Genomic DNA, 115,343 nt, shown 5'->3' on the forward strand with positions numbered 1-115,343 from the left:
ACATTGAGACATAATATTATGGAAGAAGCCTTTCCGCAGGCGGTTTCTGAATCTTGCTTTCATTGCTTATGGATGTATAATAGGAATAGCACATCATTACATCCATAATGTTCGATATGAATGTAACGTTGTTTTGGAGAGTTTATTGGCCTTTAATTTTATCGAGATCATAGAACAACCATTTATAAGGAGTGAAACCGAATGTCGATGTCATTTGATCAATACATGAAAGATATGGTTCAACCGATGCGGGATGATTTAACTCGTCTAGGAATCCAGGAGTTGCGTACTCCTGAAGAAGTGGAAGCAAGTCTTCCTGATGCAAAAGGAACAGCGCTGGTAGTCATTAACTCTGTATGCGGATGTGCCGCAGGTCAATGTCGCCCAGGTGTGTCCCAAGCACTGCAGCACGATATTACACCGGATCACCTGTACACTGTATTTGCTGGTCAGGACAAAGAAGCAACTGCAAAAGCACGTGAATTCTTTGCACCGTATCCTCCATCTTCACCGTCCATCGCTCTGATGAAAGACGGCGAACTCGTTCACTTTATCGAGCGTCATCAAGTGGAAGACCGTTCTGCAGAGGATATTGCGGCTGATCTCAAAAGTGCATTTGACCGTTACTGCCGTTAATTCGCTCCAATAGAACGCCCCGCCCTTCGGATCACCGATGCCGGGGCGTTTCATTTTGGATAGATAAGGTTATTGAACCATTCGGACCTTTCAAGCTGGACATCAAATTTCATTCATTTAGAAACGGGGTGTGTGAACGATGAGTTTGCAACAACAGATCATCGCTGAATTGAAGGTTAAACCAAGCATTAATGAAGAAGAGGAAGTACGCAAGCGTGTTGATTTTCTGAAGACGTATGTGAAAAATGCGGGTGCCAAGGGTTTGCTGATTGCGATCAGCGGCGGTATTGACAGTGCAGTGGCTACGGCGCTTTGCAAAAAAGCGACGGACGAGCTTACGCAAGAGAACAACCAAGAGTACAAAACGCTTGGTGTGTTCCAACCTTATGGTGAACAATCCGATATCGACCACAGCTACGCTGTAGCCAAAGCATACGATCTGAGGCATGTCGTGGAAACCAATATCGAAGATGCAGTTAACGAGATTGCGCTGGAAGTGGAGCAAGGTTTCAAATCCTTGGGAAGCCCACGCCATATGACTCACCAAGGCAAAGGTAATGTCAAGGCGAGAACTCGTATGGTTATGCAATATGCGCTTTCGTTTGAAGAGAACCTGCTCGTTGTAGGTACGGATCATGCGTCCGAAGCCATCACGGGTTTCTATACCAAATGGGGCGACGGTGCTGTGGATATCACACCACTGAGCACTCTGAACAAACGTCAGGTACGCCAGCTGGCAGCATATCTGAATGTGCCACAGGCTATTTTGGACAAAGCACCATCGGCAGGACTGTGGGAAGGTCAGACGGACGAAGATGAGCTGGGAATTTCGTATGAAGCGAACAGTGACTATCTCGAAGGCAAACAGATCGATCCGGCTGCACAAGAGCGCCTCGAAGCGTTCTACAAGCGCACACATCACAAACGCAATGCCATTCCTGGTATCTAATACGGGTGGAAAAGCATGCTGGTTATAAGCTGTTAACACCAACATTGAAATAACGTCCCTCTTAGGGAATCCAAAAAGAGTCACTGCTCACGCAGTGACTCTTTTTGTTATATGGAACGAGAAACCGCAAAAATCCAGGTGATTACCATATTAAAGGTGAGTTAGCTATTCCAGTCTTTGATCTGTTGCAGGGTTAGGGTGATGGCTTTCTCCAGTTGCGGCGTGGTTTCTTTAAATGGATGTACGGTATTAAAGGTATGATTCCCATCAGGAATCTGGTGCCATGGGATATCAGGGCGGGCTTGAACCAGTGCGGCAGAACCGTCTCTCAGACGTTGACCATCTGCTGTTCCCTGAATCAGTGCTACGCGCACAGAGGAAGAAGCCAAGCGATCAATGACAGCGTAACGTTCGCTATGCTTGTCCAGGTCTTCCAGAATAGCCACGTCCAGTGGCATCTGCTGGCCTGTTCGTCCGTTTACGACATGGCTGCTGCCATGTGTACGCATTTCTTCTTTTTGCTCCGCTGTAAAAAGATCCAGGTTGGTTATACCATTCCAGGAGATGACACCTGCCACCTGTTCAGGATGATCCAGTGCATAGACGAGACTTACGCCCGCACCGCGGCTATGACCAACCAGATATACAGGAAGTCCAGCGAGTTCAGGTTGTGTAGCTACATGCTCCAGTACCAGGGCCAGATCGGCAAGCTCCCGGCTGTAGGTATTCACTGCGAACTTTTCAAGTTCAGAGAATTGCTCCAGATATTCGCCGATACCGTTGTGAGAGAAATTAAAGGTTAGCACATGATGCGTCTGGCTTAGTTGTGAAGCTGCATAGGGGAACATGCCCCAGTCTTTGAAGCCTTTGTATCCGTGAGACAGAATGATGACACCTTGAGCGGATTGTTGTGCAGGAAAAAAGTCTCCGCGAATGATCGCATCTACGTCAGTGGGCAATTCAAAAGTTATGGGCATGATTCAGACCTCCTAAGAATTTCAGACGATTCCTGATTCATATTTTAGCATATATGGTAATGCGGATAGGTACTCGCTTCTGATCGCCCCTCCTGCTACAATAGAATACGTGTTCGGAGAATTACGGATCATGTGATTGAATGGAGATCTTTTACAATGAAGGTTCAAAAAGAGCGGTTTTTAGTACCGAGAAGATGGGACTTTTTGAATAACCTCTTACAGTATAAAAGATTAAGCGGGTGAAGCGTTGATGATATATGGCATTGGTAATGATGTGCTGGAGATTGGACGTATGCGCAAGCTATTGTCCGGTCGCCATGCGGAAGCTTTTCTGAAACGAATTTTAACACCAGCAGAGCGGGAGATTGCGGTTCGTCGAGGGAAGCGGATGACGGAGTTTGTATCCGGTCGATTTGCAGCGAAAGAAGCGGTGTCTAAGGCATTTGGCTGCGGTATTGGTGGCGTCATGGGCTTCACTGACATTGAGGTGCTCCCGGATGGGACAGGACGTCCAGTGGCCTCGCTGTCCAGTCAAGCCTGGGAACGTCTGCAGCTGCCATATGATAAGCAATATGACATTCATTTGAGTATTACACATCAGACGGAATTGGCAGCGGCCTTTGCGATCGTGGAGCAGATGGAAAAGTAGTTAGCTTGGCAATAGGAGAGGACGGAAATATGGGTTTACAGGAACAGAAACAACATTTCAGCGTGAATTTGCTGGACTGGTATATGATCAACCGACGGGATTTGCCGTGGCGTCGTCACAACAATCCGTATTTCACATGGGTATCCGAGATTATGCTTCAGCAGACTCGGGTCGATACGGTAATTCCGTATTTCAATCGTTTTATCGGGAATTTCCCGACTGTGCAGGCATTGGCGGAAGCACCCGAAGAGGATGTGTTGAAAAATTGGGAGGGACTCGGTTATTACTCCCGTGCACGTAATCTTCAGGCCGCCGCGAGACAAGTCATGGAGCTGCACGGAGGAGAGATGCCTCAGGACAAGCCGGCTGTCTTTGCATTAAAAGGGGTGGGCCCGTATACTGCCGGGGCCATTCTCAGCATTGCCTTCAACCAGCCGCAGCCTGCGGTAGATGGCAATGTCATGCGGGTACTGTCCCGATACTTCCTCATCGATGAGGACATTATGAAGGGCAGCACCCGGGTGTTGATGGAAGAGCTCGCAGGAGAGCTCATTCCGGAAGGGCGGGCGCGTGATTTCAATCAGGCGCTGATGGAGCTTGGCGCGTTGGTGTGTACACCCAAAGCGCCGCACTGCCTGACTTGCCCGGTCATGGAGCAATGTTCCGGCCGCATCGCCGGAAGAGAGCTTACACTGCCGGTGAAGACCAAGGCGAAGCCGCCGCGCCCTGAGCAGCGGCTGGTCGCGATTGTGGAGGGCCGCGGTGCTCATCGCGGCCAAGTGCTTGTGCGCCAGCGCCCAGACACGGGCCTATTGGCCCGCATGTGGGAGCTGCCGCATGTGCTCGCGGCGCCCGCCGCAGCCAGCAAGAAGGCGGCGCCGCTGGCGGATGAGCCGGCCATGGCATTGTTGGCCGGCAGTCTGTGGGCGGAGGGCTTCGCTGCCCGCCCGGAAGGGCTGGCTACCCATGCGGAGCATGTGTTCAGCCACATTGTCTGGAGCCTGCAGGTGTACAAGTGTACGGAGCAGGACCAGAGCAGTGAGCTTCCGCTGATCGCAGCGGAAGCCAGAGCCGCCTACGATGCACAGGCGGCAACAAGGGAGGGCACAGCCTCATTATCAGCTGTGTCACCTGAGTCAGACATAACGCATTCATCGGAGCCAGGCACACCTCATGCGCAGAACATCTCAACATCGCTTAACGATGGAGAGATGTTGGCACCATCTGATGTTAGTGACCTAGTGCTGAGCACTCCGACACTGACAGGTAAAGGCGATGGCTTGACCTACCGCTGGATCGGTCCGGAAGATATGGATAAGATGGCATTCCCGAATATATTTCTGAAGCTGATCAGCAGTTATTTTGCCGGTGCGTATGATCAAGTGAATGATTAAATGGGGGAGCTAACGAACCTGAGTGACGTTATCATAACCAAATCAACCCAAAATTGCGCATCAAAGCCCGTATTTGGGGAAATAGCTACTCTGAGATTCGTTAGGTTCGCGATACGATGAAATATGGAGCGATAGCGTGTCCTGGGTTCGTTAGAAACAAACCACCCATTACTATAACTATAGTGGTAGTAAAAAGAGAGCCTGATCACGGTCACGACGACCGAATCAGGCTCTCTTTTATGTTAACTGTTGCATACTAACAGTCTTATTTTGCAGAAGCGTAACGTTTGTTCACTTCATCCCAGTTGATTACATTCCAGAAAGCACCGATGTAATCAGGACGTTTGTTTTGATATTTCAGGTAGTAAGCGTGCTCCCATACATCCAGACCCAGAACCGGAGTCAGACCTTCGAAGAGAGGGCTGTCTTGGTTAGGTGTGCTAGTGATGGACAACTTGCCATCTTTGCCAACTACGAGCCAAGCCCAGCCGGAACCGAAGCGAGTTGTAGCTGCTTTAGCGAAATCTTCTTTGAATTTATCAAAGCCACCCAGTTCGCTATCAATTGCTGCTGCGATATCGCCTGTAGGAGCGCCGCCGCCGTTAGGTCCGATGATTTCCCAGAACAGGCTGTGGTTAGCATGTCCACCACCATTGTTGCGAACGGCTGTGCGGATGCCTTCAGGTACGCTGTCAAGGTTAGCAATCAGATCTTCCAAACTTTTTTCTTGCAGTTCAGGAGCACTTTCCAGAGCTGCGTTCAAGTTGGTTACATAAGTATTGTGATGGCGATCGTGGTGGATTTCCATCGTTTGTGCATCGATATGTGGTTCCAGTGCGTCGTTAGCGTAAGGAAGTGCTGGTAATTGAAAAGTCATAATGAAATACCTCCTGAGATTTTAGGTTTTTTGAAAACAGGTACATATGTAATAATACCCTTGCCACTATTATTAAACCGCATTCGGGCTAATTAAGCAACATTTTTGTTTATTAAGTCCCCCGAGGCGTTGATCTAATGATGGGCCAGAGATAACAAACATATTTTACCCTTTATGCAACTATTTATGTGTTTTCAGGCGTTAAAATGGATGTAAAGTTTAATATTCGTATGTAAACGGTTACAATTAAGCGCTTTCAAAAGAAAATGCGTGTTTTATGGAGAAAAGTATGGTTTAATTGACGAAGAAGCGGTATTTTCTCGTTTTTTGTCATTATATGAACATTGGGTTTTTGGTAAAAAGGGATTCCCTTTTTATAAAAAACCTCATCTAAGCTAACGAAAAGGGAGATTTAAGACATGCACGTTCGTTCCTTTCAGTTGAGTGATGCAAGCCAGATGACGGAGCTTCTCCAGGTTGCACTATCGGAAGAGTGTTATGAGAACACGATGGGCCCGTTTGCCCGTCAATTGTCATGGGATTCTGACCTGATCATGGTTGCGGAAGAAGAGGGAGACCTCGTAGGCGCTTTGATCGGTACGATTGATCACAACCAGGGTTGTATCTACCGTATTGCGGTTCATCCAGACTATCGTCGCCGTGGAGTCGGCAAAACACTTGTTGAGGCTATGGAACAGCGGTTCCAGCAGCGTAAAGTCAGCCAAGTATGGGTGGCGGGTGATGAGCACAACAAAGTAGCCATGCCTTTATATGAAGCAATGGGTTACGGTGCCAATCAGATTATGAGCGCTTTCCAAACTCTTAGTATTTTGTCCAAAGCTTAGTTTGCATGTTTAAAAAGAAATAAAAAAAAGATTTTCATTTCATATTAGGCATATCTCTTTAACGTGTAAGAACGTGAGGGATGTGCCTTTCTATTTATATGAGTGTTCTTCGCGTCATATTCCTCTGATTTCCTCATTTTATGAACATGCTTCAAAATCTCCGAATTTTATTTAAATCACCACGACTATCCCGGCTGTATTCACGATAACCAGGGTATTGGTGCTCATAACCAATTGTTTCACTCTCCCAAATGGAGTAGACTGAAAGGGAGTATGGTTACCATGTTACAAGTTTAATTTAACTATTTAATAAATGAGGTGTCCCTTTGAATTCCAATAATCATTCAATGGAACATGTGACTTCCGAGCAACGAAATGAACCGTCAAAGCCTGAACAACCGGGGAAATCCTGGGTTGTCGAGCTGTGGGACTGGGTCAAAACGATTGTTGTTGCTTTTGTAATCATGATGCTGCTGAACCTGTTTGTGTTCAATCTGTCGATGGTCAAGGGACAGTCCATGCAGCCGACACTGGTTGAGCGAGATCGCCTTTTCGTCAACAAAATTGTATACCATCTGGGTACTCCTTCCCGATCAGATGTGATCGTACTTCGTGATCCAAGTGAAGGTGTAGAGAAGAAAGATTTTCTGGTGAAACGGATCGTTGGACTTCCGGGAGATACAATTGAAGTTAGGGATCACCATCTATATGTGAACGGCGAGCAACAAGCGGAAACGTACACCGATATTGAGGTGCAGGACCCGGATTTTGGTCCAATCACACTGGAGCCGGATCATTTTTTCGTGATGGGGGATAATCGTCATGAAGGCAAAAGTAAGGATAGCCGAGTGTTTGGCAGTATTACATCCGATCAGATTGTAGGCAAGGCTGAATTTATTTTCTGGCCGTTTTCTGAATTGAAGAAATTGTAAAATGCTGACAGGACAACAACTTCAGACTGCATTTTGCGTTAAACCATATAGACTCGTTCCGTTTGAATTCAAGTATGTAAGGCATATATAGAAATTAGCGCCTGTCCTCTTACCGTGAGGCGGGCGTTCACTATTTACGGAATAAGTGTCGGAAGAAGAGAGGGAAGAGAAATGACGAGCGTACAGACCGGGGCAGCACAGGATGCCTCCGTATGGGAGAAGTTAAAACAGGAGATCAAGGCAGCTGGCCCCGGACTGGGCATTGATGATATCGGATTTGCTTCGGCTGATCCCTTTGTTTCCCTGAAGTCGCTGCTGGAGCAGTCGCGGGATAAGGGGTATGCTTCAGGTTTTGAAGAGCCGGATATTGAAAAAAGAGTGCACCCTGCCTTAAAAGATGGCGAGCCCGCTTCACTTATTGCAATAGCCGTGGCATACCCTTCCAAAATGGTGAATCCGCCGAAATCGGAGCCTGGTGCATATCGGGGCATTTTTGCCCGTTCGGCTTGGGGCCAGGATTATCATCAGGTCCTGCGTGCAGCGATGGACAAGCTGGTGAACTTTATACGTGAACGTGTACCTGAGGCCATGATCGAAAGCATGGTAGACACGGGAGCACTGGTGGATCGTGCGGTGTCCCAGCGTGCGGGGATTGGTTTTAGCGCCAAAAACTGTGCGATTATATCACCCAAATTCGGTTCATGGATTTTTCTCGGAGAACTGGTAACGAATATTCCTTTTCAACCAGACACACCTGTGACCGAAGACTGCGGTGAATGTACAAAATGTATTGATGCCTGTCCTACAGGAGCATTGGTGGGGCCGGGGCAGTTGAATGCACAGCGTTGTATTTCTTTTGTAACCCAGACGAAAGGGTTCGTGGATGAAGAATTTATGCTGAAAATAGGCAACCGTCTGTACGGTTGTGACACGTGTCAGATTGTCTGTCCGAAGAACCGGGGCAAGAACTGGGATCACCATCCTGAGTTTCATCCCGATCCGGAGATTGTGAAGCCACTCCTGCTGCCGCTACTGGACATTGGTAACCGGGAATTCAAGGAACGTTTCGGTCAGAGTTCCGCCGCTTGGCGGGGCAAGAAGCCGATTCAACGCAACGCCGTTATTGCCCTGGGCAATTTCAAAGACAAAAGTGCTGTACCCAAACTTACAGAAGTACTAAAACGTGATCCGCGCCCCGAGTTGCGGGGAACCGCAGCTTGGGCGTTAAGCAGAATTGGAGGAGAAGACGCCATGAGAGCAATTGGGGAAGCTGCCGCTAACGAACAAGATGGGAACGTACTAAGCATGCTGCAGAAGGCCGAGGAGCGACTGAGTTCGTCCGAGACCTTACCCAAACAGCCACAGGCTGGGCAAGTGAGTGAGAAGCAGCCAGAGGAACAGAACAACGAGAACAATGCCTTACGAGCGTTACAACAGGAATTGAAAATGGAAGCTGGGATTGAACCGGGTAGTGAGCAGTCTGCACAACCTGCCAAACCGGAAGCCGCAGCGTGGAAACCTTCAGCCGTTACGGGTCTTCATGGCAAGCCCGTATACTACGATGAGATACTGACACCGATTGGTACTCTTACGTTATGCGCGACGGATGAAGGACTGTGTCACATTGATTTTGGCGCCTTCCACGTGCGCGAAGCTCATCTGCAACAATGGGCCCGCATCTGGATTGGCGAGTATCGATATGAGAAGAATGAAGAGAAGCTCAGCGAAGCTGCAAAGCAGTTAAAGGAGTATTTTGCAGGGGAGAGAAAAACGTTCGACTTGCAGCTTGATCGGCTTGGAACACCATTCCAGCTACAAGTATGGCAAGTTCTGTCCGATATATCTTATGGAGAGGCCTCATCACACCAACAGGTTGCGGAAATCATCGGCAGACCCAAGGCTGTTCGTGCAGTTCTGGACGCCATTAGCAAGAATCCGATTCCGATTATTATTCCCTGTCACCGTATCAGTGGTAAAGACGGTACCCTGGTGGGTTATGTAGGCGGTCTGCAAACCAAGGAGCAATTGCTCGCATTGGAGCAGCTATCGTAAGAGCGGGGGACGTTCATGAAGTATGTAAACGTGGAGAGCGTGGAAGCGGGGGAGCTTCTGGGCAAGACGGTATATTCCAGTAACGGCACGGTACTGCTGTCTGCCGGAGTCCAGCTCACCGTATACATGGTCAATACGCTGAAGCGTATTGGCGTGACCATGTTATACATCCAGGATGAAGCGTATAAAGATGTGGATGCAGAAGACATTCTGGATGAAACCACGAAACGGGCAATAATTAACGAAATGAGTGTCACACTCGAATCCATTCGATCCGGGAAAGACTGGAGTCCGAGAAAAGTTGCCCTCAGTATAGAGAAGTTGCTGAATGATGTACTGAACGGGCGTGAAATGCTTGTGCAGCTCACCGATATTCGTACCAAAGACAATGCACAGTATGTTCATGCGATGAATGTATGTTTATTGTCTTCGGTCATCGGACTGAATATGGGACTCAATTATAATCAACTGAAGGACCTTGCTGTGGGGGCATTATTGCATGATATTGGCAAAGTGGGGGAACCTCCGGGCAGTGGCTCTGCTGCGAATTCTTCGCTGCACCATACATGGCGTGGATTCGAAGTGATTAAGAACAAACGGGAGTTCAGTCTGTTGGTCGCTCATACAGCCCTGCAACATCATGAGCATGTAGATGGTACAGGCATGCCGAGAGGGATCAAGGGGAGTGACATTCATCTGTTTGCGAGAATCGTTAGTGTGGCTAATATCTATGATAATCTCATTAATGGTTTATCCAAGGACAGTTTGATGCCACATGAGGCCTGTGAAGAGATGATGGCGTTGTCTGGTACAAAGCTGGATCGGGACATTCTGATTGAGTTCAACAAGAGTGTATCTGTGTATCCCAATGGTACAGCGGTACGACTGTCCACCAAAGAGACTGGAGTCATTGTGCGTCAACATCGGGGATTGCCCGGCAGACCTGTAATCAGGGTGGCGCGCGGAAGTACGCGTTATTCTCTGGATGTGGTTGAAATCGATCTGGCTCAGCATACAACCGTTTTCATTGAAGCTGTCATGACGTAGCTTGTGTGCGGTTCAACTGGAAAATCCGTTTGCTCAAGGCGTGCGGAAATGCTATGATACTTTCAGGAAATCCGGTCTGTGTCAGGCTTGCAACATATGTGTCGAACATCATGAAGTTTACACGGATTATCAGGCTTTTTAGAATGCATACAGAGGTGTCTAAGAGATGGATATTGTTATACCGATTATTACATTGATTGTTGGTCTGGTCGGGGGATTTTTCATCGGGGTGTTCTACTTGCGTAAACAACTTGAGAAAATGCAAAGCAATCCGGACATGCTTCAGAAAATGGCGAAGCAAATGGGCTACAACCTGAATGGCAAGCAAATGCAGCGTGCCCAGCAGATGATGAAGAATCAGCAGCCAGGAGCGAAAATGCCTCAGCCGCAACAGCATCCTGCGCGTAAAAGTTCGGGCCGCCGAAAATAATAGCAGGGAATAACTGCTTAAAGTGCGTGTTCAAAAAGTTGGGTTTTCAGTACCGAGAAGATGGGATGAAGCTAGAAATGGAGTAGCGGAGCGTAGTGAACTACGTGAGCAACGGACATTTCGGCTGAATTTCATATTCGACGTTGATGATGCCGCTAGGCATCCTTCGTAATCAAAAGCGGACTTTTTGAACAACCTCTTACAGTAGTGGTTCGAAAGGAGGCGTTTGGCAGTGGCTGGCGTTAAAGATTATTTGAATTCAAAAGTATCCGACAATCGGGAAAAGATCGAGTATCATGTAGAGCAGATCCTGAAATTGATCGGAGAAGATAGTACACGTGAAGGGCTGCTTGAAACGCCTGCACGTGTGACCCGAATGTATGAAGAAATTTTTGGTGGATATGAAGTAGACCCGCGCGATGTGCTCGGTGTCACGTTTGACGAGAATCACGAAGAACTGGTTATCGTCAAGGATATTGTCTACTACAGTCAGTGTGAGCACCATATGGCGCCGTTCTTCGGCAAGGTACACATTGGCTATGTACCAAGTGGCAAGATCGTTGGTCTGAGCAAAATGGCTCGTCTGGTGGAAGCAGTAACACGTCGCCTGCAAGTTCAGGAACGTATTACTTCACAGATCGCTGACATTCTGACAGAGGCCGTTGAGCCTCATGGAGTTATGGTCGTCGTGGAAGGCGAGCACTTGTGCATGTGTTCCCGCGGCGTGAAGAAACCGGGAAGCAAGACGGTAACGTCTGCTGTACGTGGTTCTTTCCGTGAGAATCCGGCACAACGTGCGGAGTTCTTGTCTTTGGTGAAAGATTAAGATCAGGTATGTCCACTCGCTGGACAAGCCGGATGAGTAAGTTCCTTTGGTTTTGGAAGTAGCAGTTTCTAGGCCATAGGATATGATATGAATAAGCCGTGTTCCCTGGGGAACCGGCTTATTTACATATGGCGTTGTCATTCCTGTATACTGAATACATATGAATTCGTTAAGCCGGAGGTAATGGAACGATGAGTGTACCTTCCCATTCAGATCAACCGGTTCAGCCGGAAAAGGGACTACAGGCAGATCAACAGGCTACATTGCGTCTGCAAATCTGGGAGACACCACTCATGCGACAAGGTAGTAGTGTACTCGAAGCTTTTGCTTGGGAAGAAGTTATGTGCAGGCGGGTTGGGGCAGGGCATCTGCCTGTTGCACATATATGGAGGCACCCAGATGCCTTTGTAGCGGGTCTGCGTGACCGCAGGTTGCCACAGGCTGTAGAAGCGATGGAACGGATAAGAAGCCAAGGGACAGCGGTCTGTGTTCGGCCTTCCGGTGGAGCGGCAGTACCCTTGAATCCAGGGGTAGTTAATGTGTCATTGATTCTGCCTAATCCCGGACATGCCATCAATATTCATGATGATTTCCGGGAGATGGCTTCGATTATTGCCGAGTCGCTAACGCCGTGGTCGAATCAGGCGCAGACAGGCGAGGTTCAGGGTGCTTTTTGCCCGGGAGATTATGATGTCAGTGTAGGTGGGCTGAAATTCTGTGGTATTGCCCAGCGCAGGCAGGCAAAGGCGTATATCATTACGGCTTTTATCATCGTGGAAGGTCAGGGAGATCAACTGGCAGCGGACGTGCGTCAATTTTATCAGCGTGCAGCAGGTGGGGCGAGTGAAGGATATCCCGATGTTCAGCCTGGCACGATGGCAAGTCTGAAAGAATTGGCAGGTGTACCTTCGGCTGCGGCATATACTGCGGCTTTGGTTCGAACACTGCGAGATCGCTATCCGCAGGCGGAGACCAGCAGGGTGCTTAGCGTTGGCTCTGAAGAAGTACGCCTGACAGCTGAGCAGATGAAGCTGCGCTACGATTAACACTTTTTACTAGGGCTTGGAATTGGTTAATAGAGATGATATGATGTGATTTCGGAAGGAGAGTGTTAGGATGGACACATTGAGATATACGTATTTATATGAGGTTGTATCAACAGGCGAAAAATCCGAGTTCAGCCAAATGGCAACAAGCAAGGAAGAGGCTGCTGCACTGATCGTTGCACGTATAGCCGATCTGGAGTTTACAGATGAGTCTGATATCAAGCTGGGCGATCTGATCTCCATTAGCAAACAGGTTGGCGACAACTATGTGGCGTGCGAGGGCTGTGCTTCTTAAGTGAACATTTAGAAATAGGAAGTCTCTCAAAATATAAGCAAGTCTCTTTTTACAAGAGACTTGCTTTTTTGTTTACACCAAAAAGAGATATCGTTCAGTCATTTGGCTGGAGATATCTCTTTTTTCTCTAATCCATCTGACCCCAAGTTTAATAGGGCGGCCACAACAACTTGCGTGCCGTTTCGTAACGCTCGGCAACAGCAGGCCAGTAGACAACGTTCCACCAATCCTCGATATACTTTTTGCGTTCGTTTTGATGTTTCAGATAGTAGGCATGTTCCCACACATCCAGTGGCAGGAGCGGTACGATATCGGACTGGGACAGGTTCTGGTGTTTTTCCGCCTGCAAAATCTCCAAACGATGTGCTCTCGGGCTCCAGACAAGCATCGCCCAGCCACTGCCTTCCACCTTGTTCGCGGCTTCCGTGAATTGATTCTTAAACGCTTCATAACTTCCGAAATCCCGCTTGATTTGCTCCGCCAGCATACCGGAAGGTTTACCGCCGCCAGCAGGGTTCATAATTGTCCAGAAGATCGTATGCAGGTAGTGGCCTGCCCCGTTGAAGGCGAGTTCACGTTCCCAATGTTTGATGAGTTCAAAGTTATTCTTTTTTCGCGATTCCGCCAGCTTCTTCTCCGCTACATTTAGTCCGTCCACATAAGATTGATGGTGTTTGTCATGATGGATACGCATCGTCAGCTCATCAATATGTGGCTCCAGCGCATTGTACGCATAGGGAAGGGGAGGCAGTGTGTGTCCTCCAATGGGAACCGGCTTTTCTTTTACAGGAGGTGCTGTAGAGCTGGGTGTGGCTTGTGTTGTTCCGGTAGAAGGCGGTTGAACGGTTGCCGATTGGATCTGAGCTGATGCGGCAGGTGCATTTACATTCCCCTCTGGAGAAGTTGGAGCTTCTGAAGCTTGGCGATGGATGCTTCCTGGCCCTGACGTATGCAGCGCATTTTCCAGAAAAAGCGATGGCTCCGAATCCGTTTCGCGCAAGATGCCAGGTTGGCCAAGTGTATCCAATACGCCCAGAAAATACTCCGACTCGCGGATAAAATGCAGAATGAGTACTTTGGCAAGCGGAACAGCTTGCACAGCAGCACTTTGCTCCAGAAGAACGTATAGCTGTTTGATGAACTCTCTCGATTGCTGCCGAGCTGCCAACACAAGTTGATCGATACAACGAACCATGTAGGGAGCAGGCGAATGGGTTCCAGGCAATAGTTGTTTTAAAAGCTGATTGGCTACTCGCTCACTGTTTGCAAAGGTAACCTCCCATTCCTCCAGTAGCTTGACGTATGGGGGCTCCAGATCAGGAACCAGGGCACGAATGACGAGTGTATGTTCTTTCTCCTGCTCTTTCCAGAAACGGATTTCCTCCAATGTCCGCAGAGGCAGCAGGTGACCATATCCATACCAGTTCATCTTTATTTTGAACCTCCTTCAGATGAAATTCATTGCATGCAGACCGTCTGTTCATGCGTCCCAAGAGTATATTCCGCGAGCTTGTTGTCCTATGAGTGCAAAAAAAAAGAGCCCCTGAGGGCTCTGGAAAAAAATCGGATGATTGGAATTTGGTTATTCTCCACTATTCGTGTTCTGTACATCGTCACTGCTTGTTTTCGTTACATGACTCAGGAAAGTTGAGACACGGCGCAGATATTCCTTTGGATGCTCCCGGAAGATCAACTCATGATGCGCATCCTGGACAATCCATTCATCGGAGTACGGATTGGTCTGGTTGGCGGCGAGTTGCTCCGCAATTGGATAAGGCGCCTTCTCGTCCTCTGTGCCATGGATGAAGAAAATCGGGAACGGATAATCTTCCTTTTTCACTTCCTGGTATGGAATCTGTTGTAATCCGGTACCATTCAGAACAGGGAATAACAGATTCATGATCTCGAGTGTAGGCTGACGCGGGAGATCGATCTGGTTATGAATGTTGTGGTACAGCGTATCCGGCTCAAGCAGGAACGTACTGTCCAGAATCATCGCATCCACTTCCTGGGTAATCAGTCCGGTTTGAAGCGCCGTACCGGCACCCATGGAGAAACCCCAGACAACCAGTTCCTGCGCACCTCGCTGCTTGGCGAACTGGATGGCACCCAGCAATTGCTGTGACTCAGCTTTGCCACCTGTGGCTACGGCTTTGTTCACCTGCGAGGCGAAGCCATAATCGAACATGACCACGTTGAACCCAAGTTGATGGGCATAGTGTGCCAGGTCATACATGGGTACCCATGTTTCTTCACGATTGGCACCATAGCCGTGACTGAAAATAATCGTTTTGCTTGCAGCATTGTCAGCAGGTATATACCATCCCTGCATCGTCCGGCTGCCATCTGCTGCCGGGAACGTGATGTCTTCGTACTTCATGTTCTTGGCCTGCATTGGATTGGAGAAGACCGGCGCTACCGTTGGATTGGATAATACCCATGCGATGTAACCATGCAGTGCAATAAAACAAAACAGTAGAAAAAATACAACGGAGAGCAGCAACGCTACGATAATATGTTTGAACCGAATCAGCCTCGGTGATAGGGAAGAGGGCAGATCGGACACTTTTGTTTGCAGCGGGGCTTCGCTCTGGGATGTTGGATACATGAATGCCCCTCCTTTGAAGTTCAGTTGAAGATAACAACGACATGAAAAGAGAATTGCGTCGATTTCAGAGCCTGCTTCAGAGCGATATCTTAATGTAATATATCTTTATCGTATGTTCCAATATAGTCAAAGTCAATTGATTGAGGGCATTTGTTACGCAATTGTTATATAGTTCTTAAGATATATGGGTAACATTACCTTAGTGTGTAAATTACAGGGGATTAAGTCTTATAAAAAGGAAAAATTTGCACGTTGGCCTATTTCGATTTTGGCTCTTTTTGGTTTACAGATGAGACCGTTTCTCATATAATTTATGTAACCAAGTTTCATGTGATGAAACATGAGGAGGGCATTATGCCATGGAAGATCGCAAGTTAACCGTCCGGGCTGTGGAGCGGGCGCTGGATATATTATTATGTTTTACCACACGCAGTGATCTGGGACTCACCGAAATTGCCAGCCAGATCGGCCTGCACAAAAGTACAGTTCACCGTTTGATGGCTACGCTGGAGGATCGAGGGTTCGTGATCCGCGATGCAGCAACAGAGAAGTACCGACTTGGCATCCGAATCTGGGAGCTGTCAGCTCATATGTCCCGCAGTGATGATCCCGCTATTCTGCTGCTTCCTGCGATGGAGCGACTGAGAGATCGATTGGGAGAGACCGTGAGTCTGTACCTGCGTGATGGCAGTGAACGGATTCGGATTCAGGCTGTGCAAAGTGATCAGGCGATTCGCCGAGTTGCTCCCGTTGGTGTTAGACTGCCGCTGTCTGTGGGCGCTTCCAGCAAAGTCCTGATGGCGTTTGCCACGGACGAGGATCGTGAAGAATTGATGAATGGTCCTGAATGGCCGGTATTTATCGATCCAGCGGTGTATTTGGCGCAAATGGTAGACATTCGGGATAACGGATATGCGACGAGTTATGAGGAACGTGAGCCGGGAGCTGCCGCGGTATCGGTACCGATTATGGATCGCAGAGGCAATATTGCAGCCGCACTCTCGGTCTCAGGGCCTGTCAGCCGACTCTCACAGGAGACATTGCATGAATACGCACCTGTGCTAAAGGAAGCTGCTACGCAGATGGGGCTCATGTTATCCTGATGTAGAGGTAAGGTTTTTCTCCAATTGAGTTGGTGTTCTGGAATATAAAGGTTGTTTTTATGTTCCGGTTGCGCTACTCTGTTATGGACGGCCCAGCGGGGCCAGCATCATTGAATATGAACTGCGGCATGTGTATGCCGCAACTTGTTAACGTTACTGGGGGAGTCCGAACTGTCCGGACTGAGACGGAATCGCATGAGATTCCGGACCCTTTGCACCTGATCTGGATCATACCAGCGTAGGGAAGTAATCGGCGATATGACCACAACCACCACATGATGTGACCCTTGTAGGGCTCCGTTAAGGAGCCGCATAAAGGTGCATTATTGGTGATGGACATTAAAAGTCGGTTCCTTCGGGGACCGGCTTTTTTATATACAGTGAACAGGCGATATAGCGAGGATTCTATGGGCTTCTTTTTCAATAACCTGCGAAAGTGGGTTTGGATGATGAGAGAGAAGTCACCACAGATCCATGATCTGCGGCAGCCTTCGGTCTGTTGTGAACTGTACATAAATAATGTCTCCCCTGGTCTGGTGTAGGATCGCTCTTTCTTCTCTGCATTGCGCATGATTTGGGACAGGTACGTAAGCGAGCTAATGATGATGCCAACCCAAAACCAAGCGAACGAACAATGAGGAGGAGACAAGCGACATGAGTGCAGGAAATCAAACGGGACAACAAGCGATGGAACAGGAACATAACGGTCAGCAGGTGGAAAAGGAAACAAGCGCGGCCGGACGGGTTCAGCCCTTTCCGGGCAGCCGCAAAGTCTACATTCAGGGCTCACGGCCGGACATTGCTGTACCGGAGCGTGAGATAGCCCTTCATGACACGAATACTCCCCAAGGGGTGGAGCATAACGAACCGCTGCGTGTCTACGATACGAGCGGCCCCATGACCGATCCCGGATTTCATGCGGATTTCCGTGTAGGTCTGCCAGCCCTGCGTACCCGCTGGATCACAGAGCGTGGCGATGTCGAAGCTTATCAGGGCCGTACGGTTAAACCGGAGGATAACGGACTGAAGCCCGGAGGGAAGAGAGCCGGCGCCGAAGAGTATCCCGGATTACGTGGCAAACCACTGCGGGCACAGCCAGGACGCTGTGTGACCCAGATGCACTACGCGAGGCAAGGAGTCATTACGGCAGAGATGGAGTTTGCCGCCATTCGTGAGGGCGTGGAACCGGAATTTGTGAGGCAGGAGCTGGCGAGTGGACGAGCTATTCTGCCATCCAACATCAATCACCCGGAGAGTGAGCCGATGTTGATCGGTCGTCATTTTCACGTGAAGATCAATGCCAACATAGGTAACTCTGCCGTATCTTCCTCCATCGAGGAAGAGGTGGAGAAGATGACTTGGGCGGTACGCTGGGGATCGGATACGGTGATGGATCTGTCCACAGGCAAAAACATTCATACCACCCGGGAATGGATTATCCGTAATTCACCTGTGCCGATTGGTACGGTGCCGCTGTATCAGGCCCTGGAGAAGGTGAATGGCGAAGCGGAAGCGCTGACCTGGGAGTTGTATCGTGACACACTCATTGAGCAGGCAGAGCAGGGCGTGGACTACTTTACGATTCACGCAGGTGTACTGCTGCGTTATATCCCCATGACCGCCAAGCGAATGACAGGCATTGTGTCTCGGGGCGGGTCCATTATGGCAGCATGGTGTCTGGCGCATCATCAAGAGAATTTTTTGTACACCCATTTTGAAGAAATCTGCGAGATTATGAAAAGGTATGATGTGGCGTTTTCGCTGGGAGATGGACTTCGTCCTGGCAGTATCTATGATGCGAATGATGAAGCACAGATGGCGGAACTGGCTACGCTTGGGGAACTGACGCAGATCGCGTGGAAGCATGATGTGCAGGTGATGATCGAAGGCCCGGGTCACGTGCCGATGCACAAGATCAAGGAGAATGTGGATCTGCAGATGGAGATATGCCAAGAGGCACCGTTCTATACTTTGGGGCCGCTGACGACCGACATTGCCCCGGGTTACGATCACATCACATCCGCCATTGGTGCGGCCATGATTGGCTGGTTTGGCACGTCCATGCTCTGTTATGTTACGCCAAAAGAACATTTGGGCCTGCCCAACAAGGATGATGTGCGGGAAGGGGTTATAGCCTACAAGATCGCGGCCCACGCTGCCGATCTGGCGAAAGGTCATCCGCGTGCTCAGCGCCGGGATGATGCATTGTCCAAGGCACGCTTCGAGTTCCGCTGGCGTGATCAGTTCAACCTGTCACTAGACCCTGAACGTGCGCTGTCCTACCATGATGAGACACTGCCAGCAGAAGGGGCCAAGGAAGCTCATTTTTGCTCCATGTGCGGACCAAAGTTCTGTAGCATGCGCATTACGCAGGACATTCGTGCCTTTGCCGCAGACAAAGGATTGTCCGAGAATGAGGCTGTAGCTGCCGGGATGAAGGAAAAGGCCGAGGAATATCGGACACGTTCCTAGGCGCCAGTACAGCGCAAGCTGGGCAGTCTGAAATAGAGATAAAGCCGTTTCTCTCTGTCATTGCAGAGAAGAACGGCTTTTTTTAGTGTTATGTCATGTGTGTATTCTTAACCGTACTCAGCCTTTATCAGAATTAGCTTTGTGACTGTGTGTGGTCCATATTTTATACAGAATTCCGGCGATAACGAATAAAAGAGCGTCACTGAGTTTTGGTGATCCTCCGTATAGAAATGCGGAACAGGAAAAACCTACTATAAACAGTAAAACAATATAGAGGAAACGCATATTAGTTCACCTCGTTAATTTGTGGTGTTACTAAGTAAGTGAGTTCATAGTTGCATAGTTCAGATAGAACCTGTTACTTCACTCCAAATCCGCTACTATTATCGAGCCACGCCTAAATTCTTCTCCAAATACGCCGCAAGCAATGCCAGCGGGCTATGGATTGGAATACCGCGATCTATTGTAACCTGTGCAGCTGCTGGAGCCATAGAGAGTTGGGCTGCCACTATCGTTTTACCCGGATGCTGCTCAGCAATCTGCTGTAAGCCTTCACGTACCGCTTCGAGATACCCTTGCTGATCTCCACGCATAATCAACTCAAATGTCCCAGGGATGCACACGGCATCTGTCTGAGATGTCTTGGCAACGTGTAGTTGCCCATTCTCATCCTCTTGCTGTAATGCCTGATTCACCCGCGCCATAGTGCCTTCAATAGTTGCCGGGTTGGTGAATGCTATTATGTAATCTCCTGCTACTCGCCGCATCTCCTGCAATAACGGATCATCTATGCCGATCACAGGCACAGGGACCTGTGAGGCTTCCTGCTCCAGTACTGTCGCAAAGAGGGTACACGTGACCAGAATGGCATCGGCATGACACTCGGCGATCCATTGGAGCGTCTGGGCTACTTTCTGGTGAATGACGATCTCGGAAAAGTCAGCGTCATGTTTAAGACGATCCAGACCTGGATCGACGTAATGGACCAATTCAACTTCATGAGGAGCAAGCGTCTCTTCAATTAAGGCGATGTTGGAATAATGAGCGTGAAAACAACCAATGGTGATCATGTGCTAAGTCCCCTTTTACAGTTCGTATATGTCATGGATCTTGTAGATATTTAAACCATTATAGAAACACATCTGAGAACTGTACAGTTGTTTGTTACTCAACGCCAATAACCGCCCCTCCGCCAAGCCGCGGAAAGACGGTCGATAACCGGATTCGAATAGGGTCCGGTGTCCATTTTATCGAAGGGAAGGAGAAGCGCTCTTCTTCGCCATTTTTTGCTGCAGAATTTCATGAAAGGATAGACCTTGAGTGTTCTCATTCTCCTTTTTAGGAGCAGTGGTCGCCGTGTTGCGCGGATATTGGTGGTGGTACGGGATCATTTGCTGAATAGGCATGCGGATCATCTTGGTTCCTCCTTTAATGCATTTTTTTTAAATTATGTATTTCGACTGGTTATGTTGCCAGGTGCACATATAGGTACATATGACTTGTTAGACGAAATAAATGACTTTAGAATATAAATCCAATTGGATTGTAGTGATTTTACCCGGTTTTAAGGAGATGTAAACGGTTTTAGGGAAATTCAGGAGTAAAGAACCTGATATGAGAGGTTTGATATGGGAGGATCGAATCGGTTGTTATGTGAATAGTCCCAATTTTAAGGAAGTCAATGGTACCCGCTTATGAGGCATATTGTCTGGTTAAATGATGCAAAGCATGCTAACTAACTTGGTACCATGGTCGGGTTGTTTAGGTGGTTATGTAGTTCCGGATATAATAAAAAACTGCCGAGCGAACCCGGCAGCTTGCGTAATATGAAAAAGGATGCGAGGAAACTTTGATCCTGTCTGAGGTGGCATTGTGTTGGTTTTATCTATTTTGATGAACAGCGATGTATATATCTACTTGTACACTTTCGGGATTCAGGCTGCGTTCATCATACAATTCAAAATCCCCGGTGAACGTACGATCGCTTTGTTTCTCCCATGCCCACACGGCTCCCCAAGCTTCGCCAACAACCTCTGCCATCGGTCCTTTTCTGGAAGTGAATACGGCGTAAGTTGCAGGAGGGAGTAAAATGTCGTCCAATCCTTCAGGCAATGATTCGTTCGGACTGACCTCATGCCCTACCAGTATGGTGTATTCACCGGTTATGCCATCGGAGTAATCCGTGTAACAGCCATAGCGGGCGGCTTCAGGTGCAGGGAGGTGATCTGAGGCAAAATAATTGTTCCAGAGTCCCTGAATACAGCCTTTGCCACTGATCTCAATGGCGTTGGTTGTGCGGGCGGATACGCCAGCAAGACGTTTGCCTGGGAGCGTGACATAACGAACGGGCTGGGCAGAGAACGAATGATCTGTTGTTACCTGACCAGGGTTAGCAGAACCAGTAGTAGAGTTTTCCACAAGAGATTGAGCATGTTGATCCGTTGTATTCGTGCGCCAACGTTTCAAAAAAGGAAGCTGGTTACGCAGCATCGAACGAGCGGATTCCTCGTCCATGCCCTCGTCCTTCAGAATGGCAGTGCACATCTCGGTCATGCCTTCCAGTGACATACCTGGCTGCTCGAACTGACCTTCTTTGTAACAATAAATACAGTACTCACGGGTTGTGCTTCCATCTGCTTCCGTTCCGAATTGGGCAGGGGTTGTGAGCGGCATGCCGCAGCTTTGACATACAGTGACGTTCATGATTAGTTCCTCCTTATATAGGTACAGATTGAATATATCTGAAGTATACGGGGAGGAACTGGACAGCTGTCTGTCAGGTTTGAGTCGGGGAGATATAATTTTGTACAATTTGCTCCGCGATACGGCAGATCTCGTCTCGAATATGCTGAGGTTCCAATACTTCAACGTCCGCGCCGAAGCCCAGGATGAACCCATATAACCAGCCATCCTCGGGAAAAGCAACTTGGCTAATATAATACCCAGTCCCATCAGGCATGACGTTCTCGATCCCAAACCATTCTTCCGCAATATGACGGACGCGAGGATGGAATTTCAAGGTTAACCTGGCTTGATTGTCCGGACGGCTCCATTCCTGTTGCCAGGGTCTGTCCTGTGGGTTGATGACTTTACGCTCGAATTGCTCATTAGCAAGCATGACATCTTGCATACGCACAAGTTTGAACATGCGAAATTGATTCCGCTCGTGGCAAAAAGCATACAGATACCAGGAATGTTTCTTGAGTACGATGGTATGAGGGTCGGCAGTTCGGTGAGTCTGGATACCTTCCGCACTGCAGTAGGTAAAGGTTACGGGTCGTAATTGATCCATACCCTGTTCGATAAGTTCAAGCTTGATTTTCAGCGCTTCTGGATGCGTCCAGGTTGAATAATCCACGATGAATCGATTGGTATTGGCCTGAAAATCGTCATTTTTGGATTCAGGTACGATACTGCTGAGTTTTTCGACCAGAAGCTCTCGCGCCGCATTAGCATGGGAAGTGGATACACTGCGCAGTGCAGTGACGATAGAGGCGAGATCCTTGTCTGTTAATACGTTTCGATCCAGCCGGTAGCCTTCTGCCAGACCAATCCCGCCGCTTGCCCCCTGATACGTCACCACCGGGATGCCTGCTTGACCCAATGTATCGATATCCCGATAGATGGTCCGGATCGATACTTCGAACATATCTGCCAAGTCTTTGGCTTGTACCCGTCCACGATTGATTAGCAGCACTACGATGGCTAATAAACGCTCCAGTTTCATATGTATGGATTCCTTTCATTGGTTTATCTGTTGGATTCAAATATGTTATATTGTTGAGCATCACACATAGGAGTGGAATAAGCAATGAAGCGAATTACGATTCTGATCGCAGACGATGAAGTTGAGATCGCTGATCTGGTTGCTTTACATCTACAAAAAGAAGGATATCACACCATCAAGGCCTTTGACGGGAAGGCGGCGGTTCAAGCTGTTCAGACCCAAGCGATAGATTTGGCGATTCTGGACATTATGATGCCTGGCATGGATGGGTATGAGGTGACCCGCAAAATTCGGGAGCAGCATCATTTACCGATCATTTTCCTGAGTGCCAAAACGTCAGATATGGACAAAATTACGGGACTTGTGATGGGCGCGGACGATTATATGACCAAGCCGTTCAATCCGATGGAGCTTGTTGCCCGGGTTAACTCCCAGTTGCGTCGTTCTCTGCAATTCAGCCAGTCTGTGCCTGTTCAGAGGTCCATTCTGGAGAAGGGTGGGCTCATCATCACGCCAGATCAACATCGCGTTACACTCTACGGCAAACCAGTGGAACTAACACCGAAGGAGTTCGACATTTTGTATCTGCTCGCGAGCCACCCCAAGCAGGTGTTCAGTGCAGAAAATATTTTTGAACAGGTATGGGGAGAAGCTTATTACGAGAGTGGGAATACCGTGATGGTCCACATTCGAACCCTGCGCAAAAAGCTGGGGGAAGATGTGAACAAGAACAAGTTTATCAAAACCATCTGGGGCGTGGGGTACACGTTTAATGACTAAAAGAAGAAGTTTTCGCACAACCATGATTATGTTGTTAGGGTTAAGCATGCTTGCCTCTGGCGCAATTACCTATGGGATTTATAAGCTTATGCAAGCCTATTATTCGGGTGTCCGTGCAGAAGATCAGCTCGCTGAATATCGTCATTTTATGAAAAGTATCGGAGATATTTATTTCTTCCTGATTTTATTTATCCCACTGGCCATTTTGTTTTTCTTTTGGTTTACCAAGCCTTACGCGACGTATTTCAAGGACATTTCTACAGGGATCAGACATTTGGCCAATGGAGACTTTCAGCATCGTGTGCAGATCTCCTCGAAGGACGAGTTAGGTACGATTGCAGAGGATGTGAATCTGGCAAGTGAGAAGTTAAGGGAAGCAGTGGAACGAGGGGATTTTGCTGAAAATAGTAAGGACCAGCTTGTTGTCAATCTGGCGCATGACCTGCGAACGCCGCTGACGTCTGTGCTTGGATATTTGGATCTGCTCATGAAGGATGATCAGCTAACGGAGGAGCAGGTACGGCACTTTACGTCGATTGCATTCACCAAATCACAGCGTCTGGAGAAGCTGATTGATGATTTGTTCGAAATTACCCGCATGAATTATGGCATGCTGCCTATAAACAAGACACGGCTGGATCTTAGCGAACTGCTGAAGCAGATGAACGAAGAGCTCTATCCTGTATTTGAAAAGAACCAACTAATCGCCCGTCTAAAAATAGACACTGACCTTACGGTCTCCGGTGATGGCGAGCTACTGGCTCGTGTGTTCGAAAATCTGCTAATTAACGCTGCACGGCATGGCAAGGATGGCATGTATGTAGATATTAATGGATATCGGGATGCAGAACAGGTCATCATTCAGGTAATTAACTATGGTGGACATATTCGTCCGGAGGAATTGCCACATATCTTCGATATGTATTACACCGGAGATCGTGCCCGGACTCCTCAGGAGGGTGGGACAGGCCTCGGACTGTTTATCGCTCGCAATATTGTGGAGCAGCATGACGGTATAATCTCGGCCCAGAGTGATGTGGTACGGACGCAGTTCGAAGTTCGTTTGCCCGTATTTCAATGAGGTCTGATATCAAATTTAAGAAAAACTTTAAAATTGCCCTGCTTTTTCTTTAACTTGTGTTGTCTATCCTTGATGTATGAGGTAAAAGGAGGAGCAAGCATGAAAAAGTGGGGCTTTTTGATATGTATCATTTTGATCGGATATATCGTTACGCAATCACCGGGATGGATTCAGCAGAAGGATGAGTTACCCATCGAGATTCAGAATACGCGTGAGAATCCCGCAGGTTATACCGTAACCGTCACCGGAAACATTCAGGATCAGGTACATAAGGGCAACTTGTTACTGGTGGATAAGCAATACCCCGTTCACCCGGAAGGGGTTAAATCCGATATTGTATATGTGGCGCATGAGGATGATCTGCTTCGTGGATATGGAATACTGGATCAGAAAATCATGTTATCACGACAGGTGGCGCAGGAGTTTCAGAGGATGGTTGAAGCAGCAGGCGAAGAGGGAGTCAGATATTTTCTCGTCAGCAGTGGGTACAGGGATTTTACGAAGCAGGACGAGTTATATCGGGAAAAGGGTTCAGACTATGCACTTCCTGCGGGACACAGTGAGCACAATCTTGGGTTATCCTTGGATATTGGCTCCAGCCTGGCTGCGATGAATGAAGCACCAGAGGGTGCATGGCTGGAGAAGAATGCATGGAAATACGGATTTATTTTACGTTACCCAAAGGATAAAGTGCGCATCACCGGTATTCAGTATGAACCATGGCACTTTCGATATGTAGGGCTGCCGCACAGTGCTGTCATGTATAAGAATAATCTGGTGCTGGAAGAGTATCTCGATATGCTTAAAGAGAAAGAGAACATTACTGTTGAAGTAGAGGAAGAGCAGTATCATATCCGCTATTATCGGGCCACCCGAGACACAACCGTTTACATACCTGAGCAAGGCCAAACTGAAATATCGGGTGATAACATGGATGGCATCATTGTCACCGTAAAGAAATAACAGGGCAACACAAGGGAGGCAAAACAACATGAAGCAAAACAACCAGAAGAAAAGCAAACATTACATCCTTTGGATTGCCGTTTTCACTATCTATTTATATCTGCTGACTAAGCTGATTCTGTTTAAAGGAAGCCCGGTCGATTTTGGCATCGTGAAGGATCGACTGATGGCGTTCTTGCAACAACCGGATCTGGTCCATACCCGAACCGTCAACCTGACACCATTTCAGGAAATCTCACGAGACTGGAACAGTCTGTCGTTACATCGTCCTGGCACCGCAATCCATCTGGTAGGCAATATACTGGCCTTTATCCCACTGGGCATCTTCATTCCCGTGTTGACGGGTAATAAGTTATTCTCTGGAGTAAAGGTAATCTTGCTGTCTCTGCTGCTCAGTCTGGGCTATGAAGTGACACAGTTAGTGACTGGTATGGGCATATTTGATGTGGATGATCTGATGCTTAATACACTCGGCGGCTTCATTGGATATATTGTTTTCACTATGGCTATGGGTCTGAAAAAGGTGTTGGTGGGAGGAGAATCCCGCGTGACGACGAAGAAGTTAAATTCTAAGGAAAGTCACGTGTAAGGAGGGGAACAACTTGATTATAATGGCTGTACTGTTCATTAGCGCAGGGCTAATGTTTCTCGTGTATCCACACAAGGTAACGGATGCTTCGGAAAAACAGATTGCGGAGCGAGTGATCATGTCTAGATGGGTTGGAGGCTCGTTAATTGCTCTGTCGTGTCTGTTTCTGATCATAGGTACGATTCAACTGTTAGATCAAGCCTCACATCACATTGGGCATTAAAAGGCAGTTGGCCTTGAAGCAACGGAAAATACACAAATACTGAAACCAAAGGCTCTCCATCACTGTGCAGATTGCACGTTACGGGGAGTTTTTTTTGTTGTTTCATAAGGTATCAAATTTAAGATAGGACCAGTGAACTTTGCGAGTAACATCGCAAATGAGGTAGAGTAGAGATGATGCGTTAGTACCTATTTCTTACAAAAAAAGGAGGACATACATTGTATTCATTAGCTAAAGAACTAGCAGGACGAATGAAAGCCATTATGCAAATTGAAACCGAAATTGCTGAAGCTAAGATTGATCAACAGGCTGAAGAGATCATACTTGGTATGGAAGAGAGAAGATCAGCTTTAATAAATAGTGTCACACGTGATGAATTAATGGTCATCCAAACAGTGATGAACGTAGGAAGGTCAGAAAGAGGGTATCGTTATCATTTTAATTCGGAAGACGTTGAGATTATTAACCTTCCCATTGAGTTAAACGAGCATGAGTTGATGCAGAAATATTCCTACTATCTGATACATAAGACCAAAGAGGAATTAGCATATGGAATTGAATATCATACGCTTGTCTCATCATTTCTAAAAGAAGGTATAGAGATCTTGAAACTCTAGACCGTTACGCGACATACTAATAGGAGGTTTGCAAGATGATAATGAAAATTTCGTATTATACGCCAGATGGATTCTACTATTATGTCCCCGATCAATATGCAGAGAAGATGGAAGAGTGGAGAATTGAATTTTCAGATTTTTTGCAGAGTATAGAGGGGAAACATCCATTCACAGAATACATAGAGTCCATTAATTATGAGGGTGAGCTGGAATATGCCGTTTTTGTAAGATGCTACGGAGGAGATGAGTTTGTAGACTGGATTAACGTAGAGAAATTAAACGGCAGAGGTATATATCGTATAGCTGAACCACCTGATGATTCGGAAGTTGGCTTGAAGATTGATTTTTAAACGTATCCCGATTATAAAAAGCAAAGCCAAAAAAGCTCCCCACCACGTGCTGATTGCACGTGGTGGGGAGCTTTTTTGTATAACTTCATCACATTAATGATTTATATCATTAAGCTTTTTTCATCATTTGACGCAATACAGTTTGCAGGATACCGCCGTTATGGTAGTAATCCACGTCAACCATGCTGTCCAGACGAGCGATAACAGGGAAGTCGAACTGTGTACCGTCTTCACGAGTTACGGTAACTTTCAACTCTTGTCCTGGCTTCACATCATTGCTGAGGCCAGTAATGTCATACGTTTCACGTCCGTTCAGACCAAGGCTGGACCAGCCGTGACCTTCCTGGAATTGCAATGGCATTACGCCCATGCCGACCAGGTTACTACGGTGAATCCGCTCGAAGCTTTCTGCGATAACGGCTTTGACGCCGAGCAGGAATGTTCCTTTTGCCGCCCAGTCACGGGAGCTTCCTGTACCATACTCTTTACCAGCGATAACGATCAGGTTCTGTCCTTCATCCTGATACTTCATGGAAGCATCGTAGATGGACATTTCCTCGTCCGTTGGCAGGTACTTCGTGATACCGCCTTCTGTACCAGGAGCTACCTGGTTACGAATACGAATGTTGGCGAATGTACCACGCATCATTACTTCATGGTTACCACGGCGTGAACCGTAGGAGTTGAAGTCTTTGCGCTCTACGCCATGTTCTTTCAGGTATAATCCAGCCGGGCTGGATGGTGCAATATTACCTGCTGGCGAGATGTGATCCGTTGTTACGGAATCCGCAAGCAATGCCATAACACGTGCAGAACGGATATCTGCGATATCGTTCAACTTGTCCCCAAGCTCTTGGAAGAATGGAGGGTTCTGAATGTACGTGGAGTTCGGGTCCCACTCGTACAATTCGCCTTCCGGTACAGAAATTGAATTCCAACGCTCATTGGCTGTAAATACATTCTCGTACTTGTTGCGGAACATCTGAGCGTTCAGGGAACTTGCGATGGTATCCTTGATTTCCTCGGATGTAGGCCAGAGGTCTTTCAGGAATACAGGCTCATTGTTCGTATCATAACCGATTGGATCGGTTTCAAAGTCAATATTCACTGTACCCGCAAGTGCATATGCCACAACGAGTGGTGGTGATGCCAGGTAGTTGGCTTTAACCTGTGCATGCACACGGCCTTCGAAGTTACGGTTACCGGACAATACAGCCGCTACGGTCATATCGTTCTCAGCAATAGCTTCGCTCACTTCGTCCGGCAGTGGGCCGGAGTTACCGATACATGTTGCACAACCGTAGCCGGCAACGTTGAATCCGAGTTTGTCGAGATACGTGATCAGACCTGCTTTTTCCAGGTACTCGGTAACCACAAGGGAACCTGGTGTCAGACTGCTTTTCACATATCCTGGTTTGGTCAGGCCGCGTTCAACTGCTTTTTTCGCCAGTAGTCCCGCTCCAACCATAACACTTGGATTCGAAGTGTTCGTACAACTTGTGATCGCCGCGATCACAACAGCGCCTGCCTTCAGTTCACTGTTGGAACCGTCCGGATGCTTCACAGGTACGGATTGTTCGATTTTCTCATCGCTCAGACCGTAGCCGCCTTTATCTACAGGTGTGCGGATGATGCTGTTGAAGCTTTCTTTCATTTGTGTCAGCTCGATGCGATCCTGTGGACGTTTTGGTCCGGCAAGACTTGGTACAACAGAGCCGAGATCCAGTTCAATCACATCTGTGAATTCAGGATCAACGGTGCTTGAAGTACGGAACATGCCTTGAGCTTTGTAATAAGCTTCAACCAATTCTACCTGTTCGTCAGGACGGCCAGTGTTACGCAGATAGTTCAACGTTTCACTATCAACAGGGAAGAAACCGATCGTTGCGCCATATTCTGGTGCCATGTTGGCTACTGTTGCACGGTCAGCCAGACCGATGTTGGCAAGACCTGGTCCGTAGAACTCTACGAATTTACCAACAACGCCTTTTTTACGAAGCAATTGGGTAACGGTCAGTGCAAGATCCGTTGCTGTTGCGCCTTCACTCAGGCTGCCTGTCAGTTTGAAACCGATAACGTCCGGTGTTACAAAGTATAGCGGTTGGCCCAGCATACCTGCTTCGGCCTCGATTCCACCAACACCCCAACCAACAACGCCAAGTCCGTTAATCATGGTGGTGTGGGAGTCTGTACCTACGAGGGAATCCGGGAATACAACTGTTTCGCCGTCAACGGTTTTTGTTGCTGCCACGGAAGCCAGATACTCCAGGTTAACCTGGTGAACGATCCCTGTGGATGGTGGAACTGCACGGAAGTTGTTGAACGCCGTTTGTGCCCAACGCAAGAAGCGGTAACGCTCTTCATTACGCTCAAACTCAACTTTGATATTGTAATCAAGTGCATCGTTGGTACCAAAAGCATCAACCATAACAGAGTGGTCGATAACGAGATCGACCGGTACGAGCGGGTTGATCTGTTTTGGATCGCCGCCTGCTTTTTTTACAGTATCACGCATTGCAGCGAGGTCAACGACAACCGGTACACCGGTGAAATCCTGCAGAACAATACGTGCAGGGATGAATGGAATTTCCTTGTTATTGTCACGGCCATCTGCCCAGCCGGTCAGTTGTTTTACGTGTTCTTCGGTGATGGCACGTCCGTCGAATTGACGAATTGCTGCTTCAAGCAACACTTTAATGGAGAAAGGAAGCCTGGAAAGATCGCCGTGGCCGTTTTCCTGAAGAGCATCGAGACTGTAGTAGCGGTAAGACTTGCCTCCAACCTCAAGACTGCGAGCGGCGGAGAAATGATTCTTTGCTGACATACATGTACCTCCTTGGGATGTGTCGGTGAGATGAAGAAAACGTTCATTTAGGTGAAGAACAGGCCTTCATCGTTCCGTGTTCTTGTGTGTTAGTTTCATCAGATGAAACGTAATTTCATAATCATAACTTTAGTTTTAAGTATACCGTTTTCACCTCCGTACGTAAAGGTCTTTTTGCCTGATCAAGCAAGCTTTTGGACCGATGAAGGCGTTTTCGTGAAGTGAGCAGGAATAAGATATCTCGTGTACCTGTATTTGCCGAATTTCGGATCTCCCTCCTGAGCCGTGTACATACAACCGAAGACCCTTTCATATGAATAGTAGGAGTTTATATACGCAATGAAATATTCCAGACAGAACTCATGCCAAAGGGGGACACAGGCTTGGAACGGGAATGGAAGAGTGCCTTATATACTTACGTGAACCAGTACAATCGCTGTGAGATCGACTACCGTCCACAGACCAGCGAACGGATCGTTACCGATCCTGACTTCGTGGTGGAACGGGGAGAGCGTATGGCAAGGCTGGACGAATGGTATCGTAAGCGGCGCGCCGTGCCTCTTCGCAGCGAGACCAGCGCCAAGCTTGTTCGCACGCTTATGGATGGCCAGGAAGAAGCGGTGGTGGATGTACAGTTGTACAGCAGACTGTTCTACGAGAAGAGCGGGATCACCCACCGGGAGGACCGGATTGAGCGGGAGCGGTTAACCTTTCTGCGGCAGAGTGGTGGATGGATCATTGGGCGGGTCGAACGGGAAGTGCCGGAGCGTCGCCCTGCTGGGGAAGGACGTCCGTTTCAACAAGCTGATTTTGTACAGGCGATGAATCGGCCGCTGCTGAATCGGGAAGTGTTGGGTCAAGGAAGAAGCTCACGGCAACAGTCATATCGCAGAGATCTGACAGTTGCCTATGCAGATCGGTGGTGGAATGCGGGAAATCCGGCATTTGAGGAATTTGATGTGGATTGTACCAATTACGTGTCCCAATGTCTCTTTGCAGGGGGCGCACCCATCCACTATACTGGTAGAAGAGAAGCCGGCTGGTGGTATAAAGGGTATGTGAACGGCTCCGAAATGTGGAGTTACAGTTGGGCAGTTTCCAACAGTCTGGAGCGTTATTTGTCAGGCAGCAGCTGGGGTCTGACCGCGACAGAAGTGGAGCGTCCTGAGCAGCTGATGCTCGGTGATGTTATTCTCTACGATTGGGATGGAGATGGACGATTTCAGCACAGCACCGTTGTGACCGCGTTTGATGCGGGCGGCATGCCGCTTGTTAACGCACATACGGTTAGCAGCCGTCACCGATTTTGGGATTACCGGGATTCTTACGCTTGGACGGAGCGGACGGTATACCGGCTTTTTCATATTGCAGATGAGTTTTGATGACGAAAGATTTTCGGGATGCGGTGACGCAGACATCCAGTTCCGTGTAAAATAAGACCAGATAACGCAAGCAGAATAACAAGGGTGCTGAGCATGCAAACATGACAGCATCAGGCACAGATAATCGGAGGGTACACATGAGTATGGATAAATTAAAAGTAGGCGTCGTGTACGGCGGAAAATCGGGCGAGCATGAGGTGTCGCTGCAAACGGCGTTTGCTGTAACAAACGCATTTGATTATGAAAAGTATGAACTGGTTCCTTTTTATATCTCCAAGCAGGGGACGTGGAAAAAAGGACCTGTCATGCATGCGCCGTTCGCGCAGATTGAAGACTTGAAGCTGGAGCAATCGGCGGGTGGAACGCAGGATGCGCTGAACGCCCTGTTTGGCCGTTTGTATGGCGGAGCAGAAGCACTGGACGTGATGTTCCCACTGCTGCATGGTACGTTTGGAGAGGATGGCACCATTCAGGGCATGTTCGAGATGGCGGATATGCCATATGTAGGTGCAGGTGTACTGGCTTCGGCTGGCGGCATGGACAAAGTGGTCATGAAAAAGCTGTTTGCACAGGCTGGCATTGACCAATGTGCCTTTACGTATTTTAACGCGACACAATGGAAGCAGACAGAGCACGAAATGATCGTACAAGTCGAAGATCAGCTGGGGTATCCATGTTTTATCAAACCGGCGAATCTGGGCTCCAGTGTAGGCATCTCCAAAGCACGTAACCGCGATGAGCTGAAGACAGCTGTCGAGTTCGCACTTCGGTATGATACGAAGGTTGTCATTGAGGAGTTCGTTGAAGCCCGCGAAGTTGAGGTCAGCGTCCTCGGCAATGACGAGCCAATGGCTTCCGTTCCAGGCGAGATTGTATCCTCCGGTGAGTATTATGACTATGCGGCCAAGTATATTGATGGTCAATCACAGATGCTGATTCCAGCTCCACTGGACCCAGAGGCCGCAGACCGCATTCGCGAGGCAGCTTTGCAGGCGTTCCGTGCGATTGAAGGTAACGGTATTTCACGTGCCGACTTCTTCATTCGGAAAAATGACGGCGCCTTGCTTATTAATGAAGTCAACACCATGCCTGGTTTCACACCATACAGCATGTATCCACTTCTTTGGCGTGAGACAGGTGTATCGTATGCCGAACTGCTGGATCGCATGATTGAACTGGCACTGGAGCGTTACAACCGCAAGCAGGCACTGAATTACGAGAACGGCGTACAGGCGTAGCCTGCGACCACAAGATCAGGAGGGATATGCATGGGATTTCAGACTGAATTCAATTCCGTATGCAAGTTCAAGAATGAGCAGGAGCTGTTCGAACTGCTTGAATACGGACGCGGCAAAATGGTCAAACAGGGCTTCCGGGTATTTCCTACCGGCCAGAAAGTGATTGCATACACACCGGATAACGTGGCTGTAGCCATCGTCAAGATCGTGGTTTCCATTGCGGAGATCAACTTCCAGGGGCAAGAGGTAACCGAGGTGGAGATGCAACTCATCCGCAAATTGACTGAGGAAGAATCACGCATTCAGACTGCCCTTGCGGATGAAATGTTCTTTGGAGAGCAAGCACAGGAGTAGTTGTTGACTGTAAGTGCGGGTCGGAAGGACGGATTTGCCAGAATACGATTATGGTCACTCTTTTAGGGTAAAACTTGGTTATATACAGTGACGGTACATCCTGACGGCTGAATATACCACGCGGGTTCTCCGCCCTAATAGAGAGGAAGAGATTCATGCTCGTACGCTTTGGTTACGTGGCAATGTCCGTGCTTATAGAGAACGCCTCGCCTTCCCGGACCATGACCATGTCGAGTTTTAACAAAATCGATGACAGGGAAGCAGCGATCCGCAAGCTCGAACGGATTGCAGCCGAGAACCTGCACAATACATTACGTTTGCTCAGGCATAACAAGGGTAGCCATATTCATGTATATCGCTTCTCTTCCAAATTGATTCCACTGGCAACACATGAAGACCTGAATGACTGGGACCCGTTCCCGGCACTGAAGCAGGACTTTGCGGCCATTGGTGATTTTGTGAAGGAAAATCATATGCGTGTGTCCTTTCATCCGGATCATTTTACCGTACTTAGTACCCCCCGCGAGCAAGTTCTGCACAACTCGATTCGCGACCTTCGTCATCATGTTCGGATGCTGGATGCCATGGGGCTGAATGCCACTGCCAAGAACAATATACATATTGGTGGTGCATACGGGGACAAGCCTTCGGCGGCGCTTCGTTTTGAAGAAAACTTTTTGAAGCTGGATCGGGACATCCAGGAGCGGCTGACACTCGAAAATGATGACAAAACGTTCAATGCGCCTGAGACACTTGCCGTGTGCCAGCGCTTGGGATTGCCCATGGTACTTGATATCCATCACCATTGGGTGAACAACGAAGGAGAACAGGCATGGGATCTGTGGCCTGATATTCTAAAGACCTGGCAGTCACCGCTTGCCCAGGCAGATTCACCGGCTGATCAGCCATTGCCACCCAAAATCCATGTCTCCAGTCCGAAGAGCGAGAAGGATCTGCGAGGTCATGCTGATGGTGTGGAGGTAGAGCCTGTGCTCGATTTCTTGCGTCATATCGCAGCAGATACCCCGAGGCTTGACGTGATGATCGAGGCTAAACGCAAAGATGAGGCACTTGTACAACTGATGCAGAAGCTGGCATTCTATCACGAAGAGGGTGTGGAGTGGGTGGACGAGTCTACCGTCATCATTCATCCGTAGTGCCAAAAGGGGCCTGGGCAACGAGAAACTTTACGACCTGTGGGGCGTATACTTTTAACAAGTATTTCAACTTTTCGTAGATTGATATAGAAAGTAGAGTGAACGCTTTGAATGAGAAGGAAAAGACACCTTATGTCGTGACAAGCAAAAGCTATACTGCCGTTGCCATTAATGCAGCTTCCAAAGCTGGCGAATGGATCAAAAGCCGTCTTGGGACGGTAGCTGAACTTGGCACCAAATATTCACCCCAAGATCTGGTGACCGAAGTGGATAAAGGAGCGGAGCAGATGATCCGCCGCCTGATTCTTACGCATTTTCCCCACCATGCCATTCTGGGTGAAGAAGGCGTCGAACCGGGACCGGAAGCTTCGGCAAAAGCACTGAAAGAGGCTGAGGAAGAAGAATTTCTGTGGATTGTTGATCCTGTGGATGGAACGACGAACTTTGTACACGGATTCCCGTTTTATTCGGTGTCCATCGCATTGGCTCACAATGGTGAAGTCATTGTTGGCGTGATCTACGATCCTTCCCGTGATGAGATGTTTGTTGCGGAAAAAGGGAAAGGAGCATATGTTCACGGAAACCGGATGCTTGTATCTGGTGAACAGGAACTGGCTCAGAGCCTGATTGCGGTTGGATTCCCGGCAGACACAACCTTTGCGTTGCCACTGAATATGGCCGCTGTGCAGGCGCTTGCTCCGCAAGTTCGTAACTTGCGTGCTGGTGGATCAGCCGCCCTTCATCTGGCGTATGTTGCAGCAGGACGTCTCAGCGCCTACACCGAAGTTGGATTAAAACCGTGGGATATTGCAGCAGGTGCGCTGCTGGTTGAAGAATCAGGCGGCAAGGTGACCGATACCATTGGAACACCTTATCAACTGTCTGTAAATCATGTCGTTGCCAGCAATGGCAACATCCATGATGCACTGACGGATGTGTTGAAGGAAGCGAAGGCTACCGGTCTGGAGTGAGTTTATTCAACTCATCCATGCTTTAATTACTTTTAATTGTACATTAACGGTGGGGACAGAAAGCATCTGAAGAAGCGAAGTGGACGTCCAATAGTATGGTTAACACAGGTATGACTTTAATTAAAGGAGCGAGAACAATGGATGAATCCAAAGAACTGGAACGACGGCTCAGTGATATGCTGACGGAAGGGGACATGGAAGAGTCCGGCGACACCGATCAGCGTAAACGCCAGTTGATTCCTCCCAAATATGAAGTGCGAATCCAGACGGAACGTGATCCAATCGTCGAGGAAACGTTAAAGTACCGGAAGTTGGCACGCGAAGTGGATGATCGTTATGATCGGTATCTGGAGCGAGCTACCGGGAACAAACCGGAGAGCGACAAGGGTCATTCGATTGCTGAAGATTCGAATAAGCCGCAATCTTAACGAATCACTGAACGTCATAGCTGAGCTTAACCAGTAACAGGCTCCCCTCCAGGGAGTCTGTTATTTCATGTGTGCTCTCAGTAGAGAGGACAACACCTACTTTAAAATGATAGAATAGAGTAACACCAACCAATGTCATTGGAATGACCAATGTACTATATATTAGTGAGGTTGTTCAAAAAGTCCGCTTTTGATTACGAAGGATGCCTAACGGCATCATCAGCATCGAATATGGAATTCAGCCGAAATGTCCGTTGCTCACGTAGTTTTCCTACGCTCCGCTACTCCATTTCTAGCTTCATCCCATCTTCTCGGTACTGAAAACCGACCTTTTTGAACACGTACATTTAGTGTAATTATAGATTCACGAGAAGGAGTGTTACCTGAATGAAGCGTAAACGTATATGGGAAAATACAGCTGCCGGTTTAACGGTAAGCATGTTGGCAGGAATGCTGCTCTTTACATCATCTGCATTGCCTGCACACGCGGCTGACAACAAAACCGGTGTATTGCCAGCGGGTACAAACGAGACTTCGCTGACAGCGAAGAAGGATGCAGTAGCCGTAACTAAGGAGTTCCGCATCGTCACATTGGGAGATTCCATAACGGTAGGTTATGAGCCCAACACAAAAGAATTGCCTTATGGTTATGTAGAACGTCTGCATGAGCAGGGTTTGCTGCATGGACGTACACAGGTGGACAACTACGGGATTGCCGGATTGAAAACCAGTGGCCTGAAAAACTTCACTACTGCAATTAAGGATGGCAAAACGCTGACTTCTGAAGCCATTCAACCAAGTCTTCCTGATCCAAGAGCGGGACAGATCGGAGCCAATACTGCTGCAATCCGTGAGAGTGTAGCACAGGCCAATCTGGTTGCAATTACCATTGGGGGAAATGACGTATCGGAGCTTCTCGGTACAGCAGACAAACTGAGTGATCAGGAACTGCAAGCCAAGGTAAAAGAATTACTCGCAACCTATACAGCCAATGTTAGTGCAACGATTAACGATATCCATGAAATTAATCCAACAGCTACAATTGTCATCGCCGACCAGTATCAACCGATGCCAGAAGTAGCAGGCAAAGCACTCTATGCCAAACTGATGGAGGCATCCCAAGGTTTCACACAGACCATTGATGGCATTGCAGCACAATTCACTGCTCAAGGTACCGATGTCAAAGTCGCACACGTCGCCAAGGAGTTTGTGGGTGGTGAAGGCACGATGACACATATGATTAAAGATCGTGATTTCCACCCGAATCAATTTGGATATGCGGCCATTGCCGAAGTATTTGCCAAAACGATCTGGGGAGATTACACCAAGCTGACTGCACCTGCGACAGGTGAGCCGATGAACATTATTGTGAGTGGCAAAACATTAGATACTCCGTACAAGCCGATTATCCGTAACGGCAAAAACTTTGTGGCGATCCAAGATATCGTGAACGCTGTTGGTGCTACTACGGTGTGGGATAACAAAACTTCAACCGCAACCATTACATATGGAGACCGGAAAGTTGCTGTGAAGATTGGTGCCAATGCTGTGAAGGTAAATGGAGCATCGGTTACTGTGGATACACCTGCATTCTTGAACAAGGTAGGCAAAGAGTCCAAAACATATGTACCACTTGCCATGGTGGCTGAAGGTCTTGGCTTTGATGTGCAATATGTAGCGAAGCTGAAAACTGTGTTTGTTAACCCGTAAATTGTATTTCATACTTTAACATGATGTTATTCAACGGCCAGAATACCTTGATCTGTTCAAGGTATTCTGGCTGTTTTGTGTTCATTTTGAGTTGCTGACACAGATGTATACCTTCTCTAATGACCTGAAATGTTGCATAAATATATCTTGTCAGATGACCAATGGATGTGTAAATATGAAAATAACTTACAATAAAACCACTAACCTATAGCATGACAGGCACCCCTCGAAAGCCAAAGGAGCGCTTAGGATGAACAAAATTAAGAACGCTTTCACAACACTGCCGATTCATCACAAAACGATTCTTCTCATCGGACTTTTGATGTTAATCAGCTTTACGTTTTATGCGTCCGTACTGCGATATGTGTTCAGTATCTATGACCGTCAGATCTATGAGAAATCCTCGCAGGTCCTCAATATGTCTTCGGTAGGTATTGAGAATCAACTTCGTGAAATTTCTAATCTTTCCTTCAAGGTAATGTCGGACGAGCCGCTTCAGCAATATCTGCTCCAACTGAAAAAGGCCGAAACGGGTTACGAGAAAAATGGATTACGTAAAAAAATTACCAACAGGTTAGTCGCTTATGCCGGTTCCGAAAAATACGTCTATTCCATGCTATTTATCGATAATGATAATAACGTTATGGCCGCAGGCAATCGGGAGGGGATTTCGGAGTCGAAGCAAAAGGAACTGGTTGCACTGGGACAGCAATACTCGGGCTCCAATGCCTGGCATACCAGTGGGGATAAACAGTCCAGGCTTTTGTCGGTCCGACAGGTAAAATCCTTTATTGGCGGAGCATTTACATTGGAGGACCTCGGTACACTGATCATCCGCGTCCGGCTGGACCGAATTGTACAGGATCAGATGCAAGAACCGGCTGAGGACTCCCAACTACTGATTACCGATGGAAGAGAAGTGATCTATCCAACAGAATCAGGCGTCAGTGAAGCCGAGATTGAGTCTGAACTGAAGCGCACCCAGCCCTACGGAATTGCCATGTTTGAGCATGGGAGACACTTTGTAGCTCGTGCGCATTCTTCCTATACGGATTGGACCTATTTGTACACAACCCCGTTTGACCAGATGTTTAAACAGATCCAGTTTGTCAAACAGTTGGTCACGGTGATCTTCATCATGATCTTTCTGGCGGCGCTTATCATTGGAGCGAGATTCTCTCGCAGTATTACACACCCGATTGCGCAGTTGATCAAAAAGATGCGTAATATCGAAAAAGGTGATCTGGATAAGCTGGAGGAGGCAGCCCTTGGCAATGTTCCGATATCTCCACAGAATGAGGTTGGGCTGCTGCATCGCACATTCAAGATGATGCTTCAACGAATACGTGAGTTGATTGATGAGAATTATGCCAAGCAATTGGTGATTCGTGAGACTGAGTTGAAAGCGCTTCAGGCGCAGATTAATCCACATTTTCTATACAACACGCTTGAATCCATTAACTGGCTGGCTAAAGTACAGAAGCAACGACAGATCTCGGAAATGGTTGAGGCTCTCGGATTTCTGCTGCGTAGCTCTGTGAATATGTCCGAGAAGTGGATCACGCTGGAAAGAGAGCTGGATATTGTCCGCAGTTACGTGACAATTCAGCGCACACGTTTTGAGGAAAGACTGGATTTCGACATGGAAATTGCCCCAGAGGTAGGAACGGCGCGGATACCGAAGTTAACATTACAGCCTTTGGTGGAGAACGCCATACATTATGCACTCGAACCAAGCATTGACCCTTGCCGGATTCGTATTCGGGCGAGAGCAGATGGAGACAAGGTGATTATTGAAGTCGAGGATGACGGTCCGGGGATGACACCGGAATTCCTCGAACAACTACACGAAGGACGTATTCAGACAAGAGGACAGGGCATTGGGTTATCTAACATCCAGGAACGAATCAGACTGACCTTCGGCGATGAAGGTGGAATGGTGATGAGCAGCAAGCCCGGATCAGGAACTGTAGTATCGATCAGCATACCTTGGATCAGAGAGGACGATGACGATGTACAAAGTGATGCTCGTAGATGATGAACGTGTCATTCTGGAGGGGATTTCCCAAGTGGTCGATTGGGCCGCGGCAGGTACGGAATTGGTGGGTACAGCGAGGAACGGGATTGAAGCATTGGACAAAATTGGGCAATCGAGACCCGATATTATTATTACGGATATTTCCATGCCAGGTCTGGATGGTCTCGGACTCATAGAGAAGGCATCCGAAGCATACCCGGGAGTACGTTTCATTATGTTATCCGGCTACAAGGAGTTCGAATATGCCCGCAGAGCGATGCAATATGGTGTGAAGCATTATTTGCTGAAGCCCTGCAACGAGAATCAGATCCATGAAGCGTTAATTGAACTGTTGCAGGAGCATCAGGATGCCCAGGTCAAGGAGCATGTTGCCGGTGAGATGAAACAGCGATTGCAGCGTGTTCTTCCACATGTGAAGGAGCAATTTCTGCTGGAGTTCATGACCAACCGCACCTATGGGCCGGTTGATCTGGAGTATTATCAGGAGCTGTTTGATCTGGAGCTTGAAGAGAACGCAGTTCGGTTACTGTTGTTCCGAATTGTAGATGAACATGATTACAGTCACTTATTTGCGATCAAAAACATTGCCAGTGACCTGCTCCCACATGTCCTTTTAAGCACGACCATTGAAGGCAAACTCCTCATCCTGCTTGCGGATTCAGCTGATCCGGCCGGACTGAAAGAAAGTATTGAAGAGGTTCGGGCTGCATTCACCAGACTATATAAATTGGAAGTGACCGCTGCGCTGAGTGAAGCAGATCGAATGATCCAGTCCCGGCGGTTGTTTCGTGAGGCATTGCAGTATCTGAACCATCGCTTTTTTATCGGTGAAGGCAAGCTGATCACGAAGAATGATCTGGTACTGGCGGGAGAATGCGACGGCGTGCACGTAGAGCAGGATGCGGAGCAACTGTGTCAGTTGATCAAATCGGGCAATACCGAGGAAACAGCGGTAGAGGTGGATCGTCTGTTTGATCTATTATCACGTCAGCAGCTGGAAATTGAAGTGACTCGCTCTTACGTAGTGCAGCTGTACTCGGCGATGGTTCATGTCTGTCCACCTGAGGAGGCAACGGAATTCACCCAGCGTATGGCAGAACTGCCGCATATCGATACGTTATCTGGTTTGAAGTCTTTTGTTGCAAGCAGTGCAGCCCGATTAACTTCCGGTTATTACAAAAACCATATCAGTCGCCAGTCTTCTGCCGTGGAGAAGATGATGGATATCGTGGATCGTCATTATGGAGAGGCAGATCTCTCGCTCAATGGAGTCGCCCATCAGATGTTGTATATGAATCCAGATTATCTGGGTAAGATTTTCAAAAAAGTCACAGGCGAGAATTTCTCCAATTACGTGAATCGTCTGCGCATTGAACGCGCATGTGACCATATTCGCAGAGGCGGGGATGTGAAAGTATTCGAGCTTGCTGAATTGTTCGGATTCGGTGGGAATTCACAATATTTCAGTCAGGTGTTCAAAAAGTGGACCGGTATGACACCTACGGAATTCCGCAGAATCGGCATATAACAATGGACTACCAATCATGTAATTCATGTCTGGGGAGGACGAACAGCGCCGAGAGGAGGCTGTTGTCCTCCTCTGTTTTTTGAACCAACAAGACGGTTTTGTGTATTCAACTCTGGTCGTACATTTGCGAAAATGACATTAACAAGTTTGTGAAAGCGTTATCAGAAATAAAAGGATAACTCGTTCACACAACCATATCAACATAAAAGGGGAGATTGGCATGGTGAAAAAGGCAATATTCCTGATGATGGCTGCTTTGCTCGTGTTTACAGCGGCATGTAGCTCAGGTGGAGGAACTGAAGGAGCATCTGGAGATGACTCAGTTACCCTGCGGATCGCTTGGTGGGGCTCGGATGCACGGCATGAATATACACAGAAGGTCATCGACCTGTACAAATCGAAAAACCCGAATGTCAAAATCGACGTGGAATATGCTTCATTTGATGACTACTGGAAAAAGCTTGCACCACAAGCAGCTGCAAATCAGTTGCCTGACATCGTTCAGATGGATATTTCCTACATCAGCCAATATGCACAGAATGGTCAGCTTGAGGATCTAGCGCCTTATCTGGGCAATCAGATCAAAGTGGACGATGTGTCCGAGAACGTTATTAGCACAGGTGTAATTAACGGCAAACAATACGGTGTACCTGCCGGTGTTAACGTTCTGGGCTTCCAATATGACCCTGCTTTGCTTCAAAAAGCGGGAGCAGAAGCTATGCCTGAAAATATGACATGGGAATCATACGAAGCACTGGGCAAACAAGCCGCAGAGAAAGGCCTGTATTTGGATGGAGGGGTAGCTCCTGATATCTTCTTCCATTACTTCCTGCGTACCAAAGGACATTCGCTTTACAATGCAGAAGGAACTGGCCTTGGTTATGATGATGACCAATTGTTTGTGGAATTCTTCGGACTTATGCGCCGCATGATCGAGCAGGGTGCAGCACCTACGCCGGATGTAGCCAACCAAACCAAAGGCATTATTGAGGAATCAGATCTCGTGAAGGAAAAAGGAATTGGCGTATGGCAATGGTCCAACCAGTTCGTAGCCTTGCAACAGGTGGCGAACCGTCCACTCGAAATCGCTCCAATGCCAGGACCGGATATGGAAAAAGGACTATATATGCAACCAAGTATGTATTGGGGTGTAACGTCCAACTCCAAAGTGAAGGAAGAAGCGGCTAAATTCATTGATTTCTGGGTGAATGACGTGGAAGCCAACAAACTGATCAAAGGTGAGCGCGGTGTGCCAATTTCAGGAGCAATCAAAGAAGCCATCGCACCTGAGCTGAGTGACGCAACAAAACAGGTCTTTGAATTCGTAGCAGCCATGGAGCCAAAGGCTTCACCAATGAGTTCTCCGCCACCGGTTGGTTCACCTGAAGTAATCTCTGCTCTGGCAGATGTGGCTGAAGAGTTGAACTTTGGCAAAATTACACCTGAACAGGCAGCAGAGACATTCCGCAAGAACGCCGAATCTGTACTTGCGAACAATAAATAACAGTTGAATGATGGCTTGCTCGTCCCAATTCAGGGATGGTCGGGAATGGGGCTACTCGCAAATGCGAGGGCCTTTCCCCGTCCAGATGACCGAAGCCAGGATGAGGGAGCAAGCTGATCCATGAAGGAGGTTCGTTCCATTGAGGCAGTATTCGTCGTTACGTAGAAACTTAACTGGATATGCGTTCATAAGCCCGTTTATTATTGGATTCCTGGGCTTCACACTCATCCCCATGTTTGTGTCCTTATATATGTCGTTCACGAGTTATAACTTATTCACTTCTCCGCGGTGGATTGGGCTTGATAACTACACCAAAATGTTTTTTGATGACCCGAAATATTGGAACTCGGTCAAAGTGACGTTTCTGTATGTATTCATTGGGGTACCGTTAAGGTTGATCTTTGCCCTCTTCGTAGCGATGGTCCTAAACACTGGCTCTCGTATGATTGGAACGTACCGGACGCTGTATTACCTGCCATCCATTATCGGTGGTAGTGTGGCCGTATCCATTATGTGGCGTAACCTCTTCAGTAATGAGGGTGTTATCAACAGTGCTCTAACGGCAATCGGGATCGGGCCAATCAGCTGGTTTGGTGACCCGAATGCGTCCCTGGTTATGCTCATCTCACTGTCTGTATGGCAGTTTGGTTCGTCCATGCTGATCTTCCTGGCTGGTCTCAAAAATATCCCTACTGAGATGTACGAGGCAGCAGGTGTGGATGGCGCGAATCCTATACGGAAATTTTTCAGCATCACCTTGCCACTGCTTAGCCCGATCGTCCTGTTCAATATGATTATGCAGACGATTGGAGCATTCATGACGTTTGTACCTGCCTATATTATCTCCAAAGGCGAAGGCGGTCCAATGGACGGTACGATGCTGTACTCCCTGTATCTGTTCCGTCAGGCGTTTATGTTTAACAACATGGGTTATGCTTCGGCAATGGCCTGGATCATGCTCATCATGATCGGTATACTCACGGTAGCTGTCTTCCTGACATCCAAGTACTGGGTGTTCTACGAATCTGAAGGAGGGAAGTAACGATGGTTTGGAGAAATGTAAAGTGGCCCGTTTATCACCTGTTCGTTGCAGCTCTTGCCCTCCTGATGCTCTATCCGGTCCTATGGATGCTATTCAGTTCATTCAAGGAAAGCCGTACGATCTTTGTCACAGCGGATACCCTGTTTCCTGCGGAGTGGATCTGGAGCAACTATGTGGATGGCTGGAAAGGCACAGCTGGAAGACCATTTATGGATTACATCACCAACTCACTTGTAATCGTAGTGATATCTACCATCGGTGCTGTGATATCGTCATCGCTGATCGCTTTCGGTTTTGCCAGACTTAATTTCAAGGGACGTACATTCTGGTTCTCCTTGATGATGTTAACACTGATGTTGCCACATGACGTGGTATTGGTTCCTCAGTACATCATTTTCACGAAGCTCGGCTGGCTGAACACTATCTTGCCAATTGTTGTACCTACATTCTTCGGAATGCCGTTCTTCATCTTCCTGATGGTACAGTTCATTCGAACGATTCCGAAGGAACTGGATGAGGCAGCAACCATCGATGGATGTAACAAATTCAGACTGTATATCCAGATTATTATGCCGCTGATCAAGTCTTCTCTGGCGACTGCAGCCATCTTCTCCTTCTACTGGAGATGGGAGGATCTGCTCGGTCCGGTATTGTACCTGAACTCGCCTGATAAATACACCGTGTCGATGGCGCTGAAAATGTTCCTCGATAGCGAATCTGCTTCCAACTGGGGTGCAATGTTCGCCATGTCCATCGTCAGTCTGGTTCCGGTTGTAGCTGTGTTCTTCATCTTCCAAAAACAAATTGTTCAAGGGATGAGCACCAGCGGATTGAAAGGATAAGCCGGATTCACTGTATCTTCGTATCTTCGCCCGAATGAACGTTTACAAAAGTTAACCAAGGAGGTTATCGCTTTTGAATAAAGCTCAAGGTAGTCAGGCCGTTGCCATGGGGGCAGCGGCAGAGGGCCAGGCAGTGTCCGTGACCAGCTGGAAGTTTAACTTTGGACCAGACTCGGGAAGAGCAGATGAGACAGGGGATTATCTGAAAGTAACTGCAACAACCGCATATGAAGAACGCGGAGGATACGGATTCGAGGCAGGATCTCTGGTGTATGAGAAACAACGGAGCGGTGATGACGATGTGTCGGATCCCACGAAACAACATCATAACAATCCGGGGCAGACAACCATGTCTGCCCGATTGCGTTCAGGCTTCTGTATTCCGCTCAAAGCATCGTTCATCGTGGATGTTCCCGACGGAACCTACCAAGTATTACTTGTTGCAGGGGATGAATTGGCTGAGACAATGACCCGCGTGAAAGCTGGTGAAGGCAGGCTTGTACTGCCAACCATTCGCACACTTCCCGGACAATACGCAGAGGTTAGATTCTCGGTTGTTGTTCGCGGCGGCAGACTTCGTCTGTCATTCTCCGGTCCTGCACCGAGAATCAATGCGTTAGAGATTACCCTTGCGAATCAGACCATGACCGTATTTCTTGCTGGGGATTCAACCGTAACAGATCAGCCGGAAAGTGGATATCCGTATTGCGGTTGGGGCCAGTTATTGCCAGCGCAGTTCAAACATGATGTGGCAGTGGATAATCACGCCCAGTCAGGCCGAAGTTCCCGCAGTTTCATCAATGAAGGCAGATTGAGCGCCATTATGGAGCGAATGAAGCCAGAGGATTTTTTATTTATTCAATTTGGACATAACGATGAGAAGCCGGACCCTGAACGTGGGACGGACCCATTCACAACATATAAGGAATATTTGAAAAAGTATATCGACGCTGCACGCGAAGCCGAGGCTCGTCCAGTGCTCATAACCCCGGTGCATCGTCGCTATTTTGCGGATGATGGCACATTGACCGATACCCACGGCGATTATATCATCGCCATGCGTGAGCTTGCCGAAGAGGAAGATGTTCCGCTGATCGATCTGGCTGAGCGCAGCCGTCTTCTGTTCGAGCAGGCAGGCGTAGAAGGCACTAAGGACGACTTTATGTGGGTACTTCCAGGCGAGTATGTGAACTTCCCCTCAGGCGTGGAGGATAACACACATTTTCAGGAACGCGGCGCCCGCCGCCTTGCCCAGCAGGTGGCAGAAGCCATACGCGAGTTGCAATTGCAACCGTTGCAGATGTATCTGCGGTAATTAGTATCAGTAGAGGATCTAATTCTATTGTTCTAGGGGATAAGTTCCCGCAGGATTTTAAGTCCTGTGTGTCTGTATTTAAGCGAAGCGAGTTAAACGAAGTAACGAGCCAACAAAAGTTGCCCAGCGAAGAGCGAAGGCAATAATCTTTTAAAAGCCAATGGCGAGCGTAGCAGCGGAGGAGGGCGGAATCGGGTAAAGGGAGCGAAGCGTCCGCCTTTGGAGCGGGATTTCCCCTGCTGAGGGGAAATAGAAGAAATCCCGAGCCAACAGCGTTCCACAGCCCGATCCGCCCACCGAAGCGACTGCCCAGCGAGCTATTCAGGGTTTAAAAGCTGTAGCGAGTTAAACGAAGTAACGAGCCAGCAAAAGTTGCCTAACGAATAGCGAAGGCAATAATCTTTTAAAAAACAGGCGAGCGTAGCAGCGGAGGAGGGCGGAATCGGGTAAAGGGAGCGAAGCGTCCGCCTTTGGAGCGGGATTTCCCCTGCTGAGGGGGAATAGAAGAAATTCCGAGCCAACAGCGGTCCACAGCCCGATCCGCCCACCGAAGCGACTGCCCCGCGAGCCCACTGATTTTTAACCTATATTGCACTCGTGAAAAAAAAGGAGGATGTATTTCAATGACACCTGACCAGACAGAATTAGGCACATCTGCCAGGAAGAATGTTTCAGCAGCTACAGGCCACGCCTACTGGGTTATTCCGGATGGTTATATTCCCCCGGAGAGCCGGGGCACATTGGAGAGTCATGAGAGCATCTGTGTACTGAACACCAGTGCCGCGGATGCGGAGCTGCACATCACGATTTATTTTGAAGACAGAGAACCACTCGAAGGTATGGTCGCTGAAGTGCCAGCAAGAAGGACGAAGCATATTCGGACTGCATCGCTACGATCCGGGGAGCAGTCTATTCCGCCGGGCGTGCCTTATGCGATTACGGTTTCGAGCAACATCCCCGTTATCGTCCAGTACAGCCGTTTGGACACGACCCAGCCTGAATTGGCTTTGATGAGTGTCATGGCGTATCCATTAGGATAACTTCCCCAATCGACAGCATAGTTGGAGATGGCAAGAAGCCCCGTAACCTTGCATTCAATGCAGGTACGGGGCTTCTTTTCTTCATTTTATTTACCGTATTTGTACGTGCTCGCATTCAGGATATCCACGTGGACCTCCACTTTACCAAGTTTAAAACGTTTGAGTGGATCCGCCCGGTTATCGACTTCCTGTTTCCATAAGGGAAGGTTGTGGCGATATAAGTGTTCCACAAGACCATAGGAATCAATCATGCGCGACTTGTTTTTTTCGAACGTATCTCGGATTTGGGATTCGATCTGTTTCTCGGCTTCTTGTTCCATGGCATCTGGAGACCGAGGAGCCCCATGATCTTCAGTGATGGTACCTTTGGCCGAGGTAACCAGATCAAATGTGACGCCATCTCCTTGTTTCCTCGCCTTGATTTTTGTCTTGGGATGATGAAGCAACAAGGTTAAATCAGGAGTTTTTCCACCATTCCCATATACGTATAGTGGGTACTGATGTACTCGCTCATAATTTACGTATCGTGTACCATCTGCTTCTGCTCCCCCAACTCTACCCTGACTTTTGCTTTTGGAAATGACATAAAATCCATCCATTTTAACAAGGGGTGGCGTCTTATCGCCGTTGAACCAGGTCTCATTCCTTGTTGAAACCGAAGGTAAAAGAACGACGGAAGCCGGTTCCCGTAGTCCATCGAGAAGCTGATGGAGCCGGATAGGTTCGTAACTTGAATGCTGTTTGTATAACCTCATGGGCTCAAATATCTCGATCGTCTGGGCGGATTGATTCAGCAAGACCGAAGGAGAGAGCACTTCAGGAATGTCCTGCTCTGTAGCGTAGATCCATGGTGTATATCTCAACTGACCGGAATGCAACAGTGTATTAAAAGTATCTTCGAGTCGTCCGTTCAGCACATTTTTGGATAAAACAATGGCTTTGACATGGGTCCACAGTGTTTGCTGTTGTGAAGTCTCATATAGATCATTAATAGCCATACTGAGTGTTGTGCCTTCTCCCCGCCCAATCCAGATATCCTTTGCCTCCCGAGAAGTTGGTGCTTCCTGTTTAGCAATACTGGAGAAATCAATCAGTTGAGCGTAAGTAATATATCGATCATCCTTATAGTCTATCCCTACCGCCGTAATAAAGTTAATGCTCTGTACCTCTTTGGAGTCCCAGCACCCCGTTAACAGGATCAAGCAACATACAATTAGACCGCTCAAGGATGCCCATCTTGTCAAGGACGTTTTCTCCGACGGGTGGAGTCCTGGGTATGAAGTGCGGCTGGGCGCTTGGTTCGTTTCATCGAGGAATGCATGGATACGGCTTGGGTGAAGTCTTCGGGAATGTAGGGAGACACCGGGGCCAGATAGGATACACCATAACACTCCAGTGATACGATGTGGACCAGTAGAGCAAATAATCCAATCATAAAACCAAATAGTCCAAGTATGGAGGATATGGCAAGCATTGCGATGCGGATATGAGCTGTCGCACCACTCAGAACATTATTCACCAGTATATAGCTGGAAATAACAGAGATCGCTACCGTTACAATAATGGTAGGAGACGTTATTCCTGCACGGATGGCCGCATCACCGATAATCAGTCCACCAACTACGCTGACCGTCTGTCCCAAGGCGCGTGGGAGTCTACGGCCGGCTTCATTAAACAGTTCGAACATGAAGATCATCAGGAATGCCTCCAATGTTACCGGCAGGGGTAAGCCCATACGTGTTCCGGTAATAGTTGCGAGAAGAGGCAGAGGAATCTGTTCCACATTGAAGCTGGTCAGGCCGATATAGAAAGCGGGAAAGAAACAGGCGATCAATAGCCCGGAAATGCGCAAAATTCGCTCAAGGGTAACGATGAAGAATGGTGTGCTCTCATCCTCCGGGGATTTCAACTGATTAAACAGGGTGGTTGGGGCGATGATCGCTACCGGCGAACCTTCAATCAAAACAGCAAAACGTCCATTTAGCAAGGAATCAACCACAAAATCTGGACGTTCGGTGTTATCGGTAAGTGGAAATATACTGCGAACACCACCCATAACAGCCCGTTCCATAACGGAGCTGCCGATAATGCCATCGATCTCAATCTGATCAAGGTTACTCCGGGCTTCTTTCAGGATATCTGGATTAATAACATCTTTAATATACAATAGGCCAATAGCCGTCTGTGTACGTCCGCCTTTTACATACTTTTCATAACACATCGAAGAGGTTTTCATTCGTTTACGGATAAGGGCAATATTTACGGATAGTTCTTCTGTAAATCCGTCGCGTGGCCCTTTTACTGATGACTCCAAGGCAGACTCTTCCGGGCTTCGACCTGGAATGCTTGCGATATCCAGACTGCACGCGGGGTCTCCATTCCCGAAAATCAGTAGCAGTTGTCCGCTAAAAATTAATAAATTCAGATTGTCGGTGTCATTTAAATCTTCTACCGGATTCATGGCTAGTTTCATTTCTTTGGGATGTGTCTCTTCCAAATGCATGGAATGCTGTTCAAGACGAGGGATAATAAACTGATTGATTTGTTTTGCATCGACTAAGCCTTCGCAATATAGTGCAATCACTTGCAGGCCGTTTTCACTTTTGGCAGGAAAAGTTTGAAGAACGACATCGGCGCACGGATCAAATTGATCTTGTAATGAGGCCAGCAGTGTTTCATGGGACGTGGTGTCAATCTTCTGATGCTCCATGATGTTTCCTCCTCTGATGACGTGAGTGAATAAAGGCAACTGCCGTTGCTATAATCGCAAGTCCGCTCAGATACGCGAGATTGAACGGAAATATGTATTCGACCAGAAGCTTTTCGAAGGTCATATCATCCAGAGGATACAACATGGTTAGAATAAAGAACACACCTAACGAGATACAACTGATGAGCTTTCTGGTGGAGCTCTTAATATTCCATATTTCTACTATAATATACATGGCGAGACTAATCCGGGTGAACGAGCCTGCGAGCCATTGGTAGATGGAAAAGAAGTCGGTCTGGGCAATGTATTTACCCAAGGAGGCAATTCGCCATTCTTCAAAGGCGGGATATCGCATTTTGGCAGCTTCAAAAGGATCAAATTCCACAATGGCCCCAATGAGTGGGCCGACAGTCAGCCCCACAATAATGAGTGCCAGCATGAGGTACTGCCATACACGTATACGTTTGGTGAGGTGGGGTTGGATGTACCAGATGAACAGCAGTTCAAACATGCCTGCAAGACTGTATACCATGCCATTAAGTACAGGATGCCATCCGTGTTCAAGAACGGGCAGCAGACGGCTGTAATTCTTGTATTGAGTATTCACGATAGAGACATAGAACCCTAATAACACCACCAGTGGCAGGATCAATCCTGCTGTAAAAGCAAGTGAGCGAATACCTTTATACGCAGCGTAAGCACAGAGGGACATCAATGCAATACTGGTTACCAAAACAGGTGTCTCTGTCAGGTAGTTTGTTTTGGCCCAAGTCGTTGTATCGTGCAGGGTGAAATAAATTACGCTCAGAAAAAAAAGACTGTTTCCAACTCGAAAGAACAGGCCAATGGGTTTGCCGAGACGGGATGATAACCATTCATGCAGGGTTTGATGCTGGAGGAAGCGAGAGACATAGGCGAGCATTAGCGCAAATACGAGAAATGGTCCGGTTGATAATAGGACGGAAATCCAAGAATCCCTTTTGGCCGCAGCCAAAAGGGCAGGAATAATCAGAACATGGCTGATCAAGCCAACGGATAACATGATCAACATCATAGCTTGTAAAAATGAAGGTTGTGTTCGTTTCATGCTGAGGGGTCCCCTTTTTCCAATAGACTGTCCTCAGCAGTGTTAACGTGAATGGAGCGCTTCATACCGTCAGTGGAAATAACGAGTGCCCATGGCTTCTCGTATCTTTAGCATCGTTTCCCGGGCGATCTTTCTGGCTTCACGAGTCCCTTCGATAAGAATCTCTTTCACGCTTTGATCATATTAACCAGCCTCTGTTTGCGACCGCTCATATTGGTGCCAAGCACACCAGCGATAATCAACAATGCACCAATATAGTGGTAGTATCCCACTGGTTCATGCAATATCCATGCACCTCCAACTATGGAAATAAGCGTGGACAGATTGCTGAATACACTCATTTGCGAAGCCTCCAGATGAGTCAAAGCATAGCTCGCGAGCAAGGTGGAGATCATCGTGGAGAGGATTGCCAGATAAGCGAGTGCACCCAGATAGGATGTATCTCCAAGCGGTTTGATGTAGTCCATCATGGAACCGCTGGACGCATGCCGGATCAGGGAAGCGGCGTTAAATACGATACAGCCAACCATCAGTGTGACCCAGGTTAATTCCAACGGTTTATACCTCTGGGTCAGTGGTCTCGCAAGCACACCATAACCTGCAAAGCAGACCGTGGATAACAGTAATAATGCAATGCCCTTCAGGTTACCTATAGACATGCCGCTTCCTTGCATGATGAAAATAAAGACCACTCCAACAACAGATAGAAGCAGGAACAGCTTCTGCATCGTGGATGTGCGTTCCTTCAGGAAGACTGAAGCGAGAACGAGTGTGAATACAGGGGCCAAGGCCTGAATAATACCCGCTTCCGATGAGTTGGAAGAGACTAGTCCAAAGGCTTGAAAGGCAAAAAATAAGACGGGAGATAAGAGCCCAAGTGGAATAATTCGCCACAGATCACGAAGGCTAAGTCGGATTTTGATCCAACCCAGAATGACAGGAATGCTGACAACGATCAGCGACAGCGCGAATCGGTGGGCAAGCACATCAATGGGATGTGCAACAGTGACGGTCATTTTAACAAATAAAAAAGATAGGCCGATAATAGCTGCGTACAATACAGCTGCTATATAAGCGTATCCCCGAGTGTGTGTTGTGTTCATGAATGCTCCTCCAATACAGTAGTCATAGCGCTTTATCTTTCATTAACCTGAATTATGTCAGGTTCGAGGCACGTGCTGGCCTTATTCAATATACTGCCAGGTGCATCGTGCTACAATAGATAAAAGGGTAAACTGTAGCGGTACAGTTGTGGGAGAGGGATGGGTGCAGTGAGAAAATACAAAGTGATTGCCGAAGCATTAAAGCAGTGGATACAGGAACAGATGCTGCAGCAGGATCGTCGCCAGTGGGCAGATAAGGGCATCCGTCTTCCAGCCGTTCGAGTTGTAGCAGAACAATATCAATGCAGTGTAAGCACAGCAATTCGTGCATATGAGTGGCTGGAGCAGCGGCATTTGGTGTATGCCATACCTCAATCTGGCTATTATGCCGTACAGAATGGGGCAGGTGCTCAGGACATGGACTGGCAGGGAGCGTTGGACTTTGCTTCAGCGGCTCCCGATCCAAGGGTGTTCCCTTATGCAGACTTTCGTCATTGTGTGGATCAGGCGATGGAGAAGAAGCAAGCAGAGTTATTTATGTATGGCACAGATCAGGGATTACCTTCGCTTATCATGCTGTTGCAGAAGCAGTTTGCAGATTATCAGGTATTTGCCAGATCGGAGCAGTTCTTCATCACATCAGGTGTGCAACAGGCACTGGCTGTACTGGCATTGATGCCATTTCCCAATGGCAAGAGAAAAGTACTGCTTGAACTACCGACCTATCACAATATGCCCTCGCTACTGAGTGGATTGAATGTGCCGATTGTCGGTGTGAGACGTGCCCTGGATGGGCTGGACTGGGCATCGCTTGAACATCAGTTTGCTGAAGGAGATATCAAGTTTTTCTATGTCATGCCGCGCTTTCACAATCCGATTGGCACATCGTTGACTGTTGCTGACAAGAAGAGACTGATCCGGCTGGCACAGCGGTACGATGTCTATCTGGTGGAGGACGATTATCTGGCCGATCTGGAGGACAGTACAAAACAGGACCCTCTATGGTCCTATGATACCGAAGGCCGGGTCATCTATCTGAAGAGTTATTCCAAAATTTTGTTTCCAGGTCTGCGCATTGGTGTAGCTGTTCTGCCTTCACCTCTAATTCAATCTTTTGGTGCTTACAAAAAAATGCTCGATATCGACACATCCGTCCTGTCTCAAGCTGCTCTGGAGATCTATGTCCACAGCGGAATGTTTGCTCATCACAGGAAAGTGATTCGTAACCGCTATGCTGCCCGGATGCACACGGTGCATGAGCAACTGGACACATATCCAGACTTTGCTCCATTTATGGAGGCTCCTCGAACAGGAGGCGAGCATACCGTATTGCCTTTGGCGGGCGATCTGCCGCTTCGTGTTCTGTTGTCCCGGCTTCAAAAGCGCGGAGTGATCGTTGATACGACTGAACGGTATTATCCGGAGGGAACATATCAGGTGCATCAGGATCAGATGCTGCGCTTGAACATCTCCAATGTGCCGAAGCAGCGAATCGAGGAAGGGATGCAGAAGATCCGGGAGGAAATTTTGAAACTTCAGATCAGGCAGAAATAAATTGAAGAATCGGAATGTTGTCCGTATATAACAAAAGGCGTCCACACAAGTTAATCACTTGTTGGACGCCTTTTCCATGAATTGTTAACCATCTACACTACAGCTTGTACGCTATAGTGTGGTGGAAATAATCCGATTTATTCCTGAGCCATCGCCTTGAAGGAAGCTTCTGCGGCTTCCAATGTAGCCTGAACATCCTCATCTGTATGAGCCGTGGTCAGGAACCAGGCCTCATATTTGGATGGAGCCAGGTTAATGCCACGGTCAAGCATATGACGGAAGAAGGAAGCAAACAGCTCGCCATCCGTGTCTTGAGCATGATCGTAGTTCGTCACCGGATGATTACAGAAATGGGTGGAGAACGCACCACGAATCCGGTTGATTGTCAGTGCAATCCCGTGACGGTCAGCAGAAGCTTGCAGACCTGCCGTCAGGTCGATTGCAAGGCGTTCCATCTCTTCGTATACACCCTCGCCTTGCAGGACCTCCAGACATGCGATACCAGCCGAGATGGATGCAGGGTTACCAGCCATCGTGCCCGCCTGATAAGCCGGTCCGAGCGGAGCAACCTGCTCCATAACATGTTTGCGTCCGCCGTAAGCACCGATTGGCAGGCCGCCACCAATAATTTTACCAAGAGCCGTCAGATCGGGTTCAATCTCCGCATGGTTATCGAGTCCGGCATACGTCTGAGTAGAACCGTAATGGAAACGGAAAGCCGTAATGACCTCGTCATAGATAACCAGTGAGCCGTTAGCACGTGTCATGGCACAGAGGCCTTCCAGGAAGCCAGGCTCCGGCATAACCATACCAAAGTTACCCACGATCGGTTCAACCATGACCGCGGCAACATCATCCCCCCAGCGCTCCAAAGCATCTTTCAGGGCTTCCAGATCATTGTAGGGCACAGTAATGACTTCTTGTGCAATACTGGCTGGAACTCCCGCACTGTCAGGAATTCCGAGCGTGGACGGGCCTGAACCGGCAGCGACAAGCACTAGATCGGAGTGACCATGGTAACATCCGGCGAATTTTACGATCTTGTTGCGTTTGGTGTAGGCACGAGCGACCCGAATCGTAGTCATGACCGCCTCTGTACCGGAGTTTACAAAACGAACTTTATCCATGGAAGGAATGGCTTCCTTCAGCATTTTGGCGAGCTTGATTTCAAGCTCTGTTGGGGTACCGTACAGCACGCCATTTGCTGCTGCTTCCGTAATGGCCTGTGTAATATGCGGGTGAGCATGTCCTGTAACAATCGGACCGTAAGCGGCCAGATAATCAATATAACGGTTGTCATCGACATCCCAGAAGTGGGCCCCTTGGGCTTTTTTCATAAATACAGGTGAACCGCCACCAACGGCTTTGAACGAGCGTGAAGGGCTGTTAACACCTCCTACAATATGTTCAAGTGCTTCTGCGTATAGAAGTTCGGAACGGGAACGTGATGTATTCATAAGATAACTTCCTTTCGTCATTCAAAATATGATAAAGAAACAAGCCACAGAAAGATATGATGATTTTCTCATAATAGTATAGCCGGGCACAACGAGAGGGCAGCGTAATGGCTGCCCTCTGCATATTTAGATTACTGAGCCGGTTGCTCTGACTTCTGATCGTCACCACTGGCTGTTTTATCTTCGGTGCTGGTCGTACTATCATCCGTTGTAGCAGGCGGGTGAATAATATCCTGAATATGCTGCTTCAATTTCTCTTCATTGGTAACCGTCAATACTTGCGCACCGCCTGCTGTACGTTCTTCTTTCAGCAGGTTCATTGGCGGAATCTGCTCACTGCCGTTCATGCTGCTCTGATATCCGAGTCCACCCAGCTTCCACATGTCGGAGAGTGTCAGATTCGTATCCACATAAGGATTAACCTGTTCCAGAATGGAGGGAAGTTTGGCAATGGTTGTTGTGGATTGCATTTTCGCTGTGACAGCTTTCAGCAACTCACGCTGACGCTCGGAACGAGCGAAATCCGACATCGCATCATGACGGAAACGAACGTACATGAGCGCTGTCTCGCCATCCAGATGCTGATACCCTTTTTTGAGATCAATATCGTATTCGTTATTGTCTGCTTTACTTGTATAGTGCATGTCTTTCTCCACATCAAAATCCACGCCGCCAACGGCATCCACCAATTTGATGAATCCTTGGAAATCCGTATACACATAATACTGTACAGGAATGCCGAGCAGGTCGCCTGCAGCTTGCATTGCTGCGTTAGGGCCATGCGTGATCGCGGTGTTGATCCGCTCCTTACCGTACCCGTCAATATTGACGTAAGTGTCACGCAGAATGGAGAACAGATTAATTTTTTTGGTGAGTGGGTCGAGCGATACAACCATCATGCTGTCGGAGCGAGGAACTTCACCTTTTTTCAATCCACGTGCATCGACACCCATAACGAGAATATTTACCGTTTCTGTGCCTTCCCATTTGGGTGGGTCAGGAGTATTTACTTTCTCCACATTTTCGATACCTGCGAATGGTGATTCGTCACCGTCTTTTGCCAAACCGTCCAACTGATTGAGAATAGAACCGAAATAATATGTCGCTGCTCCTCCGATAATTAACACGAAGGCGGCAAGAGAAATCCAGATGGTTCTCTTCGTCTTTCTGGTCATGCTAGCTCTCCTTTGTATTTGAGATAAAATATAAAATAAGTCCAAAGTTGTTTCTGTTATAATCTAGCCGAAGCTTTCCGCTCACGTCTCCATCGTCATCAGGCACAGGACGCGGCTCCAGACTATTTTTAAAGCTTGCTGAATTTTGACTGATACCATTATAATTTCTTTTTGGGCTACAAGCAATTTCAACAAAATCCAAGTGAGGTATAATCATGCTGGCGATTGATGTCAAAGATTTGCGCAAGTCGTTTAGCGTCCAGAAAAGCCGAGGTGGGCTGAAGGGCGCGTTCCAGGACCTGTTTGCACGTCAATACCAAGAGGTATTGGCTGTAAATGATATTTCATTTCAGATTCCGCAGGGCGAAATATGCGGATATATTGGGGAGAACGGTGCCGGTAAATCAACAACAATCAAGATGTTGACCGGCATTTTGGTGCCTACTTCAGGGCAAATATCGGTTGGTGGATATGTTCCGTATCAGGAACGGGAGAAGTTTGTACAGAATATTGGTGTTGTTTTTGGTCAGCGCAGTCAATTGTGGTGGGATATTGGCGTGATCGAATCCTTCCATTTATTGCGCAAAGTATATCGTGTCGGAGAGGTCGATTTCCGCAAACGGCTGGATGAACTAGTTGAGCGGTTGCAGCTTCAGGATTTGTTAAGTCGTCCGGTGCGGAAGCTCAGTCTTGGTCAGCGTATGCGCTGCGAGTTAGTGGCAGCCTTGTTGCATAATCCGAGTATTGTTTTCCTGGACGAGCCAACCATTGGTTTGGATATTGTGGTGAAGTCGGAAATTCGGGATTTCTTGAAAGACATGAACAAGGAGCATGGAACAACCATACTGCTCACAACCCATGATTTGCAGGACATTGAGGCCCTGTGTTCCCGGGTGATCATGCTTGATGCAGGCAACATTATCTATGATGGAGGTCTGGATCATCTCAAGTCCCAGTGGGGTAAGGAGCGCGAGATCCGCTTCAAGTTTGGTTCAGCTCACAACATCAGTCAGATGCAGGAATGGACTGCTGCGTTGCCTGTCCGTTGGACGGTAGAGAATGAATTGTCCGCATCTGTATGGATTCCGCTGGAACTGAATGTCTCGGATGTACTCGGACGTGTCGTTGGACAGGCTGATATTACCGATATTCAGATTATCGAGATTAACACGGATGAGATTGTGCGCAGTATTTACCAATCCGGTTCCGCCGAGCGTCCAGAGATTGTGGGAGCAGGGAAAGAAGCGGTGGGTGTATCCTGAGATGAATAGTGCATTTATTGATTTTATGCGCATCCGTTTTCTAACGATGCTGGCATACCGGGTGAATTATTACTCCGGCATTTTGATATATACGCTGAATATCGGCGTGTATTACTTTACCTGGCAAGCCATTTACGGTAGCAGTGGTGAACTCGGCGGCTTCACGGCAGCGCAGATGACCACTTACATCGCTGTATCCTGGATGGCACGTGCCTTTTATTTTAACAACCTGGACCGGGAGATTGCCGCAGATATACGGGATGGCTCCATTGCAATTCAATTCATCAGACCGATCAATTACGTTATGGTCAAAATGATGCAGGGTCTTGGGGAAGGTATTTTCCGCTTTCTGCTTCTCATGATTCCGGGAATGCTCATTGCCATTCTGCTGTTCCCGGTTGAATTGCCTACGGCGCCATCGGCGTGGATTGGCTTTCTCGTCATGCTGTTCTTCAGTTTCCTCATTAATTCCCAGATTAATGTGATAACAGGACTGGCGGCATTCTTTGTGGAAAACAATGAAGGCATGATGCGTATGAAACGCGTCGTGGTTGATTTGTTCTCCGGTCTAATCATCCCGATCAGCCTGTATCCAGGCTGGATGTCCGCAGTGATGAAAGTATTGCCTTTTCAGGCCATTACGTATCTGCCCGGTTCCGTCTTCACTGGAAGAGTGGAAGGTACCGCCATCTGGAGTGTACTCGGTATTCAGGTGTTCTGGTTTGCCGTACTGCTGCTTCCGATGGTATTGATCTGGCGTAAGGCGCGCAAGCGTCTGTTCGTGCAAGGGGGATAACAGATATGTACTATATGGGTCTGGTCTGGGAATATTTGAAAAATTACATGAAAACACGACTTACGTACCGCGCCGATTTCTGGGTGGAGATCCTATCGGATCTGCTGTTCCAGGCAACCAACCTGATCTTTATCTTTGTGGTCTTCCGCCACACGGATAACCTGGGCGGCTGGAGTGAGAGTGAAGTGCTCTTTGTTTATGGATATTTTATGGTGCCCTATGGCATCTTCAGTTGTTTTATCAATCTGTGGGGATTCAGTGAGCGGTACATCGTCAAAGGTGAGATGGATCGGATCCTGACACGTCCTGCACATAATCTGTTCCAAATATTGCTTGAAAATGTGGATCCGCCTGCACTCGTGGGCTCATTTATCGGCCTGATCATCATGATCTTCAGTGGAGCAGAGATGGGTCTGATGCTGGAGTGGTGGCATATCCCTGCCTTAATTATTTTGGCACTCAGCTCAGTCATGATCTATGCCGGAATCTACACCACATTGACTTCACTATCCTTTTATTCGGACGCGCCAACAGGTATCCTGCCGTTGATGTATAACATTCAAGGATATGGACGCTACCCTGTCACGATCTATAACCGTGCCATTCAGGTGCTGTTAACCTGGATCATTCCGTTTGCCTTCGTGGGGATCTATCCCGCAGCCTTGTTCCTGGAAAGGTCCGAGATGCATCGCATGGCGCTGCTTACACCTGTGATGGGATTGGTGTTTGGTTCTATGGGATTGCTTCTGTGGAATTTTGGCGTGAAGCGGTATCGCGGAGCAGGTTCATAATAACGCCCTATAGTAATTCATGGGGGAGATTAGGGAGGAACTGACATGACGTTAAAAGTAGGCGAATTGGCACCGGATTTTGAGCTTCCGTCCAGTACGGGAGAATCGGTAAAGCTTTCGGATTACCGCGGACAGCGGGTGCTGCTTTATTTTTATCCCAAAGATATGACCTCGTCCTGTACACAACAGGCTTGTGATTTCCGGGATCGACATGCTGAATTTGAAGGGCTGAACACGGTCATTCTCGGAATCAGCACCGATCCGATGAAACAACATGACAAGTTTATTGCCAAATATGGACTGCCGTTTACCTTGTTATCGGATGAAGAGCACGTTGTAGCCGAGCAATACGGTGTATGGCAGCTGAAGAAAATGTATGGCAAGGAGTACATGGGGGTGGTTCGCTCCACTTTTCTGATTGATGAAGAGGGGAAATTGATCAAGGACTGGTCCAAAGTTCGGGTCAAAGGACATATCGAGGCAGCACTTGAGGCGCTGAAGTCCATATAAGCTGCTCCGGCAACATATAATTAACAATATAAAGGCTGTGTTCGCGGAATTCTTCGTGAACACAGCCTTTTGCATATGCGGATTTCCAGCCCTTTATAACTGTTGCTTATGCTTGCATGAACGAATGCGATATACCAGCAAGAGGAACAATGGAATGATGAAGCTGACGGTGATATTCCAGTCTACCCATACAGGCATGATCGTATCCGTATAGAAAATAACATTTGGAGCAAGCAGTACACCCAGGGCAAATAACAGCAGGGAAGAAGGCAAGATGAGAGGCTTATACGTCTTTAAACGAAATAATTGTGCTGTTCCCAGCACAAAGGCAAATAGATACAGCAGACTTTTGAAATAGGTCGAAATTAACCAGGCGATAGCCATGAATGCTTCGATTCGTTCGAAGAAATTACCTATATTAATCTTTTGTGAAAGAGCGTATGAGATATAGATACTGTGCTGCGTCAGTGTAGGTCCCATCACCATGAGTGAGAGCAGCAATAACAAGCTTAATAGTAATCCCCCAAAGAAGGTAGCCAGCAAGAAATCCCGTTTGAGATGAGGCCCGGGGTTCACGTAGGGGAGAAATACGGAAAGAACAATAAGTTCACCAAAGGAAGTAAATGCACCACGGATGACAGGGTCTGCTAAATGTATCCAGGGAATATCAAAGAAAGGCTGAAGATTAGCAGTCTTGGCTTGAGGAAGAAGCCCCAGAAAGAGAAAAGCTATAAAGACCACAACGATTGGGGCTAACAGTTCGGAGCTTAAACCTATCGTACGAAAACCATGGATAAGTCCCCAGGCCAAAGAGCAAATGATCATCAGAATAATGACCCGAATGGGGGTCTTGAGATAGATCTGGGTTGTCATGAAGTCACCGACCTCACGAACACATGTGGCTGCACCTATAGCGAAATAGAATAGATAGGCAACTGAAAGCACGGAACCCACCCAAGTCCCAAGTAACTTGTTACATATTTCGAAAAGGGACAACTGAGGATATGTTCGATGCAGTTTATATAGAACCCAGATGATGCCAAGACCGATTGGCAGACCAACGAGAGAACAGAACCATGCGTCCTGTTTGCCTACTGCGGTAACAAGTGAAGGGTAGATCAGAACCATATCTCCGATCATAACCAGGAAAGTGAGCAAGGTGAACTGCCGAATTGTGAGTTTTTCCTTCATCAACATGCCCTTCTGCTCCTTTCCATGGTTTGACGTCTAAAGCACCCTTCAGAGTTAACCTTCTGTGGTTGGCTGAGATTGCGAATTGGATTTTCTGCGGGATTTCACTGACGCGATAAGAATCAGCATAGCGGGAAGAATGATCCCTAGCGTGGTATCCCAATCCACCCAGTACGGAACAATGGTGATGATGATAAACGTCAGACTGGGTGCAACGAGATTGGCCATGCCATAAACGAGCAATGTCGATGGTAAAATGAGCATCTTGAAATGCTTAAGTTTGAACAGTTCTGCGCATCCAACAATAAAGGCATATAAGTAGATCGCTGCTTTGAAGTAGGTAGAGATAAACCACGAGCAAGCCATGATCACCTCAATTCGTTCAAAGATTCCACCGATGCTAATCTTTTGAGACAAGACAAACGAAGCGTATATATTATGTTGGGTAAGGAAAGGACCGAGAACGAGCATGGATATGGTAACCAGAATGGCAAGGATCAGATTGCCGAGCCCTGCTGAAATGACAATGTCACGCATGCGGTGGGCACTGTTTGCGACATAGGGAAGGATCATTAAAATGGGGATAGTTTCACCGACGGGATATATGATACTCACCAGAATACCCTGCGCAATAGAGACAACACCGGTGTCTGTTACTGGCTTCAGATTACTGGTTTCAACCTGTGGAAGTAGACAGAAGGCGAGTGCCATTGTGAAAAGAATGACGATTGGTATCAGCAGTTCACTTGTTCTTGCGATCGTCTCTAGGCCATGGTACACACCCCATCCTATAGCAATAACAAACATAAGAATGATGACACGTATAGGAGTGTACTGAAAGATCTGGGAAGTCATGAAATCCCCGACTTCCCGGGTATATGTGGATGTACCAATGATGAAAAAAAATAAGTAGAAACAGGAGAAAAGGGTGCCTGGCCAAAAGCCCAAAATACTTCGGGCAATCTGTACCAGATTCTTTCCCGGATGCATACTTCCCAATTTCATAATCATGGCCATGAGAGCCATTCCGAGTGGAATGCCAATAAGAGCACAGATCCAGGCATCTTGCTTGGCATAGGACGTAATAACGGAGGGGTAGATCAGCATCATATCTCCAACCACCAACATAAATGTAAGGGTGGATAATTGTCTTGTTCCGATCCGTCCCTTTTCAAGCATGATATACCCTCCCTTGTCTCCTAAGTTCCAGTCAGTCGTGCTAATATATGGTTCACAGGGTCATAGATCCACATGATGATATAGAGTGGACTAGGGAACTCCCACAGATTGGAAGCAATAATGCCGAACACCGTAGCAGTGAGAAGCATTCCACTGTATACAGCTGTTTCTCGCCATTCTTTCCGGTGAATGAGGCCAGGCAGATCGATCCAGCCAATACTAGCTGCTACGACGATAACCGCAAGTGTAATCAGCACGCTTCAATCACTCCTTTAATTCGTTTCTGAATGAATCATCCAGTGTACCGACACGTTTAATCTGCACATTGGTTTTGTACTTGATGTCCAGTTCTTCAAAATGTTTATCCCACTCATTTTCTATCTTCTTGAAGAACTTGGGATCTGCATGGTACACTTCCTGTCCAAAACCAAATATATCGACATGGAATTTGCGTTTTACTGCATTGACAGAGTTCTGCATCAGTTCAATTAATCGTTCTTCACTATCGGCTTCAAGTTCTTTGAGAACTTTCATCGAACCAATCTTGATCCCGCATTCAACTGCACCGATGGAGGAGACATTCTTGACATCGATGTGGATTACGGGCTTATCATTTACGATTTCTGCCTTTCTTTTCGTTGTTGTACGGAGGGCCTTAAACGTCACGTTGCCTTGCTTGCGACAAGGCATATGGTTGACCGTTGATTCTACATTGTCACGGATATAATTGTAGCCTTTGGATTCATCCTCCGTTAACCAACCAATCAGCTTGTCTTTCTTGAACACGCTCAGTCCCGTCGTATTGAGGCGAGCTGGTGAGCGAATGGTCGATATATTCTCTTTATTCCCGCTTTGACCTTTGGGACCGAGGATCTCTACACCTGTAATGACGGGCTGGATGCCAGGCGATATCATGAACTCCAGTAATTCATCCCCGGTGACCGTGGTAGTGGGAGACCAGGTCGTAGAAGATATATCGAGAGAATTATACATTTTTTCAGCTGGAGTATTATCTAAAGGTGTAAGTACGTCAAGCAGCTGGGAAGCAGTAGTATTCTTAGCAACCAAGACGTAATAATCAGGTCTTGCTGTAGGCTCGCGCATTAACGCCTCAATAACATCATATATTCCGTTTTTACGTGCATATTCTTCACCAAATACCAGAACCCGGATATGTGCAAGGAAGATTCTGCGCGGGCTTGTCTCCGTTAATTTTTGAATGGCTTCAAACAAGGTTGTAGCCGACGCTTCGTACTGTGTAACGGGTGTCCCTTTCCCTCCCCCTGCTTTGGAAGATACCTCATTCGGAACAACGACCTGAGCACTTACTTTGATCAGATCTCCATCTTTGTCCACACCGAGACCCAACATAATGCCAAGTTCATTCAATTCCTGCCGATCCCAGCATCCGGTAAGGAGAGGAAGCAGAATGACACAGGATAATATTAAGCGTAAGCATCTATGCATGGTGTGCGCTCCTTACCGAATTACCGCTTCGTTTTTTTGGTGGATTGTCTAACTTCATTTGTTGTGCTGGTAGAGAGTGGACGAGTCTTCATACGAGACCAGGGTACACGAAAGATCGTGTCTTTGAGATCCTTCTGAATAAAGGGTGCAAAAGGAGACATATAAGGTACCCCGAAAGAACGCAAGCTGCAAAGATGCGTTATGGTAATTAACAATACAATCAGGATGCCATAAAATCCGAAGGCAGCGGCCAGGATCATCAGAACGAACCGCAACATGCGTACCGAGATGGAGAGCCCATTTTCAGGAATGACATAACTGGATATCGCAGTGATGGATACGATGATGACCATTGCAGCAGATACAACTCCAGCATCCACCGCGGCTTGACCAATAACAAGCGTACCCACAATGGACACAGCCTGACCGACCGTCTTTGGTATCCGAATGCCCGCTTCTCGCAAAATTTCATAAGTTAGCTCCATCAGCAGGGCTTCAATAAAGGCGGGGAAAGGAACGCCTTCTCGCTGAGCTGCCAAACTGATTAGAAGGTTGGTAGGAAGCATCTCCTGGTGGAAAGTGGTAATGGCAATATAAAAGGAAGGAGAGAGCAACGCGATAAAAAAAGCCAGATATCGGATCAATCGAATCAGTGTACTGATATCAGCTCGCTGATAATAATCCTCAGGTGACTGAAAGAAATGAACAAACAAGGCGGGAACAACTAAAACAAAGGGTGTCCCGTCGACAATGATTGCAACCCGGCCTTCCAGCAGTGCCGCGGACACGGTATCGGGTCGTTCGCTATTATATACTGTTGGGAAAATGGTCCTTGTCTTATCCTGAACCAGCTCTTCGATGTATCCTCCCTCAAGAATGCTATCGATATCAATCTCATCCAGTCTTCGCCTTAGTTCCTGCACAATCTCCTGATCCACGACATGTTCCAGATAGAGCACTGCAACGCGAGTCTTGGTGACTCGACCGATCTCTCTTTCTTCGATCCAGAGATGAGGATCTCGGATTCGTTTGCGAATTAATGAAGTGTTGGTACGTAGATTCTCATTAAAGCCTTCCATCGGACCCCGAACGACAGTCTGAGAGACTGGTTCCCCGATGGACCGGTCTTCCCAACCGGCTGCACCGATTTTCAACCCTCGTACAGAACCTTCAAGCAGAAGTACGGCTGATCCCGACAGCAGGGCATTCAGCACTTCATCCATATCATTGACGAGCAGGACATCACTTGCGATCAGAACATCATTTTGGAGGTAACTAAGATGTTCAGCATCCGCTGAAAAATCTGGAAGATCACGTTTATGTAATAAGGATTCCATGATGGAGTGATTTAGAATTTGTACATCGACCATTCCATCAATGTACAGCATGACGGCAGGCCATTTATGCAAACATTGCAAAGGACGAATCATCAAGTCATTACTGTGTCCCATGACTTGCTTGCAGTACGTTGTATTTTCATTCAGATCTGGAGAGATTCTCTTCAGACCTTGACCGTCCTGTACCGATGCACTCATCATGTATCCTCCTTATACATCCTATATTTGCAAGTTAGTATGACCTGGATGAATTCGGATTATCACAAAAAAGAATGAAAGGTTCTCCTTCCGTTTGGATAACACAAAAAAGGAGCCGCGATGACACGCAGCTCCTTACTTGAAATTATAGATAGACGTTCGTTCGAATTTACTTTTGTCTTTGTCGAACAGTGGTAGGCTTGGACACGGATCTTGCTGCCCATGCTTTGCGGTAACGGTAGAGCACAGCCACGATAAGTAACAGGCCGATTCCTCCCACGATATATGCTGCATATTGATGAGCCAGATGGAATACGGCATTCCACTGGGGGCCAAATATTTTGCCAATGCCCAGAAATAGCACAACCCAGAACAGCGCGCCTGAATAGGCGTAGAGAGCGAATTTGCGAAAAGGAACCGCGGCTATGCCCGCGAAATATCCGGTGAAATGTCTTACCCCCGGAATGAAATAACCGATGAATATCAAGGCATTCCCATACTTGGCAAACCACTTTTGTGTTTTATCGAGCTTGTCCTGTTTCAGCAGAAACCATTTTCCGTACCGAGTTATGAAGGGCAGACCTGCTTTGGCTCCAATAAAATAAGTAATTGTCATGCCAATCGTCGTTCCCAGAAAAGCCAGTATGGTGAGGATACCGAAATCAAGATGTCCCTTATAGGAGAGAAACCCTGCGTAAGCCATCGTTGTTTCACCAGGAAAGGGAAGTGCGATGAATTCAAGCAACAAGCCAAAAAACAATACGCTGTATCCGTAGGACCCAAACAGATGTTGGATCTTCTCAAGCAATTCCAATAGATTTCACTCTCCTGAATACGGGGTGGGAGCAAGAATACTCTCCAAGGTGTTTTAATGTGTTCTGCCTGTTCATTATGCTACCTAATCTGAAGCGAAGAATCAATCAGGCTACATAGCAAATTGTGAAAAAATATTAAACAAAATCGCGTCTTTTTTCCATGTAGTCTCCATATAATTCTAACAAATCTGCTGAAGTCTATCAGCAAATTACTAGAGACGGTGGAGGTCGATTCGTAAATGGTACAGAGACCGGAATTCAGAATCAAGGAATTAGGGGGAAACTCTGCAACAACCATACATATGTTTTTATCTGGACAATGGTATGTCATTCTCATGCGTATTGCGATATTGTTATGTGCATTTGCTGTATATGCAGGCACGGCTTATGCATCTTCTGCTTCCGGCTCAGGTGATCCAATCTCGGAAGATAAGAATACTCAAGACAAGGTAGTCTATCTGAGTTTTGACGATGGACCGGGTAACCATACCCGTGAAGTATTGGATATTTTGCGTAAGGAGAAGGTTTTGGCTACATTTTTTGTGCTGGGTGAGCAGGCAGAGCGTTATCCCGAGTTAATCCGGGGACTTGTCGAGGATGGACATGCTTTGGGCAATCATACTTTTAATCATCAATACGAACAGCTGTATAGTGATTTTAAAGTGTTCTGGAAACAGATTAAGCAGACAGAGGAAGTGCTGGAGCGTATAACCGGTTTCCGTCCGAATCTGGTGCGAGCACCAGGTGGTACCTATGGGCATTTTGACCAGAGTTATTTTGATTTGCTGCAATTGGGCGGGTACACCGTCATGGACTGGAACGTCGATAGCGGAGATTCCAAGCGCAAAGGAGTTCCGGCCAAAGAAATCCTCAGCAATTCGACCAAAGTACCTGCGGGAGCACGTTCAGTCATTCTCCTGATGCATGATGGAGGTGCGCACGCTGAAACAGTGAAAGCACTCCCGGGTATTATCAAATATTATCGTGATCACGGATATCGTTTTGACATCATGAAGGGTTCGGATCAGCCGGTTCAATTCCGTGTACATCCAGCTGATAAGTATAAAGGGCGCAAGGTGCCAGGAAAGGCCTGGATTACAGAGCATGTAGAAGCGAATGCGACATTGTGGCTTGGGAGCAAGAAGCTGAAGGTAGAGGTGGGATTGGCTGCGGCTACCCTACAGTCGGGCGAATTCCGTATGGAGGATCAACGAATCATGGTGCCGTTGCGTACCTTTATGAAAAAATTCGGGGGCAGCACTCGCTGGGACCCTGAGTCCAGAACAGCTACAGCTGTGTGGAAGGAAAGAACGATTCATGCAGACGCTGTGAGCGGAACACTAACAACGAAAGGGTTAAGTGAAATGGGGGCAGTACAGAGTCAAGGGGGGACCATCTGGGTTCCGTTACGTGAATTGCTGGAGCAGATGGGGTTAAGGGTGCACGCATTAAACAGCAATGAAACAGAGTGGACGGTGAAGGCAGGCCCGTCCATATCCATTTCGGCGATGAACAGTATATTTATGTATAAAATGATCTGAAGAAAGTCATTCTTGCAGGACTATTCTCTCTACTTCCGGGCAACACTGAATCATAGATTACTATGGCTCAGAAATGCTGATGAACGGAAGGAGATCAGGAGAAATGTCTTATATTCGAATGGAACATGAACACGCAGTCGAATTGCTAAACAGGGTCATCAAGCGAGTAGAAAGTGTGATTATTGGCAAAAAACAAGAGATTCGTTATGTCCTCACTGCAATGCTCAGTGGAGGTCATGTGCTTCTGGAAGATGTGCCCGGTACGGGGAAAACGATGCTGGTTCGTGCTGTTGCTTCTGCGCTGGATTGCTCCATGGGCCGGATTCAATTCACGTCTGATGTCATGCCGGCAGATGTTACGGGCACCTCAATCTATCAACCGCATACAGCTGAATTCAAGTTTCGGCCCGGACCTGTCATGTCCAACATCGTCCTGGCCGATGAAATAAATCGAGCCTCACCCCGCACTCAGTCTGCCCTTCTGGAGGCAATGGAGGAACGACGTATTACGGTCGATGGCACAACCTACGCCTTGCCACGCCCCTTCTTTCTGCTGGCGACACAGAATCCGTTGCAATTCGAGGGTACGTACCGTCTGCCTGAAGCACAACTGGATCGATTTATCATGAGGATTGGACTGGGGTATCCAGATCCAGAGCAGGAACTGGAATTGTTAACCCGCATGCAAAGCAGGGAAGTACTTGAAGAACTTCGTCCTGTCCTGCTTGCTGAAGAGGTTGTAGCCATGCAGCGTGAAGTCAAACAGGTACATGTTGATCCTGTTGTCAAACAGTATCTGGTGGCCGTTGCTGTGGCTTCTCGCAGCCTTCCGGCGGTAAGACTGGGCATCAGTCCTCGCGGAACACTGGCCTGGATGGCTGCTGCGCAGTCATTTGCCTACCTTCAGGGACGCAGTTATGTCATACCGGATGATGTGAAAGAGGTGGCTGTGCCTGTCCTTTCCCATCGTATTCAATTGAAGCCCCAGAACAGAGCGGAGGTTTGGGGGCAAGTACAAGTCATTGAAGAAGCATTGTCATCGGTTCCGGTACCTGTACAAATGGCATCACAGGGAAGGGGACGGAGACAATGACTGCGCTGGGACAACGGATTGTGAGTGCTGTCTTGGTGGTGGCTTTTGCTTCCTTGTATCAGTGGCATGGGGGCAAAGTGGCGTTGTTTCTATCCGTTATAACTTTCTTGATGTTCACAGGAGGTCTGCTTCTCCATTGGTTCAGACCACGGCGTATTCACATCCGTCGGAAAATACACACGAACCGGATTGAGGCAGGCGAGCATGTACGGGTTCTGGTCGAACTGGAATTCAATTGCCGTATTCCATTGTTATGGATCGTTCTGTGTGAGAACACACCTGCAGGTGTTCATCGCAAATTGATTTTCCCGGGAACACGGCGACAATTTTCCTATCAATATGAATGTTCTGGGTTACGCAGAGGAGTCTACAGATGGGATACGGGCAGATTGTACTGGGGGGATATGTTTGGCTGGAATACCCTCTCCGCAGAGATCGCAGGAGGTACCCCCCTGATCGTTGTTCCTCAAGCAACGGCTTGGGGGAAGGGTGATTCGGTAGAATTCGCAGCGATGATCGAAGGGACTTTTTCGGAGCGAAGAAATAGTCAGGGAAACCGTAGCCCTGAGTTTCGTGAATATCAGCAGGGTGACCCACTGGGACGAGTTCATTGGAAAAGTACAGCCAAAACGGGAAAACTTCAGACCTTTCTGCCTGATACCACGGATCTAGCTTCACTCGGCATCCTTGTGTATGAAGGCGCGTCGGGTTATGACGTAAAACAGCGGGAGAACATGGATGCACCTGCTTTTGAACGAGTGGTTCGTACAGCTGCCCGCTGGATTCATACCGCTGAGCAGGATGACATTCCTTATCATCTGTGGATGGAAGGCGGCGATAAGAGTTATGATGCACAAGATCAATGGCAACATGGGCCGTTCCATGCAGATGATGAGAATCATGGACTGGACAAGTTAGCGGGAGCGCGAATATCCAAAGCACAATCAACCTCTGTTTCGCTTCGAACGGAGATGCTGGATGGACTGGCGAGCGGGTCGCGAATTGTGGTTCTCACAGGCAAGATGGATCCGGTTCTGGCCGAATGGATCATAACTGCAATCGGGTCGGGTTATCGTGTCGAGGTGCAATTGACTGAAGCGAATCAGGACCAATTAGGATCAACGGATAGATTGATGAATGGATTGGGATATGACAGCTTAAGTTTGGAGCGGCTTCGTCACAGCGGGGTGCCGATCCACGCGGTTACAGACGTTGCGTTATCTTCATTGGGAAAGGTGGAGGTAACGGATGTGGGAGCGTAATCGTAACCAGCAACCAAATTCCACTGTGGCCGACTTAGAGTCAACGGCCCGTACGAGAATAGAATCGGCCTATTCTGTATATAAAGCTGTGAACCAGAATTCTGTGACGGATATAAAGGATGAGGGATATGTTAGCGTACCTGTCCTGTACAAAATTTTTATTTCGGCCATTTTACTTATACTGTCTCTGGAGTGGATATATCCTGTTACATCATCAGATCAGCAGGGCAGTGAACGGTTCTTGTCCGTAATGGCGGGATTAACGGGAGCATTGTTGCTCGTAGGGCTAATTCGTACAGGATGGATCACTGGGGTACTGATCCGATTATTCATTGCACTCGCTGCTTTATGTCTGATGTACGGAGGAAGTGATCCTGTTCGTTGGGCGGCTGCTTATCCGGGAATATTTTCAGCGGATATGGACACTTTTATAAATAAATGGCGATTCCACTCGATTAGTACAGAAACGAGAGGTTTGTTCATGATGTGCGGCTGGAGCATGCTCATGGCTTCTGTGCAATCCCTCGTATTGTTACGTCGAAGCGTTATGCTGTTTGGCAGTGCGACGCTGCTCTATTTGCTTCTGCTTGAATCCTTTGCGGGGCTGGATGTGTATGCTTCTGTAATACGGTCTGTCCTATGGACTTTTCTTATTCAGGCTCTGCTTCAGCTACTACGTCTCAATGGAGGAGTCACGACTCCGAGTTATCACGGCAGCCCCTATGGCCGTTGGAGTGCAGTAACTATCGTTGTTTCCGCAGCTATGGTGCTTCTCTCCGCGTTACCTGGCCAGTTTGCTTCCATTCCTCAACCGGAACGCATATCTCTGGAACAGATGGGTGAACGTATAGCTCGATGGGCAGGTTATACACAGCACAGTAGTATCCCTGCTGCAACGGCAGTCACGGGATATAGCACAGCTGACGCGCCTATGGGAGCACCGTTGGTGCAGGGGAATTCCATCTTTTTTATAGCGAAGAGTCCAAAAGTGACGTATTGGCGAGGGGAGACCCGTTCATATTATAACGGTAGTACTTGGAGTGATCCGGGTCAAAGCTTTGAAACAGCAAGTCCATCCGGAATGCTGCGTGCTGATGGTTGGGAGAATCCAACCTATTGGAATCGCATTCGCCAAACCGTTACGATGCAGCGAGAGTGGAAAGGGCCAAATCCACTCTTTACCGGGGGCATACCGGTCAACGTATCGTTCCAGGATAAGAACAAGGATAATCAGGAAAACATGTTTTCTTTGCTGTCTAATCGCAATTCGGCAACATTGTGGCTCGCGAGCTCAGGGGACGATAAGATAGTTAAAAATTATTCGGCAGACGTCATGGTTCCTGTCGCAACACCTGAACAGTTACGTCTGCTTGGGGAAACGAATAAAGGGAAAGATCCGGCAGCCATTCGGAGGGACTATCTGCAATTGCCTACATCACTCCCCGGTCGAGTGCAGACGCTCGCCAAGGAAATCATTCAAGGCAGTGAGACCCGGTATGACGCTGTGCAAGCTGTAAAGACTTATCTGGCTGCTCATGCCGAGTATACGTTGGATACCCGTATGCCACCGCGGGGAACAGATTTTGTGGACGATTTTCTATTCGTCACCCGGCAGGGGTATTGCAATCATTTCTCCACAGCTATGATTGTGTTACTTCGTTCGGAAGGTATCCCCGCACGCTGGGTTAAAGGCTTTGGCCCCGGAGTTGCTGACCCGGATGTGCCCAGTCAGTATGTGATTTCACAGGGAGATGCACATTCCTGGGTAGAGGTGTATTTTCCGGGTGCAGGCTGGATGCCGTTTGAGGCCACGCCTGGCTTCACCATGGCGCAAGGCGCGGGCGAAGATGCTGCAGCACTCGCCGGGCCGCAGCCTGGCGCGGAGACTCCGCCGTATATGAGCGGCGGATTGGCTAACGCGGGCGCATGGCTGCTCGCCCGCGCACGGGCCATTGCCGCGGAGCCATGGCTCGCGGCAGCCCTTGTGGCAGCGGCCCTGCTGGGCGCCGCTGCTCTGGTCCGCATGCGGCGGCTACGCCCCGCGCTGCGGTTAGGGCTGCTGCTGGCGTGGCCACGCAGCAGCTTTCCAGACCGCGAGCGGCTGCTGCGCGCCGCCGCTCCGGTCTGGTCCGCGCTCGCGCGCCGGTACGGCCCGCGGCCGCCGGGGATGACGCTGCGTGAATATGCAGCGTCACCGGCTTTGGCCGCAGGCGCGGACGGCGCGGACATCGCGCGGTTTGCAGCCGACTGGGAACGGCTGCTGTACGGCCCAGACCGTCCGCTGCGCGCGGACAGTCTGGACTTCCTGCGCCGGGCACTTCGTCTGGCCCGGCGGCTGCAGGCGTTGTAACACAAGGATGTTACAACGTTACACCAAAGATGCGAAGCAGCTGCCATACAATCGCTATCGCTTTCCAATAGAGCTTGGCCACTTGTGGGCAGATGAAGATCGCCATTGGCTGGCGCATTGTTATTTAAATGCAGCGTTTGGTTCATCGCTGCATGCCATACATAAGACGCCTTTCGCGCTTCGCTGCGAACGAGGCGTCTTTCCACGATCATACACTTGAACCAGCATCTTGCTGCCAAGCTTTTCTAATCGAAAATTCATATTTAGAGGCAATTGGTAATCCTGTTTTGATATGTCGAAAAAAGGAGTTTCGCCTTTCCTTGACGGTATGTTTTGTCGTTGCGTATAATTAGTTTCATTGAATTGAGGGAGGCACGGTAATGAATAAACCAAATGAAATTGTGGTTGTCCTTGACTTTGGGGGCCAATACAACCAGTTAATCGCCAGAAGAATTCGGGATCTCGGCGTATACAGCGAGCTTTTGCCGTATAACACACCGGCAGAGAAGATCGCAGAAATGTCACCACGAGGAATCATTTTCTCTGGCGGACCATCCAGTGTGTACGCAGAAAATGCACCACATGTGGACCCGGCTATCTATGATCTTGGACTTCCCATCTTCGGAATCTGTTACGGGATGCAACTTATGGCCCAGCAGCTTGAAGGTAAAGTAGAACGCTCCGAGAAGCGTGAGTACGGTAAAGCCGACATCGAGTTCGCAGCAGGTGCTGCTCTTGCACAAGGTATCGACGGTGAGCACACAGTATGGATGAGTCACGGTGACCACGTGGTTACACTCCCTCCGGGTTTCAAACTGGATGCAGGCACGGAAAGTGCGCCAATCGCTGCAATGAGTAACGACGAGCGCAAATTATATGCTGTTCAGTTCCACCCGGAAGTACGTCACTCTGTTCGTGGTAACGATATGATTCGTAACTTCCTGTTCGAAATCTGTGGTTGCGAAGGCAACTGGAGCATGGAGACATTCATTGAAGATACGATCAAAGATATTCGTGAAAAAGTGGGCGACGGTAAAGTTCTGTGTGCACTGAGCGGTGGCGTGGATTCTTCTGTTGTTGCTGCACTGCTACACAAAGCCATTGGCGACCAACTGACATGTATGTTTATCGACCATGGTCTGCTGCGCAAAGGCGAAGCAGAAAGTGTAATGGAGACATTTGTCGGCAAATTCGACATGAAAGTTGTCAAAATTGATGCACAGGAACGCTTCCTGTCCAAACTGGTAGGCGTCGATGATCCGGAACAAAAACGTAAAATCATCGGTAACGAGTTTATTTACGTATTTGATGAAGAATCCAAGCAATTTGATGATTTTGAATTCCTGGCGCAAGGTACACTGTACACAGATATCGTGGAAAGTGGTACAGCAACTGCACAGACCATCAAATCCCACCACAACGTGGGCGGTCTGCCTGAGGACATGAACTTCAAACTGATTGAGCCACTGAGTGCTCTGTTCAAAGACGAAGTGCGTAAAGTCGGCGAAGAGTGCGGTCTGCCTGAAGCTATCGTATGGCGTCAGCCTTTCCCAGGCCCGGGTCTTGCGATCCGTGTTCTTGGTGAGGTTACCGAAGAGAAACTTAAAATTGTTCGTGATTCAGACTACATTCTGCGTGAAGAGATTGCCAAAGCCGGTCTCGACCGCGAAATCTGGCAGTACTTCACAGCCCTGCCGAACATGAAGAGTGTTGGCGTTATGGGTGATGCGCGTACGTATTCCTACACTGTAGGTATTCGTGCCGTAACGTCCATCGACGGTATGACTGCGGACTGGGCACGTATCCCTTGGGATGTGCTGGAGAAAATCTCCGTACGGATCGTTAACGAAGTTGATAATGTAAACCGTATCGTCTATGACGTAACTTCCAAACCACCTGCAACGATCGAGTGGGAGTAGGGTATACACCCAAACAATATTTTTTAAAAAGCTCTCTTTTATCTGCGGCCTATCGCAGATAGAAGGGAGTTTTTTATTGCATATATTATGATTAAACTTTTATCAGGGGACTGTTTTCCTAGTAATAAACTCTCGAATTTCATCCCATTTTAAAGTTCACTTCATGATCCTTTCAGGTCGGGCCTGTACAATAGGTATATACTAAGAGCTATATGGCTACTGAAAGGAGATTGAATGTATGCGTAAAACCGACTATATGAGCAAATGGAAAATGGGCATTGGAAGTGCGTTTCTGATGGTGATGCTGGCAGGATACGGTTCAGAAATGCAAGACCTTGCCTCCGGTTCGGGAGAATTACCATTTGTGAACTTAGAGGCAGCGGATGCTTCTTCCGATCAGACCAGAAATCAGGAGTTATCCTCTGACTTAACAACAAACACGAATCAGGAACAACAAGAGCTACAGGGTGATGCTCCGCAGACAGAGATATAGTTAACATAGGACTGATCCGGTAAAAAAATGCTCTGGAACATGTCGCAAATTGCTCCATATACCTAATGAGTTTTACTCTTCGGAATACGAGACATCGTTATTATTCCTATAGCATCATTCACCTGATTGCTAAAACACATCAGAAACATAAGCTAGCCTGATTAGAGTGCTTCTCGCCCTCTGATCAGGCTAGCTTTTTATGTTATCCTGCGGAACTTTCAGTCTGAAAGAATGGACATATCCCATTGAGATTACACCGAAAAAAGCGTATTCAATTGGGTTGTAAACCGCTGAACTGGTTCAATCTGTTAAATAATACGAACGATATTCTATAAGGGTGATATTAATATTCGTTTTTCTCATTGACAAAAACATACTGCCCTCCTAAAATAGTGATGGGAAACAAACAAATAGCGCATACTTATTCGTATAATCCTGGGGATTGGCCCGGGAGTCTCTACGAGATCACCCTAATGATCTGGCTACGAAGAGGAGAAGGCTAAGCAGATGAATTCTACATGATTGCGGGGACATCACGCACATTAGAATTTTTTTTGTTCTTAGTAAAGGCATCGTGCCACTCCTTGTCAGCTGAACCCTGGGTGAAGAATCTTCATCAGGGTCATTTGTCGTTTTTCAATATGGCTTCAACATCTCTAAGGGGGAGTTAGTAATTATGGATCGTTTCTTTAAATTAAAAGAAAACGGAACAAACGTTAGAACGGAGATTGTTGCGGGTCTCACTACGTTTATGACAATGGCTTACATTCTTTTTGTAAATACGTTGTTCTTGGGACAAGCCGGTGCGGGGATGTCGGATAATGCAGTATTCTTTGCGACAGCCGTCGGCGCTGGATTAATGACTATTATTATGGGATTGTTCGTGAATATTCCGATCGCACTTGCACCAGGTATGGGATTGAATGCGTACTTCATGACTGTCGTTCTAAGTTCGAATGGAGCGATTACTTGGCAGGCTGCTCTCGGAGCGGTATTCCTTTCCGGTATCGTGTTCATTATTTTGACCGTGACAAAAATTCGGCAAATGCTGCTTGTTGCAGTTCCGCAGTCGATCAAAATGGCCATTACGGTTGGTATCGGTCTCTTTATTACCATTATTGGTTTCAAACTTGCTAATCTCGTGGCTGTAACAGTTAATGTTGCACCAGACGCAGATCTGAGTCAGCCGATTCCAGGTAGCAGTTTTAACCTGTCATTGGGTAACTTTATAACACATCACGATGCATTGCTGGCTCTGATTGGTTTGCTCCTTATTGCTATACTGATGGTTATGCGCGTCAAAGGCGCTCTGCTGATCGGGATCGTAGCAACAACGCTGATTGGTATTCCGATGGGCGTTACGAATCTGAGTGGCCTTTCAGGCGCAAGCTGGTTGCCTAATTTCAGTGATCTGGCGGTTGGACAGCTGGATTTGAAAGGTGCCATCAGTCTCGGATTGTTCGAGATCATCTTCATCTTTACCTTCGTTGAATTGTTCGACACGTTTGGTACGATGGTAGGTACTGCAACACGTATGGGGATTATGAAGGATAAGAAAAAAGGCGAGAAAGCAATCGGTAAAGCGATGCTCGTCGATGCAGTTGGTGTCAGCGCAGGTGCTGCACTGGGTACAAGTACTATTACAGCATACGTTGAAAGTGCTTCAGGCGTTGAGGCGGGGGGACGTACAGGACTTACCTCGGTAACGACAGGTTTGTTGTTCATTTTGGCCCTGTTTATCGCACCGCTTGCGCTTGTTGTTCCATCCGCTGCGACGGCTCCGGCATTGATCATCGTGGGTGTGCTTATGATGAGTCAAGTGCGCAGCATTGAGTGGGATGATTTCCTGCAAGCTTTCCCTGCGTTCCTTACCATTGTATTGATGCCTTTCACAGGCGGAATCGCGAACGGAATCTCGGCAGGTATCGTATCTTATGTGATTCTGGCGGTATTCAGTAACTTGGTTACAGAACGCAAAGTGAAAATTCACTGGCTCATGTGGATCTTGGCGCTCATTGTAATCTGCCGATACGTATTTATTGGCGGGGAGTAAACTTAATTTAGTTTTATGAAGAGTACGGAGATAAGTTTTTATCTTATAAAATGAAAGGAAGCGGAAGCCACGGGATTCAAACCCGGAGCTTTCGCTTTTTTTTGTTTTCCTTCTTGAGCAAAATGAATCTCAAAAATGTTTACCTTCTATAATAGAAGGAACGATATAATGCTCTATGCTCTGCTGGTTGTTTATCCAATGAAATCATCGGTTTATAAGTTCTATAGCGTGTTGAGTCTGTACTGTATACAACATGACTATCTCTATAATTGGATTAGGGTTCATACGGGAAACCATTTGCTTATGTAACTTAATTACTCCGGTTCATTAAAGCTAGTGAGCAGATGTATCATTTAGCAGACTATAGGGCGATACTTGTTAAAAGGTCTACAGGGTACTCATTTTATTAGAATTTAATGTTTATCTAAAAAAGACTTGCGTTCCATAACTGTACATGGTATATTCTATTTCCGGCCAAAAAACACGAGATACACGGTGCGGCAAGCGAATGAAATAAGCTTCGAAAGAAACTTGAAAAAAGAGCTTGCAAAGTTGGTTTGGATGTGATATTATATAAGAGTTGCTGAAGAGAACGACATTCGGTAACAAAATAAGTTTGATCTTTGAAAACTGAACAACGAGTGAGTAAACATTCTGCTTGCAGAATGAACGCAAAAGTTTGAGACAAGCCCTGGCTTGAATCGACTGGAGCACAAATGAGATTTTTAATCTCGTCAGATTCAAAATGAGCTTATCGCTCTTTTCAATACTTTATTGGAGAGTTTGATCCTGGCTCAGGACGAACGCTGGCGGCATGCCTAATACATGCAAGTCGAGCGGACTTGAAGAGAAGCTTGCTTCTCTGATAGTTAGCGGCGGACGGGTGAGTAACACGTAGGCAACCTGCCCTCAAGTTTGGGACAACTACCGGAAACGGTAGCTAATACCGAATAATTGTTTTCTTCGCCTGAAGGAAACTGGAAAGACGGAGCAATCTGTCACTTGGGGATGGGCCTGCGGCGCATTAGCTAGTTGGTGGGGTAACGGCTCACCAAGGCGACGATGCGTAGCCGACCTGAGAGGGTGATCGGCCACACTGGGACTGAGACACGGCCCAGACTCCTACGGGAGGCAGCAGTAGGGAATCTTCCGCAATGGGCGAAAGCCTGACGGAGCAATGCCGCGTGAGTGATGAAGGTTTTCGGATCGTAAAGCTCTGTTGCCAGGGAAGAACGCTTGGGAGAGTAACTGCTCTCAAGGTGACGGTACCTGAGAAGAAAGCCCCGGCTAACTACGTGCCAGCAGCCGCGGTAATACGTAGGGGGCAAGCGTTGTCCGGAATTATTGGGCGTAAAGCGCGCGCAGGCGGTCATTTAAGTCTGGTGTTTAATCCCGGGGCTCAACCCCGGATCGCACTGGAAACTGGGTGACTTGAGTGCAGAAGAGGAGAGTGGAATTCCACGTGTAGCGGTGAAATGCGTAGATATGTGGAGGAACACCAGTGGCGAAGGCGACTCTCTGGGCTGTAACTGACGCTGAGGCGCGAAAGCGTGGGGAGCAAACAGGATTAGATACCCTGGTAGTCCACGCCGTAAACGATGAGTGCTAGGTGTTAGGGGTTTCGATACCCTTGGTGCCGAAGTTAACACATTAAGCACTCCGCCTGGGGAGTACGGTCGCAAGACTGAAACTCAAAGGAATTGACGGGGACCCGCACAAGCAGTGGAGTATGTGGTTTAATTCGAAGCAACGCGAAGAACCTTACCAGGTCTTGACATCTGAATGACCGGTGCAGAGATGTACCTTTTCTTCGGAACATTCAAGACAGGTGGTGCATGGTTGTCGTCAGCTCGTGTCGTGAGATGTTGGGTTAAGTCCCGCAACGAGCGCAACCCTTATATTTAGTTGCCAGCACTTCGGGTGGGCACTCTAGATAGACTGCCGGTGACAAACCGGAGGAAGGTGGGGATGACGTCAAATCATCATGCCCCTTATGACCTGGGCTACACACGTACTACAATGGCCGGTACAACGGGCTGCGAAATCGCGAGATGGAGCCAATCCCAACAAAGCCGGTCTCAGTTCGGATTGCAGGCTGCAACTCGCCTGCATGAAGTCGGAATTGCTAGTAATCGCGGATCAGCATGCCGCGGTGAATACGTTCCCGGGTCTTGTACACACCGCCCGTCACACCACGAGAGTTTATAACACCCGAAGTCGGTGGGGTAACCGCAAGGAGCCAGCCGCCGAAGGTGGGATAGATGATTGGGGTGAAGTCGTAACAAGGTAGCCGTATCGGAAGGTGCGGCTGGATCACCTCCTTTCTATGGAGAATCGTTTCCCGAGTGGAAACATTCAAATACGCAGCTTAGCTGCAAAACACTCACTCGTTGCTCAGTTTTGAGAGCTCAAACTCTCAAACAGCTTGCTTTTGCATGGAGCTTGTTCTTTGAAAACTAGATATCGAAACGAAACAAACGCGAATTAGAACATTCCTTTTTAGCTGAACTTGTGTTAAACAAGTTTCAATAAAAACGGTAGTCAAATTGCTTTTGTGATGGTATCGGGTGAGAGCGACTTTTGGCTTTGCGCAAGCAAAACAAGGGAAGCGAGCAGTCAAAACCGGAACAAAATGGTTAAGCTACTAAGAGCACACGGAGGATGCCTAGGCGCTAGGAGCCGATGAAGGACGTGGCGAACAACGAAACTGCCTCGGGGAGCTGTAAGCAAGCTTTGATCCGGGGGTGTCCGAATGGGGAAACCCAGCTGGGGTAATTTCCAGTTACTCATAACTGAATACATAGGTTATGTAGAGGCATACCAGGGGAACTGAAACATCTAAGTACCCTGAGGAAGAGAAAACAATAGTGATTCCGTCAGTAGCGGCGAGCGAACGCGGAGAAGCCCAAACCAGAGAGCTTGCTCTTTGGGGTTGTGGGACGTCTCACATGGAGTTACAAAGGAACCGGTTAAGCGAAGAGGTCTGGAAAGGCCCGCCAAAGAAGGTAAAAGCCCTGTAGTTGAAAGTTGGTTCCCTCCGAGACGGATCCCGAGTAGTGCGGGGCACGTGAAACCCCGTATGAATCCGGCAGGACCATCTGCCAAGGCTAAATACTTCCTAGCGACCGATAGTGAAGCAGTACCGTGAGGGAAAGGTGAAAAGCACCCCGGAAGGGGAGTGAAATAGAACCTGAAACCGTGTGCTTACAAAAAGTCAGAGCCCGTTTTAGGGGTGATGGCGTGCCTTTTGTAGAATGAACCGGCGAGTTACGTTCCCGTGCAAGGTTAAGGTGAAGAGCCGGAGCCGCAGCGAAAGCGAGTCTGAATAGGGCGACATAGTACGTGGACGTAGACCCGAAACCGGGTGATCTACCCCTGTCCAGGGTGAAGGTGCGGTAACACGCACTGGAGGCCCGAACCCACGCATGTTGAAAAATGCGGGGATGAGGTGGGGGTAGCGGAGAAATTCCAATCGAACTCGGAGATAGCTGGTTCTCCCCGAAATAGCTTTAGGGCTAGCCTCGGAAAACAGAGTCGTGGAGGTAGAGCACTGATTGGGTGCGGGGCCCGCAAGGGTTACCAAGCTCAGTCAAACTCCGAATGCCATAGACTTACTTCCGGGAGTCAGACAGTGAGTGCTAAGATCCATTGTCAAAAGGGAAACAGCCCAGACCATCAGCTAAGGTCCCCAAGTGTGTGTTAAGTGGGAAAGGATGTGGAGTTGCACAGACAACCAGGATGTTGGCTTAGAAGCAGCCACCATTGAAAGAGTGCGTAATAGCTCACTGGTCGAGTGACTCTGCGCCGAAAATGTAACGGGGCTAAACACACCACCGAAGCTATGGCTTGATGCTTTGCATCAGGGGTAGGGGAGCGTTGTATAAGGGTTGAAGGTGTACCGTAAGGAGCGCTGGACATTATACAAGTGAGAATGCCGGTATGAGTAACGAAAAGATCAGTGAGAATCTGATCCGCCGAAAGCCTAAGGGTTCCTGAGGAAGGCTCGTCCGCTCAGGGTAAGTCGGGACCTAAGGCGAGGCCGAAAGGCGTAGTCGAAGGACAACAGGTCGAAATTCCTGTACCACCGTAAGCCGTTATGAGCAATGGGGGGACGCAGTAGGGTAGTGACGCGGACTGATGGATGTCCGTCTAAGCAGTGAGGCTGATGTGTAGGCAAATCCGCACATTGTAAGGCTGAGCTGTGATGGGGAGCGAAAATTGTAGTAGCGAAGGTCATGATCTCACACTGCCAAGAAAAGCCTCTAGCCAGGTGATGGTGCCCGTACCGCAAACCGACACAGGTAGGCGAGAAGAGTATTCTAAGGCGCGCGGAAGAACTCTCGTTAAGGAACTCGGCAAAATGACCCCGTAACTTCGGGAGAAGGGGTGCCCCGGTAGTGTGAATAGCACGAGGGGGCCGCAGTGAAAAGGCCCAAGCGACTGTTTAGCAAAAACACAGGTCTGTGCGAAGCCGTAAGGCGAAGTATACGGGCTGACGCCTGCCCGGTGCTGGAAGGTTAAGGGGAGTGGTTAGGGAGTAATCCCGAAGCTGTGAACCGAAGCCCCAGTAAACGGCGGCCGTAACTATAACGGTCCTAAGGTAGCGAAATTCCTTGTCAGGTAAATTCTGACCCGCACGAATGGCGTAACGACTTGGGCGCTGTCTCAACGAGAGATCCGGTGAAATTTTAATACCTGTGAAGATGCAGGTTACCCGCGACAAGACGGAAAGACCCCATGGAGCTTTACTGCAGCTTGATATTGAATTTGGGTACGATCTGTACAGGATAGGTGGGAGCCTTTGAAGCATGAGCGCCAGCTTGTGTGGAGGCAACGTTGGGATACCACCCTGATCGTATCTAGGTTCTAACCTGGTACCGTAATCCGGTGCGGGGACAGTGTCAGGTGGGCAGTTTGACTGGGGCGGTCGCCTCCTAAAGAGTAACGGAGGCGCCCAAAGGTTCCCTCAGAATGGTTGGAAATCATTCGAAGAGTGCAAAGGCATAAGGGAGCTTGACTGCGAGACCTACAAGTCGAGCAGGGACGAAAGTCGGGCTTAGTGATCCGGTGGTACCGCATGGAAGGGCCATCGCTCAACGGATAAAAGCTACCCTGGGGATAACAGGCTTATCTCCCCCAAGAGTCCACATCGACGGGGAGGTTTGGCACCTCGATGTCGGCTCATCGCATCCTGGGGCTGAAGTAGGTCCCAAGGGTTGGGCTGTTCGCCCATTAAAGCGGTACGCGAGCTGGGTTCAGAACGTCGTGAGACAGTTCGGTCCCTATCTGTCGTGGGCGTAGGAAATTTGAGAGGAGCTGTCCTTAGTACGAGAGGACCGGGATGGACGTACCGCTGGTGTACCAGTTGTTCCGCCAGGAGCACCGCTGGGTAGCTATGTACGGACGGGATAAACGCTGAAAGCATCTAAGCGTGAAGCCCCCCTCAAGATGAGATTTCCCAGTATGTAAGACCCCTTGAAGACGACGAGGTAGATAGGCTGGGGGTGGAAGTGCAGCAATGCATGGAGCTGACCAGTACTAATCGGTCGAGGGCTTATCCAATAGCAAGTTCTAAATCGCATGTTTCGTTTCGAATCTAGTTTTCAGAGAACGATCTCTGAATGTAAGCTAAGCTATGCGTTTGGTGGCGATGGCGGAGGGGTTCCACACGTACCCATCCCGAACACGACCGTTAAGCCCTCTAGCGCCGATGGTACTTGGACCGCAGGGTCCTGGGAGAGTAGGACGCCGCCAAGCAAAGAACCACTGCCGATGTTATTCGGTGGTGGTTTTTATTTGTGTATAATTTAATCTATGAAATTAGGAACAGCTCAGATTTTATGGGCTGTTTTTTTATTACACAATTCACCTCAGATATCCAGATGTGCACTTAACCAGCAACCTGGATACATACTTGATAACAATCTTACAAGAGTGTAAGGCGATTGTAATCTAGATCAATAGGTATCAATCTTGCTGCTCCTGTATATTAATCCTATCCATCGAAGGGATTAATTTTTAGGGGGAGTTGTCGTGAGGCTTTTTGAAATACTGTTGTTCTTTTCAAGTGTTTTTTTGTTGGCAATCCCATTTATATTCAATCAACGTATCAGGAGATCTGCTTTGCTCCTGACAAGCGGAGTCGGCATCATTCTTTTAGTGATACATTTTCTTGTTGAAGGATACAGGATTCAGCTTGTATTTTTATACGGATTTACGCCCCTGATGTTCATGTTTTCTCTTATAAAAGTTGTTCGATCACAGAAAGGCGTGTGGCCAGTCTCCCGAATTCTTAGAGTGCTTGGTCCCCTTTTTATTGCAATTGGGCTGATCGTAACAGTCTGTTTCCACTATGTGTTTCCGGTTTTTGACCCTCCAGCACCAACTGGCAAGTTAAAAGTAGGCACACAAGTCTTTCATTTCGTCGATCCAAACCGGGAGGAGACATTCGGGAAATCAGAGACAGGCAAGAGAGAATTAATGGTTCAGGTATGGTATCCGGCTGAAGCTGGTACTGGGAAGTATACTCCATTTATCCCTAATCCCCGAATCTTATCTTATATGGCGGAGAATTATTGCCTCCCCGGGTTTACTTTTCAACACCTGAAGTATGTATCCAGTCATGCGTACTTAGCGACTGAAGTCTCTTCAGCTCAGGACTCATACCCATTGGTTCTTGCAAATCCCGGCTTTGGTTCCTCCAGGTTTTTTCACACGTCACAAGCCGAAAATTTGGCGAGTCACGGATATATCGTGGCAGTGATCGACCACACCTATAATACATTTGCAACCGAGTTTCCGGACGGTCAAATCACGACCAATACAACCAGCGATTTGTTTTCACCCGAACATGATTACAGAACAGAAAGAGAAAAACGTGACGAGTTGGGAAAAGTGTTAACCGCCGATGTGGTGTTTGCGCTGGACCAATTCGAACTGATTCAATCGGGGAAAATTCCAAGTCAGCTAAAAGGGAGGGTGGATCTGGGTCATATCGGAGTGTTCGGTCATTCCATTGGAGGGGCGACGGCCTATGATGCTTCTTACGATCCACGAATAAAAGCTGGGATAGACCTTGATGGAGGACTTTATGGTCTGCATGACAAAGAGGGCCTGCGGAAGCCGATTTTGTTCATAAACTCGGAAAGTGGATACGAAAAATTAAAAATGTTGATCGATCACCGAATCTACACGGATGTTGAACTTGAGCGTATGGGTAATACAAGAGAGTGGGTGGATCAAGAAAGGAAAGACAAAAAGTTGGAGCTTGATCGGATGCGTAAAACAGTTGCCGCAGGGGGACAAGTTCTATATATCGATAATGCGGAGCATTTAAATTTTACAGACGTGCAGTTCATTTCTCCAATTTTCAAAATTCTAGGTATTACAGGAAAGATTGCGCCCGATAGAGCAAATTTCATTATTAATTCCTATATGTTGGATTTCTTTGACATGTATCTGAAAGAAAAGGGCGGAATCTTAATGAACGGACCGAATAGTCGGTTCCCGGAAGTGAAGTTCATAACCCCACTATTATAATTATGGAACAGGTTGTCGATATTGCGACAAGCTGTTTTTTATATGATTTTGTATCCGTTTCTTCAAATGTAGCTAGCAGAAATGTCAATTCCCCGTCCCCGTTATTAAGGTTCACCTTAGCCTGAAATTTTTAATTCGACTGATGTAACCCTTATATAAGGACAAAGTGTCTATAGAAAGCTCATAAATAGGGTAATGGTTCAGAAACATCTCTTCACTCGGATAAAAGTAATGCGGATTCCGAGTATAAATTGAGTAAAGATTATAAAAAAATTAGTACCAAGTACTAAGACTTAGTGCTATAATAGAAAAAACAAGTGAGGTGATTACCGGTATGAATCATCAATCAAAGGCAACCATCACGGCAATGGGGACATATGTACCGGATCGAATATTAACGAATGCTGATCTGGAGAAATTGGTCGAGACAAGTGACGAATGGATTGTACAGCGTACTGGGATGAGAGAACGGAGAATTGCAGCTGAAGATCAATTTGTATCTGACCTGGCTACGAAGGCTGTAGAAGATATGATACGCCGTTACCAAGTAAGTGTAGAAGACGTAGATATGATCCTTGTGGCTACAAGTACACCTGAATATGCTTTCCCAAGTACGGCATCCAGAGTACAGGCTAATCTTAAGATCCCACACACGGGCGTACTCGATTTAAATGCTGCATGCGCAGGTTTTACCTACGGACTACAGCTAGCCGACAGTCTGGTGACCAGTGGAATGTACCGCAAAGTACTGATTATTGGAGCAGAGACATTATCCAAAATTACGGATTACACAGACCGCACGACTTGTGTATTGTTTGGTGACGGAGCGGGGGCCTTCTTGGTGGAGAGATCATCGGGTGCTGAAGGTGACTTTATGGCAGCCATATCAGGTACACATGGAGAAGGCGGGGTGCATCTCTATAAGAGTGGCTTGTCTTCTGAGATGAATGGTGTGCCTTTACAGGGTGAGGGATGCCTTGTTCAGAATGGGCGAGAGATTTATAAGTGGGCTGTACGGACGATTCCAGAGCAATTGGGTAAGCTGATAACGAAAGCTGAATTAAGACCTGACCAGATTGACTGGTTTGTCCCGCATAGTGCCAATATGAGAATGATTGAAGCTGTTTGCGAACGTGGTCCAGTTCCTTTGGAACGTACTTTAACCAGTGTCGAGTATCGTGGGAACACATCTGCTGCTTCTATTCCGCTTGCTTTACAGCTTGCAGTGGATGAAGGGAAATTGAAAGAAGGACAGAGTGTAGCTCTCTTTGGCTTTGGTGGTGGTCTGACGTACGCAGGTCTGGTGCTGAAATGGGGCGTGCCGGACAAGGTTCAGGAATGAGTAACATCCGACGGTATGCAGCACAAAAATAAATAGAGAATATAAAAGAGACCACCCAAACTTCATGCAGTCATGAAGAGGGTGGTCTCTTTAGTGGGTTAACTCGTTTCAAAAAAGTGATATAATTGCATCTATTTTTTGTGTTAACCGGAATTGCTTAATCCTATAAATATTTTACGGCGTAAGCTTAGGCGCTTGGCGGTGATGTGTACCTTGTTCGTAGCTGTAAGCCAGCTTGATCAAGGTACCTTCATCAAAGGCACGACCCAGGAACTCCATGCCTACTGGCAAACCATCGGTTGTGAAACCAGCAGGGACCGTGATTGCCGGGAAGCCGGAGAAAGGACTTAAACGGTTGTTACCACCAGAGTTTTGTCCTTCGCCAATAACACCAGCGGCTTGTGTGGACGTAGGATAGATGATGGCATCCAGGTTATTGTCTGCCATAACTTTCAGCAGAGACTCACGTGTAACTTGGGTACGTTTCAGGACGATGTCCTTGTATTCGGCAGTCTCCAACGTTTGACGTGCATCCCGAGTCTTCATGGATTGCTCCTGAGACTTGTCGAACTCTCCGGAAGCGATGATCTCGGACAGACTGTGATATGGAGCATCTGCGCCCAATGAGTCCAGATAGTCATTCAGTTGGAACTTGAATTCATATCCGCTGAGACTTGGGTATTTGTTGATCTCAGTCAAGTTCGGGATGGAGATGGGAACTGCGGTAGCGCCCAGTGTCTTCAGTTCTTCCACAGCGGTGTTGATCACGTCAGCAACGGCTTTTTCTTCAGCTTTGGTACTTGGGATGAGTTCTGTGGCCACACCGATGCGTGCACCTTTCAGTCCGTTTACATCCAAGAAGTCTGTATAGCTGGAAGGGATTTTTCCAACCGCATAAGCTGTAGCGACATCCTTTTTATCATAGCCGGCTGTAGCATCCAACATGATTGCAGCATCACTCACCGTACGGGCCATAGGTCCGCCTACATCCTGTGTCAAAGCCAATGGGATAATGCCTTCACGGCTGGACAGTCCGATGGTTGGACGGATACCCACAAGGCTGTTGAAGCTGGACGGGATTCGGATTGAACCACCAGTGTCTGTACCCATGCCGGCTGCGGCAAAGTTAGATGCAATGGCTGCACCTGTTCCACCGCTTGATCCACCTGGATAGTGGTCCAGGGCGTAAGGGTTCAATGTTTGTCCACCCAATGAGCTGGATGTCGTGATGCCAAATGCGAATTCATGCAGGTTTGTTTTGCCCAAAATAATGGCGCCAGCTGCTTTGAGTTTCTTCACTTGTTCAGCATCGTGAACAGGGACGGAATCTTTCAGACAGATACAGCCTGCGGTTGTTGGCATGTCATTGGTATCGAAATTGTCTTTCACCAAAACCGGAACGCCATGCAGAGGTCCACGAGAACCTTGAGCTGCACGTTCTTCGTCCAATTGCTCCGCAATTTGGAGTGCATCCGGGTTCAGGGTTAATACGGCGTTGATGCTTACACCTTGATCATCGTATTTCTCAATGCGGTCCAGATATTTCTGAACTAGCTCTTTTGATGTCAGTTTTCCTTGCGTCATTGCGGCCTGGAGATCCATAATGGTTGCTTCCTCCAGCACAAACGGTTTTATGTAGTTATAAATGCGGTCTTTCAGTATGGAGAGGTCATTCTCGGTAAGTACAGCGTTTGGAAGGAAGAGGGAATCGGTATAACCTTTCATTAGCCCTGCGGTATTCAATGCACCAACAGCACCTGCGAAAGTGGCTTCATCCGGGACATCCTTGAATGATTCGGAAGTCGAATCAAGTTCGAGCCATTGTTGCAAGGCGATCGCAGCATCTTTACGTTGTACGGTTGTGCCGGAGAGCTTGTCCATGGTAAAAGGAACACCTGCAAGTGTAGCCGCTTCTTCCATGGCCTGAACAAATGCGGCCGGAGTAACAGGCGCTTTTCCTTTGGATACCGCAGCTACTGTTGTTTTACTCGTAGGCGTTGCCGTTGCGGCTGATGCCGAAGGAACCGTTCCTCCCCAAGTTGTGGCAACAGCAGCTCCCGCCAGTAACAAAGCCCCACTTTTTTTCAATACAGATCCATGATAAGTCATGCATCCACGCTCCCTTCCTGTGTCTCATTGATGTGTGTTAGCAGCGATCCTGTTTCTATGCTTTTGACACATTGTATAGTTATGTTAGGTAATCTTACAAGGTTTATATTTATCCAAAAAAACGTATACATCAATACTTTACTGTGTTAATACTTATTCATGCTTCTGTTTACATGTACTCAGAAAAACTATTACATATTTTAATGTAAATAAATATAACATGAATTCGATATGTTGATTAAACATGAGGTTGCAGGATGCGAGTAGTTTAGGAAGTAGAGATGACAGAGCATACCTTTAGTGTGAAATGATATAATGAAAAGATAGGATTAAAGAGACATAACGTTCTACCAGAGAGGAAGAGATATGAAGTGAAGACATTGGTACTCGCAGAAAAACCATCTGTAGCACGCGAAATAGCCAGAGTTATGGGTGCGCGTGATAAACATAAAAGTTATATGGAAGGTCCGAAATATATCGTTACCTGGGCGCTTGGACATCTGGTTGGATTAGCTGAACCGGAGGATTACGACAAAAAGTATGCAACATGGAATCTGGAGGACCTGCCCATTCTGCCAGATCGTACGAAATTGAAAGTACTTAAAGAGACCAACCATCAATATAAAGCGGTGCAGCAGCTGATGAAACGTCAGGATGTAGGCGAACTGGTCATTGCGACGGATGCGGCACGTGAGGGAGAATTGCTGGCTCGTTGGATCATGCAGATGGCTCAGTGGAAAAAACCATTTAAACGCCTGTGGATTTCATCCCAGACAGATAAGGCGATCAAAGACGGATTTGCTTCGCTGAAGCCAGGCAGTCAGTTCGACCGCCTCTATGAATCTGCACGTTGCCGGGCGGAAGCTGACTGGATGATCGGACTTAACGTGACCCGTGCGCTAACCGTTCGTTTTAATGCTCAGTTGTCTGCTGGACGGGTACAAACCCCGACATTAGGTATGATTATGGACAGGGAAAATGAAATTAACGGTTTCCGCTCACAGGAGTATGAGACGTTAACGGCAGATTTGGGAGGTTTTCAGGCTGTGTGGCGGGCAGCTGGAGGAGATTCACGAATTTTTGACCCTCAAGAAACGCAAGAATTGAAGAAACGGGTAGATGGGCGCAAGGGCACGATTGCCCAGGTGAAGAAAAGCGAGAAAGTGGAACCACATCCACTGGCATATGACCTGACGGAACTGCAACGGGATGCCAACCGGAAATATGGTTTCTCTGCAAAGCAAACATCAAATGTCCTGCAACGTCTGTACGAACAGCACAAGCTTGTGACATACCCACGTACGGACAGTCGATACCTGACTTCCGATATGACAGCTACATTGAAAGAACGGCTGGACAGTGTAGCTATTGGACCTTATGCGTCTTTGGCACGTCCTTTGCTGCGCAAAAATCTGAATATCACCAAACGTATTGTGGATGACAGCAAAGTTACGGATCACCATGCGATTATCCCCACGGAGCAGACGGTGCTTCTGAATCAATTGAATCCAGAGGAACGCAAACTGTACGATCTGATCGTACGTCGTTTTATCAGCCTGTTCTATCCGGCAGCGAAGTACGACTCGGTTGCGATCACGGTTCAACTGGGGAATGATTCCTTCCATGTTAAAGGTACAACGGTGAAAGAAAGTGGATGGCGTGAAGTATACGGCGGTGATTACAGCGATGATGACGATGACCGTGCTGATGATGCAGCAGACCATGAGCGTGCGCTTTTGCCAGATGTGCAGCAAGGACAGTCCGTGACGGTTCAGCGTTGCCATATCAAAAGTGGACGGACGATGCCGCCCAAACGGTATACCGAAGCCGCTTTGCTTTCCCAGATGGAAAAGCATGGACTCGGAACTCCGGCTACACGTGCGGATATTATCGAGAAGCTGGTCAGTTCCGATACAATAGATCGTCAAGGCAACAGCATGCACCCGACTGGCAAAGGAAAACAGTTGATTGAACTGGCTGCTCCGCAGCTTCGTACACCGGATCTGACTGCTCGCTGGGAAGCTGAACTGGAACGCATCGCTCGTGGGCAAGGGAAACCGGGGCCGTTTCTGGATAGTATCCGATCCATGGCAAAAGAGCTGGTGTCTACGGTAAAAGGCAGCAAAGCAGAGTACAAGCCGCATAATGTGTCCAATAGCCATTGTCCGGACTGTAACGCACGGTTGTTGGAGAAGAAAGGCAAGCGCGGCAAGTTTCTTGTATGTCCTACCGAGGACTGCGGGTATCGTCGTTCGGCAGAGAAGAGACTCTCCAATCGTCGTTGTGCGCAGTGCCACAAAAAGATGGAAATTAAAGAAGGCAAGGCGGGGTTATATGTTCAATGTCTGCCTTGCGGCATTACAGAAACGCTGGATAAGGACAAACAGCATGTGAACAAACGCGATCAGCAAAAGCTGGTGAAACAATATGCGAAGCAGGAGTCCATTGGTTCTAACCTTGGAGATCTGCTGAAGGCGGCTATGGAGAAAAAGGGAGAGTAGAGCAAGCTCTGAGTTAGCGCAGATCGCATCACGCATGTAATGCTAGTTGCGAATAACTGACGTTATGGAGAGGGATTGCTGCGCGTATCCCTAATCATACATGTGATGCGGTATAAGATCCTCCGTTTTCAGGCAACGTAAGCCAAGGAGGTGATACCCATATGCCGCATAACAAACCCGAAAAGATCCATAACCAGCAGAACAAAGATAGCATTCGGGAAGAAAACATCGCTGTTCGTCCAGCCAAAGCAGCCAAAAGAGTACCAAGTCTGAACGGTATTCCCAAGCAGGAGTCCTAGGTCAGAGTGAGTTAGCGTTTATACACCAATTTCCGGTTCCCTACCCGGTGCGTTGAACATGTCCCGAATGAGGACTATAATGGAGACAGGGAGATGTCCCGGGACAGGGGGATCGCTAGAATTATATGCAAACCGGACTTATATTGTGGTTTTTATTTATTAATGTAGTTGGTTATCTGGTGATGTCCGATGATAAGAGGCGTGCACAACAGCGTCGTGACCGTACACCCGAACGGACGTTATTCTTATTAGCCTTTATAGGCGGTGCTTTGGGAGTCTGGATCGCAATGTATCGGAAAAGGCATAAGACTAAACATCCCAGCTTCACCATTGGTATTCCATTGTTGTTATTCTTGAATGCGGTAATCTACGGTTACTTTATTCAATGAACACATGCGTAACCGTTCATACTGTGGTCTCATATGTAAATTCGTTCTTATAAATGGTTCATTGTGGCTCTGGAACGTTTAAGGAGTTACATGGTTCTGTTATTTAACTGTTAGTTTATTACATGTCAGACCGAAGCTTGCTTCGCGTGCTCTACATATAAAGGAAGGGACGGGATTCACATGTTATTTTCCAAAATATTAGTGGCTTATGATGGTTCCAAAGCTTCAAATAAAGCACTTGATCGTGCGATTGAGCTAGCGAAAGTGTCCCCGAATGCAGTGCTGGATGTCATTCATGCTTTTGATTTCCCGCGTGTATTCATCGGTGAGGGGTTGGCTCCACTGCCACCTTCCCTTAATAATGACTATTACAATCTGGCAGTACAGACGACAGATGAAGCGAAAGAACGAATTCAGGCTGCGGGTGTAACGGCCAATGTGGATTTGATTCAAGGAGCGGCTGCGGAAGTATTGCTTGATTTTGCCAAAGAAAATGATTCTGATATCATTATTATTGGTAGCCGCGGACTGGGTGGAATTCGGGAATTTGTTCTGGGTAGTGTCAGTCACAATGTGGTGCAGCATGCGCAGGTTCCAGTACTGGTCGTAAAATAATAATGGATGAAGTGTGTACGCACTAAAAAGCAGGAAGCCGGTTGTCTTCGAGAGATTGAAGAGGAGCCGGCTTTCTTTTATGGGATGAAATGGATGACTAAGCGAATCTAAAGAAGCAATTCCCGAACATTATATTTGTCAATATGTTAAATGTTCGTCTTTAAGTTGACATTAGCTGTAGGGGATTGTTAGAATGTTAGATGTGTCGATCAGGTAAGAATAAGGTCGAGTAGGAACGAAATATGTAATAAGAGATAACAAAAATGAACGATGATAGTTTGATAGATATTTGCTCGTATAACGCCGGGAATAGGGCCCGGAAGTATCTACCCGGGAACCGTAAATTTCCGGACTACGAGGAGATACGGCTGAGAGTCGCACGCAACCAGATGCGGACAGCAAGCCCCCTTTTGGCATGCCCAAATGAGGGATACGTATTTCTTGGAGTCCGGTGTCCGGAGAAAATGTGATGTTTTCGCGGGTAGCGGATTTTTTCATTTCACACGTAATAAGAGTTCCTTAATAGTCAGATGTAATCAAAAAAGCTCAGACGGGAGTTGGATGTATTCATGTCACTGCAAGTCGCTGTAATTATGGGCAGCAAGTCGGATTGGGAAACGATGAAACATGCGTGCGAGGTGCTGGATGAGCTGGAGATTGGGTATGAGAAAAAGGTGGTCTCCGCCCATCGTACACCGGATTTGATGTTTGAATACGCAGAGCAAGCAATTGATCGAGGATTCAAGGTGATCATTGCAGGGGCAGGCGGGGCAGCACATCTACCCGGTATGGTTGCCGCCAAAACGATGCTTCCGGTCATTGGCGTTCCGGTTCAGTCCAAAGCATTGAACGGTCTCGATTCCTTGTTGTCCATTGTTCAGATGCCTGGTGGTATTCCCGTCGCAACTGTGGCGATTGGCAAGGCAGGGGCAACGAATGCAGGATTGCTGGCAGCTCAAATGATCGGTGCTTTTGACCCGGATGTCCAACGTCGCTCTGAAGCTCGCCGAGAGCGCATCAAACAAGAAGTACTCGAAAGTAGTGAAGAACTATGAATAGAGTCGGGAACCAATCCGGTATAGCAGGAGAGCTAAAAAAAGTCCTGTTGCCCGGGAAAACAACCATCGGCATTCTTGGAGGCGGACAGCTCGGACGTATGATGACGCTCGCAGGAACGGCAATGGGTTATCGATTCGTTACTCTTGATCCGGCTGCGGATGCACCTTGTGGTCAAGTTGCTCGCCAGATTGAAGCTGGTTATGACGATGCCAAAGCTGCACTTGAACTGGCTCGGCAATGCGATGTCATTACGTATGAATTCGAAAATGTGGATGCAGAAGTCGCTGGGCTGCTCGAGCGTGAGTCTTACGTTCCACAAGGAAGTGCGTTACTGTACACCACACAACATCGGTTGCGTGAAAAACGTGCGATCGAAGCTGCTGGAGTAAGAGTCGCGCCTTATCGTGAGATCACAAGTGCGGATACAATGCTTGCTGCTGTTAGCGAACTTGGAGTGCCGTGTGTACTGAAGACGGTGACTGGAGGCTACGATGGCAAAGGTCAACGGGTCATCCGGGAAGCAAGTCAGGCTGTTGCGGCATACGAAGAACTTGCGGCTACTGGTGCGGAACTGGTGTTGGAACAATTCATCAAGTTTGAATGCGAGATATCGGTCGTTGTAGCGCGTAGTACAAATGGGGAGATCAAAACGTTCCCGCCAGCGGAGAACATTCATGTGAACAACATTTTGCATGCTTCAATTGTACCGGCTAGAGTTGCCGCAGATATCCAGATTGAAGCGCAAAAGCTGGCAGCAGCGGTGGCAGAATCGATGAAGGCTGTTGGACTGCTGGCTGTGGAACTGTTTGTAGCGGCGGATGGAAGACTGTACGTCAATGAGCTGGCACCAAGACCGCATAATTCTGGTCACTATACGATGGAAGCTTGTGCGACTTCTCAGTTCGAACAACATATCCGTGCGATCTGCGGATTACCACTCGGGGACACTTCGTTATTGAGTCCGGTTGTTATGGTCAATGTGCTTGGAGAACATCTGGAAGGCATTATCGCCAGAACAGGGCAACCTGATGCAGAAGCGATAGAACTCGGTGTGATTCCCAAGCTTCACATATATGGTAAAACTGAAGCAAAAACAGGACGGAAGATGGGGCATGTGAATCTGCTCTGTCAGGATGTTGAAGAAGGATTGCAATGGATTGAACAAACTAACCTCTGGAGGAATACAAATTCATGATTGAACGTTATAGCAGACCCGAAATGAGAGCCATCTGGACCGAAGAGAACAAATTCCAATCGTGGCTGGAAGTTGAAATTTGTGCATGTGAGGCGTGGGCTGAACTGGGTGTAATTCCTAAGGAAGAAGCAGCATTGCTTCGTCAGAACGCATCTTTTGACATCGACCGGATCTATGAGATTGAACAGGAAACACGTCATGACGTTATCGCATTTACACGTACGGTATCTGAAAGTCTGGGTGCGGAGCGGAAATGGGTGCACTACGGACTGACTTCCACAGATGTCGTGGATACGGCTCTGGGTTATGTACTGCGTCAAGCGAATGAAATTCTGGAAAAGGATATCGTGAATTTCATTGAAATTCTTCGTGAAAAAGCACTGGCTTATCAGCACACACCAATGATGGGACGTACGCACGGTGTGCATGCTGAGCCAACGACATTTGGACTGAAAATGGCATTGTGGCATGAAGAGATGAAACGGAACCTGGAGCGTTTCCGTCATGCGGCAGACAATGTACAATACGGCAAAATCTCTGGCGCAGTAGGAACATACGCGAACATCGATCCGTTTGTTGAAGAGTTTGTCTGCGAGAAGCTGGGCACGAAACCTGCGCCGATCTCGACCCAAACATTACAACGTGACCGTCATGCGGAATATATGGCTACACTGGCGTTGATCGCAACGTCCCTGGACAAGTTTGCTACAGAGGTACGTGCACTGCAGAAGAGTGAGTTCCGTGAAGTGGAAGAAGCTTTTGCTAAAGGTCAAAAAGGATCTTCAGCAATGCCGCACAAGCGTAACCCAATTGGTAGTGAAAACATCTCTGGTCTGTCCCGCGTTATTCGCGGACACATGGTATCCGCATACGAGAACGTAACGCTCTGGCATGAGCGCGACATCTCACATTCTTCCGTAGAACGTATCATTCTGCCGGATGCAACGATGCTGCTGAACTACATGCTGAACCGTTTTGGTAACATCGTGAAGAACCTGACGGTTTTCCCTGAGAACATGAAACGCAACATGGAGCGCACCTACGGGGTACCGTTCTCCGGTCGCATCATGACAAAACTGATCGACAAAGGCTTCAGCCGCGAGCAAGCGTACGATACCGTTCAACCACGTGCGATGCAAGCATGGGAAGAACAACGCCAGTTCCAGGATATCGTGAAATCCACACCGGAAATCACAGAAGTGCTGAACGAAGAGGAAATCGCAGATGCATTCAACCCGTCATGGCACCTGAAGCACGTAGACACCATCTTCAAAAAGCTCGGCTTGAACGATTAATATATAACTCCCATAAGGCTATAGCGCAGAATGATGGTTTCGCAGGGAACGCAGAGGACAGAAATAAGCTGAAGAAGCAAAGCTAAAAGCTTTTTGAAAGAAAGCTACTTCGGAAGCATACGCTGCGCCTTTATCAAATTTAGAACAAGTTTTACTCCCTAAAAGTATAGGTTGATTATGTGTTCACGCTGGAACGGAGAAGGTAGAAAAAACCTGAAGAGGCAAAGCGCTCGCCTTTATCCCCGGATTTTCACTTTGCAAAAGTGGAATCAAAAAATCTGGGGATAACAGCGATCGGAAGGTTGTTCTGCATTCGGAGTGGACCCGCGTGATAAGGGGAATTGGACGTATACTTTACATCTCCTGAAAGAAGGTGAGCCCATGGCACTGTCCACTGCGGCAGATCTCGTTAAAGCACCTCTGTTATATAAAGGAAAAGTACGTGAATTGTACGATCTGGGTGAACATTTTCTGATCGTGGTTACGGACCGTATATCGGCATTTGATTACGTGCTGGACCCGGCGGTTCCCGAGAAAGGAAACGTACTGAATAAACTCAGCAGCTTTTGGTTCGAACTGACGGGTGACATGATGGAGAATCACGTCGTTCATACCGATGTGAATCAACTGGGTGATCTCATCACAGACCCTGAATTGCTCAAAGACCGCATCATGGTAACCCGCAAAGCAGAACGCATTGATATTGAATGTGTCGTGCGTGGATACATCACTGGTGGGGGATGGAGACAATACGAGACGAGTGGTGAAGTGAATGGCATTAAACTGCCTGATGGACTTCGCAAAAACGCCAAGCTCGAAGTTCCAATTTTCACACCGGCAGCCAAAAATGATGTTGGTCACGATGAGGACATCCCAATGGATCGCATGAAAGAACTGGTGGGAGACGCACTCGCAGTTGAGCTTCAGGAAAAAAGCTTGCGCCTGTACGAATTCGCCCGTGATTACTGCGATCAGCGTGGCATCATTCTCGCAGACTGCAAATTCGAGTTCGGCATCGTGGATGGCAAGGTCATCCTGATTGACGAAATCTTCACTCCAGATGCTTCACGCTTCTGGGCCAAAGAGAACTATGAACTGGACATCGAGATCGACAGCATGGATAAAGAGCCAGTGCGCACCTATCTCGCTGGAACCGATTGGGACAAGAACAGTAAACCCGATCCACTCCCACAAGAGGTAGTTGAAGCAACAACCGCAAGATACGTCGATATTTATAATCGTTTAACGAAATAATAACGTTTGAGGAGACTAACGTTTGAGCGGACTACGAGAAAGTTTGGCTTTCGATCGCTGTTGCCCCCGGAATGTTTTGATTGGAATCCTTTTTTTAAAAGGAAACATTCCGGTTGCAAAGGCGAGCACTTCGTTTCTCTAGCTCAAATCTTTCCCTCCGCCAGTGTTCAAACTGGTGGATGAGGCAATTTAAGAGCGGTGGCTACCCGCAGGCAGGGAAGCCTGAAAAGATTATGAGAGTTAAATTCATTGATTACTAAAGTAACTTGAAGACCATTCACTCTTTCCAAGTAATGGTCAGACTAGACCATTACACACCGTGCAACGTAAAAGGTTTAGGCCTTTAAAAAACGTCGCATGGACTAGCGTAGGGGCGGAATTGTTCTTAAAGGAGCGATAGCGTTCGCCTTTGTCCCCGGGTTTTGACCGCACAGTGGGCCAAAACAATCAAAAAACCTGGGGACAACAAGCGACCGGAAGAACAATCCGCCCCGGAGCAAGCGCCCCAAGTCACCCTTTTTAACAGCGTAAAGCATTTATCCCGTTCATTACTGAGGAGGAACATAAGGATCATGATCAAAGCAACCGTATATGTCACTATTAAGCAAAGCGTACTCGACCCGCAAGGCGTAGCTGTTCAAGGAGCCCTGCATTCCATGGGATTCAACGAAGTGGAAAGTGTACGGATCGGTAAAGTCATGGAATTGAACCTGGATACAACAGATCGTGCGGAAGCGGAGAAACGATTGAAAGTCATGTGTGAAAAGCTGCTGGCCAACACCGTTGTTGAAGATTACCGCTACGAATTGGAGGGTTAATCTCATGAAATTTGCAGTTCTTGTGTTCCCTGGCTCCAACTGCGACATCGACTGTTACAAGGCAGTGGAAGATGCGATTGGACAAGAGGTTGATTATGTATGGCACACGGCTACAGATCTATCGGCTTATGATTGTATTTTAGTTCCAGGTGGTTTCTCTTATGGTGACTACTTGCGTTGCGGAGCGATTTCCCGCTTTGCACCGGTAATGAACGAGGTAGCGAAAGCTGCTGAACAAGGTAAATATATTTTGGGTATTTGCAACGGATTCCAGATCCTGACGGAAGCGGGATTGCTTCCAGGTGCATTGATCCGTAACACTTCCCTGAAATTCCGTTGTCACGATACGGTATTGAAAGTGGCAAACGCAGATACACCATTTACACGTGACTATGCACCCGGCGAAGAGATTATCATCCCGATTGCTCACGGTGAAGGCAACTATTATTGCGACGAGGAGACGCTGGCGAGTCTGCAAGCGAACAACCAGATCGTATTTACGTATGGTACCAACCCGAACGGCTCTCTGGGTGATATTGCAGGAGTCTGTAACGAGGCTGGAAACGTGGTCGGCATGATGCCGCATCCAGAGCGTGCAGTGGATTCACTGTTTGGTTCGGAAGACGGCAAACGTATGTTTACATCTATTTTGAAAGCATGGAGGGATCGGCATGACGCAGCAGCTATCCGCTAAGGAACCAACAGCAGAACAGGTCGCAGAACATAAACTTTACGCACAAATGGGCGTATCTGACAGCGAGTATGAGCTGATCTGTGAGTTCATGGGGCGCAAGCCAAACTACACGGAAATTGGTGTGTTCAGTGTAATGTGGTCCGAGCATTGTGCTTATAAAAACTCCAAGCCATTGCTGCGCCGTTTCCCAACCACTGGACCACGTGTCCTGATGGGACCTGGTGAAGGTGCCGGTATCGTGGATATCGGTGATAACCAGGCCGTTGTATTCAAAATTGAAAGCCATAACCATCCTTCCGCGGTTGAGCCTTATCAAGGTGCGGCAACAGGCGTGGGCGGCATTATCCGTGATATTTTCTCCATGGGCGCAAGACCGGTAGCGTTGTTGAACTCCCTTCGTTTCGGCAAGCTGGAGAGCGATCGCGTTAAATATTTGTTCGAACATGTGGTAGCGGGTATTGCTGGATACGGTAACTGTATCGGTATTCCTACCGTTGCAGGCGAAGTCATGTTTGATGAGAGCTACGAAGGTAATCCACTGGTTAACGCCATGTGTGTGGGTCTAATTGATCATGACAAGATTCAGCGCGGTGTAGCTAAAGGTGTAGGTAACCCGGTTTACTATGTGGGCCCACCAACTGGCCGGGATGGTATTCATGGAGCAACCTTTGCATCGGTTGAACTGACGGAAGAATCCGAGTCCCAACGGACAGCGGTTCAGGTCGGTGACCCGTTTATGGAGAAACTGGTGATGGAATCCTGTCTGGAATTGATCGACACGGGCATCGTGCTCGGTATTCAGGATATGGGTGCTGCGGGTCTGACATGTTCAAGTGCAGAGATGGCAAGTAAAGCGGGTAACGGTCTGGAATTGTATCTGGATCAGGTACCACAGCGTGAAGAAGGCATGACGCCTTACGAGATGATGTTGTCTGAGTCCCAGGAACGGATGCTATTCGTTGTTGAGCCGAAGGATGAGGCGCAGGCGATGGAAATCTTTGAACGTTGGGGCGTAATCTGTGCCAAAGTTGGTAAAGTAACGGATGACGGTCGTCTGAAATTGATCCACCACGGCGAAGTGGTCGGAGATATGCCAGTAACGGCATTGGTTGACGAATGTCCAGTGTATGACAAACCGTCTTCTGTACCTGCGTACTACGAGCAAAGTGCCTCCATCGACACGCTTCGTTACGACGAAGTGTCGGATCTCGGCGGAGCGTTGAAACAAGTGCTGGCTTCCCCAACAGTAGCAAGTAAAAAATGGGTGTATGATCAATACGACTACATGGTGCGTACAAGTACTGCCGTTCGTCCAGGTTCGGATGCAGCCGTAGTTACGATTCGTGGCACACGCAAAGGTCTCGCGATGACAACGGACTGTAACGGACGTTATGTGTACCTTGATCCTGAAGTTGGTGGACGGATTGCCGTGAGTGAAGCAGCGCGTAACATTGTATGTTCCGGTGCGGAGCCGCTGGCGATCACGGACAACCTGAACTTCGGTAACCCGGAGAAGCCGGATATTTTCTGGCAAATGGAGAAAGCCGTAGACGGTATGGCAGAAGCTTGCCGTGTGCTGGATACGCCGGTCATCGGTGGTAACGTAAGTCTGTATAACGAAAACGCCAAAGGCTCCATCTATCCAACGCCAGTTGTCGGAATGGTAGGTCTTGTTCATGATACGGATCATATCACGACACAATCATTCAAGTCCGAAGGTGATGTCATCATCCTCCTCGGTGAAACAAAAGCTGAACTGGGTGGCAGCGAGCTGCAATACGCGGTTCATGGTCAGACGGAAGGTCGTCCGCCAGAACTGAACTTGCAAACGGAAAAAGCGTTGCTCAGCACGGTGCTGGAAGCTATTCAATCCGGTCTCGTTCGCTCGGCACATGACTTGTCTGAAGGCGGCTTGGCTGTTGCACTCGCAGAGTCTTGTATCAGTGGTAACGTAGGAGCACAGGTAAATGTCGAGACTGCACTGCGTGCAGATCACGCCCTATTCAGTGAGAGCCAATCCCGTATCTTGTTGTCGGCTACGCCAGAGCAAGCGGGTAAACTTGAGGCATTTGTACGTGAGCGCGGTGTACCTGTAGCTGTGATTGGACGTGTAGAAGGAAGTAACCTGACGATTGAATTGAACGGAACATCAGCCGTGAGCGAACCTGTAGGAGGTTTAGCTCAGGTCTGGGAGGATGCGATTCCATGTCTCATGAACTGACGACAGGACCGTTGTGGACAGGCGATTATTATAATGAAGGGTCCGGCAAGGACGGACTCGACAAATTGAAAGAAGAATGCGGCGTGTTCGGGGTGTTCAGACACCCTGACGCGGCTTCGCTCTCCTATTATGGACTGCATGCGCTGCAACATCGGGGCGAAGAGAGTGCAGGCATGTGTGTGAGTGATGGCAGCCAGTTTAACTATCATCGCGGTATGGGTCTGGTGAAAGAAGTGTTCACCAAAGACCTGATGCAGACATTGACTGGGGATATTTCCATTGGACATGTCCGTTATTCAACAAGTGGTGACAGTAAACTGACGAACGCACAGCCATTGGTATTTAAATACCGTGATGGTGATCTCGCAGTAGCGACTAACGGAAACATTGTGAATGCACCAACGATCCGGCGTGAGCTGGAGCAGAGCGGGTCCATTTTTCAAACAACAAGTGATACCGAGGTCATTGCGCATCTGATTGCACGATCCTCCAAGGGGCTTGTTGAGGCTGCAAAAGAGGCATTCCAGCGCATTGTGGGTGGTTATGCGTTTCTGATCATGACCAACGACAAGCTGCTCGTGGCTTCCGATCCGCACGGACTTCGTCCGCTGACGATGGGTAAGCTGGGAGATGCGTATCTGTTTGCATCCGAGACTTGTGCACTGGAAACAATCGGCGCAGAGTTGATTCGTGATATCGAGCCGGGTGAATTGCTTGTGCTGGATGCAGATGGTCTGCACGAGGATCGCTTTGATCATCACAAACACCGCAAGGCATTATGCGCGATGGAATATATTTATTTTGCCCGTCCGGATAGTGATATGAATGGTACGAACCAGCATGCTGCTCGTAAACGGATGGGAAGCCGTATGGCGATTGAGTCGTTTGTGGATGCGGACTTGGTTACGGGGGTACCAGATTCCAGCATCTCGGCGGCCATTGGTTATGCGGAGCAAACGGGTATTCCGTACGAGATGGGTATGATCAAGAACAAATACACCGGACGTACGTTTATTCAGCCAAGCCAGGAACTGCGGGAGCAGGGTGTGAAGATGAAGCTGAGCGCTGTACGTCGCGTTGTGGAAGGCAAACGTGTGGTCATGATTGATGACTCCATCGTACGGGGAACAACCTCCCGTCGGATCGTGAACATGCTGCGTGATGCAGGAGCTACCGAGGTCCATGTGCGAATTACATCACCACCTTTCAAAAACCCGTGTTTCTACGGTATTGATACGCCTGACAGCCGTGAATTAATTGCTTCACAGTTGTCGGTGGAAGAAATCTGCCGTGAAATTAATGCGGACTCCCTGGAGTTCCTCAGTCCCGATGGACTGATTGCATCGATTCAGGGAGATAATCAGGATGATCCCAAGGGCGGGCTTTGCCTCGCATGTTTTGATCATGATTACCCAACCCGCCTCGATTTCAACGGCGAAGAAAAATTCGGCTGCAGCTGTTAGCCTTATAGCCCCGCTTTGCGGAGCAACAGGGGCTAGGCAGCCAGGCGAAGCAGCTGCCCCCGGGCCTAGCCCGCGCCGTTAAGCCCCGCCTTGCGGAGCAATAGGGGCCAGGCAGCCGAGCGAAGCAGCTGTCCAGCGGGCTTGCCCCGCAGCGTAGCTGAGCGGGGTTCGCCGACCGATGGCTTACAGCCAACGGAATCGGCGAACAATCCCGCGAGATCACGAACGAACCAACCATAGCAAGATCACACCAGCCACCTCTGCACCGCTTTTTTTGGCGGGTGTCCAGAGGGCCTGCCAAGGTCCTATGGGGTCCTCCCGGGCGGGAGGATTTAGGTGGGGCGAAAAAAAAGGAGATGATTCCACTTGTCTGAAGCATATAAAAAGGCCGGCGTCGATATCGCGGCAGGTAATGAAGCGGTTGAACGGATGAAAAAACACGTGAAGCGTACCTTCCGTCCGGAAGTGATGACGGATCTGGGTGGATTCGGTGCCCTGTTCGGTTTGAACAAAGATAAATACGATGAGCCGGTGCTTGTATCCGGTACGGATGGTGTAGGCACCAAGCTGAAAATTGCATTTGCCATGGACCGTCACGATACCATCGGAATCGACGCGGTAGCGATGTGTGTGAACGACATTGTGGTACAGGGTGCAGAACCACTTTTCTTCCTTGACTATCTGGCATGTGACAAAGTCATTCCTGAGAAGATCGAAGCTATTGTTGCGGGCATCGCTGAAGGCTGTCATCAATCGGGTTGTGCGCTGATCGGTGGCGAAACGGCGGAGATGCCGGGCATGTACAGTGAAGGCGAATACGATATTGCCGGATTCACGGTGGGCATCGTGGACAAAGCGAAGATCATCAACGGTACAACCATCGCACCTGGCGACACAGTGATTGGATTGGCCTCCAGCGGTGTGCATAGTAACGGATTCTCGCTGGTACGCAGACTTTTGTTGGAAGATGCGGGACTTGATCTGCATGATGAAGTAGCGGAACTGGGCGGTAAGCTGGGTGATTCCCTGCTGGAACCTACAAAGATCTATGTTAAACCTCTGTTGTCCCTGCTGGAAAAGGTAAAAGTAAAAGGCATGGCACACATTACAGGTGGTGGCTTCATCGAGAATATCCCACGTATGTTGCCAAGCAACGTGAATGTGGATATTGACTACGGCTCTTGGCCGATCCTGCCGATCTTCAACCTGTTACAGGAAAAGGGAGCTGTCTCAAACCGTGACATGTTCACCACATTCAACATGGGTGTTGGGCTTGTACTGGTCGTTAATGAAGCAGATGCAACAGAAGCGCTGCAACAACTGAAAGCATCTGGTGAAGAAGCGTACATCATTGGCCGTGTTACTGAAGGAGATGCGCGAGTAACCTTCACGGGAGCGGATGTTTAATGGGGAACTACCGCATAGCTGTATTTGCCTCGGGTGAAGGGTCCAACTTTCAGTCACTGGTCGATGCAGTACGAAACGGTGGGCTGAATGCGTCCGTTGATCTGCTCGTGTGTGATAAACCGGCTGCACGTGTTGTGCAGCGGGCACAGGACGCAGGCGTGGATTGTCATCTGTTTACTCCGAAAAATTATGCTTCCCGTGAAGCCTATGAGGCAGAGATCGTGGAAGTGCTAGAATCCAAAAAGATAGACTTGGTCGTTCTAGCAGGATATATGAGATTGCTGACTTCTGTTGTGGTGGATTGTTACGCAGGGCGGCTGATTAACATTCATCCGTCCTTGCTACCGGCATTTGCAGGTAAGGATGCGATTGGACAGGCTCTCGATTATGGCGTGAAAGTGACGGGTGTGACCGTGCACTTTGTAGACGGTGGCATGGATACAGGGCCGATTATTGCCCAGCATCCTGTTCCCATTTTGCCAGAGGATACCCCTGAAACCATCAGCCGTTCCATCCATGCAGCTGAACAGCAGTTATACCCTGAAGTTGTTTCCTGGTTCGCGCAAGGTCTGGTTCAGTTAGACGGACGTCACGTCACTGTTAACAAACCGGTTTGATATAAGTTGAAAAATTTTTATACATTAACGGAGAGGACAGAAAAAACCTGAAAAAGCGAAGCGTTCGCCTTTATCACCGGATTTTCCCTTTAAGAAAAGGGAATCAAAAAATCTGGGGATAACAGCGATTGGAAGGTTGTTCTGTCATCGGAGTGTCCCGTGTAAACATCTTGGTTCCACTTATATAACAGAAGTCGAATATTGGTACGCATTTTGTGATATTTCTCGGGAAATAAATCGGCTGTGTTTCGTCAGAAAACGCGAAGCCATGGGACATTAAAGGAGGAGCATATTGTGAGTATCAAAAGAGCGCTGGTTAGCGTATCGGATAAAACGGGCATCGTGGACTTTTGCCGCGAGCTGTCGCAAATGGGTGTGGAGATTATTTCGACAGGAGGTACAAGCAGCCTGTTGTCGAAGGAAGGCGTACCTGTCATCGGAATTTCGGATGTGACCGGATTTCCGGAAATCATGGACGGACGTGTCAAAACATTGCATCCGGCAGTTCATAGTGGGTTGTTGGCTGTGCGTGATAACGAAGAGCACACACGCCAGATGGAAGAACTCGGTCTCGGCTATATCGATCTGGTTGTCGTGAACCTATATCCATTCCAAGAGACTATTGCGAAACCGGACGTGGCATACGAAGATGCCATCGAGAACATCGATATCGGTGGTCCAACGATGCTTCGCTCGGCAGCCAAAAACCATGCCTTTGTCAGTGTCGTTGTAGACGCATCTGATTACAGCCAAGTGCTGGAGGAAGTGCGCAACGATGGAGATACCACTCTCGAAACTCGCAAACGGCTTGCGGCAAAAGTGTTCCGCCATACAGCGGCTTACGATGCACTCATCTCCGACTACCTGTCCAACGTAAATGGTGATCCACTGCCAGAGCGTCTGACGGTTACTTACGAAAAACTCCAGGATTTGCGTTATGGCGAAAATCCACACCAGCAGGCGGCATTCTACCGCAAACCGCTGGCTGCTCAAGATACGTTGACAACAGCCGAGCAATTGCATGGCAAAGAGTTGTCTTACAATAACATCAACGATGCGAACGCAGCATTGCAGATTGTCAAAGAGTTTGAAGAACCGGCCGTTGTCGCGGTTAAACATATGAACCCATGCGGCGTGGGCATTGGCGTAAGTATCTATGAAGCTTACAGCAAAGCATATGCTGCAGATCCAACATCTATCTTTGGTGGCATTGTGGCAGCGAACCGCATTATCGATAGCGATACAGCAGGCAAATTGAGCGAGATTTTCCTGGAAATCGTACTTGCTCCTGACTTTACGCAAGAGGCTCTCGATATCCTGACGAAGAAGAAAAACATTCGTTTGCTCAAAACGGGCGAACTGAATGCTGCTCGTAAACGGGAGAGCCAATTCGTGGTTACGTCCATCGACGGCGGTATGATCGTGCAACAGTCCGATGTGCACTCCATTGAAGCGAGCGAGCTGAACGTGGTAACGGATCGTGCGCCATCGGAAGAAGAACTGAAACAGCTGTTGTTTGGCTGGAAAGTAGTTAAACATGTGAAATCGAACGCGATCGTACTTGCTGCGAATGATATGACGGTAGGTGTGGGCGCTGGACAAATGAATCGTGTGGGTGCAGCCAAAATTGCAATTGAGCAAGCTGGCGAGCAAGCAAAAGGTGCTATTCTAGCATCTGATGCGTTCTTCCCAATGGGTGATACGCTGGAACTGGCAGCAAAAGCCGGAATTACAGCAGTGATTCAACCTGGTGGTTCGATCAAAGATGAAGAATCCATCAAAGTAGCGAATGAATACGGAATTGCCATGGTCTTCACAGGCGTTCGTCACTTCAAGCACTAGAGCGAAAAAGGTTTAATAAGGGGTGTCGCCAGTCATATCTATGACTTATGGTACACCCCCTCTTTTTTAGGCTTATCAACACGCAATAACGTAACAAATCCAGTTATGCACGGAGGGGGAACAGAACGAATGGATATTTTGGTAGTAGGTGGCGGTGGCCGGGAGCATGCCATCATCTGGGCGCTGGCAAAGAGTCCAAAGGTAGACAAGATTCACTGTGCACCGGGAAATGCAGGTATTGCTCAGCTCGCTGAGTGTCATGCCATTGCGGTAAATGAATTCGATAAACTAACGGCTCTTGCTGTAGAGCTTAAAGTGGGTCTGGTGGTTATTGGTCCGGATGATCCGCTTGCGGATGGGATCGTGGATGCATTTGATTCGACAGGTATTCCAGTATTCGGACCCCGTCGTAATGCAGCAGAGATCGAAGGAAGTAAAACATTCATGAAGGACCTGCTGCACAAATACAACATTCCAACCGCAGCCTATGAAAAATTCGATAACTACGAACAGGCACAGGCTTACCTGAATGAGCAAGCGATTCCAGTTGTCATCAAGGCAGATGGATTGGCAGCGGGCAAAGGTGTGACGGTAGCTTATTCCCGTGAAGAGGCTGATCAGGCACTTCGCAGTATTATGGTGGAGAAAGTATTTGGTGAAGCAGGAGCCAAAGTGATTATTGAGGAATACCTCGCAGGACAGGAAATGTCGATTCTGGCTTTTGTCGATGGGGAGACGGTTCGTCCAATGGCGGCAGCACAGGATCACAAACCTGTATTCGATAATGATCAGGGGCCAAACACAGGCGGTATGGGTACATATTCACCTTTGCCACACATTCCTGCATCCATTATTGAAGAAGCCGTAGAGACGATCATCAAACCAACAGCCAAGGCCATGGTATCCGAAGGGCGTCCGTTCCAAGGCGTGTTGTTTGCTGGACTGATGATTTCACCAGATGGTAAACCCAAAACGATTGAGTTCAATGCACGTTTCGGTGATCCCGAGACACAGGTTGTTTTGCCACGATTGAAGAGTGACCTGTTCGATATCTTCTGGGCAACTGTTCATGGTAAGCTGGCAGACATTGAAATTGAATGGAGCGATGAAGCCGCAGTATGTGTGGTGCTTGCTTCAGGAGGTTATCCGGGTCCTTATGCCAAAGGCGTAGTCATTGAAGGTCTCGAACAAGTGCAAGATGCCGTGGTATTCCACGCAGGTACAGCGCGTAGTGAAGCAGGAGACTGGGTCACGAATGGTGGACGGATCCTGGGCGTAGTTGGCCTTGGCGCGGATATTGCAGAAGCTAGAAACAAAGCCTACGCACAGGCGGAATGTATCCATTTTGATGGCAAACATCAGCGGACGGATATTGCTGCCAAAGCATTGGTGTAGGATAAATAGGAGAGAGCCCGTAAAGATGTGCGCCGTAAGGTTGTTGCATCCTGCGGGCTCTTTGTTGCGTATATAGATGTATGCTATGTAAACACACATGTTTAATGACCTAAAGTAAAGGGTAGTATTTTTATAAATTGGACTATACTAATTATGTGAAGAATATCACATTATAAGGTAATACCAAACATATCTTTATATCAAGTTCGTAACATACATAAAGACTAATTTGTGAACATTAAACTGTAAGCTTGTGCCAAACCATAACGTGCAACTGGATGGTTGTATTGGAATCATGGTATACTTTTCGGAAACAGGAATGCGTATGAGGGGAGGTGGATATCTATTGGGTAGGCGATATTGTAAATTGTCCAAATGGCGAATCTAGGTGGAGTTAAGCGAGGAACAATTGACAGCATGAGGGGTAACCCGATTTGAATGAAGAAGTTTCTGCAAGTCATTGACTTCATCTTGAATTCCTGTTTTGTATTTTACAAGGTCAAACCGTATGACATATACAAATATGATCATTATTCGATTTCATATAAGGCATAAGCCATGATGAACGACAAACAGCGCATGAATGGTTAACGTAGTTAACGGATCACGCTGTAACTATCTCTGGAGGTGAATCCCTGAGAACCGGGGAAATCATTGGACATAATTACCATATTGAATATCGCTTTACTTATTATCTTGATTGCATTGACTGCATTTTTCGTAGCATCAGAGTTTGCTGTAGTCAAAATTCGTACATCAAGAGTGGATCAACTGGTCGCGGAAGGCAATAAAAAGGCTGTACTCGCCAAAAAAGTTGTCTCGGACCTGGATTATTATCTGTCAGCCTGTCAGCTCGGTATTACGGTCACCGCACTGGGACTGGGTGCACTCGGAAAACCGACGGTTGAGAGATTGTTATATCCGGTATTCAATTATTTAGACGTACCTGCTTCAATCTCGTCGATTGCTTCTTATGCGATCGCCTTTATACTCGTCACGTTCTTGCATGTGGTTGTAGGTGAAATGGCGCCCAAAACGCTGGCAATTCAGTTTTCGGAAAAACTGACATTGATGCTCTCCCCATCATTATACTGGTTTGGTAAAGTCATGTACCCGTTCATTTGGGCGTTGAATGGAGCCTCACGTGTTCTTCTGCGGGGATTCGGTGTGAAACCTGCGGAACATGATCAAGCTTACTCGGAGGACGAGATCAGAATCATTATGAACCAGAGTTATGAAGGTGACGAGAATAACAAGACCAAGCTTTCATATCTGGAAAATGTATTTGTATTCGATGAACGTGATGCCAAAGACATCATGGTCCCGCGCACGGAACTGGTGACATTAAGTCAGGATATGACCTATGACGATATTATTCCTATATTGGATGAACATAACTATTCACGCTACCCTGTCATCGAGGATGGGGACAAGGACCGTATTGTCGGCGTCGTGAATGTGAAAAAGATTTTGCCTGACATGGTTGCTGCAAGATCGTATCAACTAAGTGAATTCGTTCGCGAGATCCCGTTCGTTTCAGAAGTTACAAGTATCCAAGATGCGATGATAAAAATGCAGCAGGAACGTGTACACATGGCCGTGGTCGTGGATGAATACGGCGGTACCTCGGGAATCATTACAATGGAGGATATTCTGGAGGAGCTTGTCGGTGAGATTCGCGATGAATTCGATGCTGATGAGGTGGCCGATATTCAGGAGACCGGAGAAAATCAATATCTCATTAACGGCAGGGTACTTTTGGATGAAGTGGAGCGGCAGTTCGGGCTTAGCTTTGAAGGAAATGAAGAGATGGATACCGTGGCCGGATGGATTCAATACCAGAAGGGTGTAGGTGTGGAAAAAGGCGACACGGTGGAACATGGTGATTATGTCTGGACCGTTGTGGACACTGAAAATTATCACATCAAACAAGTTCTTCTGGAACGAGTGAGCGGTGCGCAGGTTGAGGAAGCTACAAGCGATCTGGCGTGATATTGCCCTCAGAATTTAAAGCGTTTTGGCAACGTAACAGTGTAGGGGACGGAATCGATTCTGAAGAAGCGTAGCGTTCGCGTTTGCAAACCAATTTTAAACCTTTGAAAACAACAATCAGGAAAATTTGGAGGCAATGGCGATCGGAAGAACGAGCCGTCACCGGAACATCACTCGTGCAACCTTAATATAAATTTTACTTGGAGGTGAATCCCTCAACCTGAGGGAAATCATTGGACGGAATAATAGCCTTGAATTTATTTTTAGTAGCCGTATTTATAGGTCTGACAGCCTTTTTCGTTGGAGCCGAATTTGCAATTCTTAAAGTACGGATGTCCCGAATCGATCAACTGATCTCGGAAGGGAACAAAAAGGCAGTACTGGCCAAAAAAGTGGCGCACAACCTGGATTATTATCTGTCGGCATGTCAATTGGGGATTACCATCACGGCGCTGGTATTGGGAGCCTTGGGTGAACCTACCGTTGAGAAAATGCTGCATCCGCTGTTTGAGCGAATGGAAGTGCCGGCGGCATTGTCTACCGTGCTTTCCTACGGTATCGCTCTGGCGATCATTACGTTCCTGCACGTGGTTATTGGTGAATTGGCACCAAAAACCCTGGCGATCCAGTTTGCAGAGAGAATGACGTTGTTGCTGGCACCACCACTGTACTGGTTCGGTAAAATCATGAATCCGTTCATTTATGCATTAAATGGAGCTGCTCGTCTGTTGCTTGGCATATTTGGTGTAAAACCTGCCGGGCATGATACCGTTCACTCGGAGGAAGAGCTGAAACTGATTATGGCAAAGAGTTATGAGAGTGGCGAGATCAATCAGACGGAGCTGGACTATCTTAAAAACATTTTTGCTTTTGATGAGCGTCTGCTTCAGGAGATTATGATTCCACGTGATAAAATTGTTACGTTGAATAAGGAAATGCCGCTTGATCAGATTATTGAGACGCTGAATCGACATGAATACACGCGATACCCTGTTATTGCAAATGGGGATCAGGCGCATTTTGTGGGCTTTATTAACACCAAAGAAATGCTGACGAGTGTAGCTGCGGGCAGAGACTTCAATATGGAGACATTTGTTCACAATACCCCGAGTTTCTCCGAGCGTTCTCCAATCAAGGATGTACTGATCCAGATGCAGCAAAGCCGTGTACACATTGCAACCGTGAAAAACGAGGCAGGTGCTACGGTAGGTATGGTTACGATGGAGGATATCCTTGAAGAGATTGTCGGAGATATCAAGGATGAATACGAACATAAAGATTTGGTGAATCCACCAAAAAGAATGAAACTGGTTTAAGAAGCAGTAATACAAAAGTAATACAGGAATACCAACCTAATCAATCGTTATAACGATATGCAGGTTCCCGGAGTGATCGGGGCCTGCTTTTTGTATTAAATCTTAATTTTAAAATAAAAGCTTGCATATTGAGGTTCAATGGATTAATATAAATTTAAAGAATCTTAACTTAAAGATAAATAACGAAAAGCAATAAATAAAAGAAGTAAAAACAACCTATGATACAACTAAAACAAGGGAGTGGAGATTATGTTCAGAACTTCAGGAATTCATCATATTACAGCTTTTGTTGACGATGCGCAGAAAAACGTTGATTTTTACGCAGGTGTGTTGGCGCTCAGACTGGTGAAAAAAACAATTAACTTTGATGCACCGGACGTGTATCACTTGTATTACGGGAATGAGCAGGGTGCACCGGGCACAATCATTACCTTTTTCCCACAGCAAAATTCAAGAAGAGGTGTCATTGGTTCCGGTCAGACTGGAGTTACCGTATATGCGGTTCCGGTAGGAAGCCTGCCTTTCTGGAAAGAACGTCTTGCTTCCTTCGATATTCCATATGAAAATAAAACCAGATTCGGTGAGCAATACATTCGTTTCTTCGACAAAGGCGGTCTGTTGCTTGAACTGGTTGAGCGTGAAGGTGGTCAGCCAAGCAGCTGGACTTTCAACGGTGTGACACCGGAGCATGCCATCAAAGGATTTGGCGGAGCCGTATTGTTCAGCCACGTTCCTGAGAAAACCATGGACGTCTTGGTGAGTAAACTGGGTCTGGAGCAAGTCGGTGAAGAGAACGGACTCCTTCGTCTTCAGGCAAGCGGCGATATCGGTCAGATCATCGATATTCAGTCCACAGGCATCCAGCGCGGGATTGGTGGAGCCGGAACGGTCCACCATATTGCATGGCGTGCCAAAGATTACGTGGAACATGAACAAATTCAGCAGGATCTTGAACAATCCGGATATCATCCAACGCCAGTCATTGACCGTCAATACTTCAACGCTGTGTATTTCCGGGAGCCGGGTGGTATACTGTTCGAACTGGCTACGGATCCTCCAGGATTTTCACGGGATGAACCAGCAGAGAGCATGGGTGAGAAACTGATGCTGCCTGAATGGTATGAACCACAGCGTGAGCAGATTGAACAATTGTTGCCACGAATTGAAGTACGTGAATGGAAAGGAGAGTCCAAATCATGACCACAACCAATACAATGAAACATATCTATAAAGCAGGTGCTCAGCCGGATGCGCCAACAATCCTGTTACTTCACGGTACAGGCGGAACCGAGAACGATCTGATCGGTCTGGCGGAGATGATCGCACCAGGAGCTGGCATACTTGGGGTGCGGGGTAATGTATCGGAGAACGGGATGCCCCGTTTCTTCCGCCGCCTGGCCGAAGGCATTTTTGATGAAGAAGATCTGATTGCTCGTACGGCAGAGCTGGGATCTTTTGTCGATGCAGCTGCGGTGGAATACGGTTTTGATCGGTCCAACGTGTATGCACTGGGTTACTCTAACGGTGCCAACATTGCGGCAAGTTTGATCTTCCATCAAGCAAATGTATTCAAAGGTGCAATTCTGCATCACCCGATGGTACCGCTGCGCGGACTGGAACTGCCGGATCTGAAAGGTCTGCCTGTGTTCATTGGTGCGGGCGAGAACGATCCGATTGTACTAAGACGTGAGACGGAGGAACTTGCTTCGTTGCTGAGCGGTGCAGGTGCCAATGTAAACACACATTGGGAGCGTCAAGGTCATCAGTTGACTCGTACCGAAGCAGAAGCTGCGGCAACTTGGTTTAAGACACAGGCATAAATTGTTGTTTCCTTATTAAATGAGCGATATGTTTAATCCTGGGTATCGTGAAGCTAAAGCAGTTAAAAACAGCCCTGATGGAAATTGAAATCGGGCTGTTTTTTTATATTTTATATATGATGCCTAGCCGCATAGTGGCAGGGACAGTTACCCGATCCGATTATGGATCGGGTTTTCTTTTCCATAAGGAAAAAGGAGGCTTAGCAGAACGGTGGGGCGGGGAATGATCGTTGAAACGTGATAGAAGCGACAGAACGGCTGTATCTTGCTGAAGCAACATGGTTGTCGTAAAGCATGGATTATTCTATAATAAAGTAATTGATAATCATTTTCAATTAGATTCGGTGAAAGATGATTATCCACGTAATCAGGAGGGGAATATGAATTCTAACCCTAGCTCACATACATTTGGTTCAAGTGCGTTTGTTCAGACCCGCGATGGTCGCAAACTACATTATATGTCCAAGGGGATAGGAGACCTGACGGTGGTGTTTGAGTCCGGTATGGGCGCCTCCAGATCAAACTGGGGACTGGTTGCACCAGCCATTGCTGAGCATGCACGTGCAGTTGTGTATGACAGGGCAGGGGCGGGACAAAGTGATATCGACTCGGCTCCCCGCAGCCTTGAACGTATTGCAGGGGATCTTGGGGAACTGCTGACAGCTCTGGGCCCGGGCCCATTCATTCTGGTTGGACATAGCTGGGGAGGTCCGATTGTACGGGCTACGGCAGCTGCACATCTATCTCGATTACGTGGCATTATCCTGGTAGATCCATCAGACGAGCATTGCGAAATGTATTTTTCCAAGCTTACTAAAAAGAGCTTTGCCATCAATGGTTTCATTATTCCAATCATGGCGCGGACTGGCTTATATAAGAAACTTGGCAGCAAAGCTGGAAGTGTTCAGCCTGACGATGTGGCAGCGGATCATCTCAAGGAGGATTTCACTGTACGGGCAGCCAGCACGATGCTTGCGGAAGGAAAAACATTTCTGGATGACATGGCAGCGTTGCTGGAACATCCTCCGGCTCTGGGTAATCTGGAAGTTAGCGTGATCTCGGGTACGAACCCGGGCAAGGGAGAGGGGAAAATCAGGCCTGCCCTCATCACGGCGCATCGCCAGACGGTGAGCCAGCTCTCTAATGCGAGATGGATTGGGGCCGATCAATCGGGACATATGGTTATGTATACAGACCCTCAGGTCATTATTGATGAAATTGTACGAATGATAAATGACGTGAGCTCAGGCGCAAGAACAGAGCAAAAGTGATACAATACAAAGAAAAGCAGTGCGCGACATTGCTAGATAAGTTGAATTAGTGATTTACACGATAACGGAGAGGACAGAAAGAACCTGAAAAAGCGAAGCGTTCGCCTTTATCACCGGATTTTTCCCTTGAGAAAAGGGAATCGAAAAAATCTGGGGATAACAGCGATTGGAGGGTTATTCTGTCATCGTAGTGTCAGTGTAAATAAAACTTTAGTTCAACTTATATAGACCATAAAAGCGGAGTGTGGAGACAACATGAAACCAGTTGAACAAGAACCAACGGGAACCACAAGTCCCGGTCGTGCCAGTGTTGGCATGGAAGATATCGTACGCGCACATCATGTGCTGCGTGAGGTCATTGTAAGAACGCCGTTACAGCGGGATGCTGTATTGTCGGCCAAATATAACTGTAATGTGTATCTGAAAAGGGAAGACCTTCAAGTGGTGCGTTCGTTCAAAATTCGAGGCGCCTATAATATGATTCGCAGTCTGACACCAGCCGAGATGGAGAAGGGTATTGTCTGTGCAAGTGCGGGTAACCACGCTCAGGGTGTTGCTTTTAGCTGTAATGCCCTTGGAATTAACGGCAAAATCTTCATGCCGAGTACAACACCGAACCAGAAGGTGAAGCAAGTGAGACGTTTTGGCGGCAGCAACGTTGAAGTGGTGCTGATCGGAGATACGTATGATGATGCTTATGCTGAAGCGATGCGTGCATGTGACGAACAGGGCATGACGTTTATCCATCCTTTTGATCAACCCAAGATTATTGCAGGTAATGGTACGGTAGCGATGGAAATCATGGAAAGTCTCGATGAGAATGCCGACTATGTATTCGTGACGATTGGTGGCGGAGGGCTGGCAGCCGGCGTGGGAACCTACATGAAGACCGTGAGTCCAGAGACACGCATCATTGGAGTTGAGCCACTTGGTGCAGCTTCCATGAGTGAGGCGATGTTCCGCAAACAGGTTGTGACGTTGGATGATATTGATAAATTCGTGGATGGCGCAGCGGTGAAACGTGTTGGCGATCTCACCTTTGATATCTGCAATAGTATACTTGATGACATTGTGAAAGTACCAGAAGGCAAAGCCTGCACAACTATTCTGGAGTTATATAATGAAAATGCGATCGTTGTGGAGCCTGCCGGTTCCTTGGCTGTTGCGGCGCTTGAGCAGTATCGTGAGCAAATCGTGGGCAAGACGGTGGTTTGCGTAATTAGTGGCGGGAACAACGATATCGACCGGATGCAGGAGATCAAGGAACGTTCCCTGATCTATGAAGGTCTGAAGTATTATTTCATGGTTAATTTCCCGCAGCGTGCAGGAGCTTTACGTGAATTCCTGGAGGAAGTTCTAGGGAAGAATGATGATATCACCCGGTTCGAATATACGAAAAAGCATGATAAGGAAAATGGCCCTGCCTTGGTGGGCATTGAGCTGATGTACAAGGAAGACTACCACCCGCTCATTGAACGCATGAACCGCAAAGGTATCGCCTATACCGAACTGAACAAAAATCTAAATCTGTTCAACATGTTAATCTGATGAATAATTACAAGATGCAATTAGATCACCAAGAAACATCTCCTCTGATCAGACCTGCACGCATAGAAGATGCTGATCAGGTTATTCCTTTGCTGTATCAGGCGATAGGAGACATTGCATACGCGCTTGCGGGTGAGGCGGATCATGAGAAGGCGATGCGGATTTTGCAGGCGTTCTATGTACAGGAAAACAACCGGATTAGCTATCGTCATGTGACAGTGATGGAGCAGGATGGGCTGATTGCGGGGATTCTGGTAGCCTATGATGGCGGAGAAGCAGATCGTCTGGACCAGCCGATTCTGGATCGACCTGGACGAAGCCAGGAAGAGAAGTATGCTTTGGTTAAAGAAACCCGTCCGGGGGAGTATTATCTGGATACTCTTTCGGTAAGTGAAGCTTATCAGGGGCAGGGCATCGGCCGGGCACTGATGGCTGCTTTTGAGCAGCAGGGCAGAGAGCTGGGTCACTCGCAGGTATCCCTGATTGTAGAACGGGACAACGGCCGTGCGCTAATGCTCTATGAACGGCAGGGATATGTCAAAGACGGTGTGATTGTCATCGCAGGACATGAGTATAATCATATGGTTAAACCGATTCAATAGTACAGAGCGCTGACGGGTTAAGTCAGTTTTGATGATAGAAGCATGAAGAAAACCGCCATAGGAGCGAATCCTGTGGCGGTTTTTGTCGTGATTATCTGTTGGGATTTAGCCTGAATTTTGGCCTGGATATTAACTCTGGGAACGGATTAACTCAATAATTCGCATAGTCGCTGACCGGCACATTCTGGTCCAGCCATTTCTCGACAGCAGCCGTTTTCTCATACTTCGATTCCTTAACCACGCCCATAAAGGCATCCAGCTTAGTGAGGAATTCACTATCGACGGATGCAAGACGCTGCAAGACGCCGTTGTAGCCTCTTTGGGCGTTCGCAACCATTTTGTTCGTGTCATAATCAAACAGCGGTGTATTGTTCAGCCCATAAAAGGTATACAGGGTATAACTGTTTAACAGATTATGCACCTGCTTAGCTCGATTTGATTTTGGATGCAGTTCCAGGAATCTTTCCTGGCCGAGTGCTCGAAGGAGAATTTCCTGATAGCCAATAACCAGAGCACCGTCATCCGCAGGCAAGTTTTTCGTTTCCCTTGTCATGAT

General features: G+C 47.9%; 96 protein-coding genes, 3 rRNA genes and 3 riboswitches (1 of these 102 cut by a window edge). Of the genes, 75 read left to right on the top strand and 24 right to left on the bottom strand.

The genetic code is table 11. The features are described 5' to 3' along the window. Window positions 1-201: 201 nt before the first annotated feature. Window positions 202-636, top strand: coding sequence for a BrxA/BrxB family bacilliredoxin (locus NST33_RS03280; protein ID WP_017690788.1), 435 nt, complete (start codon window positions 202-204; stop codon window positions 634-636). 139 nt (window positions 637-775) lie between these two features. Further along, the gene (gene nadE / locus NST33_RS03285) at window positions 776-1,585 is read left to right on the top strand and encodes an ammonia-dependent NAD(+) synthetase (RefSeq protein WP_339306723.1); all 810 of its coding nucleotides are present in this window, start codon (window positions 776-778) and stop codon (window positions 1,583-1,585) included. Window positions 1,586-1,746: 161 nt separating this feature from the next. Here the strand turns inward: nadE and NST33_RS03290 are convergent, their stop codons facing one another. Further along, the gene (locus tag NST33_RS03290; RefSeq protein WP_339306724.1) at window positions 1,747-2,562 is read right to left on the bottom strand and encodes an alpha/beta fold hydrolase; all 816 of its coding nucleotides are present in this window, start codon (window positions 2,560-2,562) and stop codon (window positions 1,747-1,749) included. A 250-nt stretch (window positions 2,563-2,812) separates the two neighbouring features. Here NST33_RS03290 and acpS point away from each other — a divergent pair, with 250 nt between their 5' ends. Both acpS and mutY read left to right on the top strand, forming a co-directional pair. Further along, window positions 2,813-3,211 (top strand): holo-ACP synthase, encoded by a 399-nt coding sequence (gene acpS, locus NST33_RS03295; RefSeq protein ID WP_076216711.1) that lies wholly within the window; start codon window positions 2,813-2,815, stop codon window positions 3,209-3,211. 29 nt (window positions 3,212-3,240) lie between these two features. Continuing rightward, window positions 3,241-4,605 (top strand): A/G-specific adenine glycosylase, encoded by a 1,365-nt coding sequence (gene mutY, locus NST33_RS03300; RefSeq protein WP_339308597.1) that lies wholly within the window; start codon window positions 3,241-3,243, stop codon window positions 4,603-4,605. 265 nt (window positions 4,606-4,870) lie between these two features. Here the strand turns inward: mutY and NST33_RS03305 are convergent, their stop codons facing one another. Further along, window positions 4,871-5,482, bottom strand: coding sequence for a superoxide dismutase (locus NST33_RS03305; RefSeq protein WP_339306727.1), 612 nt, complete (start codon window positions 5,480-5,482; stop codon window positions 4,871-4,873). A 419-nt stretch (window positions 5,483-5,901) separates the two neighbouring features. Between NST33_RS03305 and NST33_RS03310 the strand changes: the two genes are divergently transcribed. From NST33_RS03310 to NST33_RS03345, 8 genes are all read left to right on the top strand, one after another. Next, window positions 5,902-6,327: a GNAT family N-acetyltransferase gene (locus NST33_RS03310; protein WP_017690782.1), complete on the top strand. Its 426-nt coding sequence runs from the start codon at window positions 5,902-5,904 to the stop codon at window positions 6,325-6,327. A gap of 326 nt (window positions 6,328-6,653) precedes the next feature. After that, window positions 6,654-7,259 (top strand): signal peptidase I, encoded by a 606-nt coding sequence (lepB, locus tag NST33_RS03315; protein ID WP_240768333.1) that lies wholly within the window; start codon window positions 6,654-6,656, stop codon window positions 7,257-7,259. A 171-nt stretch (window positions 7,260-7,430) separates the two neighbouring features. Then, entirely contained in the window at window positions 7,431-9,311 is a 1,881-nt protein-coding gene (gene queG / locus NST33_RS03320; protein ID WP_339306729.1) for a tRNA epoxyqueuosine(34) reductase QueG, read from the top strand. A gap of 15 nt (window positions 9,312-9,326) precedes the next feature. Then, on the top strand, window positions 9,327-10,358 hold the full coding sequence (locus NST33_RS03325; protein WP_017690779.1) for an HD domain-containing phosphohydrolase: 1,032 nt from the start codon (window positions 9,327-9,329) through the stop codon (window positions 10,356-10,358). Window positions 10,359-10,524: 166 nt separating this feature from the next. Continuing rightward, window positions 10,525-10,788, top strand: a complete 264-nt coding sequence (locus tag NST33_RS03330; protein WP_017690778.1) for a YneF family protein — start codon at window positions 10,525-10,527, stop codon at window positions 10,786-10,788. Between the two features lie 232 nt (window positions 10,789-11,020). Beyond that, a complete protein-coding gene (gene folE, locus NST33_RS03335; RefSeq protein WP_036668229.1) occupies window positions 11,021-11,614 on the top strand; it encodes a GTP cyclohydrolase I FolE in 594 nt (197 codons plus the stop codon). A 191-nt stretch (window positions 11,615-11,805) separates the two neighbouring features. Continuing rightward, window positions 11,806-12,660 (top strand): lipoate--protein ligase family protein, encoded by an 855-nt coding sequence (locus NST33_RS03340; RefSeq protein WP_339306731.1) that lies wholly within the window; start codon window positions 11,806-11,808, stop codon window positions 12,658-12,660. Window positions 12,661-12,730: 70 nt separating this feature from the next. Further along, window positions 12,731-12,955, top strand: coding sequence for a hypothetical protein (locus tag NST33_RS03345; RefSeq protein ID WP_036614132.1), 225 nt, complete (start codon window positions 12,731-12,733; stop codon window positions 12,953-12,955). A gap of 148 nt (window positions 12,956-13,103) precedes the next feature. On the opposite strand, the gene NST33_RS03350 is transcribed toward NST33_RS03345, so the two are convergent. Together NST33_RS03350 and NST33_RS03355 are read right to left on the bottom strand one after the other, a co-directional pair. After that, the gene (locus NST33_RS03350; protein ID WP_237178466.1) at window positions 13,104-14,384 is read right to left on the bottom strand and encodes a Fe-Mn family superoxide dismutase; all 1,281 of its coding nucleotides are present in this window, start codon (window positions 14,382-14,384) and stop codon (window positions 13,104-13,106) included. Window positions 14,385-14,537: 153 nt separating this feature from the next. Then, window positions 14,538-15,563 carry an alpha/beta hydrolase gene (locus tag NST33_RS03355; RefSeq protein ID WP_237178465.1) on the bottom strand — a complete coding sequence of 342 codons (1,026 nt, stop codon included), beginning with the start codon at window positions 15,561-15,563 and terminating at the stop codon, window positions 14,538-14,540. A 359-nt stretch (window positions 15,564-15,922) separates the two neighbouring features. Between NST33_RS03355 and NST33_RS03360 the strand changes: the two genes are divergently transcribed. Continuing rightward, window positions 15,923-16,666, top strand: coding sequence for an IclR family transcriptional regulator (locus NST33_RS03360; protein WP_221818682.1), 744 nt, complete (start codon window positions 15,923-15,925; stop codon window positions 16,664-16,666). 148 nt (window positions 16,667-16,814) lie between these two features. After that, a riboswitch (TPP riboswitch) is annotated at window positions 16,815-16,928 on the top strand. Window positions 16,929-17,353: 425 nt separating this feature from the next. Continuing rightward, on the top strand, window positions 17,354-19,138 hold the full coding sequence (thiC, locus tag NST33_RS03365) for a phosphomethylpyrimidine synthase ThiC (RefSeq protein WP_339308599.1): 1,785 nt from the start codon (window positions 17,354-17,356) through the stop codon (window positions 19,136-19,138). 383 nt (window positions 19,139-19,521) lie between these two features. Here thiC and NST33_RS03370 read toward each other — a convergent pair whose 3' ends face one another. From NST33_RS03370 to NST33_RS03385, 4 genes are all read right to left on the bottom strand, one after another. Then, the gene (locus NST33_RS03370) at window positions 19,522-20,208 is read right to left on the bottom strand and encodes a hypothetical protein (protein WP_339306734.1); all 687 of its coding nucleotides are present in this window, start codon (window positions 20,206-20,208) and stop codon (window positions 19,522-19,524) included. Between the two features lie 177 nt (window positions 20,209-20,385). Next, entirely contained in the window at window positions 20,386-20,553 is a 168-nt protein-coding gene (locus NST33_RS03375) for a hypothetical protein (protein WP_221818684.1), read from the bottom strand. A 466-nt stretch (window positions 20,554-21,019) separates the two neighbouring features. Continuing rightward, window positions 21,020-21,841, bottom strand: coding sequence for a zinc ribbon domain-containing protein (locus tag NST33_RS03380; RefSeq protein ID WP_237178463.1), 822 nt, complete (start codon window positions 21,839-21,841; stop codon window positions 21,020-21,022). Between the two features lie 73 nt (window positions 21,842-21,914). After that, on the bottom strand, window positions 21,915-22,865 hold the full coding sequence (locus NST33_RS03385; protein ID WP_237178462.1) for a YafY family protein: 951 nt from the start codon (window positions 22,863-22,865) through the stop codon (window positions 21,915-21,917). Between the two features lie 84 nt (window positions 22,866-22,949). On the opposite strand from NST33_RS03385, the gene NST33_RS03390 reads away from it, so the two are divergent. From NST33_RS03390 to NST33_RS03420, 7 genes are all read left to right on the top strand, one after another. Next, window positions 22,950-23,645 (top strand): response regulator transcription factor, encoded by a 696-nt coding sequence (locus tag NST33_RS03390; protein ID WP_211085189.1) that lies wholly within the window; start codon window positions 22,950-22,952, stop codon window positions 23,643-23,645. Beyond that, a complete protein-coding gene (locus NST33_RS03395) occupies window positions 23,638-24,726 on the top strand; it encodes a HAMP domain-containing sensor histidine kinase (RefSeq protein WP_339306738.1) in 1,089 nt (362 codons plus the stop codon). The genes NST33_RS03390 and NST33_RS03395 overlap by 8 nt, the downstream gene beginning before the upstream one ends. 99 nt (window positions 24,727-24,825) lie before the next feature. Next, the gene (locus tag NST33_RS03400) at window positions 24,826-25,689 is read left to right on the top strand and encodes a M15 family metallopeptidase (protein ID WP_237178460.1); all 864 of its coding nucleotides are present in this window, start codon (window positions 24,826-24,828) and stop codon (window positions 25,687-25,689) included. Between the two features lie 28 nt (window positions 25,690-25,717). Beyond that, the gene (locus NST33_RS03405) at window positions 25,718-26,278 is read left to right on the top strand and encodes a VanZ family protein (protein ID WP_339306741.1); all 561 of its coding nucleotides are present in this window, start codon (window positions 25,718-25,720) and stop codon (window positions 26,276-26,278) included. Window positions 26,279-26,291: 13 nt separating this feature from the next. After that, window positions 26,292-26,501, top strand: coding sequence for a hypothetical protein (locus NST33_RS03410; RefSeq protein ID WP_339306743.1), 210 nt, complete (start codon window positions 26,292-26,294; stop codon window positions 26,499-26,501). Between the two features lie 218 nt (window positions 26,502-26,719). Continuing rightward, a complete protein-coding gene (locus NST33_RS03415; RefSeq protein ID WP_339306745.1) occupies window positions 26,720-27,118 on the top strand; it encodes a hypothetical protein in 399 nt (132 codons plus the stop codon). Between the two features lie 35 nt (window positions 27,119-27,153). Next, complete coding sequence (locus NST33_RS03420) at window positions 27,154-27,468, top strand: hypothetical protein (RefSeq protein WP_339306747.1); 315 nt, start codon at window positions 27,154-27,156, stop codon at window positions 27,466-27,468. A 109-nt stretch (window positions 27,469-27,577) separates the two neighbouring features. Here the strand turns inward: NST33_RS03420 and acnA are convergent, their stop codons facing one another. Next, window positions 27,578-30,292, bottom strand: a complete 2,715-nt coding sequence (gene acnA / locus NST33_RS03425) for an aconitate hydratase AcnA (RefSeq protein WP_076216727.1) — start codon at window positions 30,290-30,292, stop codon at window positions 27,578-27,580. A gap of 362 nt (window positions 30,293-30,654) precedes the next feature. Here acnA and NST33_RS03430 point away from each other — a divergent pair, with 362 nt between their 5' ends. The 14 genes from NST33_RS03430 to NST33_RS03495 all read left to right on the top strand — a co-directional run bounded on the left by NST33_RS03430 (window position 30,655) and on the right by NST33_RS03495 (window position 46,841). After that, window positions 30,655-31,674 carry an amidase domain-containing protein gene (locus NST33_RS03430; protein WP_339306749.1) on the top strand — a complete coding sequence of 340 codons (1,020 nt, stop codon included), beginning with the start codon at window positions 30,655-30,657 and terminating at the stop codon, window positions 31,672-31,674. A gap of 137 nt (window positions 31,675-31,811) precedes the next feature. Beyond that, window positions 31,812-32,912 (top strand): D-alanine--D-alanine ligase, encoded by a 1,101-nt coding sequence (locus tag NST33_RS03435; protein ID WP_036614110.1) that lies wholly within the window; start codon window positions 31,812-31,814, stop codon window positions 32,910-32,912. 30 nt (window positions 32,913-32,942) lie between these two features. Further along, a complete protein-coding gene (locus NST33_RS03440) occupies window positions 32,943-33,266 on the top strand; it encodes a hypothetical protein (protein WP_036614107.1) in 324 nt (107 codons plus the stop codon). Window positions 33,267-33,421: 155 nt separating this feature from the next. Further along, complete coding sequence (gene uvsE, locus NST33_RS03445) at window positions 33,422-34,423, top strand: UV DNA damage repair endonuclease UvsE (RefSeq protein WP_074093415.1); 1,002 nt, start codon at window positions 33,422-33,424, stop codon at window positions 34,421-34,423. A gap of 98 nt (window positions 34,424-34,521) precedes the next feature. Then, window positions 34,522-35,394 (top strand): inositol monophosphatase family protein, encoded by an 873-nt coding sequence (locus NST33_RS03450; protein ID WP_339306751.1) that lies wholly within the window; start codon window positions 34,522-34,524, stop codon window positions 35,392-35,394. Between the two features lie 137 nt (window positions 35,395-35,531). Continuing rightward, entirely contained in the window at window positions 35,532-35,822 is a 291-nt protein-coding gene (locus NST33_RS03455) for a hypothetical protein (protein ID WP_339306753.1), read from the top strand. Between the two features lie 387 nt (window positions 35,823-36,209). After that, window positions 36,210-37,532, top strand: coding sequence for a stalk domain-containing protein (locus tag NST33_RS03460; RefSeq protein WP_339306755.1), 1,323 nt, complete (start codon window positions 36,210-36,212; stop codon window positions 37,530-37,532). Between the two features lie 250 nt (window positions 37,533-37,782). After that, window positions 37,783-39,570, top strand: coding sequence for a histidine kinase (locus NST33_RS03465; RefSeq protein ID WP_339306757.1), 1,788 nt, complete (start codon window positions 37,783-37,785; stop codon window positions 39,568-39,570). Further along, window positions 39,545-41,098: a response regulator gene (locus tag NST33_RS03470; protein ID WP_221818697.1), complete on the top strand. Its 1,554-nt coding sequence runs from the start codon at window positions 39,545-39,547 to the stop codon at window positions 41,096-41,098. Before NST33_RS03465 ends, NST33_RS03470 begins: the two co-directional genes overlap by 26 nt. Before the next feature lie 220 nt (window positions 41,099-41,318). Next, on the top strand, window positions 41,319-42,602 hold the full coding sequence (locus tag NST33_RS03475) for a sugar ABC transporter substrate-binding protein (protein WP_339181754.1): 1,284 nt from the start codon (window positions 41,319-41,321) through the stop codon (window positions 42,600-42,602). A 139-nt stretch (window positions 42,603-42,741) separates the two neighbouring features. Then, on the top strand, window positions 42,742-43,644 hold the full coding sequence (locus NST33_RS03480) for a sugar ABC transporter permease (protein ID WP_047841423.1): 903 nt from the start codon (window positions 42,742-42,744) through the stop codon (window positions 43,642-43,644). A 2-nt stretch (window positions 43,645-43,646) separates the two neighbouring features. After that, the gene (locus NST33_RS03485) at window positions 43,647-44,486 is read left to right on the top strand and encodes a carbohydrate ABC transporter permease (protein WP_091039044.1); all 840 of its coding nucleotides are present in this window, start codon (window positions 43,647-43,649) and stop codon (window positions 44,484-44,486) included. A 73-nt stretch (window positions 44,487-44,559) separates the two neighbouring features. Next, window positions 44,560-45,801: a rhamnogalacturonan acetylesterase gene (locus NST33_RS03490; protein ID WP_339306760.1), complete on the top strand. Its 1,242-nt coding sequence runs from the start codon at window positions 44,560-44,562 to the stop codon at window positions 45,799-45,801. A 623-nt stretch (window positions 45,802-46,424) separates the two neighbouring features. Next, window positions 46,425-46,841, top strand: a complete 417-nt coding sequence (locus NST33_RS03495) for a sensory rhodopsin transducer (RefSeq protein WP_221825748.1) — start codon at window positions 46,425-46,427, stop codon at window positions 46,839-46,841. Window positions 46,842-46,927: 86 nt separating this feature from the next. Here the strand turns inward: NST33_RS03495 and NST33_RS03500 are convergent, their stop codons facing one another. From NST33_RS03500 to NST33_RS03515, 4 genes are all read right to left on the bottom strand, one after another. Then, the gene (locus NST33_RS03500) at window positions 46,928-48,085 is read right to left on the bottom strand and encodes a Ger(x)C family spore germination protein (RefSeq protein WP_221825750.1); all 1,158 of its coding nucleotides are present in this window, start codon (window positions 48,083-48,085) and stop codon (window positions 46,928-46,930) included. Beyond that, window positions 48,082-49,551 carry a spore germination protein gene (locus NST33_RS03505; protein ID WP_339306763.1) on the bottom strand — a complete coding sequence of 490 codons (1,470 nt, stop codon included), beginning with the start codon at window positions 49,549-49,551 and terminating at the stop codon, window positions 48,082-48,084. The genes NST33_RS03500 and NST33_RS03505 overlap by 4 nt, the downstream gene beginning before the upstream one ends. Beyond that, window positions 49,532-50,638, bottom strand: a complete 1,107-nt coding sequence (locus NST33_RS03510) for an endospore germination permease (RefSeq protein WP_221825755.1) — start codon at window positions 50,636-50,638, stop codon at window positions 49,532-49,534. Before NST33_RS03510 ends, NST33_RS03505 begins: the two co-directional genes overlap by 20 nt. Before the next feature lie 167 nt (window positions 50,639-50,805). Next, window positions 50,806-51,741, bottom strand: coding sequence for a DMT family transporter (locus NST33_RS03515; protein ID WP_339306765.1), 936 nt, complete (start codon window positions 51,739-51,741; stop codon window positions 50,806-50,808). Between the two features lie 159 nt (window positions 51,742-51,900). Here NST33_RS03515 and NST33_RS03520 point away from each other — a divergent pair, with 159 nt between their 5' ends. Continuing rightward, window positions 51,901-53,295 (top strand): PLP-dependent aminotransferase family protein, encoded by a 1,395-nt coding sequence (locus NST33_RS03520; protein ID WP_339306767.1) that lies wholly within the window; start codon window positions 51,901-51,903, stop codon window positions 53,293-53,295. A gap of 137 nt (window positions 53,296-53,432) precedes the next feature. On the opposite strand, the gene NST33_RS03525 is transcribed toward NST33_RS03520, so the two are convergent. From NST33_RS03525 to NST33_RS03535, 3 genes are all read right to left on the bottom strand, one after another. Beyond that, window positions 53,433-54,752, bottom strand: a complete 1,320-nt coding sequence (locus tag NST33_RS03525) for a glutamate-1-semialdehyde 2,1-aminomutase (RefSeq protein WP_339181769.1) — start codon at window positions 54,750-54,752, stop codon at window positions 53,433-53,435. 131 nt (window positions 54,753-54,883) lie between these two features. Next, window positions 54,884-55,927, bottom strand: coding sequence for an LCP family protein (locus NST33_RS03530; RefSeq protein WP_237178444.1), 1,044 nt, complete (start codon window positions 55,925-55,927; stop codon window positions 54,884-54,886). 1 nt (window position 55,928) lies between these two features. Then, window positions 55,929-56,129 (bottom strand): hypothetical protein, encoded by a 201-nt coding sequence (locus NST33_RS03535; RefSeq protein WP_339306770.1) that lies wholly within the window; start codon window positions 56,127-56,129, stop codon window positions 55,929-55,931. Window positions 56,130-56,142: 13 nt separating this feature from the next. Here NST33_RS03535 and NST33_RS03540 point away from each other — a divergent pair, with 13 nt between their 5' ends. From NST33_RS03540 to bcp, 4 genes are read left to right on the top strand one after another with little or no spacing between them, the layout of a single operon-like run. Continuing rightward, complete coding sequence (locus tag NST33_RS03540; RefSeq protein ID WP_036614079.1) at window positions 56,143-57,189, top strand: ABC transporter ATP-binding protein; 1,047 nt, start codon at window positions 56,143-56,145, stop codon at window positions 57,187-57,189. Between the two features lies 1 nt (window position 57,190). Next, window positions 57,191-57,985, top strand: a complete 795-nt coding sequence (locus NST33_RS03545) for an ABC-2 family transporter protein (RefSeq protein WP_036614077.1) — start codon at window positions 57,191-57,193, stop codon at window positions 57,983-57,985. 5 nt (window positions 57,986-57,990) lie between these two features. Then, window positions 57,991-58,776, top strand: coding sequence for an ABC-2 family transporter protein (locus NST33_RS03550; RefSeq protein ID WP_221825763.1), 786 nt, complete (start codon window positions 57,991-57,993; stop codon window positions 58,774-58,776). 45 nt (window positions 58,777-58,821) lie between these two features. Then, entirely contained in the window at window positions 58,822-59,286 is a 465-nt protein-coding gene (gene bcp / locus NST33_RS03555; RefSeq protein ID WP_221825765.1) for a thioredoxin-dependent thiol peroxidase, read from the top strand. A gap of 93 nt (window positions 59,287-59,379) precedes the next feature. Here the strand turns inward: bcp and NST33_RS03560 are convergent, their stop codons facing one another. The 6 genes from NST33_RS03560 to NST33_RS03585 all read right to left on the bottom strand — a co-directional run bounded on the left by NST33_RS03560 (window position 59,380) and on the right by NST33_RS03585 (window position 65,472). Then, on the bottom strand, window positions 59,380-60,483 hold the full coding sequence (locus tag NST33_RS03560; protein ID WP_221825766.1) for an endospore germination permease: 1,104 nt from the start codon (window positions 60,481-60,483) through the stop codon (window positions 59,380-59,382). A gap of 48 nt (window positions 60,484-60,531) precedes the next feature. Continuing rightward, window positions 60,532-61,656 carry an endospore germination permease gene (locus NST33_RS03565; RefSeq protein ID WP_221825767.1) on the bottom strand — a complete coding sequence of 375 codons (1,125 nt, stop codon included), beginning with the start codon at window positions 61,654-61,656 and terminating at the stop codon, window positions 60,532-60,534. 20 nt (window positions 61,657-61,676) lie between these two features. Continuing rightward, on the bottom strand, window positions 61,677-61,913 hold the full coding sequence (locus NST33_RS03570) for a hypothetical protein (protein WP_221825770.1): 237 nt from the start codon (window positions 61,911-61,913) through the stop codon (window positions 61,677-61,679). 7 nt (window positions 61,914-61,920) lie between these two features. After that, entirely contained in the window at window positions 61,921-63,123 is a 1,203-nt protein-coding gene (locus NST33_RS03575; protein ID WP_221825773.1) for a Ger(x)C family spore germination protein, read from the bottom strand. Between the two features lie 20 nt (window positions 63,124-63,143). Further along, the gene (locus tag NST33_RS03580; protein ID WP_221825790.1) at window positions 63,144-64,658 is read right to left on the bottom strand and encodes a spore germination protein; all 1,515 of its coding nucleotides are present in this window, start codon (window positions 64,656-64,658) and stop codon (window positions 63,144-63,146) included. Between the two features lie 169 nt (window positions 64,659-64,827). Next, complete coding sequence (locus NST33_RS03585) at window positions 64,828-65,472, bottom strand: DedA family protein (protein ID WP_221825775.1); 645 nt, start codon at window positions 65,470-65,472, stop codon at window positions 64,828-64,830. Window positions 65,473-65,712: 240 nt separating this feature from the next. On the opposite strand from NST33_RS03585, the gene NST33_RS03590 reads away from it, so the two are divergent. The 12 genes from NST33_RS03590 (at window position 65,713) to NST33_RS03645 (ending at window position 85,065) form a co-directional block, all read left to right on the top strand. Further along, on the top strand, window positions 65,713-67,014 hold the full coding sequence (locus NST33_RS03590; RefSeq protein ID WP_339306773.1) for a polysaccharide deacetylase: 1,302 nt from the start codon (window positions 65,713-65,715) through the stop codon (window positions 67,012-67,014). A 103-nt stretch (window positions 67,015-67,117) separates the two neighbouring features. Further along, a complete protein-coding gene (locus NST33_RS03595; RefSeq protein WP_339306774.1) occupies window positions 67,118-68,107 on the top strand; it encodes a MoxR family ATPase in 990 nt (329 codons plus the stop codon). Beyond that, window positions 68,104-69,369 carry a DUF58 domain-containing protein gene (locus tag NST33_RS03600; RefSeq protein WP_339306776.1) on the top strand — a complete coding sequence of 422 codons (1,266 nt, stop codon included), beginning with the start codon at window positions 68,104-68,106 and terminating at the stop codon, window positions 69,367-69,369. Before NST33_RS03595 ends, NST33_RS03600 begins: the two co-directional genes overlap by 4 nt. Then, complete coding sequence (locus tag NST33_RS03605) at window positions 69,356-71,719, top strand: transglutaminase domain-containing protein (RefSeq protein WP_339306778.1); 2,364 nt, start codon at window positions 69,356-69,358, stop codon at window positions 71,717-71,719. The genes NST33_RS03600 and NST33_RS03605 overlap by 14 nt, the downstream gene beginning before the upstream one ends. A gap of 380 nt (window positions 71,720-72,099) precedes the next feature. Continuing rightward, complete coding sequence (gene guaA, locus NST33_RS03610) at window positions 72,100-73,638, top strand: glutamine-hydrolyzing GMP synthase (RefSeq protein ID WP_221825786.1); 1,539 nt, start codon at window positions 72,100-72,102, stop codon at window positions 73,636-73,638. Between the two features lie 238 nt (window positions 73,639-73,876). Further along, a complete protein-coding gene (locus tag NST33_RS03615) occupies window positions 73,877-74,131 on the top strand; it encodes a hypothetical protein (RefSeq protein ID WP_339306781.1) in 255 nt (84 codons plus the stop codon). A gap of 405 nt (window positions 74,132-74,536) precedes the next feature. Continuing rightward, window positions 74,537-74,636: riboswitch (purine riboswitch) on the top strand. A gap of 171 nt (window positions 74,637-74,807) precedes the next feature. Next, entirely contained in the window at window positions 74,808-76,184 is a 1,377-nt protein-coding gene (locus NST33_RS03620) for an NCS2 family permease (protein ID WP_339306782.1), read from the top strand. Between the two features lie 771 nt (window positions 76,185-76,955). Then, a 16S ribosomal RNA gene (locus NST33_RS03625) occupies window positions 76,956-78,508 on the top strand. 310 nt (window positions 78,509-78,818) lie between these two features. After that, window positions 78,819-81,746 (top strand): 23S ribosomal RNA (locus tag NST33_RS03630). A gap of 78 nt (window positions 81,747-81,824) precedes the next feature. After that, window positions 81,825-81,941: ribosomal RNA gene (gene rrf, locus NST33_RS03635) — 5S ribosomal RNA — on the top strand. Together the 16S, 23S and 5S rRNA genes form the textbook arrangement of a ribosomal RNA operon. A 276-nt stretch (window positions 81,942-82,217) precedes the next feature. Beyond that, the gene (locus tag NST33_RS03640; protein WP_339306784.1) at window positions 82,218-83,723 is read left to right on the top strand and encodes a dienelactone hydrolase; all 1,506 of its coding nucleotides are present in this window, start codon (window positions 82,218-82,220) and stop codon (window positions 83,721-83,723) included. A 334-nt stretch (window positions 83,724-84,057) separates the two neighbouring features. After that, window positions 84,058-85,065 (top strand): ketoacyl-ACP synthase III, encoded by a 1,008-nt coding sequence (locus tag NST33_RS03645; RefSeq protein WP_339306786.1) that lies wholly within the window; start codon window positions 84,058-84,060, stop codon window positions 85,063-85,065. Window positions 85,066-85,239: 174 nt separating this feature from the next. On the opposite strand, the gene NST33_RS03650 is transcribed toward NST33_RS03645, so the two are convergent. Next, entirely contained in the window at window positions 85,240-87,174 is a 1,935-nt protein-coding gene (locus NST33_RS03650; RefSeq protein ID WP_339306788.1) for an amidase family protein, read from the bottom strand. A 371-nt stretch (window positions 87,175-87,545) separates the two neighbouring features. Between NST33_RS03650 and NST33_RS03655 the strand changes: the two genes are divergently transcribed. From NST33_RS03655 to NST33_RS03765, 23 genes are all read left to right on the top strand, one after another. After that, window positions 87,546-89,675: a DNA topoisomerase III gene (locus tag NST33_RS03655; protein WP_221818706.1), complete on the top strand. Its 2,130-nt coding sequence runs from the start codon at window positions 87,546-87,548 to the stop codon at window positions 89,673-89,675. Window positions 89,676-89,836: 161 nt separating this feature from the next. Continuing rightward, entirely contained in the window at window positions 89,837-89,974 is a 138-nt protein-coding gene (locus tag NST33_RS03660) for a hypothetical protein (RefSeq protein ID WP_186327993.1), read from the top strand. Between the two features lie 125 nt (window positions 89,975-90,099). After that, window positions 90,100-90,363 carry a DUF1294 domain-containing protein gene (locus tag NST33_RS03665; RefSeq protein ID WP_017690702.1) on the top strand — a complete coding sequence of 88 codons (264 nt, stop codon included), beginning with the start codon at window positions 90,100-90,102 and terminating at the stop codon, window positions 90,361-90,363. Window positions 90,364-90,543: 180 nt separating this feature from the next. Then, a complete protein-coding gene (locus NST33_RS03670; RefSeq protein WP_076215141.1) occupies window positions 90,544-90,978 on the top strand; it encodes a universal stress protein in 435 nt (144 codons plus the stop codon). Between the two features lie 273 nt (window positions 90,979-91,251). Further along, a riboswitch (purine riboswitch) is annotated at window positions 91,252-91,353 on the top strand. A gap of 194 nt (window positions 91,354-91,547) precedes the next feature. Then, window positions 91,548-92,033, top strand: coding sequence for a 5-(carboxyamino)imidazole ribonucleotide mutase (gene purE / locus NST33_RS03675; protein ID WP_017690699.1), 486 nt, complete (start codon window positions 91,548-91,550; stop codon window positions 92,031-92,033). Further along, complete coding sequence (gene purK, locus NST33_RS03680) at window positions 92,030-93,232, top strand: 5-(carboxyamino)imidazole ribonucleotide synthase (RefSeq protein WP_237178153.1); 1,203 nt, start codon at window positions 92,030-92,032, stop codon at window positions 93,230-93,232. Before purE ends, purK begins: the two co-directional genes overlap by 4 nt. Further along, a complete protein-coding gene (gene purB / locus NST33_RS03685; RefSeq protein WP_047840491.1) occupies window positions 93,229-94,527 on the top strand; it encodes an adenylosuccinate lyase in 1,299 nt (432 codons plus the stop codon). Before purK ends, purB begins: the two co-directional genes overlap by 4 nt. Window positions 94,528-94,908: 381 nt before the next feature. Then, window positions 94,909-95,781, top strand: a complete 873-nt coding sequence (locus tag NST33_RS03690) for a phosphoribosylaminoimidazolesuccinocarboxamide synthase (RefSeq protein ID WP_076253839.1) — start codon at window positions 94,909-94,911, stop codon at window positions 95,779-95,781. A 572-nt stretch (window positions 95,782-96,353) separates the two neighbouring features. Then, on the top strand, window positions 96,354-96,599 hold the full coding sequence (purS, locus tag NST33_RS03695; RefSeq protein ID WP_017690695.1) for a phosphoribosylformylglycinamidine synthase subunit PurS: 246 nt from the start codon (window positions 96,354-96,356) through the stop codon (window positions 96,597-96,599). Between the two features lie 4 nt (window positions 96,600-96,603). Further along, window positions 96,604-97,293, top strand: a complete 690-nt coding sequence (purQ, locus tag NST33_RS03700) for a phosphoribosylformylglycinamidine synthase subunit PurQ (protein WP_036606071.1) — start codon at window positions 96,604-96,606, stop codon at window positions 97,291-97,293. Beyond that, entirely contained in the window at window positions 97,271-99,514 is a 2,244-nt protein-coding gene (gene purL, locus NST33_RS03705) for a phosphoribosylformylglycinamidine synthase subunit PurL (RefSeq protein ID WP_339306793.1), read from the top strand. The genes purQ and purL overlap by 23 nt, the downstream gene beginning before the upstream one ends. After that, window positions 99,499-100,977, top strand: a complete 1,479-nt coding sequence (gene purF / locus NST33_RS03710) for an amidophosphoribosyltransferase (RefSeq protein WP_339306795.1) — start codon at window positions 99,499-99,501, stop codon at window positions 100,975-100,977. The genes purL and purF overlap by 16 nt, the downstream gene beginning before the upstream one ends. Window positions 100,978-101,343: 366 nt before the next feature. Next, window positions 101,344-102,384 carry a phosphoribosylformylglycinamidine cyclo-ligase gene (purM, locus tag NST33_RS03715; protein ID WP_076329579.1) on the top strand — a complete coding sequence of 347 codons (1,041 nt, stop codon included), beginning with the start codon at window positions 101,344-101,346 and terminating at the stop codon, window positions 102,382-102,384. After that, window positions 102,384-103,001, top strand: coding sequence for a phosphoribosylglycinamide formyltransferase (gene purN, locus NST33_RS03720; RefSeq protein ID WP_221818710.1), 618 nt, complete (start codon window positions 102,384-102,386; stop codon window positions 102,999-103,001). Before purM ends, purN begins: the two co-directional genes overlap by 1 nt. 294 nt (window positions 103,002-103,295) lie before the next feature. After that, a complete protein-coding gene (gene purH / locus NST33_RS03725) occupies window positions 103,296-104,843 on the top strand; it encodes a bifunctional phosphoribosylaminoimidazolecarboxamide formyltransferase/IMP cyclohydrolase (protein WP_169482947.1) in 1,548 nt (515 codons plus the stop codon). A gap of 129 nt (window positions 104,844-104,972) precedes the next feature. After that, window positions 104,973-106,238, top strand: a complete 1,266-nt coding sequence (purD, locus tag NST33_RS03730; RefSeq protein ID WP_339306798.1) for a phosphoribosylamine--glycine ligase — start codon at window positions 104,973-104,975, stop codon at window positions 106,236-106,238. 654 nt (window positions 106,239-106,892) lie between these two features. Further along, window positions 106,893-108,230: a hemolysin family protein gene (locus tag NST33_RS03735; RefSeq protein ID WP_339306800.1), complete on the top strand. Its 1,338-nt coding sequence runs from the start codon at window positions 106,893-106,895 to the stop codon at window positions 108,228-108,230. Window positions 108,231-108,463: 233 nt separating this feature from the next. After that, entirely contained in the window at window positions 108,464-109,546 is a 1,083-nt protein-coding gene (locus NST33_RS03740) for a hemolysin family protein (protein ID WP_221818713.1), read from the top strand. A 246-nt stretch (window positions 109,547-109,792) separates the two neighbouring features. Further along, window positions 109,793-110,746 (top strand): ring-cleaving dioxygenase, encoded by a 954-nt coding sequence (locus tag NST33_RS03745; RefSeq protein ID WP_339308601.1) that lies wholly within the window; start codon window positions 109,793-109,795, stop codon window positions 110,744-110,746. 14 nt (window positions 110,747-110,760) lie between these two features. Continuing rightward, entirely contained in the window at window positions 110,761-111,366 is a 606-nt protein-coding gene (locus NST33_RS03750) for an alpha/beta hydrolase (protein WP_221818798.1), read from the top strand. Between the two features lie 380 nt (window positions 111,367-111,746). Then, window positions 111,747-112,637: an alpha/beta hydrolase gene (locus NST33_RS03755; protein ID WP_221818715.1), complete on the top strand. Its 891-nt coding sequence runs from the start codon at window positions 111,747-111,749 to the stop codon at window positions 112,635-112,637. 255 nt (window positions 112,638-112,892) lie between these two features. Next, on the top strand, window positions 112,893-114,185 hold the full coding sequence (gene ilvA, locus NST33_RS03760) for a threonine ammonia-lyase IlvA (protein ID WP_017690682.1): 1,293 nt from the start codon (window positions 112,893-112,895) through the stop codon (window positions 114,183-114,185). A 14-nt stretch (window positions 114,186-114,199) separates the two neighbouring features. Then, window positions 114,200-114,787, top strand: coding sequence for a GNAT family N-acetyltransferase (locus tag NST33_RS03765; RefSeq protein WP_339306803.1), 588 nt, complete (start codon window positions 114,200-114,202; stop codon window positions 114,785-114,787). Window positions 114,788-114,938: 151 nt separating this feature from the next. Here NST33_RS03765 and NST33_RS03770 read toward each other — a convergent pair whose 3' ends face one another. Continuing rightward, window positions 114,939-115,343, bottom strand: the 3' end of a protein-coding gene (locus NST33_RS03770) for a hypothetical protein (RefSeq protein ID WP_339306805.1). 564 nt of this gene lie beyond the right edge of the window; 405 of the gene's 969 nt are visible here — the last part of the coding sequence; the start codon falls outside the window, past its right edge; its stop codon occupies window positions 114,939-114,941.

Source organism: Paenibacillus sp. FSL L8-0435 (assembly GCF_037965655.1).
Lineage (GTDB): Bacteria > Bacillota > Bacilli > Paenibacillales > Paenibacillaceae > Paenibacillus.

Excerpts from the sequence above, each read along its gene's own strand:
- NST33_RS03280 (WP_017690788.1), top strand. The coding sequence starts at position 202 with ATGTCGATGTCATTTGATCAATACATGAAAGATATGGTTCAACCGATG.
- nadE (WP_339306723.1), top strand. The coding sequence starts at position 776 with ATGAGTTTGCAACAACAGATCATCGCTGAATTGAAGGTTAAACCAAGC.
- NST33_RS03290 (WP_339306724.1), bottom strand. The coding sequence starts at position 2,562 with ATGCCCATAACTTTTGAATTGCCCACTGACGTAGATGCGATCATTCGC.
- acpS (WP_076216711.1), top strand. The coding sequence starts at position 2,813 with ATGATATATGGCATTGGTAATGATGTGCTGGAGATTGGACGTATGCGC.
- mutY (WP_339308597.1), top strand. The coding sequence starts at position 3,241 with ATGGGTTTACAGGAACAGAAACAACATTTCAGCGTGAATTTGCTGGAC.
- NST33_RS03305 (WP_339306727.1), bottom strand. The coding sequence starts at position 5,482 with ATGACTTTTCAATTACCAGCACTTCCTTACGCTAACGACGCACTGGAA.
- NST33_RS03310 (WP_017690782.1), top strand. The coding sequence starts at position 5,902 with ATGCACGTTCGTTCCTTTCAGTTGAGTGATGCAAGCCAGATGACGGAG.
- queG (WP_339306729.1), top strand. The coding sequence starts at position 7,431 with ATGACGAGCGTACAGACCGGGGCAGCACAGGATGCCTCCGTATGGGAG.
- NST33_RS03325 (WP_017690779.1), top strand. The coding sequence starts at position 9,327 with ATGAAGTATGTAAACGTGGAGAGCGTGGAAGCGGGGGAGCTTCTGGGC.
- NST33_RS03330 (WP_017690778.1), top strand. The coding sequence starts at position 10,525 with ATGGATATTGTTATACCGATTATTACATTGATTGTTGGTCTGGTCGGG.
- NST33_RS03340 (WP_339306731.1), top strand. The coding sequence starts at position 11,806 with ATGAGTGTACCTTCCCATTCAGATCAACCGGTTCAGCCGGAAAAGGGA.
- NST33_RS03345 (WP_036614132.1), top strand. The coding sequence starts at position 12,731 with ATGGACACATTGAGATATACGTATTTATATGAGGTTGTATCAACAGGC.
- NST33_RS03350 (WP_237178466.1), bottom strand. The coding sequence starts at position 14,384 with ATGAACTGGTATGGATATGGTCACCTGCTGCCTCTGCGGACATTGGAG.
- NST33_RS03355 (WP_237178465.1), bottom strand. The coding sequence starts at position 15,563 with ATGTATCCAACATCCCAGAGCGAAGCCCCGCTGCAAACAAAAGTGTCC.
- NST33_RS03360 (WP_221818682.1), top strand. The coding sequence starts at position 15,923 with ATGGAAGATCGCAAGTTAACCGTCCGGGCTGTGGAGCGGGCGCTGGAT.
- thiC (WP_339308599.1), top strand. The coding sequence starts at position 17,354 with ATGGAACAGGAACATAACGGTCAGCAGGTGGAAAAGGAAACAAGCGCG.
- NST33_RS03370 (WP_339306734.1), bottom strand. The coding sequence starts at position 20,208 with ATGATCACCATTGGTTGTTTTCACGCTCATTATTCCAACATCGCCTTA.
- NST33_RS03375 (WP_221818684.1), bottom strand. The coding sequence starts at position 20,553 with ATGATCCGCATGCCTATTCAGCAAATGATCCCGTACCACCACCAATAT.
- NST33_RS03380 (WP_237178463.1), bottom strand. The coding sequence starts at position 21,841 with ATGAACGTCACTGTATGTCAAAGCTGCGGCATGCCGCTCACAACCCCT.
- NST33_RS03385 (WP_237178462.1), bottom strand. The coding sequence starts at position 22,865 with ATGAAACTGGAGCGTTTATTAGCCATCGTAGTGCTGCTAATCAATCGT.
- NST33_RS03390 (WP_211085189.1), top strand. The coding sequence starts at position 22,950 with ATGAAGCGAATTACGATTCTGATCGCAGACGATGAAGTTGAGATCGCT.
- NST33_RS03395 (WP_339306738.1), top strand. The coding sequence starts at position 23,638 with ATGACTAAAAGAAGAAGTTTTCGCACAACCATGATTATGTTGTTAGGG.
- NST33_RS03400 (WP_237178460.1), top strand. The coding sequence starts at position 24,826 with ATGAAAAAGTGGGGCTTTTTGATATGTATCATTTTGATCGGATATATC.
- NST33_RS03405 (WP_339306741.1), top strand. The coding sequence starts at position 25,718 with ATGAAGCAAAACAACCAGAAGAAAAGCAAACATTACATCCTTTGGATT.
- NST33_RS03420 (WP_339306747.1), top strand. The coding sequence starts at position 27,154 with ATGATAATGAAAATTTCGTATTATACGCCAGATGGATTCTACTATTAT.
- acnA (WP_076216727.1), bottom strand. The coding sequence starts at position 30,292 with ATGTCAGCAAAGAATCATTTCTCCGCCGCTCGCAGTCTTGAGGTTGGA.
- NST33_RS03430 (WP_339306749.1), top strand. The coding sequence starts at position 30,655 with ATGCCAAAGGGGGACACAGGCTTGGAACGGGAATGGAAGAGTGCCTTA.
- NST33_RS03435 (WP_036614110.1), top strand. The coding sequence starts at position 31,812 with ATGAGTATGGATAAATTAAAAGTAGGCGTCGTGTACGGCGGAAAATCG.
- NST33_RS03440 (WP_036614107.1), top strand. The coding sequence starts at position 32,943 with ATGGGATTTCAGACTGAATTCAATTCCGTATGCAAGTTCAAGAATGAG.
- uvsE (WP_074093415.1), top strand. The coding sequence starts at position 33,422 with ATGCTCGTACGCTTTGGTTACGTGGCAATGTCCGTGCTTATAGAGAAC.
- NST33_RS03455 (WP_339306753.1), top strand. The coding sequence starts at position 35,532 with ATGGATGAATCCAAAGAACTGGAACGACGGCTCAGTGATATGCTGACG.
- NST33_RS03460 (WP_339306755.1), top strand. The coding sequence starts at position 36,210 with ATGAAGCGTAAACGTATATGGGAAAATACAGCTGCCGGTTTAACGGTA.
- NST33_RS03465 (WP_339306757.1), top strand. The coding sequence starts at position 37,783 with ATGAACAAAATTAAGAACGCTTTCACAACACTGCCGATTCATCACAAA.
- NST33_RS03470 (WP_221818697.1), top strand. The coding sequence starts at position 39,545 with ATGTACAAAGTGATGCTCGTAGATGATGAACGTGTCATTCTGGAGGGG.
- NST33_RS03475 (WP_339181754.1), top strand. The coding sequence starts at position 41,319 with ATGGTGAAAAAGGCAATATTCCTGATGATGGCTGCTTTGCTCGTGTTT.
- NST33_RS03485 (WP_091039044.1), top strand. The coding sequence starts at position 43,647 with ATGGTTTGGAGAAATGTAAAGTGGCCCGTTTATCACCTGTTCGTTGCA.
- NST33_RS03495 (WP_221825748.1), top strand. The coding sequence starts at position 46,425 with ATGACACCTGACCAGACAGAATTAGGCACATCTGCCAGGAAGAATGTT.
- NST33_RS03505 (WP_339306763.1), bottom strand. The coding sequence starts at position 49,551 with ATGGAGCATCAGAAGATTGACACCACGTCCCATGAAACACTGCTGGCC.
- NST33_RS03510 (WP_221825755.1), bottom strand. The coding sequence starts at position 50,638 with ATGAAACGAACACAACCTTCATTTTTACAAGCTATGATGTTGATCATG.
- NST33_RS03515 (WP_339306765.1), bottom strand. The coding sequence starts at position 51,741 with ATGAACACAACACACACTCGGGGATACGCTTATATAGCAGCTGTATTG.
- NST33_RS03520 (WP_339306767.1), top strand. The coding sequence starts at position 51,901 with ATGGGTGCAGTGAGAAAATACAAAGTGATTGCCGAAGCATTAAAGCAG.
- NST33_RS03525 (WP_339181769.1), bottom strand. The coding sequence starts at position 54,752 with ATGAATACATCACGTTCCCGTTCCGAACTTCTATACGCAGAAGCACTT.
- NST33_RS03530 (WP_237178444.1), bottom strand. The coding sequence starts at position 55,927 with ATGACCAGAAAGACGAAGAGAACCATCTGGATTTCTCTTGCCGCCTTC.
- NST33_RS03540 (WP_036614079.1), top strand. The coding sequence starts at position 56,143 with ATGCTGGCGATTGATGTCAAAGATTTGCGCAAGTCGTTTAGCGTCCAG.
- NST33_RS03545 (WP_036614077.1), top strand. The coding sequence starts at position 57,191 with ATGAATAGTGCATTTATTGATTTTATGCGCATCCGTTTTCTAACGATG.
- NST33_RS03550 (WP_221825763.1), top strand. The coding sequence starts at position 57,991 with ATGTACTATATGGGTCTGGTCTGGGAATATTTGAAAAATTACATGAAA.
- bcp (WP_221825765.1), top strand. The coding sequence starts at position 58,822 with ATGACGTTAAAAGTAGGCGAATTGGCACCGGATTTTGAGCTTCCGTCC.
- NST33_RS03560 (WP_221825766.1), bottom strand. The coding sequence starts at position 60,483 with ATGTTGATGAAGGAAAAACTCACAATTCGGCAGTTCACCTTGCTCACT.
- NST33_RS03565 (WP_221825767.1), bottom strand. The coding sequence starts at position 61,656 with ATGCTTGAAAAGGGACGGATCGGAACAAGACAATTATCCACCCTTACA.
- NST33_RS03575 (WP_221825773.1), bottom strand. The coding sequence starts at position 63,123 with ATGCATAGATGCTTACGCTTAATATTATCCTGTGTCATTCTGCTTCCT.
- NST33_RS03580 (WP_221825790.1), bottom strand. The coding sequence starts at position 64,658 with ATGAGTGCATCGGTACAGGACGGTCAAGGTCTGAAGAGAATCTCTCCA.
- NST33_RS03590 (WP_339306773.1), top strand. The coding sequence starts at position 65,713 with ATGGTACAGAGACCGGAATTCAGAATCAAGGAATTAGGGGGAAACTCT.
- NST33_RS03595 (WP_339306774.1), top strand. The coding sequence starts at position 67,118 with ATGTCTTATATTCGAATGGAACATGAACACGCAGTCGAATTGCTAAAC.
- NST33_RS03600 (WP_339306776.1), top strand. The coding sequence starts at position 68,104 with ATGACTGCGCTGGGACAACGGATTGTGAGTGCTGTCTTGGTGGTGGCT.
- NST33_RS03605 (WP_339306778.1), top strand. The coding sequence starts at position 69,356 with ATGTGGGAGCGTAATCGTAACCAGCAACCAAATTCCACTGTGGCCGAC.
- guaA (WP_221825786.1), top strand. The coding sequence starts at position 72,100 with ATGAATAAACCAAATGAAATTGTGGTTGTCCTTGACTTTGGGGGCCAA.
- NST33_RS03615 (WP_339306781.1), top strand. The coding sequence starts at position 73,877 with ATGCGTAAAACCGACTATATGAGCAAATGGAAAATGGGCATTGGAAGT.
- NST33_RS03620 (WP_339306782.1), top strand. The coding sequence starts at position 74,808 with ATGGATCGTTTCTTTAAATTAAAAGAAAACGGAACAAACGTTAGAACG.
- NST33_RS03645 (WP_339306786.1), top strand. The coding sequence starts at position 84,058 with ATGAATCATCAATCAAAGGCAACCATCACGGCAATGGGGACATATGTA.
- NST33_RS03650 (WP_339306788.1), bottom strand. The coding sequence starts at position 87,174 with ATGACTTATCATGGATCTGTATTGAAAAAAAGTGGGGCTTTGTTACTG.
- NST33_RS03660 (WP_186327993.1), top strand. The coding sequence starts at position 89,837 with ATGCCGCATAACAAACCCGAAAAGATCCATAACCAGCAGAACAAAGAT.
- NST33_RS03665 (WP_017690702.1), top strand. The coding sequence starts at position 90,100 with ATGCAAACCGGACTTATATTGTGGTTTTTATTTATTAATGTAGTTGGT.
- NST33_RS03670 (WP_076215141.1), top strand. The coding sequence starts at position 90,544 with ATGTTATTTTCCAAAATATTAGTGGCTTATGATGGTTCCAAAGCTTCA.
- purE (WP_017690699.1), top strand. The coding sequence starts at position 91,548 with ATGTCACTGCAAGTCGCTGTAATTATGGGCAGCAAGTCGGATTGGGAA.
- purK (WP_237178153.1), top strand. The coding sequence starts at position 92,030 with ATGAATAGAGTCGGGAACCAATCCGGTATAGCAGGAGAGCTAAAAAAA.
- purB (WP_047840491.1), top strand. The coding sequence starts at position 93,229 with ATGATTGAACGTTATAGCAGACCCGAAATGAGAGCCATCTGGACCGAA.
- NST33_RS03690 (WP_076253839.1), top strand. The coding sequence starts at position 94,909 with ATGGCACTGTCCACTGCGGCAGATCTCGTTAAAGCACCTCTGTTATAT.
- purS (WP_017690695.1), top strand. The coding sequence starts at position 96,354 with ATGATCAAAGCAACCGTATATGTCACTATTAAGCAAAGCGTACTCGAC.
- purQ (WP_036606071.1), top strand. The coding sequence starts at position 96,604 with ATGAAATTTGCAGTTCTTGTGTTCCCTGGCTCCAACTGCGACATCGAC.
- purL (WP_339306793.1), top strand. The coding sequence starts at position 97,271 with ATGACGCAGCAGCTATCCGCTAAGGAACCAACAGCAGAACAGGTCGCA.
- purF (WP_339306795.1), top strand. The coding sequence starts at position 99,499 with ATGTCTCATGAACTGACGACAGGACCGTTGTGGACAGGCGATTATTAT.
- purN (WP_221818710.1), top strand. The coding sequence starts at position 102,384 with ATGGGGAACTACCGCATAGCTGTATTTGCCTCGGGTGAAGGGTCCAAC.
- purD (WP_339306798.1), top strand. The coding sequence starts at position 104,973 with ATGGATATTTTGGTAGTAGGTGGCGGTGGCCGGGAGCATGCCATCATC.
- NST33_RS03750 (WP_221818798.1), top strand. The coding sequence starts at position 110,761 with ATGAAACATATCTATAAAGCAGGTGCTCAGCCGGATGCGCCAACAATC.
- NST33_RS03755 (WP_221818715.1), top strand. The coding sequence starts at position 111,747 with ATGAATTCTAACCCTAGCTCACATACATTTGGTTCAAGTGCGTTTGTT.
- ilvA (WP_017690682.1), top strand. The coding sequence starts at position 112,893 with ATGAAACCAGTTGAACAAGAACCAACGGGAACCACAAGTCCCGGTCGT.
- NST33_RS03765 (WP_339306803.1), top strand. The coding sequence starts at position 114,200 with ATGCAATTAGATCACCAAGAAACATCTCCTCTGATCAGACCTGCACGC.